Genomic DNA, 89193 nt, shown 5'->3' with positions numbered 1-89193 from the left:
TCGGAGGAGTATAAGGCGTGGTTCAACGGGTATATTATATCTTCTTATTTTCAGCCGCTGGCGCCGGGAGGCGCGCACTATCCATGGACGAGGATGGGATATACGTATGATTGGAACCCGAGGGTGAATAGAGTGGGCGTGAGTGAGTTTGTGTTGCCGAAGGGATGTGGGATATGGGTAGAGGCGATGACAACGGCGGGAGGATTTTTTAAATAGTATTTTCCTACGATTCAATGAAGAAAGCTTTTGCCAATGGTAAAAGCTTTTTTTCGCTGAAAGGTTTTTAATTTCGTGATTTAATCACGAGCTATGCAAACATTGGAATCCTCGTCGCGCGGGAAAACCCTTCTCATTTTTATATTAGGATCATTGACAGCATTAGGACCCTTTTCTATTGATATGTATCTTCCGGGCTTTGACTCCATTGCAAAAGACCTGGGCGTAACTACGGCAGAAGTCGGCCTTTCCCTATCGAGTTATTTTATCGGCATCTCTGCCGGGCAGTTATTATACGGACCACTCTTAGACCGTTTTGGTCGTAAAAAACCGTTGTATTGTGGGCTTTGTCTTTATATCTTAACATCTGCAGGGTGTACATTGGTGCACAGCCTGCAGGGGTTGGTGATATTACGTTTCTTTCAGGCGATAGGTAGTTGTGCGGCGGCGGTAACAGCTATTGCGATGGTCAGGGATTTATTTCCGGTGGAGCAGAATGCCCGGGTATTTGCATTGCTGATGCTGGTGGTAGGGGCTTCTCCTATGATTGCACCTACTATAGGTGGGTATGTTACGTTGGCTTTAGGCTGGCATGCAGTGTTCATCATCTTAGGTGGATTGGGGGTATTGATATTACTGGCGAGTATTTTCTTATTACCTGAGAGTTATGAGCCGGATGTGAATATGTCTTTAAAACCAGGACCTATTATCAGTAACTTTTTGGCGGTGATCAAAGAGCCGCAGTTTTATACGTATACCTTATCGGGTTCATTTGCATTTGCGGGATTGTTCGCTTATGTGTCTGGTTCTCCGGTGGTATTTATGGAGATATTTCACCTGGATAAAACGGTGTATGGGTGGATCTTTGCGGGATTGTCGGTGGGATTGATAGGGTCCAGCCAGGTGAATAGCTGGGTGTTGCGCCATTACAGGAGTGACCAGGTGGTAAAGGTGGCGGTTGTGGCGCAGGCATTGACCGGGGTGTTATTTGTGATAGGAGAATACCAGGGGTGGTATCAGTTGCCACAGGTGATAGTATTGTTATTTATATTTTTGAGTTGTGTGGGGTTTGCGAATCCCAATACATCTGCGTTGTCAATAGCACCTTTTAAGAAGCATGCGGGTAGTGCAGCGGCGCTGATGGGGGCTACGCAGATGGGCGTAGGGGCATTGGCGTCAGTAGGCGTGAGTTTGTTTGATAGTCACACGGCATTGCCCATGGTAATGATAATGGCAGGAACTGCAATAACATCGGTGTTATTGCTGGTGATTGGGCGCAGGCAGATCAAGCATCCGATAGTGATGCATGAGGGAGATGATGCGATAGTGACACATTAGTTATTTAACGCTCACGGTAGTATATCCTGCCTTCAGGTTATCGCCGGTTACTTCTACTTTTATTTTCCCCTTATGGCCGGTATTCCGCAGGATAATCAATCCTTTGCCTCTGAAGGTGGTAAGGGTTGGCTGCTGAAAACTGGCCATTCTATTTGGACAACCACTACCTGCGCCAGCCAGTACAGCGGGACCCGTAATTTTGATATTCAATTTAAGGTCGGCGTAAGGTACTACGTTCCCTTCCGCATCCATTACGGCTACGTTGATATATGACAGTGATTCGGAGTCTGCATGAATGATGGAGGTATCTGCATGTAATGCAATGGCAGCAGGTTCGGAAGTAGACACCAGGTACCTTACACCTATCGGCTTTTTATTTCTATCCAGAGCATTGGCTACGATCGTTCCTGGTTTGACCATTACTTCGAAGGTAGCAGTCAGGTCTGTGGCGGTTTCTTTTGTAGCGAGTACTTCTCCGTTTTGTTCCAGTTTTACGTAATTCCCCCTGGTAAAGACTTTTACCTTCAGGGGCTTTCTTACATGTTCAGGATATGACCAGCGGGGGAGTTCATCCGGCCAGCCCCAGAAACTGGTTTTTTCATTTGTGGTATCTGGTGAGTGTACGAGTATTTCGATAGGGCTCCTTCTCCATACCACGTCTCTGTAATAGGATTGTGGCTTTTTCTCACCGGTAATGTCGAGGTCTCCGCACCATGCATTGAACCATGGCCAGGTAAGGCGTGCACTGTCCTGGCTGGCGTGAATGGAGTGGCCGATACCTGCTTCGCCAAGGTAGTCCATTCCTGACCAGACAAAGTCACCGATGATCCAGTTTAACCCTTCTACATGATTCCAGGCGTTTTGCAGATCCCGTGGGGTGGTTTCGGTACCCATCATGATCCGGCCGGGTACTCTCTTTTTGTCGAGGAAATAATTGCCCCACATGTAATTGTACCCAGCTACGTCCAGGAGGGCGAGGGGGGCGTCTGCATCTTCCCATTTGAGGGAGCCACGGCCAAAATTGTTAAAGGCGGCGGTGATGAGGCGGGTGGTATCGAGAGATTGGATGGTAGCGATGAGCTCTTTGGTAATAAGGACTCCTCTGAATTCAGCTCTTTCAGGAATTTCATTGCCAATGCTCCACATAATGACGGCGGGGTGGTTTCTGTCGCGACGGATCATGGATTCGAGGTCTTTTGTATGATGATCGCGGAAGTAGCGGGAGTAGTCGAAAGGTGTTTTTTCATCTTCCCAGGTATCGAAGGCTTCGTCGATAACGAGCATGCCGAGGCTGTCGCAGACTTCTAAAAACCTTGGTGAGGGAGGGTTGTGGGCGGTACGGATGGCGTTGAAACCATTTTCTTTTAAGAGTACGATTTTCCTTTCTTCGGCGCGGTCAAAGGCGGCGGTGCCGAGGAGGCCATTGTCGTGGTGTATGCAGGCACCCCTGAGGAGGGTGTGGGTACCATTGATTAAAAGGCCGGTCTTAGGGTCAATTTTGACTTCTCTGATGCCGGTCGAAATGATTACCTTATCGAGGGTAATATTGTCTTTTTGGAGGCTTATTTCGGTTTTATAGCGATATGGATGGTCTGGAGACCAGCGTTGGAGGTTGGTGGTAGTCAGGAAGTTAGTATTGGATTCTGCCACGACGGTGTTGGAGGCGTCGAGGAGGCGGAGGTGCATATTAGTTCCTGTGGGGATGGTGGTATTGACGTGAATGGTATCCTGTTTGGTGATGATGGCGATGTTTTCCACATCCAGGTGTTGGGTGGGCAGGTTGAGCAGGTATACATGGCGGTAGATGCCGGAGCCGGTGTACCAGCGGGAGTTGAGACCTTCATTTTTTACTTTTACCTCGATGGTGTTGACTTTTCCTGCTGGGGAGAGGTAGGGAGTCAGGTCGTAGGTAAAGGGAGTATAGCCATAAGGGTGATTGCCGAGGTGGTGGCCGTTGATCCAAACGTCGCTGTTCATGTAGACGCCGTCGAAGCGGATGTGGATTTGATGGTTGTTTAGGTCAGGGAGGGTGAATGATTTTTTGTACCAGGCGGTGCCGCCTACGGTATAGGCGCTTTGTTCTTTACCGGGGCTGTATTTGTAGAAGGGGCCAATGATGGTGCTGTCGTTTTGGTTAGGGAGGTCTTCGATGCTCCAGTCGTGGGGGAGCTGAACGGTTTTTTTTAGGGAGTCTTTTTGGAAGAGCCAGTTATTGTCGAAGCGGATTTCTCTTTGGGAGAGGCGGATGGCTTCTGGTTTTTGGGCAAAGGAGGTGGTGGCTGCCAGGAGGCAGGTGGATAAGAATAGGTGGAGGAATAATTTGGCGTTCATTTTTTCATAGGATTGGGGTAAAAGTATAAAAAATTGGGGAAAGGGTTTAATCGAAGAAGGAGCGAACTAGCGGCGAACTAGCGGCGAAGAAAGAGTATACAAAGAGTATAGAACGGTCGAACAAAGAGTATAGAAACAGTATAGAAAGAGTATAGAACACTCGAACAAATTGGTGGTAAAAAGAGAGGGGTGAAAAATTTTTTCTAAGATTTTTTAAAAAATATTTGGAATGAATTGAACAATTCCTATCTTTGCATCCCCAACGACGAAGAATGGTAGTGAAGAAAGAGAGAAAAAGGGCGCACGGGGCGTAGCGTAGTCCGGTTATCGCGCCTGCTTTGGGAGCAGGAGGTCGCAAGTTCGAATCTTGCCGCCCCGACAAAAAACCGGGAAAAGGAGATCAAGAAATTGATCTCCTTTTTGTTTTTGGTATATTTGGTTTGTTAGAATCCGGACGTATGGAAAAAATCAGCATTCAAAATTTTGCGGGAGATGGACTTTGAGTTTAAGCCTATCAATATTCTTATTGGCCCGCAAGGGACTGGGAAGAAGGACATCAGGAGACGCTACCTTTAATAGTTATCTTAAGAATATTAAATAGTGTATATTTCAATCCAATAGGGACGACTATTTACATTGAAGAACCCGAGGCACATTTATTTCCCAATGCTCAGAAAGCAATAGTAAACCTTCTGGCACAGGTTTTTAACAATAAGGTTAACAAAAATCGGTCAGGATATTTCTTTGGAGAATTTTGGTATTGTATCTGGTGGCGCAAAAGGTGTTGATGAGGCGGTGATGATTGGTTTGCTTGCTGCTGGAGGAATCTGCGTAGGTATTTTAGCTGATTCTTTAATTAAGAAGTCAACGAGTCCTGAATATAGAAATTATATTGGCAGTAATAAACTTGTTCTGATTTCTCCTTATAATCCTGAAGCTAGTTTTAATGCAGGAAATGCAATGGGGCGTAATAAGTTAATTTATGCGCTGTCAGAAGCTACAATTGTTGTAAAAGCTGATATAAAAGGAGGTACATGGGAAGGTGCAAAGGAAAATCTTAAAAATAAATGGGTGCCTATTTGGGTTTATCCATCTACAGAGAAGGGTAATCAGGAGATAGTGAAACTTGGAGGCAGGTGGATACCAGAGAATAAAAGTATGCAAATTGCAGATTTAGTTCAAGCCTGGCAACCTAAAGAAGAGCTTACTTTATTCTCAGGTGAAGCAAAGGAAACAAGTAGAGTTCCTGAAGATAAAAGAACACTTCTGGTTGAGAGGGATATTTCTGAACGTGCTAAAGAAACTATGCAAATCAAATTAACCGATTTAGATTTTTTTAAATTATTTGTTGCTCTTTGGTTTAATAATTTTAAAAATAAACCAGTTGCTAAAACTGAAATTGTAGATACATTACACTTGACTCCCAAGCAAGTTGATGCATGGATAGACATAGCAATGAAAGAAGATGCAGTGGTAAAGATAGAGGAATCGTTAGGATATGTTTGGTGCTTGTCTAAAAATGTTGAGACAGTTCCATAGAGTTTTATTATATATTGTTACCAGAATGAGTAAATCATTGATAAAATAGTTCGAAAAGTGTCCGCTCATCCCGACAAAAAAACCGGAAAAAGGCTGTATCCTATGATGACAAAGAAAATATTCCTATCCATATTTTTAGTGTTTACACTTGCTGCCTGTCACAATAACCGTACACAGGACAAGCCTATACAAGAGGGCCCAAAAGCGCTGGAGGACAAAAGCGCTTTTGAGATGATTTCAAAAGGACGACGTGGTGATGATTTAGTAGAAGGCCTTTATAATGAACTTGTCAGTAAGGATGATGAGCTGAAGAGACTTGAAGCAATGATTGATGACCTCAATAGCAGTAAGGGTGACTCAACAGCGTCATTTGACAAATTTAATGGGAAGATACAATCATATTTCAGATCAATAGACTTTAGGGTTTCAGAAATTAGCGACTCGTTATTGAGGAACGAAATGAAACTTTTAGTTGCCAGCAATCTGACAAAATACAATTCCCGAATTGCCAAGCACAGCGGATTATTGAAAACTATTGGACAAAAAGAAATGAAAATTTCTGACCTTCATACAGTTTTGAAAATTGTAAAGACCCTGCCTGTTATTGAAAAATACCAAAAGGATAACATGCCCAATACAGGAAAGCTTGAAGGGTTTATTAAACAACAGGATCAAACAATAAATCTGGCAGACACACTTGTGAAAAAATAATTGAGTAGGTCTACCTATGTAGTGTAAATTCAATAAAATCAGTCCCCTTTCTTCCGTCCTGATACGCCCTCTGGCAATTTTCATATAGTCTGTAATTCAAAATTAAAAGTAGTGCTCTTGCCAGGCTCGCTGGCAACTGTAATCACTGTCTGATGTAATTCCAGAATTTTTTTTACGATTGCCAGACCAATGCCCATGCCTTTTGCGGTTTCGAAGCGAGGTTGTGATTGTTTATAGCGTTCAAAAATATTAGCCAGATCTTCAGACGAAATACCCACACCTGTATCTGATACAGTTATCTTTACACCAGCATTGGTTTCAGTTAAATGAATAGCAATGGTCCCTCCGGCAGATGTAAATTTAAATGCATTGTCCAGTAGATTTTGTAATACACGCTCGGTGAGCGAAATATCTGCAAATACCAGTGGTAAGTTATCGGGTGCATAAAAAACAAGGCGGATTTGTTTATCTTTTGCCTGCAACTGATAAGCCATCATTACATCTGCTGCCAGCTCGGCGATTTGGAATAGTTCTTTATCAGGTGTTATCAGGTTAGCTTCCAGTTTGGCATATTGAAAGAGTTGTTCTACCAGTACGGAAAGCTTACGATTACTGTCATATACGATCGTCAGGTATTTTTCGGTGTCTGTGTCTGTCAGCTCATTCTTTTTCATCATCAGTGTTTCGACATATCCCTGCATAATAGATAAAGGGGTGCGAAGATCGTGTGAAATGTTAGCAATTAATTCCTGTCTGAATTTGTCAGTTGCAGAGATCCTTTCAATGTTATCCACGATTACGTCTGCCATTTCGTTAAAGGTAGAGGTAAGCATTCCCAGATTTCCTTTTACATATCCTTCTATACGCGCCGTGTAATCACCTTCTTTAAATCGCTTTACCACTCCTGCAATCCGGCAGATGCTATCAGTAATCAGGAAAAACGTAACTACCCCTACTATAAATGCTACAATGAGTGCGGCATAAAACATATAGCTGGCAAGACGCAGGTATAAGTTATTATCCAGCGACTGCAGGATAGCTTTTTGTTTTTCACTTGCCAGCACCGCGTATACATACCCTACTAACTTTCCTTTTTCATAAACCGGTGCTGCAGAAAATATACTGGGCTCACCGGGTTGTTTGGGATTGTCACCCATGGGGCGTTGCATTCTGTCTGCGGCGAGCCATTGATGTACCTTTTTGATATTTACCCGGTGTATCTGCACTGTTTTATCTGGCACCACATAGTCTTTGATATTACCTGCCGTATCCAGCAAATAAACCTCCACGATTGGGTTGGCCACCATGGTACTATGAATGATGTCATGTGTGACACTGGTATCTGGTTGGCCATTTTTAAAGGGCTGGGTAAATGAAGCGAGGTGCTGTGCGATATCACCATTTAACTCCTGCTGTGCGGAGGTATAATAAGTTCTGGAAAAATTTGAGGCAATGCCCACGAATACTACTCCCAGCATGATTAATAATGCGGTAAACACAATTGTGATTTTCCAGAACAAAAGGTTGCCTTTTATAGTTCTTACTGACATTTATAGTTCCTCGTTAAACCTGTAGCCTACGCCCCAGGTGGTTAGTATAAACTGAGGTTTCGATACATCGGCTTCAATCTTTGCCCGCAGGCGATTGATGTGACTGTTCACCGTATGTTCATAACCTTCAAAATCGTAGCCCCAAACAAGGTTCAGCAGCCGTTTTCTGCTATAGCTTTTGCCGGGATTGGAGGCCAGGAGGGTAATCAGTTCAAATTCTTTTGGTGATAGATCTACGCGGTTGTTGTGAAGGGTTACCTTCCTTTTATCCAGATCGATTTCCAATCCGTTGTAGGCTATGACCGGGGAGACAGTGGCAGTAGCGGCTTCAGCTGAAAAATCTTCGTTTCTGCGAAAGATGACTTTTACCCGGGCAATAAATTCCCGAATGCTGAATGGTTTGGTGAGATAGTCATCAGCGCCGGTTTCCAGTCCCATCACCTTATCAATTTCTTCACTTCGGGCGGTAAGCATCAGAATAGGCGTTTGCCGGTCGGTTTGTCTTAGCTTCCGGCAAACTTCCATGCCATTCAGTCCAGGTAATGTAATATCGAGTATGATCAGGTTAAAATGGCCTTCCTTTGCAGATGCCAGTCCTTTCAAGCCATCGCTTTCGGTGGCAACTCTGCAACCCAGGTCATACAAATGTATGCGGAGCAGTTCCACTATGTTATGATCATCTTCAATAATCAATACAGTTTTGTTTTCCATAATCAACGATTATGACAAAGTTGCTAAATAAAACACAGGAATTGTCACTGTGATACTTTTGTTACAATTCTGAAATACCTGTGGGATACCATTTCATTTGTTTTGTGGTACTAAAATATACCCAAAATGAATTACAACCTGTTGAAAACGTGTTATTTATTTGCTTCTGTATTGACGCTGGCTGCCTGTAAGAAAGATGATGATATGCCATCGGCCCAGTCAACTACCATTAGTATTGAGAATGTGCTGGATAGCAAACCATTGGTTGAAACCGGTACCTTTCAGGGAACCGGCACACCACCCGTTATTTTACCGGGTCAATCCACCAGTTTTACTTTTTCTGCAGCTAAAAACCAGCGGCTCACTTTTGCTACAATGTATGGCTGGAGCAATGATCTGTTTTTTGCGCCGGATAATCCGGGCATCCGATTGTACAACGACGATGGTACCCCCATTACCGGGGATGTATCTGACCAGATAAAGTTGTGGGATAATGGTACCAGGGTAAATCAGGTGCCGGGTTCGGCAGTTGTTCATCCTGGCACGGCCGAAATGGCACCTAAGAATATTAAGGAGGTGAGCGGTACAGATGATTATGGCAATGCCTACCTGGCTGCTTCAAAACTGATGCAGGTATTGCTGACGTATAACGGGAATTCTATGTTCACGGTTACAATCAGCAATATATCGGGAGGTACAACCAATGAAACGCCTTTCAGTCCAGGTGTATGGACCATCTCTTACGTAGCAGGCGGAAATCAGTTATTGCCGGAAGCGATCTACTCGGCGGGCAAATTGTCAGCCAATGGTCTTACCAATATTGCTGAAATGGGTGACAACTCTGTGCTGAACACTTACCTGATGAGCAAAACGGGCATTTTTACACCGCTGTCGCCTGTATTGGTAGTTGTATATAATGGTCCGCAAAATCCATTCTTTATGATTGGGGAAAATGATCGTGGCGAGGGCTTAAAAGATCTGGCACAGAAAGGGAGTGCTGATGCACTGGCGGCAGCGCTGAAAACGAAACAAGGAGTTAAATCTGTATATGTGCTTAAAGATCCTACTAACACGGTTTTATTACCCCGGATTGATGGCGCTGCGGGTGGAAGTGTAACTCAACAATTATCTGTGGTAAAAGGTGACAGGATTGCTATTGCCACGATGTACGGTTTTTCTAATGACTGGTTCTTTGCTACTTCAGGCAATGATTGGGATGCTACGCAGAAAGGCGACCTCTCATCCACAATCGGATTGTTTGATGATGGAACTGCCGTGAACCAGTTTCCCGGGGCTGGCATCACACAGTTTAACCTGGCAGGCACTCCGTTAACAGAATCGAAGGTAATAGCTGCTGTTCCCAACCCGAACGGGTTTACGACATTGCCGGCTATCAGCAATATTATTAAGGTAACGCTTCAATAACAATAAAAATACATTAACATGAAATCAATCCTTAAAATGTTTATCGCAACGCTTATGCTCGCCCAATTATCTTTGGTGACTGTGGCACAAGACAAAAAGCAGGAAGCTCCAAAAACTAAGACAGAGAAGAAAATGAAGATGAAAGACCACGTATGCACCCAGGCGTGTCATGATAGTGGTAAACATGTGTATGCACATGGAGAAAAAGGGCATGTATGCACTAGCGCGTGTAAGAAATAGACAGGAGTTTTGCAGCACGTTGTGTAAAAAGGTAGAATTAAATACCTGACTTTGTTTAAATCATGAATTAAAAAGTTCGAAAAGTGTCGGGTCATCCCGACAAAAAATCCGGAAAAGGAGATCAGGAAATTGATCTCCTTTTTCCGGTTTAGGCACAACATAGATTTGTTACCTAATTATGCGTATAACAAAATTGGAACTGGGAAAATTAAGCGGTTTTCTGATCTGCTGATTGAGGGATTTATGAAATGTTTAAGCTTGTTTTGTTGATAAAATGGAATGGGTACAATGGAGCGTCTACCATCTGGTGAACAGCGCCCCAGCAAAAAGGTATTTCTATAAATACGTTTAAATTCAGACAACCCGTCTCAGACTGATGACATGTACTACCGGCGGATTCTTCATCTTTTTGTAAACAGAAAAAACAGCGATAGCAATCAACGCTCCATAGATCAGCAGAACGTTAACAGAACCCAATGAAATCAGACCCACTATTAATCCACCTATACGGCCGAAAGTAACCACTTCTGCTCCACTGTTCAGTTCAGAGATCACATATATCGTATAAACAAGCAGCACACATACAACTGCGAGGCCTGCCAGTGGCTTACGGGCAGCTCTTACCCCGTCATATCTATCTATACCATAGGTGGCACCTGGGATATGCGCTTTCAGGTAATTGAATATCTCTTCCCGCATGGCGTCATCCTTAATAGTGAAGTGCTCTTCTGATTCCCGGCTGAAAAATACCTGTATATAATCATTACCTTCCTGCCACTGGATTCCCCTGATAATGTCAAGTGGTAATCTGAATAGCGCAGGATCAGAAAAATCGTTGGCCTGCATACAGGCAACAAGCAATGATACTTTATCTTTGGGGGGATTAGCTTTGTACAATGTGTTGTTAGCGAATGCAATAATTTTGTCCCCTTTGTTGTTATTAGTCCAGATCTGGGTCATAAAATGTATTGAAGGACACAAGATATAACGCGTTCATCAAATTGACAATAACACAAATTCGTCAGATTTAACAGGCTATTCCTGAACTACAGATAGCATCTGGACTAACATGCATATGGCCTCTTACAAAGGAAGAAGACGAGATGTTCCAGACACTTTCCCAATGTGAGGTTGCTATACAACATGATCAAGCAGCTGTTGCTGGTAATAAAACAAATGGCGAATTGTACGGGGCGGGGATCGGTGTATTGTGTTTGAGGTGAGATCCTCCATCCCGGGCTATGAAATTTGTCATTTATTGTATAAATGATTTATGCAAAAGGCTCGTCCGGTTTTGTTACATTTGGTATAATTTAATTAATTCAATTATATGGCAAATTGGGCATTTGAAATAGATTATGCTAATAATTACATAGTTGGATTAACAGAAATCCTTGTAGATAAAGGGTTTAGGATATGGTGTTTTCTCAATGACGGACAGCCCCTGTATTTATTTAGTTCTGAATATTTATCCGCCACACCAGATGATGAGGTGAATGCACAAGCCCGCCAGTTAGTAAGGTTTATAGATGGATTATCCTATTTGCTTTTTGAAAATAAGGACAATGTCAATAAAATCACGCTAACGACGGTAATTGATTTGAATACATTTAGTATTGCTAATGTTCAACGGGCTGGTAATATTCCAGCAACTCTCCATGTTGATTTTTCTGTTTATAAACCAGGTATAGAAGATGATGAAAACCCAATGGCTCATTTGCTTAAATTAGTCCCTGCTGAGGTTTTTATAAGAGATTTGTTGTTGGCTTTTAGTCAGGGAATGGATTTTAAAAGTATGCTGCTGGGGTACAATCTAATAAAATCATTTATTGCTGCTAGAGGGGATGCTTTGACCTCATTCGATTTTTCAAAAGCAACACTGGATCGTTTTACACATACTGCTAAACAGGAGGCTCCTGAAGACCCCATGCCGTTAAAAGTAGCGCAGGAATTAATTTCTGAGTTGGTTTTTGCAGTAGTAGAAAGATATTACAATGTACATTTAAAGCATTGTGTTGTTAAAGACAAAAATGCGGATTGGGATGATATTTATGATAGTTTATATGATTGACAAAAAATAAACCCGAACCCATGAAGAAGAAGTTTGATGCCTTGTAAAGCTAAAACTTTACAAAATGAAACATCACAAATCCCTGAAGGAAACAATGCATCGCCGTACCTATAATCTTGTTAGCAAGAATTTATATGCAAGATGTTGCAGATGTCCATGGCACGGTAATTTCTGGACCACCTGTTGGGATATTCGCTATTCCTACCTGGAATATTGTGAAGATGGTACAGACAAACCTGAAAAGTTGAAGTACAGAGATCATCCTAACTGGAAATTAGTTTCAAAAAACCCAAAGCAGTGGATGAAGAAGAAGTTCATCAAGGTTAGAGAGGATTATGTGGATGGAAGCTTTCACATTTCCTTTGGGTGGTAAGATTAATTAAATCTTTTATTAAGTTCAAAAGGGTAGTAGTGATACTACCCTTTTTTTGTCTGGCAGCATACGCTACAAATTCACACAACCGGTTGCGTAACAACTCTCTCCTTAAATAAAGTTATTTTAGAAGGTAAAACAACCGAAATCATGCCCTGGGGAAAAGTATTATCAACTGTTCTAATCACCGCTATCTGCAAGTGCACATTTGCACAAACCAAAACTATTCAAATTAAAAATGGCGAACACTGGTACGGCGGCGCTGTCTCCGAAGGTCAGCAAATGCCGCTTAAAGATGGTTATACATTTAACCTCTTTGCGAATACCGGTGGTAACCAGGCGGCTCCGCTATTGTTATCTACCAGTGGAAGGTATATATGGAGTGATGGTCCATTCACTTTTACAGTGAAAGGAGATGCTTTGGAAATTACCCATGCTACACAGCCTGTAGAACTGGATTCCCTTGGTCATAACTTAAGAGAAGCTTTTGTAAATGCTGCGAAAAAGCATTTTCCTGCAAAAGGAAAATTGCCTGATACGCTGCTCTTGTCCAGACCTCAGTATAACACATGGATTGAACTGGTATATAACCAAAACCAGGCTGACATTCTTAAATATGCAAAGGCTATCATCGCCAATGGATTTCCTGCTGGTGTATTGATGATTGATGATAACTGGGCAGACTATTACGGTCGCTTTGATTTCAGAAAAGATAGATTTGAGAATGCCACAGGCATGATCGATAGCCTGCACAAAATGGGATTTAAAGTGATGTTGTGGATAAGCCCTTTTATTTCTCCTGATACAGAAGTGTTCAGAGAATTGCAAAGTAAAAAACTGCTATTGAACAAAGATGCTAATAACCCAGCTATTTTAAGCTGGTGGAATGGCTATAGCGCGGTATTAGATTTTACCAATCCGGCAGCGAAGGAGTGGTTTAAGGGCCGACTGGATTATATGGTACATACTTATCACCTGGATGGGTTTAAATTTGATGCCGGTGATGCTGATTTTTATCCATCGGATGCGATCTCTTATGGGAAGGCGATACCTAATGATCATAGCCAGTTGTGGGGTGAAATGGGTTTAGGCTATGCTTTGAATGAATACCGGGCTATGTGGAAAATGGCTGGGGAGCCACTTGTGCAAAGGCTAAGAGATAAGCAGCATACATGGGTGGATTTACAGAAACTGATCCCTCATATTACACTTGCTGGATTATTGGGTTATAATTTCACTTGTCCGGATATGATTGGTGGTGGCGAATATGGGTCTTTTATAGGGCGAGATAAATTAGATGAGGAGCTGGTAGTGCGCTCTGCGCAGTGTTCTGCTTTGATGCCGATGATGCAGTTTTCTGTAGCGCCATGGCGGGTGCTGAGCCAGGAGCATCTTGCAATAGTTAAAAAGGCGGTGGAGATCAGGGAAAAGTATACGCCTTATATTATGCAGCTGGCCAAGGCATCGGCATTCAGTGGGGAGCCTATTGTGAGAAGTATGGAGTATGCGTTTCCTGGTCAGGGATTTGCCGAGGTGAAGGGGCAGTTTATGCTGGGGGAGCGGTATTTAGTGGCGCCTGTGATGGCAAAGGATGGGAAGCAGTCTGTTGTTTTGCCGAAGGGAAAATGGAGAAGTGATAAGGGGGAAGTGTTCAAGGGGCCAAAGACGATTGAGCAGGTAGTGCCTTTGGATAGATTGCCAGTGTATGAGTTGGTTAAATAGGAATGCCATATGAATTGATTAAATAGAAATAATGTGCGAATTGATTCAATACAAGTTCCGTACGAAATAGCTAAATAAAAGACAGGGCTATCTAATTAATTTAGATAGCCCCTAACAATTATTTCTTTATAATAGTAGTCAGATCCAGGTCCACTCTATCCTCACCTATCTCCGCCGCATCCGCTATCGTCATTTCAGTAATAAACTCCTCCTTCGGCGTCCGAACTTTCTTCATATTCACCAACCAGTCATTCTCCGCTTCCCTATATCCTAAAGGCAATATCACCGTACTCTTATACCCACTTCCCTTTAAATTCAACAACTCATCCAGTTTCTCAGGAAGGAATCCTTCCATCGGTGTCGCATCTACCTTCTGCTCCGCAGCTGCTGCAATGGCCATTGCAAATGAAATATAACTTTGCTTTGCTGCATGACTTGCCTGCCACTCCTGTCCTTTGACCTCATACAGGTTTAAGATCACACTCTTATAACCATCCATTGTGTCGTGCGGTAATCCACGCTCATCCATTGTATAGTTGAATACACTGCTGATCCGCGCATCACTATACCCATCCCAGGCAATCCAAACCAGCAAATGGGAACAATCCGTAATCTGGCTTTGATTATAAGCTATACCTTTTATTTTTTCCAGTAATGCCCTGTCAGAAATGACGATCAATTTATATTGCTGTAAACCGGAAGACGATGGCGCCATACGTGCAGCCTCTAAAATGTAGTCTAATTTTTCCTGGGGAACCTTCCTACCATTCATCTTTTTGGTGGCATAGCGCCACTGTAAATCTTCAAGTAAACTCATGTTATTCCAATTTTCAACAAAAGTAAATTCACTTGATGTAAATAAGTAACTTTAGGCGGTGACATACGAGTAACCTTAGTGACAAAAAAGTAACCAACTTGTATATGGAAAATGAGAATTTAGGATATCCAACATTCACTGAATGTATGAGAAAGGTCCGCGCGATTGATGATACCCTTCATATCCTGAGTGGGAAATGGAAAGTCGTACTCCTCGCACATTTATGTTATAAACCTATGCGATATTCAGAGTTGTTAAAAGACCTGAATGGTATAGCAGGAAAGGTGTTGAGCAGAGAACTGAAAGAGCTGGAGATAAATGGGCTTATTATCAGAGAGGTATCGGATGGCCAGCCGCTGGCGGTGACTTATACGATTTCGCAATATGGAAAGGCTTTAAAGGAATTAACTGACGGCCTGGCGGATTGGGGATTGCAGCATAGAGAACGGATTTTTAATGCAGATAAATTTGAAAAGCCAGTGGGTGTTACCAGATAACGCTGGGTTGATGATGAGAAAAAACGTGGTAGATTTTCTTTACTGCCGAAAGTTTTTTGGGATCATCCCGCACAATAGAAATAATGGATTATATTGTAAATAAATATTGACATTATGGGCCTGATCGCCGTATTACCCAAAATATTTTATGCTGACATCCAGCAAGCACTCGACTTCTTTATTGATGGACTGGGATTCGAATTAGGCTATCACGATGAGGTATTGTATATCGTGAACAGGGACAATGCAACCTTCCAACTGATGGTAGAACCTGAACTGGCTGTCAAAGATAGCAGGCCAGAAATCAGAATTGCTACAGATGATATTGAAGCAGTTTATGCTGATATTAAGTCAAGGCGCCCATCCATTCTGCATCCGAACCTGAATTATATCAAACAACAACCCTGGGGACTGAAGGAGTTCGCTGTATTGGATCCTACAACTGTATGCATTATATTTCAACAATCATAAAATAAACATGTCAAATCCTCGTTGGGAAGGTGTTCCCATTTACAAAATTTACCTGTTAAGATTATTGTATGTCCTGATGTTTGTATTTCTCGGAAAGGATGCGTGGACCTATATTTTTACACATAAGGGGCCATGGGATCCGGCTGAAGCTATGAACTTTTCTATCTGGGCGTCTTATTCTCTATTATCTTTCTTTGGTATTTTTCAACCACTTAGAATGCTGGCCATTGTAATGCTTGAAATATTGTACAAATCTATCTGGCTGATCATAGTAGCGTTTCCGTTATACAGGGCCGGCCAGTTAATGCATTCTCCGGCAACAGGCATGGTAATGGTTTTTGCCCTGGTACCATTGCCTATTATTGCCATGCCATGGAAGTATTTCTTTAAGAAGTACATTCTTGTGTTCAAAAAGAATTAATTTCCCGCCATAATTAATTTAAATGAGAAACCAGTTTATTACAATGGCAGTTGGTCTGTCCATTCTTTCTTTTACTGCATGCCAGCAGTCCCCAAATGCACAAGGTGTACAAAAGGACACTACCCAACAGGCATCTTCTGTAGCCGAACCTGTAGCTGCCGATACCAGCAGCGCTTCTGTACTGGAAACTGTAATGTCTGCGCCTGACAAGGTGAAAGCAGGCAAACCTATTCTGCTGAAATTTACTGTTAACAACCCTGCTGACAAAGAACAGGCGTTCTGTAAATGGCATACGCCGTTCGAACGGTGGTTTATGAATTCATTCTTTGAAGTGACTGACAGCAAAGGCGAGCCGGTACAATACAAAGGTGTGATGGCGAAAAGGATAATGCCACCACCTGCAGATGCTTATATCAAAGTACCTGCTAAAGGAAGTGTATCTGCTGAGATAGATTTGCTGACAGGCTACAAGATCGAAGCTCCTGGTACTTATAAAGTAGTTTACCAGGGAGAAGGCGTGAGTGGTTTGACAAAGGTGAATGAAGTAACGGTGACGGTTGAGTAATGAAAAGTATTGAAAAGCTCCATAGTTGAGAGACTATGGGGCTTTTTTATTCCACCACCACTACCTCATATCCCAGCCAGCCATTCATTACCCTTACCTGCAAACTATCTACATGATCTACCTCCGCATACCGCGGGTAATACTTCACTAGCCTCTTATCCTTATACATCGTCTCTACAAACGGTACCGGATAGCTATTCCTGGTTGCCCTGGTATGTCCAAAAGACGTAACGGCTAATTTCATTGCTGTGTGTGAACGTCCTCCATATGCCTGATTACTCCAAAGTATTGAAAATATAATGATCGTTCCCAACGAAAAGCTATTGCACACACAGAATAAAATCAACTTTACACCATGTGGTAAGTCATATTTTTCTGATGAAAAATCTATTCGTTTTCTAAAAAGAATAGTAATTGAAAACCCTATACATATTGCCAGCAAAAGCAACGCGTAACCATTTATTAATGTGCGCCAATAGATGCTCAACGTCCAGAAGATCAGGGGGAGACTGATGAGCAAAGTGATGCCAAATAAATAGCCGAAAAATTCAGCTAAAGGATCATAGGCGCGTGATTGTTGGTGTAGGGATAAATTTCTTTTTGACATACAGAAAAGGTACAAAAAATTCATATTCCGCAGGAACCGGATTTTTGCTGTTATTAAATTGTGTCAGCTTTGCTATCACAATCAAATGTTTATGCACTATGTAAGTCATCCGTCTATTCTTTACTTTGGTACACCAGTGGTGTTAGTCAGCACGGTGAATGAAGACGGAACATATAATCTTGCTCCTATTTCCTCTGTCTTCTGGTTGGGATATCACTGTATGATCGGTATTGCTGCCAGCTCTAAAACGACTGAAAACCTGCTGCGTACAAAGGAGTGCGTGTTGAATCTGCCATCGGTAGCACAAGTTGCGCAGGTGAACAAGTTAGCACTTACTACGGGGTCTGATCCTGTGCCTCCGGGTAAATTGATGAAAGGATATGTGTATGAACCGGATAAATTTGGCCGGGCAGGATTTACGCCGTTGCCAGCGGATGGTGTGCAGGCCATGAGAGTTGAAGAGTGCCCGGTACACCTGGAAGCGACATTGCTGAGTGTTCATCCGCTGACGTCAGAAAAGATCAATGTATTAACGATGGAATTGAAGATTCAACGCGTTCATTTACATGAGGATATCAGGTATAAGGATATGCCGGATCGTGTGGATCCTGATAAATGGCGGCCATTGATAATGAGTTTTCAGGAGTTGTATGGATTGGGTGAAAAGGTGCATCGTTCTACTTTGGCGAAGGTGCCGGAGCATCTTTATCAGCGTTAGGATATTGTCTTTAACTCTCTGACTAACCATGCCTTCATCTTTTTCTTTTCTTTGATTAATGCCTCCTCTTTGTGCCTGAGGTACAATGCCTCTTTCTTACCCAGCCTGGCAGGACGGTATTTTCTAAGCAACCGGAGTGCATTGCGTTTGTCCTGGTAGTCACCTAGTTTATCCTGCAATTTTGAATCGTGTAACTGGTCATTATGTAACAACTCCTTAAAGGTTTTCCTGATGGCATGCAGGTCATTATCACTAAAAGAAGCAGGTTGTAGCATTTGCTGGATAGCGGCGGTTTTATTTTCTAAATACTGTTGGTAGGTTTTACGGCTGAAGCCGGTTTTAACTTTAGTCAGTGTTTTCCTGCTGGCTTTCGTCACCGGTTTTTTAGAAAGCGATTGATGCAATTGTAATTTAGACTGTTCTGCCTGCTTGTGTATAATCTTCCTGTAAGTGGGTAAATGCCGGGCGTCCCGCCTGGTAGATTGCTCCTGCAACTGCAGGTCGCGGAGCGTACCAAGCTGGTGGTAAAAGTCTTTCAGCTTCCCTGGGATACCGGGAAGCTGAATCATATGTAGAAATGCTTTTAATCTCTTGTAGTTTGTTCTGAACTTGTGAATGACTTCCGGATCGTATGCAGGGGGCATTTGGCGGCTTTTTTTATTGAGTCGTTCGTAATACCGGCCAATGATTTTTAGCACACGTTTCTTTTTCATAAGAAAAATACTAAAAAAAGCATGCCATATTTATTTCACTTTTTTCGCACCCTCTGGCACCTTCCCTGCCTTAAATGCAGACCTTTGTTGCTCATCTGCCAGATCCATATTAAAATTCTCCCATTTCCCCTCCGCATTCAGCACTGCACAATTCCATTCGCCATCTGCATCATCCGGAAACTGCCAAAGTATATGATATCCTTCCTCATTCGTAAACCCTTCCTCATCTGCCTGCAAAATACCATTTACATGGTCCCAGATAATACCCTGCGTAGTGGTAATGATATGATAGTTCTCTGCCTCCAAACCGATTGGCAATAACTCAATCGCATATATCACTTTCACACGGTCAAAGAATTCATGCAGCCACTTTGCCGCTGATGCCGGCTGAAATTCGAGAATGGTTTGTTTGAATTCATCCAGCTCCTCCCTGCCAATGCCTTCGGTAGTTACGGGGTTCCTTTCTACCGTCGCCAGCAACTTTCCCTTTTCATTTTTCAGTTCAAACACCGACCACTTTTCAGGCTTCTCATTTTTGAGCACCCCAAATTGAGCCGACAGTGCTTCTGCGTCCAGCTCTTCTGAAATATCATCGAGATGAATGTCCGGGTCTTGTGTGCCCAGGATACGGATGTAGTAACTCATGGGCACAAAATTAGGATTATTTTACTACTGTAGCTTCCAGTTCTACCTGCAATGTTTCGAAAAGTGATTTTACTTCCATGAGGGTACTTGCCTGCCGGATGCCATGCTTTGCAATCCACTCCTGCAGCAGGGAGAAGTGTGGCCAGAGGTCTGCTGAGGATGTGGTATAGATATTCAGCCTGACAATGCCTTTAGGCTCATAACCGGCGGTGGTAATCACCTGTTCCAGGTTAGCGATCGCGTGCATCAACTGGCTTTTCATATCCTCCTTACTGGAGGTACCATCCGGAAATACGGCTGCCTGCCCTGCACAGTAGAGGGTGCTGGTGGCGTTTTTTACTTCTACTGCCTGGGAATAACTACGTTCGTCCTGCCAGGTCCAGGGATTGATGTTTCTTGTTTCCATGAGGGCAAAGCTCCGCATAAGTGAGGGAATCAACCCTTGATGTACCTCACTATTATACTGTGAGGTATGTCACACCAACCGGCTCAGGGTTTCCCTGGATACACCGAGGTATGCTGCCAGTAGGCTTTTGGGAACACGCTGTAAGAGGGAAGGATGCTGTTTGAGCAACTGCTCATAACGTTCTTTGGCATTGGAGGTGAGGAGGGAGAGAATGCGGCGCTGCGCTGCCAAAAAACCAAAGGTAGATTTCTGCAGAAAGAAATGCTCTATTTTAGGGAGTTCTGCGCAGAGCTTTTTATAATTTTCGAAGGAAAAGCAGTAGACTGTTGTGTCTTCTATACATGCTAAAGACATGGTAGCTGTTGACTGGGTATAAAATGCATAATAGTCGCTTTCCCACCAGTCTTCCATGGCGAAGGAGACGATATGGTCTTTCCCGTTGTTATCGTTGTAAACGAGTTTTAACAGGCCGGAAATGACCAGGTAACAGTACTTTACCTCATCACCTTCCTGTATAAGGTACTGGTGTTTCTTATATTTCCTGGTGGTAAAATGTGCGCTTACAAATGAAAACTCTTCATCGGTGAGCGGCAGTATTTTTTCAATATGGTCTTTGAGAAATTGCATATATCAGCATTTCAGTAATTGGAGTGGATAAATATACGGTACTATCTGCATCATTTTGCTGTAAATAAGCAGAGGTTTGAAAATCTTAATGAATGGTTTGATTGTCATTATCAGCAAGGAAAATTTCAGCGGAGCTTTGCATAAAAAAAGCGCATGGAACAAGTTATTTCAGTGAGTCCTGTTGTACTTTCTGCACCAGAACGTGGTATAGATTTGCAGGTACGGATTTCAGCACCAATCAAAGGTGACCGGCTCCCGGTTATTTTGTTTGCACATGGTTATGGTAATTCATTGGATGGTTATGCACCGCTCGTTAATTACTGGGCAGCGAGGGGATTTGTAGTGATACAGCCCAGTTTCCTGGATTCGAAAAGAATAGGATTGAGACCGGATGATCCTCGTACACCTGATATCTGGAAAATCCGGTTGGCGGATATGAAGCGGGTGTTAGATCATTTAAATGATATTATCAGTGTAGTACCTGGTTTGAGCGAACGTGTGGATACCACCCGTATTGCGGCAGTGGGACATTCATTTGGTGCGCAGACTGTAGGGTTGTTATTAGGAATGCGTGTGGATGAAGATATGTCTGATGCCCGTATACAGGTAGGTATTTTACTTTGTGCCGGTGGACGTGGTGGAGCGGATCTGAGCCCGTTTGCGGCAGAACATTATCCATTTATGAACCCTGATTTTAGTGGGATGAAGAAACCAACATTAGTTGTGGCTGGTGATAAAGATTTCTCACCATTGACGGTGCGTGGCTGGGATTGGTTTACGGATCCGTACACATTGAGTCCGGGGCCTAAATCGCTGGTGACACTGTATGGCGGAGAACATTTACTCGGAGGGATTTCAGGATATCTTGTGACGGAAACATCGGATGAAAATCCGGAGAGAGTGGCGGCAGTACAGCAATTGACGTGGGCTTACCTGCGGAGTGCGTTTTACCCGGAAGATCATGCATGGAAGGAAGCGGAAAAAGAACTGACACAAGGAAAGATTGAAAATAAAGGGGATCTGTAATGATCTCCTTTTTGTTATATTTAGAATATGAAAAACTACCTGATTGTCTGTGTCATATGCTGTAGCTTGAAAAGCTTTGCCCAGACTGGTTTGTACACCATGGAGGATAAGAGCAGACTAATAATTACGCCTTCGTATGCACCTGATTTCCGGTATAGAAAAATGGATGGTGCTTCGGGTAGATTGTTTTTGCAACCGGATAGTAGTTATATATCAGCGCCGGGTTGGGCGGAGAAGCAATCACCGAATATTTTTGTACGGTTTACTAAAGATGTAATTTCATTCAGGGAGAATGGAAAGGAGTTGCATGGGAAGAAGATCTTGTTAAAAAATATACCCGTTACGTTTGGAGATAGTTTGTATGGGGAGTTGTTTTTACCGCCTGCGCAGGTAAAGGCAGTGGTTGTGCTGCAATTTGGGTCAGGTAAGGAATCGGCGGTAGCGAATAATTATGTGCAGTATTTGCTGCCTGGCGACGACATTGCTGTGTTTGTGTTTGATAAGAGAGGAACGGGGAAGTCGAAGGGAGAATATACGGCTGATTTTGTGCGGATGGCGAAAGATATGGCGGCGGCGGTGGAGAAGATACGGACTATGCGGGAATTGCAAAAAATACCTTTGGGAATTATGGGTGAGAGCCAGGGTGGATGGGTGGTACCGTTAACTGCGTCGTTGACGCAAGTGGATTTTGTAATAGCGAGTTATAGTCTGGCGATTAGTCCGCAGGAGGAGAACAGGCAGGAGGTGATACATGCATTGACAGATACGGCATATAAGCCACAGGCGCTGGCAGTGGCGGCGGTAACAGATCGTGTGGTGGAGAGCAAATTTAAAGAGGGGATGGCTGAATTGAAGGAGTTGAAAAATAAATATGGCGATGCGGAGTGGTATAAAAAACTGGGAGGTGATTATACAGGTTTATTGGCGAATGCAACGGATGCGCAGATAGCTGAGTTTAAGCAATTGTTTAGTATGGATATTGATTTGGAATATGATCCTATGCCGGCGCTCAGGAAGGTAAAAGATCCTATGCTATGGGTGATAGCAGGGAAGGATACAGAGGCGCCGAACGAGGAGACGATTGCACGCGTGAAGGCATTGCAGGCGCAGGGAGCGCCTTTTGATCTGGTTATTTTTCCCAATGCAGATCATGGGATGATTGAGGAAGACAGGGGGCATTCAAAAGGGTATTTTGAATTGTTAAAGGACTGGATACTGACAAGGAAAATCAGTAAGCAGTATGGGAATGCGCTGGAGTTTAGCCGGAAGTAATAAGGGCTGGCTTTTACTCGTAAGCAATCTTAATCAATGACACCGCCTGTCTCGGTAAACTTACTTTCATTTTGTACATCCCGTTTGTAATTTTTATTTTCTCAGGCGCCGTCAGCAATGCCAGTTGACCCGATTTTTCCAGCGTTGTATACTGTTCAGGCGTCGGGGTTGCAGGCGATCCCATTTTCTTCCAGACTTCATATGAATTACTATGCTCCCGGTCTATCCGATAGTGATAAAGTGTAGCTGTTTTACCGGGAATATGCTGAATAGTTAATTCCACAGTTGCTTCACCAGTAGTGATATCGTCATCATGATAATTCCACAACAGGATAGCTGTAGCTGTTTTATCTGCTGATGCCAGCGCATTCACATCCGTTTTATCACCCCGCACACCATTCGTCATAATAGATTGCGCATCATATGCTAAATCGCCAGCAATGGCCAACCTGTTGCCCGACATCATGCCCATCATCCTGAACACATTCAATACCGGTTTATCCACACCATTCGTTGCCAGTTCCCTGAACCCATAAAACCATGGTTGGTTCTCAAATTCAAAAGACCAGTTCACCGCACCAATAATGTTCGTACCATAGGTGTCATTCAATTCAATAATACGTGCGATAGCTGCTGCTGTATAACTGGAATACATGGTCCCATTTCTGTAAGCATTCTGCGGATCGGTTTTCATTCCGCAAGCGGCACAACCCTCAGGGTCAGATTCCCCAATGATAATGGGTATATTCTTTAATTCCGGAAAGGAAGAAATGATTTTTAAATGCCGGTTCACATCTTTCAATTGATTATTCATACCCATCCGTACACGGTTGTCAGTAAACACAGGTGCACCTTTGGCATGAAAAGCCAGAAAGTCAACAGGCGCGCCTATCTGCCCGGTAGCTTCGTTTTTTTCTTTTAAGCAGTGAGTGATAAATCTACGCATGAACTCTCCTGCCCCACCTGTAGCATGCGGGCCTCCTACTTTGGCTGCAGGCAGGGCCCTCCTCACACCGGCAGCAGCATAGTCATACATTTTGCAATAAGTAGCGATTTTGTCATCCACCATTAAATAGTATCCATCTGCTTCGTTCCAGAGCTCCCAGTACCAGCTTTCCACTTCTGCCCTGCCATAACGATCTACGCAATGTTTTACCCATTGGTAAATCAATTCCTCCCATTTATGATAGTCTTTTGGAGGATACGCCCAGCCGGTACAGATTTCTTTGTAATCATGCCCGGGTTGCCAGTAATGTCTGTAAGGAGTGGGATGTGTGGATAACGCCTCCGGCATGAAACCAATTTGTGCCAATGGTTTCATTTTCCGGCTGATATAAGTGTCGAAGATAGAATCTACGATCTGCCAGTTGTAAACAGGATTCCCATTCGCATCTTCTGTATACATATTCGTAGAGCCCCATTTCAGGGCGGCGGAGCCATCGCCGGTATTCATCAGGTTATGTGCCCGCACGTATACGGGAACAGGACTGAGGGCCGCCAGTTCGGAGAGCAACTTCTTCCCGTCTTTCATATAGGTATAATTCGGCTCATCATAACCGAACCAGGCCCAGATGGGTTTGAGCGGGCCTTTTTCTTTTTTGAGGTCTACCTGGATGGCAATCTGGCCAAAGGTGGCAATGGTATGCAGGCAACAAATCGTTAGCAGTGATCTGAATTTCATTGAACGTGGGTGGCAATCCGTTTTTGGTAGCTGAGCACGAATGCCATAGCCAAGATACACAAACTGCCAATCCAATCAATGGCTATAAAGCGGGTATTTAACCAAAATACAGATAAAGCCGGGGTGATCAGCATGCGGGTGGTGATTGCCAGACATTCTCAAAAGTATGGTTACCGAAAGGGCTAGTATTATTCCTTTAATCTCATTACCTTTCATTGGTATCCTTCAAAATTTCAGACCGCAAAGTTATGCAACCATTTTCTATCCGACTTGCTGAGGAAAAAGATTTTCCTGCTATTTTTTTACTAATCCGCGAGTTTGCAACTTTCCAAAAATCATTGGATAAGGTCAGTATTACCCCGGCGCAGATGCAAGCCGAAAAGGAGCTGTTTCAGGCGTTTGTAGTGGAAGTGGATGGAGGCATTGTTGGGTTTGCAACCTTCTTTTGGGCGTATTATTCCTGGAGCGGGAAGGCACTGTACCTGGATGACCTGTACTTACAACCTTCCTATAGAAAACAAGGAATGGGAAAGGGCTTATTGCAGGCAGTGATCGAACTGGCCCGATCTCAAAATTGTAAAAAGGTCAGGTGGCAGGTGTCCAACTGGAACCAACATGCGATTGCGTTTTATCAAAAAATGGGAGCGACGGTGGATGATGTGGAGTTGAATTGTGATTTATTACTAGCGTAGGGCCGTAAAATTAGGTAAGTTTATATAAATATGGGAACGTTATGATCAGGTTGTCTTTAATTTTGATGTTCATTGCCTTGGCGTATATTCCAGCTTTCTCTCAGCAGGTCCTTCCTTCGAAAGACCAGGTAGCATGGGCGGATGCGGAGATTGGCGTTATTATCCACCTGGATATCAACATCTTTGCACCTGAATCTTTTGATTATAAAAGGAAAGAAACCCTACCTGATTTATCCGTCTTCCATCCGTCAAAACTAAATACAGATCAATGGGTTAAGACGGCAAAAGCAGCGGGTGCAAAGTATGCTGTACTCACGGTAAAACATGGTACCGGCTTTTGCCTCTGGCCTTCTGCGGTGAATGATTATAATGTAGGGCATACGCCTTATAAGAAAGACATTCTGCAGGCTTTTATCGCCTCCTGTAAGAAATATGGCCTGCGTCCAGGGTTGTATTATAATACAAATACCAATACTTATTATAGCACCCATGACGAAGTGTATCAAAAAGCTGTGCTGGCGCAGTTGAATGAGATATGGAGTAATTACGGTCCTATGTTTGAAATATGGTTTGATGGAGGTTTGCGAAATGAGCTGGAAGCGGAAGTATTGAAAATGATTCATGAAAAACAACCACAGGCAATTCTTTTTCAGGGACCTTTGAAAGCAGGGAATACTATTCGCTGGATTGGTAATGAAGATGGATTTGCTGCTTATCCGCAATGGAGCAGGGCGAATGAAACGACGGCAGCTGATGGGACAGTTAAAATAGATGGATTGCATGGGGATGTGGAGGGTAAATACTGGTGTCCGGGGGAATCGGATTTTCCTATACGAAGAAATTATGCATGGAATGGCGGATGGTTGTGGAAGACAGGGGAAGATAAAGATCTGTTTTCAGTGAATGAGCTGGTGGAGAAGTATTATAAGAGTGTGGGCAGGAATACGAATATGCTGGTAGGAATGGTGGTGGATACCAGTGGGCTTATACCCAGGGCAGATTCCCTGGTTTTTGATAGTCTTGGGCATCGTTTAAAACAGGTTTTTTCAGCGCCGTTGGCGGTGCGTAATAATGTGACACAGTCTATAATTGAGTTGGAAAATAAAAGCGGGAAGGCAGTGGGGCAGGTAATGATTATGGAAGACCTGGAATATGGGGAAAATGTTTTGGAATATAGTCTGCAGGCGATGATAGGTGAAAAATGGAAGGAGGTGGCTACAGGGGAATCTGTGGGGCATAAGCGGTTGCAGACTTTTAGTCCGGTGATGGCGGGTAGGTGGAGGTTGATGATTACGGGGAATGTGGGGCCGGTGCATATCAAAAGAATTGCACTTTATTAGATCTCTAATAGGTGTAGGTGGTTGGGCCCGAAGGAGGCATTCTCTTTTGTAGGCCAATGAAAACTACCCGCAGGTAAAAGTGCCGGTTGAAAATGTTCTGGCATTGCCGCCAATGAGTACCCGGTCTCCTTTGTACATACAATGCAGGATGCCCCCTCGTTTTGAAAGTTGGGCCGCCATCATATCAGTTTTAGATAATTGCTCCTGCCAGTAAGGAATCAGGGAGCAGTGTGCAGAGCCTGTGACAGGATCTTCGAAGATGGATGCCTGTGGGGTAAAAAAGCGGGAAACAAAATCATATGTTTCTCCCCGGCTGGTCAAAACTATACCTCCGGGATCGAGATTGATTTCATCTATAACCTGCCTGTTGAGCGTAATGTTCCTGATATCACTTTCGTTCTCGTATACTAAAACATAATCTCTTGCCTTTAATACAGCGATCGGTTGTTTGCTCAATCCCCTGGCTATCTGTTCCGGAAGAGTAGTTGGTACTGGTTTGCGTGTGGGAAAGTCCAGGTAGTATAATCCATTGTTAAATGCAACGGCTACCTCTCCACTCACCGTTTTGAAAGTGAGCTGGTGTGCAGATTGCAGGTGGTTCATCAGCACGTAAGCAGTGGCCAGTGTGGCATGTCCACACAGATCCATTTCTATTTCCGGGGTAAACCACCTGAGATGGTATTCATTATTCTTGTGTATAAAGAAGGCAGTTTCCGGCAGCGCCATTTCTTCGGCTATCTTCATTAATATTTCGTCAGGCAGCCATTCTTCCAAAGGAACTACACATGCAGGGTTGCCTTTGAATATTTCGTCGGTAAAACAATCAATCTGGTAGCAGGCATATTTCATGCTGGCTAATATAGATAATTTTAGGGAAGTGAGCGCTTCCTGCTAAAGACCCTTCAACCAATAAATATAATTTTCAAACCTTCCTGATGGCATTTGGAGTAGTGCCGGTGATTCTCTTGAAATAGTTATTAAAATAGGTGGGATATTCAAACCCCAATCCATAGGCGATATCTGCTACGCTCCAGTTGGTATGCTGGAGCAGTGCCCTGGCTTCGGCGGTAATTCTCTCGGCTATGAGTACGGAGGTGGGTTTACCGGTGATGGCCTTTACTGTACGGTTCAGGTAATTGGTATGTACTGACAGGGATTGGGCAAAATCCTGTGCAGTGCGTAACCTGAGCGGTTCAGCAGGGTTATCGATGGGAAACTGTTTTTCCAGCAATTCTAAAAAAGACCGGGTCACGCGGGTAGCGGCATTGTGTTCTCTCAGGTCCTGGCTGGCAGGCTGTACCTGGAGGGCTTCGTGAATAATGAGTTCAATACAGTTGCGGAGCAATTCGTCTCTGTGCTCATAATCACTGTTATATACGGTGAGCATTTTCCTGTATATACCTGTTAGAAATGCTACCTGTTCTGTGTTGAGAGGAAGTATTGGTGATTCGGATGAACGGAATAACGGTGAATGCTGCACCAGGTTGGTCAGTTCCCTGCCAGCAATGAAATCTTCAGTGAAGGCACAGGCATAACCGGATCGTGTAAGGGAACGGGGAACAATCGTATGATGGACATTCGGATTGGCGAAGAAGAGGTAAGTTCCATTTATCTCCACGGTTTTATCTCCGAATTTCAGGAGGAAATCTCCCGTTACCATCACTATTTTATAATAATCTCTTCTGGCAGGTACTTCTGCAGCCGGTACAATGTCGAATACTACATGTACTTTAAACCCCTTTGATCTTAAATCTGCGCCAATGCAGGTACTGATTCGTGTTGCCATCTGGTAAAGTTAAGAAAATCAAACCTATTGGCCGCCAATTGCAGCGAGGCAGGTATTGAATCAGTAAATAAAAGAATTGGAGGCACATGGCATCATCCGGAAAGTGGTGTATGCGCAGTTGCCTCCAAAGGTTGAATATTTTCTGCCTGAACCGGGTGAGTCATTGATTCGTTTGCTGGAAGCAATTCCTTTATTGTAAAGGAGGAAATATTTCAGGCTCTCCCTTAGGAATTTCCCTGACTTCCGCACTCCCTCCATATTTTAATACGGGGCAGGCTTTGGCCAGTTCTGTTGCCTGGTCTATATTCTCTGCACGCAGCAGGATGCTGCTTACCTGTCTCAGATTTTGTTTTTCTGCTGGTTGGCCAATCACCTTGTTTTCTCCCGGATAGGCAAAGCTGGTGATGTAATGGCCGGATGCTTTCCAGTCGGCAATCGCTTTATCCCATTGGGGACCGACGGCTTTGGCTTGTTCTGTAGTATAAGTAACCGGTACGCTGACAAGTACGACAAATGATTTCATGGGTTGCGTGTTTTTGGCGGTGCTGGCAAAGAGCAGCATTGCGATGAGTAAATGTTTCATATAGCAAAGATGCGCCACTACAGGCGGGGGAAATAGTAAAAAATCATTGATTTTACCATTGGGGAGGTGTATTGAAGAAACTGGATGGGGTGAGGCCGGTGAATTGTTTGAAGGCTTTGTTGAAGTGTGCCTGGTCGAAGTAGCCGGCTTCGAGGGCGAGGTCAGTGAAGTCTTTGGAAGAATAGTTTTTTACAATAGCCTGCATGCGTACTAAAGAAGCAAATTGCTTTGGGGTGGTGCCGATTACTTTTCTAAAGCGTTTTTCAAATGCGTCCTGGCTGATGTAGAGTGAGGAGGCGAGCTGGGAGATGTTTAAATTACCTTGTTGCTGTTTGATCTCCCTGGTAGCTGTTAATATTAGTTGATCTGGCTTGCGGCGTTTGAGTTGTTGCAGCAGGAAGTTCTCTGCAACAGAAATGCAGTCTGTGGCGTTGCCCAGTTGATCTTCTAAAGCGGTGATGTCAACCAGGTTATCGAGGGCGATGCTTTCATTGAAAAATTCATGTGCGGGAATGTCAAAGAATGCATTGATCCCGCCTTCTTTGAAGAGTATCAACAGATTGGATGTGCCGGGATTATATTGAATGAGGCGGGGTGTTTTTCTCAGACCAGAAAGCGTGTAAGTAGGCAGTGATTCGTTCTGTAAAGAGATATTACCTTTTAACCGCAGCGCCAATACAGGGACAATGCCTGGTAATACCCTGTTGATAATTAGTTCCTCGCATTCGATGATGCGGAAACCATCGATGTAGGGCTGTAGCGCAGGGGACGGTATGTAGTCATGAATTTTGATACCTGAAGGTATAAAATTTCCTGTTTGATTTAAAAAAAAACGCACCTTACTGGGCGCGCTTTTTTTCTTCTTCACTGGCAGTACTTCTGCTCCTGGCGGCCTTGATGTCTTTGCCGAGGCGGTAGGAGAAGCTTAATGTAGCCAGTCTTGATTCATTTTTATGATAGAAACTACTCTGCTGATCGAGATAATTGATATCGACACGGTAAGTGAATGCATTAAAGATATCATTGGCGGTGAGGCGCAGGGTACCTTTGCCTTTCAGCACATTGGCTTTTACACCCAGGTCTACCTCGCTTAATTCCTTGAAGCGATAAATGTTTTGAATACCAGGACTGGAGTAGAGCGCTGTAATTTCTGCTGCAATACCATTCTTTTTATTGATGGTGAAGGTCTGGTTCAACCGGCCATCGTAGGAGAACATTTTGAAATTATAATGGCTTTGCAGGTAAGCAGATTTTTCCTGTGTGTAATATCCACCTGCTTCTACATTGACGTCCCACCAGTCAGCTGGATGAAAAGCAGCAGCGATCCGCAGACCGGCATTGACACTCAGGCCCAGGTTCTGATGGGTAATGTAGTAGTTTTTAGTAGTATTGTCCTGTACGGTAACGTTGGTGAATATATTGCTGATAGATGTGTAGTTGGCAGTGATGGTATAATTTTCCTTGTAGGTGTAGCCGAGTTCTACATTGTGCACAAAGGCTGGTTGCAGGGCAGGATTACCTACATAGTAATTGTACGGAGATGAGTAATGCCGGGCGGGGTTCATGCGTGCATATTCAGGCCTGTCTATGCGGTAGCCGTAGGTCAGTTGAAACTGGTTGTCGTCATTGAGTTTGTATTGTAAAAATACAGTAGGGAACAGCTTCAGGTAACTGCGTTTGTTTAAAGAATCCAGTGTGATGGAGTAACCACGGGTGTTGGTGTATTCAGCTCTCAGGCCACCCTGTACGGTTAGTTTGTTGAAGGTACCCGAGATATTGGTGTATAGGGCGGTGGTGTTTTCAGTATATTTAAAATGATTGCTTTTTTCAGGCATGAGCACATCGCTTTCGATGAAGGTGAATTTATTATCGCTTTCGATGCTGCTGTATTTAAAACCGGAGGTGAGGTTCCACTTGTTTAGTGTGTAGACGTAATCTGTTTTGCCGGAGAAAATGTTAATGTGTTGAGTGGTGGGGGTATAGATGCGGTAAGCATTATCAGCGTTCACGTGTGCATAGCTGCTGGTGGCGTAGGGGGCGTAATCTACGTCTATATTCAGGCTGCGTTTGCCACTATCCAGTTTCAGGCTATAGTTGATATTGTAGGTATAGCCGCTGCCATATTTTTTATCGGTAGAACTGGTGGCAATAGTGGAGTCGAGGGTAGATTTATCGGCGCTGTAAATGTAGGTAGGGATATTGCCATCGCTGTGGCCAGCGCGGTTATTGCCGGTTACGAGCACACCCAGGATCTGGTTGTCAGTGAGCTGGTAGTCTACACCAAGACGATAGTTATGGCTGTTGGAAGTGAGCACATTGTGGTCGTTGGTTTTCCACCAGGAGTCGCCGAAGTTGATGTCGGTCCTGTTATCCATATAGGTATGCTTATGGCCATAGCCATAGTTGCCATAGATGTTTACTTTATCCTTGCGGTAGTTGAAAGTGGCGCTGCCATTGTAAGAGCCGTAGATGCCCTGAATGTAGTTGCCATTGAGGGCGAGGTTGATGCCCTGCTTTTTCACTTTTTTAGTAACGATATTGATCACAGATCCACCCTGGGCTTCGAAACTGGCAGGCGGATTGGTAAGAACTTCAATTCTTGTTATCATGGAAGAAGGCAGCCCCTGCAGGTAATTCACCAGGTCATCGCCGGAGAGGTGGAGTGGTTTGCCATCCATGTAGACTTCTACCCCTTTGCGGTAGGCAGAGATGGAGTTGTCTGAGTTGACAGTGACCCCGGGGGCTTTGGTCAGGGCATCCCAGGAGGTGCCACCGCTGGCGATGATGCTGTTTTCGACATTGAAGACTACGCGGTCTGTCTGGCGCTCGATGAGCGGTTTGGCAGCAGATACGGTGATGCCTTGTAGTTGTTTCTGGTCTGGTTGCAGGATGATGGGGATAGAGTCAGCAGGGAGTTGGAGTTCCCTGGTGTAAGGCTGAAAACCCATGGATGTGGCCGTGAGGGTGTAGCCTTGGGTCCCTTTAATGTTTGTAAGGGTAAAATGGCCAAGGTCGGTGATGGCGGTGGCGATGTATTTATTTTGCTGGCTAAGGGTAATGGTAACACCGTCGAGCAAGTGACCTTCGGCATCGGTGACAGTGCCGGTGATGGTGGACTGTGCGACTGCAAATAAGGGCAGTAATGTCAGGAGGAGTATGTATATCTTTTTCATGCAACAAACGTACTCCGATGTGATATTAAGGCCGGTTAAACTAGGTTAAATAAGGTTAAATCGTATTTTCGGGACTATAAACACCCCATCTTTGTAACATGAAATGGTTTTCTAAAAAATATGCATATCCTTTGGTGATACTGGCCATGATTGTCAGTGTCGTATTGCAGGTGGTGTGGTTGCGGCAGTTGTACAGGTCACAACTGGTGCAGGTAAGGCGGGATTTGGATCAGGTGGTGAATAATGTGGTACGGAGCAGTAATCTTATGAGTATGTTGCCGGGGAATGAAGGGGATGAGAACTTCCTGAGCTTTTTTCAGTCGCCGGAGTGGTTGCAGTTTAAGGAGGCGTATAGCCGGATGAGAGGACATAAGGTGGTCAGCCGGTTTGAGTCGGATGTGAAGGGGGATAGTACGCTGGTGGATATCAGTATCAGGATACCGAACAAAAAGTACGAGCGGAAGAAACATAAGGTACAGCGAATTTTTGACAAGGGTGAAACGCAGGAGGGGCAGCTGGCGTTGGATTCAGTGGAGTATGCCCGGTTGGATAGTTTGGTGGACCAGGAATTGAGGAAGAATCACCTCAAAGTGAATTATTTTGTAGTGAAGTATGATTGGGAGGAGGGGATGATTGTCAATCATCATACAGCAGCAGAGATTCGTGAGGCGGATTATCATAGTGAGCAGTATAGTTATAATATCCGGTTGTATAATAATTTCCAGTTGGTAGTACCTTCATTGAAGGAGATTGTGTTTTACCAGATGCGGTATTATTTATTGTCCTCATTTTTGATGTTGTTATTGACGGGGGCAGCGTTTTATTTTGTGTTTAGATTGATGAAGCATCAGCATATTTATGCGCAGGCGAGGATTGCATTTACCAGCAATATGACGCATGAGTTGAAAACGCCGGTGGCGGTGATGGAGGCGGCGTTGGATGCAATTACGCGTTATCAGTTGACGGCAGATCCCGAGAAGTTGTTGCAATATATCGATATTAGTAAGACGGAGTTGCACAGGTTGAATATGATGATAGAGAAGGTACTGAACCTGGATGAGGTAGATAATGGGCAGACGCGGTTACGGTCAGAACTGTATGATGTGCAGCAGGGGTTAGAGCAGGTGGTGACTTCGATGCAGTTGCAGAATAAGTCGGCGGGGATCCATTATCATCCTTCGGCGGAGCCTTGTTTTTTGGATGGGGATCCTGTGCATTTGACAAATGTGTTTTATAATTTAATTGACAATGCGCTGAAGTATGGAGGGAAGGATGTGCGGGTGGATGTGAGTTGTGCCTGTACGGAGGATAAAATTATTATCAGTGTGAAAGATAATGGGCCGGGGATTTCTAAGATTTATCATGCGCGGATTTTTGAAAGGTTTTTTAGGGTGCAGGATAATGTGGATGTGCATAATGTGAAGGGATCGGGGTTAGGGTTAAATTATGTGAAGCAGATAGTGGAGAAGCATGGGGGAAAAATACGTGTGGTGAGTGAGTTGGGGAAGGGAAGTGAATTTATCATTGAATTACCAGTTTATAATGAAGTATAAAGTATTGTATGCAGAAGATGAGTTGACGTTGGCTCAGATCATTAGTGATGGTTTGCGGCAGAGTGGGTATGAGGTGGTATTGGCGACGGATGGGAGCCAGGCGTTGGAGGCGTTTCAGCATACGCCGCCGGATATTTGTGTGTTGGATGTGATGATGCCCCTGAAGGATGGGTATACGTTGGCGGAGGATATCAGGAAGTTGGATGCGGGGGTGCCGATTATCTTTTTAAGTGCGAAGTCATTGCCGGAGGATGTGATAAAGGGTTTTAAGAGTGGGGGGAATGATTATTTGCGTAAGCCTTTTAATATGGGGGAGCTGTTGATAAGGATGGAGTCGTTGTTGAGTCGGTTTGGGGTGCGGCAGGCGGCGGGGGCTGTGTATACGTTTGGGAGTTGCAAGTTGGATCCGGTGACGCAGGAGTTGGAGACTTCGGTGGGGAGGTATACGTTGTCTTATAAGGAGGCGGCGTTGTTGGAGTTGTTGTTGCAGAATAAAAATACACTTGTTCCGAGGCAGGTGCCTTTGTTGAAGATATGGGGGGATGATACGTATTATAATGCGAGGAGTATGGATGTGTTTATGAGTCATTTGAGGAAGATGTTGAAGGGGGAGAGTGGGGTGCAGTTGATGAGTATAAGGGGGGCGGGGTACAAGTTGATTGTGTAGTGTTTTTTAAGATTGAGTAGTACGAAAAAATATTTTTTTGTACGGTAGTAAAGTGTTTACCTTGCAGGTATACAACGCGCAAATTGCTTTAACCATTGTTTAATTTTCATTGTCCAACTTTTCAATGAATCATAGTACCATTATTTGTTCCAATCCTGAAATACGAAGTATTTTAATTCCACTGCTTCAAAAGATATTTCAAGTGTCGTTGGAGATTGCAGAAGATTTATATGATACTCATTTGAAAACTCATATTGACCGGCTGAGGGAGTCGGTATGGTTTTTAATTGAGTGGCCTTATGTGGATAAGGTGTATAGGGATAGTTATTATACTTATTTTTCTTCGAAGTTGAGTGAGTATAGAAAAGACTGTATGCTGATATCGCTATTTGAGGGTGAGGTGGTGCCGGAAGATTTTCTACAGAGCCTAATACTATGTTGTATTCTAAATCGTTGATTGGTGCTTTATATCAACATAGATATTATTATCCAAATGATAAAATAGAACGGCTGGAATACGAGCCAGCGACATTTGACACGTTCACAATATTCAATAATAACTTAAACTGATTTTTACATGGCAACATTTATCACCATTCCGGAAGAAGACAATGAAGAATTGCTTAAGAATGATGCACCGGGTTCCTGGCCTAATACGCCTGAAGAACGTGCTGAATGGAACGCATTTTCAGAAGCAGTTAGACAGAGTTATTGGAGGACTCATCCTATTAAACCAGTAGTGGATTACGGTAAGATCGGGTTTAATACAATCGCAAAATAAAAGAGAGGCGGCCCGCCGGGCCGCCTCTCTTTATTACTTAATCGAAATTTTCCCAATCGCTAATTTACTCTTCGCCAACGCCCTATCCGTCTTCCCCACCATATACATTTCATTCCCAATAATAGACCCTAACCTCGGCATCGCCGTAGGCTGATCCGTATTAGAGAAGAACTTACTCCTCGTAATCTTCCCATTTCCCGCATCCAGCGTCATATAAAAACAATCAGACTTACTATAATAATAAATCCTCTTTGCACGCTGCCCAATCTCCGTCACCTCTACATTCACCGGCTTATCATTAAACAGGAACATAATCTTATCATCCTTCTGCCATGCTGCCAAGCTGGAATATTTTAGCTTCGAACTCATTGCTCAGGGTAATAGGTCTGGCAGAAAAAATGCCTGCAGACAATCACTGTTAGGGGGGCGATAGCTGACCAGGCATCAGGAAAAATCCCTGCCAGCGATCTGCCGACAGGGATTGTAAATTATTTCGTCAACGCCCATTCCGGACGGATATAATGACAGGTATACCCATTAGGGTGCTTCTGCAAATAATCCTGATGCTCTTCTTCCGCATCCCAAAAATCACCAGCCGGTACTACCTCTGTCACAATCGGATTAGGATAAATCTTTGCTGCTTCCAGTTCTTTAATCAGTGCCACCGCTGTTTCCTGCTGTGCAGCATCCAGGTAAAAGATCGCAGAACGGTAAGATGTACCTATATCATTCCCCTGCCTATTCCGGGTAGTAGGATTATGTATCTGGAAAAAGAACTCCAGCAGCTGGCGATAAGTAATCACCCCAGGATCGAATTCTATCTTTATCCCCTCTGCATGTGTTCCATGATTCCGGTAAGTCGCGTTTGGCACATCACCACCCGTATAACCTACATGTGTATTGATCACACCCGGCAGCGCACGGATGAGTTCCTCTACACCCCAAAAACAACCACCAGCAAGTATTGCAGTTTGATTAGCCATGTTATCTTCTTTTAATACTGATAAATATCATCTTTTATGCCAAATAGAAAATAGACAGTCATTTTAGCAGTTAATGGCCAGTCTGTCAAAAATGGACATCATTCGTCAGATAATTTATATATATTGCCGCCGATTTGTTTAAATTTTAACCCTGATGTTCGTAATCATTAATATTAAACAAGCGGGACGAAAACATGCCATTCTTGAAAAACAAAAAATAGAGCTGGATGATATTGGCCCCCAACCCACTGTAAAGGACCTGATCACTGCCGTGGTCAAACAACAGGTACATGCATACAATACTAAAAAACCGGGTACAAATGCATTGCCATACCTGACCAGTGAACAAATGGAGGGACAAGCTGCAAATGGCAAGATCGGCTTCGGTAGCATTTACAATGAAGAAAAAGCAGATCTGACCAAAGCGCAGGAAACGGCTCTACAAGCATTTGAAGATGGTATGTATGCCATATTTGCCAACGAGGAAGAACTGAAAAAATTAAGTGATCATTTTGACCTTAACCCAGATACAGTTATCACCTTTATCCGATTAACATTTTTATCCGGTAGCATTTGGTAACCGGACCCTAAAATCATTTTTACGATGAATGCAAAAGAGTTCCTCGACACGAGGATCATTCCGGATTTTGAGAAAAACCTCATTACAACTTTAGTATCCGTGTACAATGGCGATGCCACACACGAACTGCTCACAAAGCGAAATACACAGGTAGCCCTGTTACTATTGGGGAAATTTGAAGGATACGAGATTCCCCACAATGATTATACTACTGATATCAAATACGGCAGCAAACGCTATTTCGGTATGGTAGAATTGCTGCCTGACAACGAGTGGGACGATCCTGAAATGTATAACCTGCTCCGCTATATATTTGGCGATGAAAAAGCAGAATATGTGCGCATTGCATGGAAGAAGTTTCCCCGGCTGGCCTATCAGAAAGGCTACTATCGCCGCTCGTTCCGCTCCCGGGGCACCAGGGAATTGTACCTGCCCAATCAGTTGGATTTCCTCGTCAATGCTATCTTCCAGGTATATCACAAAGAATATGGCACTACTTATTCTTATCAGGTATACGATACTACTATCCAGGAACAGATCTCCTGGGATCATCAGCAGTCTATGGGCTACCTGTACCATATATGGGCTGCAGCACTGGATGCTGGTAATGAAGCGGTTTTTCAGCTGATGGAAGATATTGTATACAACAAGGCTGAAACCGGAAAAGTGACCAACAATATCATCAAAGCCCTGCTGGTGAGCGAGCGCGAAGACTGCTGGGTACTGGTGGAAAAATTATTGCTTGCTGCGCAAAGACAGGAGGGCTTAAGACAATCCATCGTCGAATCTGTTGATACCAGTACCCCTGGCGCTTTCAGACATATGTTGCGCGTGATTGCAGATAATAAGCTCACCAGGTTTGCCGCTGTGATCAGGGCTATCGACGTATGGGCGGGTGTAAGCTGGGAAGCTGAAAAAGAATCGGCTATCAACGCTTTCCTGCTCAAAGCAAGTTATTACATGTTTAACACTTCCGAAATTCCGGAAGGGGTAAAAAGCAAAAATAATGCAGACGTATATATGGCCCTTTGGGCACAAGGTGTGTATAATGTAGATGACACACTTCCTTACCTGCAGGAGTTACTGCAATCGCCATCAGAAGAAAAGCGTGTAATAGCTGTGAAGTTTGCACTGGAAGCAGGCCATTTTCAACTGGACCTGCCTGTAATTATGGCGGGTATTGAAGACGAGAGCCTGGTAGTGAATGCTATAGCTGTGAACATGCTTCAGCTTCGGATGTACTACAATGCTAAACATTATGACCAGTACTACCCCGGCCTGTTCGATAAGCTGCACCGGATCCTGCAACGCTCTGCTGTAAAGGAAAAGACTTTTAGCGGCATTGCATTTTCCTGGTTGAACCTGACTTATAGCAGGAGTAACGTACTCAGCTCCATGGTTGAACTGGTATTGGAATACCCCGACCGACTGGACATTGTACTTTCCTACTTCGAAGAAATGACCCTGGATGTAAAGGAGAAACTGGCAAAAGTAATCCTGCCTGGTTATGCTGTATATTATTGGGATAATAGCAAGCCCAAAACTGCCGTTACCAGTTTTCAGCGCAACTTCGCTATGCGCATTATTAAAGAGAAAGGCGACTTTCTGCAAAAAGCTGCTTTCAATGTGCTGGATACTTTGCAGCTGGACGAAACGGAGAATACTGTATTGATTGATATGCTCAGACGCAAGAGTAGCGGTATGAGAAGCAGGGCTATCGGAATCCTGTTAAATCAAACGGATGAACTGTTGTTATATGCAGTGAATGCCTTGCTGCAGGGTGATGGCGAACAACGGCTGGCTGGCCTGGACATAGCCAGTCAGTGTAAACAGCGGGATCGTCTCACTGCTGAAATTCATCCATTGTTGCTGGTATTCAGCGAAAGGAAGAATATCTCTCCGAAAGAAGAAATATTACTGAAGGAGCTCACGACCGAAAATGCGACTATCGTTTATAATGAGGAGAATGGATATGGTTTGTATAATCCTGCATTGATACAGGCTCCCACCAGGCCTGTGATTGATGAGAATGACTATTATGGTAAATGTATAAAGGAGTCGCCATTTGGCTTCTCTAAACCCGCAGCATACATTCAGGAAGAAATTAAGAAATTGATAGACCTGTTAGTCGCTAACCAGGATCATGAGTATGAAGTAGAACATTACGACGATGCAAGATACAAGCTGCTGCTGGGAAATGTTTTCCGCAGTAAGTATTACAGGATCCCCGACAGTCTGACGACTGAAGAACAATACGCTGCCTACCCATTACCTGAAATATGGAAACAATGGTTTGAAGCATCGGGGTTACAACCGCGAGATCTGTATATAATGGACGAAATTGCTGCGAAGCAATACCACTATAGTTACCAGGAGGCTGAGCCACTGGCAGAATCATATATCCCCAAAATGGCGGCTTACCTGCCTAAGGAAATTACGCAGGAAGTGCGTACCGGAAAACTCCACCTGGTCAGCAGTATCCTTAATGCCCTGCGACTGGTATTCCCATTCAATGAGCAGACAGCATTCCTGGTGGGGGCTACTACCCGATTGTTTGCAAACATTCCCGAAAGCCGGCTCACTAAAGGCAATTATAACTATGGCTGGCAGTCCGAGCAAATGCTGAACTGGTTCCTGTTAAAAATAAATGTATCTAAAATTCCGGATCACCTGGTAGCCCCTGTATGGCAATTGTACCACTGGCGCCAGTTTAGCGGTCTGAAGGAGAATGTCATGGCTGCCATACCCCCGTTGGATCTGTTCTGCCGCGCATTTAGCACAGGTGTGATTGCTGAAAGTGAAATGTATAGGGGAATAATATCCCGCGATCATATCCGGGAGTTATCTACAAAACGGAGGTATAAGGGACAGCGTGATTACTTTGCTGACTATCCATTCCTGCAGGACATGTACATCCGTGTGAGAGAACAATTGCTGGATATTGAATTGAAACGCGGTGACTCTGCTACTCCTGTATCGGCTTTTGTGACTGCAATAGAAAGACTGGAAGGTACGCATCGTTTTGCACAAATACTGGCCGGGTTGGGTAAAGACTCCTTACATAAAGGATATATCTATTCTGCTGATCATAAAAATAAGCAACAGCAATTCAGTTCGCTGCTTAAAAAATGTTATCCATCTTCTACTGATACGCAGGAACAATTTAACGATGCCATGCGTGCCATCAGTGCAAAAGAAGAACGACTGATAGAAGCTGCGGTATATGCCCCGCAATGGCAAAAGCTGGTAAGTGGTTATCTGAACTGGAAAGGGCTGGATACCGCTATCTGGTGGTTGCATGTGCATACCAAATCTGACGCTTACTCCGCCAATAATGCTGATTTTGAAAGCGCTGTAGCACTGTATACTTCTATTGAGTTGCAGGACTTTAAAGATGGTGCGGTGGATAAAGACTGGTTCCAGCAGGCATACAAAGAAATTGGTAAAGACCGTTGGCAAAAAGTGTATAACGCTGCGAAATATATCAGTGATGGAAATGGTCATCGCAGGGCACGTTTGTATGCCGATGTAATCACCGGTGATCTGAAGATCAAAGAGGTGACTCAAAAGGTGAAGGAGAAAAGAGACCAGGATTACCTGCGCATGTATGGATTGATTCCATTGAGCAAGGCAAATCCACAAAAGGATATCCTTGGCAGATATGAATACATTCAGCAATTCAAAAAGGAGAGCAAACAGTTTGGTGCGCAAAAACAAACCAGCGAAGGTATTGCTATCCGCATTGCGATGGAGAACCTGGCAAGGAATGCAGGGTATGCTGATCCGATGCGCCTGAGCTGGGCAATGGAAACCAAACAGGTACAGCATATTCTTGCTAAAGAAACACAGGTACAATATGATGATGTGCTGATTGGCCTGATCATCGAAGATGATGGCGAAGCAGATGTAGTGGCTTTCAAAGGTGATAAAAAACTGGCGGCTGTACCGGCAAAGTATAAGAAGGATAAGAAAGTACTGGAACTACAGGAGTTTAAGAAAACACTGAAGGAGCAATTCCGTCGTTCACGTAAGTCGCTGGAAGAAGCCATGGTAAGAGGTGATGGCTTTGAAGCGCCAGAGTTGGCTGGTTTGTTTAGTCACCCGGTGATTGCAAAGCATTTGGAAAAGCTGGTGTTTGTGACCAGTAAAGGACATGGTTTCTGGAAGGATCATACATTGGTATCAGCTGCTGGCACTAAAGTGATGATTGCGGAAGATGAGGTGGTGCGCATAGCACACTGTACAGACCTCTATGCCAGTGGTAGTTGGGCGGATTACCAGCATTATTGTTTTGCGCAGCGCTTACAACAACCGTTTAAACAAATCTTCCGCGAACTGTATACTCCATTGGCAGAAGAACTGGAAGAGAAATCCATCTCCCGCCGTTACGCTGGTCACCAGGTACAGCCAGCGAAGACGGTGGCATTGCTGAAATCAAGAGGCTGGAAAGTAGACCATGAAGAAGGTTTGCAAAAGGCATTCCACAAGGAAGGGTTTGTGGTGAAGATGTATGCACAGGCAAACTGGTTCTCCCCTGCGGAAGTAGAAAGCCCGGTGCTGGAAGAGGTGATCTTCCATGACCTGAAGACGTATAAGAATGTCGCCTTCAAAGATATTGACCCACGCATCTTCAGTGAGGTCATGCGCGATATTGACCTGGTGGTAAGTGTGGCGCATGTGGGTGGTGTAGATCCGGAGGCAAGTCATTCTACTATCGAAATGAGGGCGGTATTGCTGAAAGAAACCGCGAGGTTGTTTAAACTGGACAACGTGACTGTAGTGGGTAACCACGCGAAGATCAGGGGGCAATACGGCGAATACAGTGTACACCTGGGAAGTGCCATTGTACATATGATGCCGGGCAGGTACCTGTCTATCCTGCCGGTGCATTCACAGCAGCGGGGAAGATTGTTCCTGCCATTTGCAGACGACGATCCTAAGTCAGCCGAAGTGATGTCTAAAGTATTGTTACTTGCAAGGGACAAAGAGATCCAGGATCCGACCATTATTCAACAGTTAACGTTTTGATTATGTATGACTTAGGTTAGGCGGACCCTTTTGCTGAAATAATATAAATCTTATCTTAAATTATATACATCCGGAGTTGTATCTTTGTTGGTACATGAAAAGGATAACCGCAATATGTTTATTACTGCTTTACTCTCTGACCCTTGTTGGTCTGGGTGTAAAGCAGTTTTATTGTTGTGGTAAGCTGAAGGAGGTCTCCGTTGGGCTGGCGGGTGCTACCAAGCATGAGTGCGAAATGGAGAAGGAGCACAAGGGTTGTTGCGAAACGGCCTTTAAGACCCTGAAGGTAGAGGATAGTCATTTCTCTGCTGCGGGTGTGACTGTTCCATCCACATTCTTCTTTACACTGGTGAATGTACAGCTTAGTGCATGGACTGCAGAACCTGTAACAGATCTGCCCTACCAGTTGAATTGTGGTAATGGGCCACCACTACATAATATTGTCCCCGGTTATATTCTGCATTGTATTTATAGAGTTTGATACCCCACAATAAGTGAATTAGCCATCCTCAGGCTAAGATGTGATTTCTTTCTATTTATTTTTCAAGTTTTAACTTTATGTATAAGTTTATTATGCTAATAGGTTTCCTATTATGCTATTCAAATATCCTATCTGCACAACAACATATATCTATACCTGTATCCGGCGTTTGTGACCAATGTCAGCATAGAATTGAAACTGCCGCCAAAGGTAGTGGTGTGAATATGGCTCATTGGGATGTAGAAAGTAAAATGCTGCACCTGGAGTATGATTCTACACAAACAAATGTAAATACAATTGAAGACCGTATTCTGAAAGCAGGGCATGACGTAGATAATAAGAAGGCCAGTGCAAAGGCTTACAATGCATTGCCGGAATGTTGTCACTACAGGGTGAATGAACAGCAGTTAAAAGAGGTGGTGGTGAATACCCGTGTCAAAACTACGCAAATATCTTCTCTTGCTACCGCAAGGACAGAAGTAATGACCAGTAAGGAATTATTAAAGGCTGCCTGTTGTAATTTAAGCGAGAGCTTTGAAACCAATCCTTCAGTAGATGTATCTTATAATGATGCCATCACTGGTTCCAAACAGATCCAGTTATTAGGACTGAGTGGGAATTATACCCAACTGACGGTGGAAAACCTGCCTGGTCCGCGAGGTTTGGCTACGCCATTAGGTCTGAACTCAATTGCAGGCCCATGGGTAGAATCTATCCAGCTGACCAAAGGGATTGGTTCAGTAGCGAATGGTTATGAAAGCATAGCCGGGCAAATCAACGTGGAATTAAAGAAACCAGAGAATAGTGAACAATTATATGCTAATGTGTATGTGAACGACTTTGGCAAGACGGATGTAAATGTGAACCTGGCGCAAAAGATCAATTCAAAGTGGTCTGTAGGGTTGTTATTGCACGATGATTTCCTGGCAAATAAGAAAGTAGATTTCACGAAAGATGGTTTTAGGGATGTACCTACCGGGAACCTGTTCAGCGCGGTGAACAGGTGGAAGTATGATAATGGAAAAGGGTTTATGACCATCTTTGGGGTGAAGGTGTTGAAAGATGAAAAGAAGGGCGGACAGATAGATTATAAATCCGGTTCTTCTTTGTATGGACTGGGTATTAATACAGACAGGTATGAGGCGTTTGCAAAGATTGGGTATACCTTTCCATCTAAACCTTATAAGAGCGTAGGGTTGCAGTTAGCGGGTATCAGTCATACGCAGAACTCTTATTTTGGTGTGACGAAGTATGATGGCGATCAGAAGAGTGTGTATGCAAACCTGATTTATCAGTCTATTATTGGTACGACTACCCATAAGTTCAGAACAGGTTTGAGCTTTTTGAATGACAACTATAATGAGACTTTGAATGCGCTGAAGTATAAAAGAACAGAGGTGGTACCGGGTGCATTTTTCGAATACACCTTTACGCCTGTTGAAACCTTCAGTGTAGTAGCAGGTTTGCGTGGAGATAATAACAGCCTGTTTGGCTTTTTCCTGACACCTCGTATTCATGTGAGGTATGAGCCTTTTCCGGGAACTACCGTACGTGTAAGTGCGGGTAGAGGTCAGCGGACGGCGAACATCCTGGCGGAGAATATGAGTGTGATGGCGAGTGCGAGGAACATCAATATCCTGGGTACGACGGGTGGCAAGGCGTATGGTTTGAACCCGGAAGTAGCGTGGAATAAAGGGATCAGTGTAGACCAAAAGCTGACGTTGTTTGGCCGCGATGCGATGGTGAGTGTGGATTATTTCAGGAATGATTTCAATGACCAGGTGGTAGTGGATTTAGAAGATCCAACAGCCGCAAAGTTTTATAACCTGGATGGAAAGTCTTATTCCAATAGTATGCAGGCAGAGATTACGGCGGAACCATTGCCTAAACTGGATGTGCGGGTAGCTTACCGTTATTTTGATGTAAAGACCACTTATAGCGGTATTTTAAAACAAAGACCGCTCACGGCTAAGCATCGTGTATTTGCTAACCTGGCGTATGGGGTGAAGACCTGGAAATTTGATTATACAGTGAATTACAATGGTCCTAAGCGGATACCGATGACGGCGGTGAGTCCTGAAGCATATTCACAAAGTTATGTGACCATGAATGCACAGGTGAGTAAGACATTTGCGAAGAGACTGGATATCTATGTGGGTGCAGAGAACCTGACTAATTTTTACCAGAAGGATCCGGTGATTAATGCGGGACAGCCGTTTGGTGCTGGTTTTGATGCGGGTATGGTATGGGGACCGGTGATTGGAAGAATGTTTTATGGCGGGTTGAGATATAAAATTTAATGATAGCGTAATGGGGGTTATAGGTTATTGAAATTATTTATATAATTTGGCGCCCGTAAACCGACCCCCATTACTGCATGAAGAAGAAATTCATTTACCAGGACGAGAATTCGCACAAATTTTGGAACATTGAGATTAACCTAACAAGTCTGACCGTAATATTTGGGAAATACGGCACAACGGGACAAGCTCAGACAAAACTATTCTCCTCTGTAGAAGACTGTATCAAAGCAGCAGAAAAACTCATTGCTGAAAAAACAAAGAAAGGCTACAAACCTGTGGTGGAAGACCTGCCACCCAAAGAGTTGTACAATGATTTAATAGCGGTAGCCAGGATACTGGAAGCGCAGTTTCCTGACAAGGTAGAAATTACACCTGTAACGGCTGATCACATCAAAGAGATGGAAGCAGCTGTGGGATTCCCCATGGATGAGGAATTTCAGGCTTACTGGCTGGAAAAGGGTTCTTTCTTTTTTGACAAGGATGATTTTGTTTGTGCCATTTATGCTTTTGATGAAAATGGGCAGAATGCGAATAACCTGTATGGGTTTCTTTCTGTTTATTGCCATATACACAGCTGTCATTTTGATGCATTGGATGATGAGCGGGATTTTTTATCCCAGCGGACGATTGTGTTAGGGTTGATTATTAGTGGAGATGAGAAGTGGGTATTGGTGAATAATCCTGTGGGGATTTATCTGATATATTTTGAGAAGGAGTTTCAGCATTATAGTGAGGAGGAGTTTATGGAGTTACTGGCACCGGTGTTGGAGGCGAAGGCGGGGGCGACGTATACTGTGACTGAGAAGGTAGTTGTGGAATCTTCAGAAGATGCCTTAGAAGAGGTGTCAGAAGAAACTTCAGCAGAAGCTTCAGAAGAGGCCAATGAATATGGATTTAAAGAACTGCCTTATAGAGAAGTATTGGACCTGTTAGATGTAGATCAGTTATTCGACAACTGGGATGGGCAATATGGGTATGATACAGAAGAAGAATACTTTGAAGACTACGGAGATATCTATGTATACGAAGGCGATTTACAGGTGAATAAAAACCTGGATGGGGCTGGAAGTTTATTGGTAGTGATTGGTAACCTGACTGTAGCCGGAAAACTGGATGTGCCTTATTATGTAACCGGGAATACTACTGCCGATTACCTGATTCTGAATACATTACAATATACTGCCGGCACAGAAACCATTCGATATATGGCAGTAGCATGGGGACAGGATGATGAAATGGTGCATAAGATGCCTTTCAGAAAAATCAATGCCCCTTATTTCTTTTCCTGGTTTTATGACCTGGATTGTTTTGAGTTTGGGCCTGATACGGTCATCACTGCACTGTATGATCAGGATTCACTGGACTATTATAAAACCAATAATGTTTTTCTTGCATGGCATAATTATGCATTGGCATTCCGGCCTGAGTTGTGCTATGTGGTGGAAGCGGCGCATTATGATATGCTTGGTATAAATCTCAGTGCATTCTATGAAGCGTTGAAGAATAACCAGTCTGTATGGAAGGATGGAGTGACGCCGGAAGGGATTCAATTAACAGAGCAGGGAATGATACTGAGGGGGCAGCAGGAGAAACCGGAAGCCTATCATCGTTTCAAAGCAGCCATTGCCGCGGCCCCGGGTTATTATTTACCTTATTTCAAAGCAGGAGAATGTTTGTTTGGTGAAAGGGCTTATGAGCAGGCGTTGGTGTACTTTAAAAAAGGAATTCCGCTATCGCCGGAAAAGTTATTATACGATTATGGTTGTATCGCGCAAGCGGCGCTTTGTGAAGTACGATTGGGTAATTATGATGCCGCCATTGAACTTGCTAAAACAGGCCGTGAATCTGATTATTTCCTGAGGCGTGTATGGGGCGAAGCGTTGATATTGCAAGGTAAGTTGGATGAGGCGATCGTTTTGCTGGAGAAGTCGGTAGAAGTAAGATCTGTTTTCTCAAATTCCTGGTTGTTGGGGCTGGCTTATTACTTAAAGGGGAATAAGCAGGAGGCGATTAAAAATTATGATACGGCCAGCTATTATAGTAAAAAGGCGCAGCCTTATGAGCAGCATACGACCCTGCATTATTTCTATGGCGATAATGTGAGGGTGAACTGGGATGCGGAAGGGCCTTCGCAAATAGTAAAGGACCAGGCGTATTGGAATGAGTTCTTTAATAGTAATACAGTATCGTTTGATAACCTGCTGCGGGTGCCGGAACAATTCAGGACGAGCCAGATGGTATCCACTTTGTTATTGCAAAAAGATGTGGACGGGCATATATTAAAATATATAAGTCCGGCATTGTATACGCAGGAGATCATCCTGCAGGCAGTGGACAGGGAGTCGCCGCTTAGGTATGAGGAAATACCAGCGGAGTTCCTGACGGAGGAGGTGTTTGCCGTGCATCCGCATGGGGTGTCGCTGGCGTATCTGCCAAAAGAGAAGATGACGTATGAGATGTGTTTTGAAAAGGTGAAATTTGATCAATACAATTATAATCATATACCGGAGGCATTCAGGGATGAACGAATGAATATCGCGCTGATAGCTGGTGGTGGGTTGAGAGATGTTAATTATAAGCCCCTGCCAAAGAAATATTATACCAATGAATATATACTACAGGCCATAGACCTGGGGATACATGCCATTGGTAATATTCCTGCAAGACTGGTGGATAAGGAGGTATATGATTATGCCTTTGCAAAATATGGGCAGGAGCGCGAGTGGCCGTTTATTGTAGATCAGTATAACAGGGAGCGCTGGCGCTATGGTTCACGGAGTGATGTGGAAGAGATGGGGCAACATATTTTGCGGCATACAATTGATAAGGTAGATGTTCGGCGGATTAATAAGCATAGTTATGCGTATTATAAAAAGTACCTGGCCGGGTCGATGCCGGCGGCATGGGAAGAGCGGAAGGACATTACCAATGAATACCTGGAGACGGAAGAATTCGACTATAATACTTTTGAAAATGTATGGGCCTGTTTTTGGGATGAAGCGTTTATTCTCAAAGCGCTGAAAGCGGGAGACCACTTGTATAATGTACCTGCTCAGTATATCACCCCCAAGATAGCGGAGGAAGCGGTTGATTTGTATGCATATGATTTCCTGTATGTACCAAAATCGATGCTGACCTTAGCGCTTTGTGAAAAAGTATTTAGTGGTAGTGAGTTTTATAATTTAGATGCGGTACCACTGGCTATGCGTACGGCTAAGATATGTGCGATTGCTGTGGGTAGAGATGTTGCAAATTTCAAATTTGTACCGCTTGAATTGCGCGATCCGGAGTTTTGTGCAGCGGTGGTGGCAAGGAAGCCAGCGCTTAGTATATATGTGCCACATCAGCATTATGCAGCTACTTTTGAGATAGTGGATAAGCGGTTTGGAAAGCGGGTTGAAGCAGGGTATGTGTCGGTGAACCGGGGATTGGGGTTGATTATAAATGGAGATTATGAGTTGGCGGTACAGCAGTTGGTAAAGGTAGGAGATAGCTATCGTCATCAGGCTGTTTATTACCTGGGATGGATCAGTTATTTAAAAGGCGATGAAAAACCGGCAAAAGAGTATTGGCGGCAATCGCAGGATATCGCGAAGGCGGGGGAGATAGATGAAGAGGAGTGGATAAAATATGCTTATGCAGCGTTTCAATTGCCAGAGGTGCCGGGTGTGTATGAGTTTAACCAGGATACGTTTGATGAGCAAATGCGGGAGGCTTCATTATTGGTGCAGGATAAGCAATTTGAACTGGCATTAAGCGGGTTGGCGCAGGTGGAGAAATTACTGATTGATGCACAAAGTGGTGAAATGCGTTTGTGGGCATATGTATGGGATCATCAGCGGTATGCATTGTACGAGGCGGGACAGCGGGAGGAATCATTGGCGATATGCCGTAAGATGATTGCTGAATTGGGGAAGGTTACATTGTGGGAGTACCTGGAGGAGCATAATCCTATACGGGCTGCATTGCGCAATGCGCATAATAGTCTGGCCTATCATTGTTATGAGCATGGTGAGATTGTGGAGGGGTTGAAGCATAGTAAGATGTGTATGAAGACGATAGCGGCGATAGAGGATAAGGAGGTGTTGAACCCGTTTTATGAAACGCAGGCGTTATTGATGCATAAAGCGGGGGATGTGAAAGGGTTTGAGAAGGCGGTGGGGAAGATTAGGAAATTGAAACTTTCGATTGGGGAAGAGTTGGAGAAAATTATGTCCTAAAGGGTATGTTTTGAATGAAATGGGGAATGTAAGAGGCGCGGCAGCTGTTTACATTTTGAGGATAGGATTAGAGATATTTATGTCCTGAAAGTAAGTGGCGCGATAGCTGTTTGCTTTTTGAAGTAATTAGAGAAGTGGGAAACTTCGTCAAAGCCTAAAGCATAAGCAATGTCAGCAACGCTCCAGCTGGTTTGTTTCAGCAGGATCTTTGCTTCTTCTACCAGTCGTTTGCTGATGAGTTCAGAAGTAGTACGACCTGTAGATTCTTTCAATACTTTATTCAGGTGGTTTACATGTACTGCCAGCCGGTCTGCGTATTCTTTTGGGGTACGCAGGCTTAGTCTTTGTTCCGGCGATTCCAGTGGAAATTGCCTTTCCAGTAGTTCCAGAAACAACATGGAAATACGTTGAGAGGCATTTTGAGTGGTATTGAGTGCGGTGAGTGGTTGCAGTTTTTGACCATAATGGATGAGCTCCATGACGAGGTTGCGTAGCAGGTCGAATTTGAATTTATAATCAGCAGCCAGTTCTTTCTGCATCTTTTTAAAGATATATGCTACTTCCTGTGCTTCTTCGTCATTCAAATGAAAAAGCGGCACGTGACCGGGTTGGAATAGTGGCAGTTCTTCCAGTACAACACCTGATTTGCGGGGCATGAGAAAGTCGGCGGTGAAAATACAGAAGAGACCGTGCTGGTTGCTATCGGCAGGAATCCAGTGATATGGGATTTTGGGAGTGGCGAAGAGGAGTGCATTTTTCTCTACTTCGATCACTTTGTCAGCATATTCTGCGCGGCTTTTGCCGTTTAGCCAGCTGATCTTATAGTAGGCCCTGCGGCTGTAGGGCATGATGCGATTACCGGTTGCTTTGTCAAAGAGTTTTTGGGGATCAAAGACATTGAAATGTCCTGTATCCTTTGTAAGGCCTGCCGGAAAGGTGGCGGCGTTACGTTTGTAAAATTCTTCGAGTGAAGTATTGGTAAGCATACAATAAAGGTACTATTTTGTTAAATGCCTGCCGTACACACTACGGCAGGCATTTATATTATACAAGCATTCCACCGGAAGCTTCTATTCTTTGTCCGTTTACCCAGCGGGCATCGTCTGTACAAAGAAAGGCGATGGCGCCGCCTATATCTTCTGCTTTTCCTACTCTGCCTAAGGCAGTTGCACCAGCTACTGTTTTCTGCGTTTCTGCATTGCTGCGCAGGTGTGCGCCACCGAAATCAGTCATGGTAGCGCCGGGTGCTACTACGTTTGCCCTGATGCCCCTGCTGCCGAGTTCTTTTGCAAGATAGCGGGTGAAGGTCTCTACTGCACTTTTGAAAGAGGCGTATACAGATGATCCTGGGAATGATACACGGGTCAGACCGGATGAGATATTTACGATACCACCGCCATCATTCAGGAGTGGAATGAGTTTTTGTGTTAAAAAATATACGCCTTTGAAGTGTACATTCAGCAGGTCGTCGAAAAAGGCTTCGGTGACTTCGATGATGGCGCTATATCCACCCTGGCCAGCGTTGTTTACTAAGTAATCAAAGTGGTCTGTACCAAAGTGGGTACTTAAGGTGTTTTTTAGCTGTGTGGCGAAATCTTCAAAACTGCTGATGGTACCAGTGTTTAGCTGGAGTGCAGCTGCTTTTTGCCCGGTTGCTTCGATTTGAGCGACTACAGCTTGCGCATCTTCTATGCGGGTATTGTAAGTGATGATGATATCCAGTCCTTTATCAGCCAGGTTTAAGGCTGAGTCGCGGCCTATGCCGCGGCTGCCGCCGGTGATGAGTGCTATTTTGTTTGCCATTTTGTAATGTTTATAGCAAAGTTAAGAGCGGATGGACGGGTGGTGTTTAAAGGAATCAATCTGTTTTTTGCAAAAATCAAATCATTTGCTGGAATGCCATTATTTCTTATGAATCGTATACAATCTTCCACCATCTGTAATCGCATACAAAGCGCCATCTTTTCCTTCAGTAATATCCCTGAATCGTTGTTGCTCATCAGCCAGCAGTCTTTCCTCTCCCACTACTTTATTATCCCTGATCACCAGGCGGGCAATGTGCATGCCACTCAGCGCGCCAATAAAGAGGTTGTTTTTCCATTCAGGAATAGCGCTGCCGGAATAGAAAGTAATACCACTTGGGCTGATCACAGGATCGTAATAATAAACAGGTTGTTCCAGACCCGCTTTCTGCTGAATACCTTCGCCTACTTTTTCTCCGGAATATTCAATGCCGTAGGTGATAGTAGCCCAGCCATAGTTTTTACCTTTTTCGATGCGATTCACTTCATCACCGCCACGAGGACCAAATTCAGTTTCCCACAGGTCGCCGGTTTCAGGATGGAAAGCAAGACCTTGTACATTTCTGTGGCCATAGCTCCATATTTCAGCACGTTTGTCCGCCTGTCCTGCAAATGGGTTACCTGCTACAGGTTGGCCGTCTTTGGTGATGTGTAAGATTTTGCCAAGTGCGGAGTTGAGCTGTTGGGCCTGTGGACGGGTTTGAAGGTCAGAACGTTCGCCGGTACTGATGAAGAGGTTGCCGTCTTTATCGAAAACAATTCTGCCGCCATAGTGGAGGGTACCATTGTAGGCAGGCGTGGCTTTGTAAATAACAGTGGCGCCTTCGATTGTTTTTTCGTCGGCGGAGAGTTTGCCTTTGGCCACGGCGGTCAGGTTACCTTCTGGCAGTGGGTCAGAGAATACCCAGTACACCATCCTGTTTTTGCTAAAGTCAGGGTCTACCCGGATGCCTAAGAGACCTCCCTGACCAGCGGAATTGACAGCTGGCAGGCCGGTGATGGGGGCACTGAGTTCGCCGGTAGTGGTAGCTATGCGGAGATCGCCTTTTTTCTCTGTGATGAGAAAGCGGCCGTCGGGTAATTGGGTGATGCCCCATGGATTCTCGAGTCCGGTAGTGAGGACTTTGAATTCGTAGGGTGTTTTGGTTTTTACACCACCAATTCGGGTCTGGCCTTTGAAGGCGGGTTTGTAATCGGAATTAGGTGCTTTGGTTTCCACGGGTGCGAGGAGGCTGTCGGTACCTGTACTGTCGGTTTGGTTATTGACATGCTCGCCGTTGGGTGAGCTACACGACGCCAGGGTAAATGCCAGTATTGTTGCACAGCGTTGAATAGGTCTGATCATATTGATGGAATTTAAGTAAGCATAGTATCAAAAACCGGGCTCATTCTATTGCGATCATCATATCGAAGACCCAGTTTGGGTTATCTTTACCGATGGGATTCATTCAATTGCATGTAATCAGCTTGAATCCTTTTCATTAAGAGAGCTTATCCTATTGCCGCCAGAATATCCCTGGTCCAGTTCAAATTATCTTCACCGACGATTATAGTCCGGAAGTTAAAATGGGTACCTTCCATCTCCACTCCTTTTGAATCATCAATGTGTAAATCAATATTAAAAGCAGGTGGATATTTAGATGGCCTGGCAGGTATATGTACGAATTTATTATGCACCTGCTGATTGATCACCCTGTCCAGTTTGATCCCATATAAATAAAACATCCACCATATTCTACGTGGCGGCCGGTAAGATGTTGTGTATACATATACCTTATGACCTCTGGCCTGACAAGCTTGCATCAATTCAATCGTTCCAGCACGTAGCTGCTCTACCTTCCAGAGTTTTTGCAAAAATGTGCGCTCTACAGTATCGAACTTTTTGATGCCGGGTATCAGTGTATCGTCAAGGTCAAATGAGATAATCATATTGGATTACCAGTTTTTATAGGGATGTGTAGTCAGGTTAGAGTTGTAATATTTCTCTTCTCCCGTTACTTCTTTTGCCACCCATGCTGGCAGGTCGAAGGTCTCATCTTCACTTTGCAGTTCTATTTCGGCTACAAGCAACCCTTCGTTGGCACCCTGGAATTCATCTACTTCCCATACTTTATCGTGATAGGTGATTTTGTACCTGATCTTGGAAAGTTCAGAAGTAGCAAAATTATCTAAGAGCTCTTTGGCTTCAGTGAAGGGAATTTCGTATTCATATTCCAGCCGGGTGGCGCCGACAGAAATCCCTTTGATGGTGAGATAGCCGGTGGTATCTGTCATCCTTACGCGGATTGTTTTTTGCGGGTCGGTGACCAGGTAGCCTTGTCTGAAATGCTCCCCTTTGGGCTTTTCAACCTGTTGCCATTGATCGAAATTAAGCAGGAATTTCCTTTCTATTTCTTTTGCCATAAATTACTTTTTCCTGAATGCACAAAATAAGAAATGCTGCGTAGTATTGAATGGAGTGATATGATCCTCTGTAATGCATTTTATCTTTTCGAACTGTACCTGCAGGGTTGCTGTCAATGCAGTTTCTGAATAGCGGGCTACAGGGAGACCACTACATTTTTCAGGACCATCGTTTGAAAAGGTGCCGATGATGGCGTAGCCACCTTTCCTGATATAGTTAGATGCTACGGAGATGTATTGCTGAATTTGTTCCGGGGTAGTCATGAAGTGAAATGCGGCTCTGTCATGCCAGCAATCGTAGGTGGTTTTCGGCGAAAATGTGGTAATATCCTGCACGATCCATGTGACGAGCGATGCTTTTTCGCCCAGGCGTTGTTGTGCTTTATTAAGCGCAGCTTTTGAGATGTCGAGCACAGTGATGTTTTGATAACCTGCTTCCAGCAGGAAATCTACGAGTTTGCTGTCGCCACCGCCGATGTCGATGATGTTGGCGTCTTTAGGAAGCTGGCATTCATTGATATAATTGAGGGAGGTTTGTGGTACTTCCTGGGTCCAGCTCACATCGGCCGGACCTTTGGTTTCATATACATGTTCCCAATGGGCGGATTTATTTTCCATGGAACAAATCTATAAAGAAAGCCCTTCAAAGCAAATAATCATTCTTAGGGAGATTGTATATAAAATTTGGCCGGGCAGGCTGGCCAGGGTAAGTCATTTCTACCTCTGCTACTTTGATGGCACCCAGGCGGGTTACTGCTATTTGTGAACGGATATTGTTTGCGCCTACATGGAAACCTACATTATCCACAAATTGAAAGGCATAATCCAGCATGAGTTTCTTTACTGCCTTATTAAAACCCGTTCCCCAGTATTTGGTGGCGTAGAAAGTGTAACCGATATGGATGATGCTTTTACCCGGATCATATTCATAGTACCGGGTACTACCTGCGATTTCACCTGTGGCTTTGTCAATGATGCTAAATGCGCCATGACTGCTAATGGCCATGTCGAAAAAGTCGCGGAATACTTCTTCTTTCCAACGGTCATTTTGCGGGTGCTGTGCCCATATAGCCGGGTCGGCAGCCACGGCAAAAAGCGCATCGTAGTCAGCTGCCTGCAGTGGTTCCAGCAGGGCCTGGTCGTTTTCTAAGGTGGGTTGAATATTGAAAGTCATGGAACAAATGTATTACATGGCTGGATGATTCATATAGTCCATTTGTAATAATAGTGGTAGTCCAGGTTAGTGGGATTGCTTCAGCTGTGCGTGGCGGATCCGGCTAAGGGTTTCCCGCGATACTCCCAGGAAGGATGCAATCATATGCAGCGGCACCCTGTTGATCAGATCAGGATAGTTATTGACAAACTCCTGGTATTTTTCTTCGGAGGTTGCACTGATATTGCTGAGGATCCGCTCGTAACTGGAATAGAGGTTCTGGCTGATCAGGTCATTGGTATATGCCTGTAAGGCAGGAATGGTATTCACAAGGGAGCTTAATACCTCATGTGTCCATAGTAAAACAACGCTATCCTCCATGACTTCGATGTTCAGTTTGGATACCGTTTGATTATGAAGACTCCGGGCATCGGTGGTCCAGCCGCCTTCAGGAGAAAACCGGAGAATGTGTTCGGAACCGTCGTCTTTTATATAATATGTCTTGAGCAGACCTTCGGCCACAAACATCTTATATAGGCATACCTCTCCTTCCTGTAGCAGCAATTGTTTTCTGCGTACTTTCCTGACCTGGGCCCCCGAGCGTATTGCCTGCAACTCGTCAGCTGTAAAGGGATGTTGTGCGGTTAATAATGCTTCCAGACGATCAAACATACCCTGAAAGTAATAAAATTGTGTCAAATGACCTTGTTTTAAGAGGTGATCCAGGGGCAAATTTGTGGTATAAAATCAAATTTTTATGCGGGTATTTTTGACTGGCGCTACGGGCTTTATAGGCTCTGCCATTGTAAAGGAATTATTGAAGGCAGGACATCATCCAATCGGGCTGGCACGCAATGATGCCGCTGTACAAAAACTGGAAGCAGCAGGTGTAGAGGTACACAACGGACACCTGGAAGACCTGGAAAGTATAAAACGTGGTGCGGCAAAGGCAGATGCTGTGATACATACCGGGTTTATCCATGACTTTACTGATTTTAAGAAATATTGTGAAGTGGACCGGAGCGTGATTGAGGCGATGGGTGAGGTAGTAAAAGGTCCAATAGTGGTGGCTTCAGGAACGGCGCTGATAGCCAGGGGAACTGTGACCACTGAGCTGGATCAGCCAGTAGTGAGTGCTGATTTATTGCCACGGGTTGCTACAGAAGAGGCGGTTGCTGCCGTGGTGGCGCGTGGGGGAAATGCATCTCTCGTTAGACTGACACCTACTGTGCATGGCAATGGGGATCAGGGATTTATTCCAATTATTATCAATGCGGCAAAGACACGTGGCGCAGCATTTTATATTGGTGAAGGTCAGAACAGATGGCCGGCAGTGCATCGGGATGATGCGGCGAGGTTGTTTGTGCTGGCAATGGAACAATCTACTCCCGGGGCTATTTATCATGCAGTGGCTGAAGAGGGGATTACCACAAAGGAGCTGGCAGGGGTGATGGCGAAGCACCTGGATATGCCATTGAAAAGCATTACTGCGGAGGAGGCGGGTGCAAGCATGGGGTTCTTTGGTATAATGTGGTCTATGGATCAGCCAAGTTCAAGTAAGATTACGCAGGAGAAACTGGGATGGCAGCCGAAGGAGATTGGATTGATAGCGGATATGGAGGCGAATTATTTTAAATAGATGTTCTATTTAAATAAAACGTAAATTTTTATTAAAGTGCAAAGGCCGTCTTGTATCAGACGGCTTTTTTTCTACCTATAAATCTTATTACTGTTCCCTGGCCGTTGTGATATTTCCCTTCTTCTAATCCTACAATTTCTTCTTTCAATAGTAATATCTCATAATCAGGGAAGTCTTGTTTTATTTCTTCTTCAGAGAACAGCCATGCTGCATCTGTAGGGCCACCTACCTGTGCATTGGCCTTGTGGTTTTTGCTGAATGCTTCAAAGATAATACTGCCACCTGGTTTTAAATAGGCATCTAACTGACGGTGTAATATTGATTTCTTTTCAGGAAGAAAATGTGCATAGATCAAACCAATGGCATCGAAAGATGCAGGTTCGAATTGAATAGTTTCGAGATCGCCTACAATATAAGTGAGTGTTGTTTGTAATTCACTGGCTAATTGCAGGGCTTTGGTTTTTCCTTCCTGGCTCAGGTCTGTGGCCGTCACCTGCCAGCCTGTTGCCGCAGCGTATACGCCGTTTCGACCTTCGCCATCTGCAGGCATAAGGATAGTGCCTTTTTCAAGTTTGTCTAACCATTCTTTGAAGAATAGATTAGGTGTTTTGCCATAGGCGAAATCAGTTTCGCGATAGCGGTCATCCCATCTGGCTTTGTATTGCTCGTTTGTCATGTTGACAAAGTTAGTCGCTGATGCAGGCATGGTGATAGGACAAAAATGAAATTGAATCGGATCTATTTAAAGTTTTGACGGAAAGATTCAGGTGTTTGTCCTGTATGTTTTTTGAAGAAACGAATAAAGTAGGAAACGTCTTCATAGCCTAGTTGCCAGGCAATTTCATTGATCAGGTTAGTAGTGGCGAGTAGCTGGCGTTTGGCTTCAAGAATGATATGATCATTGATCAGGGTAGAGCAGGTTTTGCCAAGGGATGATTTAGTAATAGCATTGAGCTGATAGGGAGATAGGTGTAGCAGGGCAGCGTAATCCGCTACCTGTTTATGTGTGGTGATATTAGTGGCGATCAGTTCCTGCAGGATTTGTAATTGATCGTTTGCCGGTGGTGTTTTTTGGGCGCGGATGAGGTGGATAAAAAAGATATGTAGTAATGATTTGATGACTTCTTCATGCTTTTCTTTAGGGTTGGAGAATTCTTCAACAATTTGAGTGCACAAAGCAAGGGTGTTTTCGAGCTGGTAATAGTTTTGTTGTGCGGCGGTGCGCAATAATGGACTGGGATCGAAGCCCGGATTGAATTGCACTAAATAACCCGTGCTGCTGGAATGAAGGTTGATGGCATGCACCTGCCCGGGGCGAAGCAGGAAGATGGAATGGTCACTGACAGGATAATCTATGAAGTCAATACTATGCGTCCCCGCTCCTTTTTGTAAGATTAATAAATAGTAGAAATCATGCCGGTGAAGTGGTTGGACCATGTTCTGACCGTTGATATCCCGGATGCTGAAACTGGTATTTGTCCTGATGGGAATGTGTTGCATGATGAGATAAAGGTACTTATTATGGCCGGATTGTCCATGCACTCATTCCATTTGTCCATGTACTGGTTGAGGAGATCATTGCAACTTTGCAGCATGAAATTTACATTAGAAACAGCCTTACTAAAGGTACAGAAAGCAGAAGACGCCTGGAATTCAAAAGATCCTGAGCGCGTAAGTTTAGCATATACAGTAAATACCGAATGGCGTAACCGACATGAGTTTATCAATGGACGGGAAGCGGTCAAAGCTTTTTTGCAGCGCAAATGGGAGCGGGAATTGGAATATAAATTAAAGAAAGAATTATGGGCATTTATGGACAACCGCATTGCTGTCAGATTTGAATATGAATGGCACGATGCGCAGGGCCAATGGTACCGGAGTTATGGCAATGAAAATTGGGAATTTGATGAGAACGGTCTGATGCAAAGACGGTTTGCCAGTATTAATGACCTGTCGATTGCCGTATCTGAGCGTAAACTTTTCTAACTTTATGGCATGTATACATTGGTCAGTTCGCGGACGGGGAATATGGCTTTCAGGGTATCCCGCTTTGAAGCGGGTACCTTGCTGCAGGAGCAGAAGGGATATCATTATTATTCCATCCTGTTGGTCACGAAAGGACGCGGGCAGTTGTATGAATATGCTTTCGGGGAGAATACGTTACTGGCATTGGGGCTGTATCAGCCTTTCCAGGTCAAAGGAGATGTAGAAGGAGTGTTGATCAATTTTCATCCTGACTTCTTTTGCATTTATCAGCATGAGGATGAAGTGGCCTGCAATGGTGTATTATTTAATAATATTTATGCACCGCCTTTGATGCAATTAAAGGCTGCTGAAATGGAAGCCTTATTGCATATTGTACAACAGATCGAACAGGAGTTGTCCCGGCCGGCATTGGCGCAATACGAGGTGGTGATGGCATTTTTGAAGATCTTCCTGATCAATGCATCCAGGATGAAACTGGAAAGGCAGGAAGAGCGGGTGCCTGTTGGTAATGAGCCTTTCATTTTACAGTCATTGAAAGATGCGATAGAACAATACTATAGAAAGGAACATAGTCCGGGGTATTATGCGGGCTTATTGAATATCACGCCGAAGGCATTGAACAGGTTGAGTAAGACGCATTTCAACAGAACACTGGGTAACCTGATTGCGGAAAGGATTATGACGGAGGCTAAGCGGGAATTGTATATGACTGCCAAGCCGGTGAAGCGGATTGCATTTGAGTTGGGTTTTAATGATGAGTTTTATTTCAGCCGGTTTTTTAAGAATAATGCAGAGGTATCGCCAGTGGTGTACAGAGAAATGGTGGGATGGGAGAATAATCCGTAAATTTACCTACATGAGCCACCACATTCCCACATATCAACTCGGCGAGCTGACTACCAACGATGCACAGGGAGTCTTCTTTCTTGGACAAAAGACTGCGTTTCCGAAGATCGCTATCGATCAGCCTTACCGCAGTAATTATTACAAACTGGGGGTATGTGTGAGGGGGCATGCGGAAGTGAGCGTCAACCTGGATACATACCAGGTAGTGCCGGGAAACCTGGTCATACTGTCTCCGCATATGATCAAGCAGTGGAAATACATGTCGCCTGATTATGAGCTGGCAGATATCTTCTTTACAAGAGATTTTATTACGACTAACAATCATGTCAATCCTGATAAATTCAGTTTCTTCTGGGCGGGTGCCAGGTGTGTAATTGACTTGCCATCATCCCAGCCGATTATTAATTCCATCCGTTTTTTACAACAAAAATGCCTGGAAGAACAACGTTACAAAGATGATGTACTCCGTAACCTGATCAATAGTTTGCTTTATGAAATAGCCGCCATTTATACAGTGGCTTCCACTGCAAATTTAAGCAGGGGGCAAATACTGGTAGCGGATTTCAAGCGACTGGTCAATACTCATTGCATGCAGGAGCGAAGCCTGAAATTTTATGCAGACCAGCTTTTTATTACCCCTAAGCACCTCACAGAAACGCTGCGGGAGGTTACTGGTAAAACTGCTGGTGACTGGATATCAGAAGCGGTTACCCTGGAAGCGAAAGTCTTATTACAGCGCCCTTCACTGAATATCTCACAAATTTCAGACATGCTGCATTTTGCAGATCAGTCTACCTTCGGTAAGTTTTTTAAGAATCAAACCGGCATGTCTCCCGCTACTTATAAACAAGGTTCCGACATTTAACCCAATCCTCCCATCTTTCAGCCCTTACCCGGAAATCTATTTCGATAGAACTTTGTTCCCATAAAATTCATTCACTATGCACATTGTTATCACTGGTTCTCTTGGGAACATAGGCAAGCCGTTGACGCAGGATTTATTACAACAGGGACACGCTGTCACCGTCATCAGCAGTAATCCTGAAAAACAAAAGGAAATAGAAGCGCTGGGTGCAAAGGCCGCTATTGGTAAATTGGAAGATGTTGCTTTTCTTACAAAGACTTTGACAGGTACAGATGCACTGTTTGCAATGGAGCCGCCTAATTTTGGGGCGCCGGATCATATTGTATATTATACTACCATTGCACATAGTTATGTAGCAGCTGTGAAGGCGGCAGGTGTAAAGCGTGTAGTACACCTCAGCAGCTGGGGAGCGCATTTGGAAAAAGGAACTGGTTTTATCACCGGCTCTTATCATGCAGAGCAGGTGATGAATGCCCTGCGTAATGTGACACATTTACGTCCTGGTTCTTTTTATACCAACCTGTATAGGTTTGTGGATATGATCAGACATACGGGATTTATTGGTTCCAATTATGGCGGAGAAGATAAGGTAGTGATGGTACATCCGCGGGATATTGCAACTGTTGCAGCAGCGGAGTTAGTAAAAACAGCAAGTGATCCGGTGCGTTATGTAGCCAGTACAGACATCACTGCCAGTGCTGCAGCAAAGGCCATTGGGGCGGCTATTGGCAAACCAGATCTGCAGTGGATCACTTTCTCAGATGAGGAGCTGACAAAGACACTGCTGGACAGGGGAATGCAGCCATTTCAGGTGGCTCCGCTGGTAGAACTGGGTGCAGCGATTCACAGCGGCGCTTTGAGATCTGATTATGATTTACATCCGCCAGAAGTAATGGGAAAAACGACGATTGAAGATTTTGCAAAAGAGTTTTCAGCTGCTTTTTAAAAGCAGCTGAAAATTTATGCGGTGGCCTTAAGCGCTTGCTTTGGACCGGATAAATTCCAGTTGATCAGGTGTGAGGAGATGCTTATCGAACAGGGTGCCATTGGTCCTGCTTGTTTTGAAAAAAAGGAGGTCTTTCATTACTTTCACTTTACGTATGGCAGACCAGTTTAGTTCGGTTTTGAAGTTATTCCCTTGTATGAGAATGGTATTATCCGTAAATGTGTATTGTAATGGGGCGTAAACATATTTTTTAACACCGGGCTTATTCATGTCAATAAACACCATTAAGGTAGGGAAAATGATGCTGAAAATGACGAAATAGAATTCAAATGAGGGGATGCCTGCAGTACCGGTTATGATTCTTGAAAGGAAGTAAAGACCAAAGAGGTGAATGACAATAATAGCCGGTTTTTTATAGAAATATCCGTAGAGAAATTTGATATATACAGGTTGAGATATTTTAGAAGTGTGTGAAAAAGACGTCATTCAAAATAATTTTAATAAAGGTAGCCAATTATGATAAATGAAAAGCCGGAATTCTGGGAAAAGAGTTTTAACGAAAAGCAGGAGATGTGGGGCTTTGAGCCTGCCCAATCAGCTGTATTGACGAAGGATTTCTTCCTGACACATGGGGTTAAAAAAGTGCTGGTACCTGGGTTTGGGTATGGCCGGAATGCGCAAATTTTCAGGGATAATGGGATGGATGTGACCGGGATTGAGATATCCCGGACTGCGATAGAGATGGCGCGAAAACATTATGGAACAGAGATGACCATCTATCATGGTTCCGTAACGGAGATGCCTTTTGACCAGGAGCAATATGATGGTGTGTTTTGTTATGCACTGATTCATTTGCTGGATGGAAATGAGCGGGCAAAACTGATAAGGGACTGCTATGGACAACTGAAGACAGGTGGATATATGGTATTTACAGTAATATCGAAGGCCGCGCCTACTTATGGGCAGGGTAGGTACCTTAGCCCGGACAGGTATGAAATGTTTGGTGGGGTGAATATGTACTTTTATGACAGGGAGGCTGTGCAGGCAGAATTTGGGAATGCGGGATTGTTTGAGGTGAGTGAGGTAACGGAGAACTACCCTTTTTATTTGATAAAGTGCAAGAAGGAATAATTATGCCAGCAGATCTTCAATTTTGCCGTGTGCAATGCTATAAGTTGGATATTCCGTCAATTCAAAAGGAGGATTGTGCAAGGGATGGCGGATCTCTGCTACGAGTGGTATGGGATCGCCGATGTGTATAAACTTCCGGTAGATGATCTGCTCATGCATGCCATAGCCGGTAATAATCTCAAAATCGTCTGTAGGGTCTACTTTCTCAAAAATATTCACCGCGATGATCGTATCATCTGTTAATTGAAACAGATACAGGTCATCTTCTTTCACTTTTAGATACCGGGTGGCTCGTATGGGCAGCACGGTAATTCGGTTCTTTTGTAAAAAACGCCAGGCTTCGCGGTAATGAAAGTTGATAAAAAATGTTAGCCATGTACCAAGGGCAAGAAAGAGAAGGATGCCCTGCCATGCTTGTGTAAGTATGCCGATTAAAAGCCCCAGTAATGGCCAGATGGCTATCCTGCACCAGTTGCGGTGTCGTAGTTTGCTTTTGAAGTAGGCTTCTTCCCGTTCGTTTAGTGGCCGTTCATAAGTCATCTTTCATCCATGATTTCTTTGATGGCGTCATGCAGATCCTGATTTTTAATCCGCTGTATCACCTGCGTCTCATATCGTTGATCTTTCCGCCTCAAAGCTATCAAATGTTGTGCGTAATATAAATGTGATTCATATCGCATGTCGCCCAGATTAGAATCAATCTCATCGATGATATCCACCGTTAGTTTGCCATCCATGTAGAATCGGGTGAGCAGGTCAAGGGCATTTGCCTGAATCCAGTCATATTCGCCAAAGGCAATCTCTTTTAGCATGGGAACTGCCGGGGTACCGATGTGATAAATGACTTCGAAAATGGTGTACTGACAAGCGGACAGCCATCCTGTAAGGCCCAGTTGTGACTGATCTACATCGTCGGGGATAGTCAGGTTGGCATGCATGCGGCTACGTAACACAGGGAGTGTTTTAGGGGACATTTGGGCTGCGACCGTTTTGGTCTGGTCAAAGAATTTGTCGGGGGCAGTGAACATCAAACCAGCCAGGTGAGGGATCACCGTATCAATGACATGATTGTCGATCATAGGAATAGGTCTTTTAGAGGGATAAATATATATAAAAATGTAATGCTGCGCAGGAGGGGGGATATTTGGGGGGATGAAAGATTAATAATTGAGTAGGTGGCAACTCATTTCCAAAACTCACGCAATAGTTCAACCACAGCTACCGGCTGTTCTTCCGGGATATAATGCCCACAGCCCGGTATCACCACTGTTCGCCCTGCTTCTGACAACGCCTCTGCTACCGCCCGCATATTTTCTCCCACTGCGTACTCCCCTCCTACAGTCATGACCGGTATTTTCAATTTTCTCAATTGTGTTTTGTTCTGTACCGCACTTGTATTGAATGCCCTGTAATAATTAAAACCTGCTGCCAGGCGATCTTTCCCTTTATATGCTTCGTAATAAACTTCGGTATCAATACTCCCTTTTACAAAGGTCTTGTGACTGAAATACCAGTTTAAATATTCTTTTTCCCTGCCGAGCACCAGTATTTCCGGAATGTCGGGTACTGCATGGAAATAAAACTGCCATACCCTTCCGGCATTATCAGGTTGGAATAGCTGTAATGGCATCAATCCGGGAATGCCCGCATCCATCACTGTGAGGGATAAACAGATAGACTCAAACTGTAAGGCAAAGGCTACTGCTACCCAGCCACCTATATCGTGGCCCACTACGTGACATTGCAGTACTTGTTGCTCATTGAGGTAATCCTTTATCAATTGCGCAATATGGGCGGTGTCGTACTGTGATGCAAAAGGGCTATTGCCTAGCCCGGGGAGGTCGGGGGCCAGTATATGGTATTGTGCAGAGAGCGCAGGAATTACATGCCGCCAGATGTGCGAGGTCTGCGGCCATCCATGTAGTAAGAGAATTGTTTCCATGAAGCAAAATTAGGAGGAATAGCTGGTTGGCAGAAAGACAAAGAACCTGCAATTCCTGCCAAAAGAGGTAACTTTGTTGCTGAGAAACATATTTTCCAATTGGTTATTTGTATTTCCAATCAGTCACTTATGTTTCAGAGAAACATATTTCCAATCAGTTGCTTTTTTTGTGAAACACATTGCCTTATTAATCACGCACAATTCTACCCTGCTGGACTTTGCCGGGCCGCTGGAAGTATTTACCAAAGCTATCGACAAGGCTGGCCCGGTATACCAAACGCATATTGTGTCATTGGAAGAAACGAATCAGATCAGGACTTCTTCAGGTATGCATATTACCTGTGAGCATAATTATGCCACATTTCATCAATCTATAGATACCCTGATCATAGCAGGGCTTCCTAAAGACCTGCCAACAAATATCCATCCTGCAGCTATTGCCTGGATTCAGCAACAGGCGCCGCAGATCAGAAGAATCTGTTCCGTTTGCTCAGGTGCTTTTATCCTGGCAGAAGCTGGTTTATTAAATGGTAAAAAAGCTACTACACATTGGAGTCTTTGTGAAAGACTGGCTGCCGCTTACCCGGCTATCAGCGTAGATGTAGCACCCATTTTTGTCAGGGATGGAAATGTGTATACCTCCGCAGGGATTACCACGGGTATGGACCTGGCGCTGGCATTGCTGGAAGAAGATATGGGAAAACGGTTTGCATTGGAGATTGCCAGGCAAATGGTTTTATTTTTAAAAAGACCCGGTAATCAGGCGCAATATAGTACTGTACTTGCAGCGCAGGCTATAGATCATGCGCCGGTAAGGGAAGCGGTGGACTGGATCATGGAGAATTTGCAAACGGAAATAACTGTGGAAGAATTGGCGGAGAAAGTGCTGATGAGCCCAAGAAATTTTGCCCGGGTGTTTGTAAAGGAAATGAATATTACGCCTGTGAAATTTATGGAAAAGATGCGTGTGGAGGCGGCATGCAGGAGTTTAACGGAGCAACATCTGACACAGGAAGAGATCGCTGTTGCATGTGGGTTTAAGAATGGGGAGAATATGCGGCGGGTATTCCTGAAAGTATTTGATGTGACGCCGTCTGAATACAGGAAACGATTTCAGACGGCGTTGTGATGTTTAGACTTCGTCTTTATTAATCCACTTACCCACTGTAGGTGCTACATAATTTTTCATTTTATCCAGCAAGGTATCGATATCATCACTAATGAGAATCATATCCTGATAAGTCTCTTTCAAAAAACCTTTATCCACCATTGTTTGTACAAGTGTAATCATCGCATCATAATACCCATTGGTATTCAATATGCCAATCGGTTTTTTATGCAGACCCAGTTGCGCCCATGTGAGCATTTCAAAAAACTCTTCCATTGTACCATACCCCCCTGGCAGTGTAATGACACCTTCACACAGTTCATTCATCTTCATCTTGCGGGTATGCATACTATCTACAATCAGCAATTCTGTCAAACCGGTATGCGCAATTTCTTTTGCCCTCAGGAAGTCAGGAATCACTCCCGTCACACTCCCCCCGGCTGACAATGCACCATCTGCTACTGCGCCCATGAGACCTACTTTTGCACCACCATATACCAGCCCGATATTATTTTCTGCCAATGTTTTTCCCAGCTGAAAGGCTTGTTCCATAAAGATATTGTCAGTGCCATTGCTGGAGCCACAAAAGACCGTTATACTTTTCATTTTTTTGATGGGTTTGATAAGGCAAAGGTACTGGGATTTGTTGTATTTGAATGCAAATAATAACGACCATGGCATAGTTTCTGCGCATATATAGTACAGTCCTTCGTTTACTGAAACAAGTAATGCTATGCAACGTCTCTTTTTACTAGCCGCCATTATTTTTTATCTACCTGCATTTGCTCAAAACACACCACAACTCTTTCAGGTCACTACCGCAGCTACTGCACCCGGAGAGACCGTGTTAATAAGAGGAGAAGGTATTGACCAGATATCAAAAATCGAAATAGGCCGACTCGCAGATGTGCGGGTTGATAATTCATCGCCTATATACGTGCCATTGCCGGAGGCCGATCATTTACCGGATTCCAAAGGCAGTAAGATTGCCGCAGGCGAAAGAATGATGCCTGTGGATAAAGTACAGCAAAATGAAAAGTCGGTAAAAGTCATTGTACCAGATGGCTTACAGCAAGGTGTTTATTGTGTGCGCATGACAGATAATAAGGGTGCAGTCAGTGGGTTTTATGTAAACGTTCCGATTGTAAACTGGGTAATTAGTGAAAATGGTTATAATGCAGCTGCCGCCGGCGATGTATTGAGAATACAGGGGAAGAACCTGCTTCGTAAAGGGGCTGGCGGACAAGTGGCATTGGTCAGCAATGGGAAAATAACCAACTTAAAAGTGGATAGCAGTTATGATGACTATTCAGTGAAGATAATTATTCCCGCTACTATTCAGCCAGGTAAATATCAACTGTATTACCACAATGGTTTGGGTGGAAAAACAGCATGGAGCGCGCCCCTCACTGTCAATATTGTAAAAAAAGAGTTGTGGCCCACCCAGGCATACAATGTAAAAACATACGGAGCAAAGGGGAATGGTTCGCAGGATGATACCGAAGCGTTTAAGAAAGCACTGGCAGCTGCACATGCCGGTGGCGTTGTAAACGTTCCTGCTGGTAACTATATATTATCAGATGGACTGGTTATTCCTGGTGGCGTGATCGTAAAAGGACAAAAGGGAACGGTGTTGAATTTTAAACCTGTTTCATCTGCTAGTCTCATCACTGGTACGGATCATTTTGGTATTACTGACCTCAGCATTCAGGCTACCCGGGCGTCAGGTATCATCATGAATAGTGGAGAAGGACATGTAATATTAGAAAGACTCGTGATACAGCAAGATATTGGCAATGCCCTTGCTGAACTGGATAGCAAATGGAATAAGACAGGGATTCAGTTAAAAGGGCCGGGTATCAGGGTCAGGGATTGTGTGTTCAAATCTGCCGGTATGTTTTCATTTGTAGGTGTCAGTGGATTTATTCAGCGTTGCAGATTTGAAAAGACAGGTGGTAGTGTAAAGACCTACATGAAAATTCACCCGGAAGGTTTGATCTTCGAAGACTGCTATAAGCAAACTAACGGATATGGGTATGGTGCCACCATCGACGAAAGCTATGATTTATACGAAGCCAGGAATAGCACTCCATTCAATTATATCAATGACCGGGAAGTGATGACCCTGGATGGTGGTAGTGGTGGCTATTTTGGAAAGGTAGGCGGCGCCACTGGCAATAGTATCATGCTCAGAAAAGATGGTAATACCTTTCAATGGACTGCCAATAAATGGATTGGCGGAGGGCTGTTTATTATTGATGGCAAAGGATCCGGACAGTTCAGAAGAATTGTAAAACACACGATAGACAGGATTGAACTGGATGAACCATTTCTGGTACAGCCCGATACCAGTTCAGTTATTAGCATCACTACCATTCGCGACCATTTGTTCTTTGTGAATAACACTGCTACTGATGCCGGTGCTTACCAGTTTTATGGCTCTGCCCAAAACTGTGTGATCGCAGGATTGAAAATGCAACGCAGTGCAGGTATCATAGGCAAAGGCTCTTATGTGAATTATGGCCGGCAACCTAACTGGTACATTGACATTGTAGATTGTGAATTGAGCGATGGCACTTATACCCCACAGGTGAGTCAGAAAGATAAATTTCGGGGAGAGCAACAAATTAACATTATTGGTTCAGGATATCCCGGGTTGAACATAGGATCTTTGGTAAGAAGGAATGTCTTAAGTGGAAAAAGCTATATCCGGGTATCTCCGGGGGGTGAAATAAATGATGTACAGGATGCGATTATCGAACGAAATAAAGTGAGTGGTGCAAAAAATGGTCTGGCTATTTATGGTGTAGGCAGGGTGGTGAGTAATTTATTTATTCATGATAACCAGTTCGGCACGATGGATATCCACAAGGCTTTGAAAGCAGAGGGCTACCAGGTGAGGTAATGCAGGCGTGTCTACGAAAATAATTTTTTTTTAAAAAGGCGTCTATATGCCTTTTTTGTTGTTTATTTGTGCAAGCAAATGCTTGCTTATTTATGGAGGCCAGAAGAGACGTATTCCAGGCAATAGCAGACCCTACCAGGCGGGAAATCATTCACCTGATCTCCCGCGAGCCCCGTCATCTCAATGCAATCGCGGAGAACTTTGACGTGAGCAGACAGGCTATTTCCCTGCACATAAAGATTTTAGCAGAGTGTGGTCTGATTGAGATCAGGCAACAGGGCAGGGAACGGTATTGCGCGGCCCGGCTGGAGAAATTACAGGAAGTACAGGAATGGATCAGTCAGTATGAATCGTTCTGGAAACACAAAATGCAGGCATTGAAAAACTTTCTTGAAGACAATTCATCACCACGTAAAACCAAAAAGAAATGAGCAATCCTATTGTTGTAATTGAAGAGACATTCAATGCGCCCGTGGAAAAGGTGTGGCAGGCCCTTACTGACAAGGAAAAGATGAAACAATGGTATTTCAATGTCGATGATTTTAAAGCAGAGAAAGGATTTAAATTTAGTTTTCCGGGACAGGGACACAAAGGAGAACAGTACATTCATCTTTGCGAAGTGACTATTGCTGTGCCTTTGGAAAAATTGCAATATAGTTGGCAATACAAGGATTATGAAGGTTATTCTACAGTTACATTTGAACTGTTTGACGAAGGAGATAAAACCAGGTTAAAGCTTACTCACGAGGGATTAGATAGCTTCCCTAAACATCCGGACTTCGCTGTGGACAGCTTCAGAGGCGGCTGGACACATCTCATGACCATCTCTCTGAAAGACTATCTGGCAAAAGGATAGTTTTAATTCTTTCAAAAAGTTATGGCTTTCACCTTCGGCGAAAGCCATAGCTTTTTTGCGACCAGCTAGTTAGAAATTTTGTATAATAATGCCGTCAATTCTTCCGGCATTGTAATCATTGCATCATGGCCGGTTGGTAATTCATAATAACTCCAATCCCTGCTGTTTTTTGCCTTATCGCCGAATACTTTTAACTGCGCCATCTGCGGCTGGGTACAGGCAATGTAGATCAGTGGCAAATGATTGCCATAAGGATGGTTGAGTTTTAGTGTCTGATCAAAACTTCTGAATGGTTGCGGTGTCAGTCTTGCGCTCACCCATCTGACCTGTGCTGTATCAGTCACCCCAAATACTTCGGGAGACCATACGGGTACGGACAGTCCATGACTGGATGCAGTCGAAGCCCTTACATTATCAGAGAGGTTGGCCGGTTGTGAAGTGAGTGCACTCCTGCCATTTTCAATCAGCATGGCATCTAAGAAGATTAGTTTTTTCAGCCTTGTGGGTATGCGATCTGCTACACCAGCTATCACTGCTCCGGCATAACTATGGCCTACCAATATAACATCATGCAAATCCTGCATGTTAATAAAACTGACAATATCCTGGATATGTGTTTCCAGGTTGATACTGGTGTCGAGTACATGTTGGTGCTCTCCCAATCCGCTTAAGGTGGGTGTGTATACTTCCGCGCCTTTCGCCTGCAATTCTTTCGCTACTTCCTTCCAGCACCAGCCCCCGTGCCATGCACCGTGTACCAGCACGAAAGTCTGGGCATGACTCAACCCGGCCACTGCAAAGGATAGCAGCAGACAATAGAAAAATTTTCCTTTCATTTTTGTGATATTTTTGTACCTCAAAAGTAGAAGTAGTCATTTGGGTATTCAATAACTCACCCCAAAGTGAGTCGCATAATGATTTAATTATGGCAACAAAAGTCAAAGCAAGTTCCATGAATGCACACAATCTGCGGGTATTGGCAGATCATTGCCAGGTGTCGGAAGTATTGGAGCTGATCAGCCCGCGGTGGAAAATGCAGGTGCTTTTTTGTATCTCTCAGGAGGTGTACCAGTTTAGTCAGCTGAAGAAGGTGTTTCCTACTATTTCGGACCAGGTATTGGCCCGGCGACTGGGCGAGATTGTTACGGAAGGGCTGGCTATTAAGTATAATGTGCCGGATACCGTGCCTTGCCAGGTAAAGTATGAGGTGACGGAAAAGGGGGCAGCCCTGCTGGAAATAGTGCAGGCCCTGCATCAGTGGGGGAAAAAGGGGTGGGAGTAAGCACGCCCTAAAAAGTTGCGGGCGGGCATTTTTAATTTTTCGCTTAGAAAATTCCCGTTTCGTTTGTAGTTTTAGCGCCTGTTTTGGGGAGCTACCCCCACTGAGTGTAGCTATAAACCAATTGATCTGTGAATAAAAACTATTACATTATTGATTTCGACAGCACTTTTACGCAGGTCGAAGCATTGGATGAGCTGGCGCGCATTTCATTACAGGACCACCCGGAGCGGGAGGCCATCTACAAAAAGATTGAAGAGCTGACTAACCTGGCTATGGAAGGGAAACTGTCTTTCAGGGAGAGTCTTTCCGGCAGGGTGAAGCTCCTGGAAGCCAGCAAAGAGCACCTGGGGTTGCTGATCAAACACCTGAAAAAGCAGGTATCTGTCTCTTTTTCCAGGAATAAGAAGTTTTTCAAGCACCATGCAGACGATGTATTGATAGTATCCGGAGGGTTCAAGGAGTTCATTACCCCGGTGGTACTGCCTTATCATATCAAAAAAGAGAATATATACGCTAATACTTTTGTGTTCGATGCTGATGGTAAAATCATAGGTTTTGACGAAACGAACCCGCTTTCTGACGAAGGTGGTAAGGTGAAGTTACTGAAGGACATGCAATTAGCAGGCGATATTTATGGTATCGGGGATGGGCATTCAGACTTTCAGCTAAAAGAGTTTGGGATGATCAGGAAGTTCTTTGCCTTTACAGAGAATATCAGTAGAAAGGCGGTGGCGGAAAAAGCAGATCACGTGACACCGAGTTTTGATGAATTCCTGTACGTGAATAACTTACCCAGTGCGTTGTCTTATCCTAAAAACAGGATTACCTGTGTGGTAGTGGGCGATGTGGATCATGAGGCGGTACATTTCCTGAAAAAAGATGGGTTTACTATAGCGCATTCGAATGAAGCGATTGGGGATGCAGGGATGCTTTTGTTAGCAGCGGGAGTAAAAGTGGACCAGGCATTGCTGGACCAGGCGCCTAAGCTGAAAGTAATAGGATATATGGGCGATGGTGGTGCGCACATTGCTTATGATGCCTGTACGACCCGTGGTATTGTGGTGTTCGACAATTTGAAGAAGCCATTGTCAGTTGCGAAACGGGTAGCGAGATTTATTAATAATGGAGATACTTTCAAGAGTAGTAATTTTCCTCATTTGCAATTACCGGCAGTTGAAAATGCACATCGCCTGATTGGGATTCATCGGAATGTACCGGGTATGATTGCGAAAGTGAACCAGGTATTTGCAGAGAGAGGTATTAATATTATCAGCCAGTTTTTGATGACGAACGATCAGATAGGTTATGTGATTACGGATGTGACGGCGGAATATGATAAGCAGGTGCTGAAGGGATTGAAGGAGATAGAAGGAACGATTAAGTTTAGGTACTTATACTAATTATTTAAAAAAGCTCCTGTTGTAAGACAGGAGCTTTTTTTTTACCTCAAATATAGTACTGTTGCCCCTCTCGTACGACTACTGTGCATACTCATAATAACCATCCCTAAAAAACCAAATAAATGACAACAAAACAAATGATAAGAGCAGGAATACTATCCTGTTTGTTCCTTATCACCTCCTTTTTGTCCCATGCACAGTTCAAAGTAATCGGCTACATGCCCTCCTGGCAGGGAGATGTGAATGCTGTACAGTACAGCAAACTGACTCACATCAATTACGCATTCATTTTACCTACAGCCACCGGTGGATTACAAGCGCTTGATAATCCGTCTAAATTACAGAGCCTTGTATCGCTGGCGCATGCCAACGGTGTAAAGGTGCTGATCTCTGTAGGTGGCTGGAACAATGGTGATGACAGCGGTTTTGAGACACTGGCTGGCAATAGTAGTTACCGTTCTGCATTCGTGACCAACATCATGAACCTCGTAAACCAGTACAACCTGGATGGCGCTGACATTGACTGGGAATACCCGGATGCAGGTACTTCTGCGAACAACTATGTATCCCTCATGACTGCGCTGGCTACTTCCCTGCATGCCCAGGGTAAATTATTAACAGCTGCGGTAGTAGGTACTGGTGGCGATGGGGTACTCAGCAGCGTATTTTCACAGGTAGATTTCCTGAACCTGATGGCGTATGACTATAATAATTATGATCACTCTACCTATACCTATGCTTCTCAATCCATTTCTTACTGGAAAGGTAAAGGGCTGCCTGCATCCAAGACAGTATTAGGTGTACCTTTCTACGGGCGTCCTTCCTGGGAAAGTTATGCAGCGCTGATCGCCAGGGGTGCCAGCCCTTATGCCGATACCTACAATGGCGTGGGGTATAATGGTATTACGACTATCAAGAGTAAAACAGACCTGGCTTACGATCAGGGCGGTGGTATCATGATATGGGAATTATCTATGGATGCTACGGGTACTTATTCACTGCTGTCTGCTATTCATGATGAATACCTGGTGAAAAGCGGTGGTAATACAGGTAACCAATCTCCTACAGTGAGCGTCACCTCTCCTGCTAACAATGCTACATTTACGGCTGGTGCTACTGTAAGTATTACTGCCAATGCTGCTGATGCAGATGGTAGTGTGGCCAAAGTAGAATTCTATAACGGCAGTACGCTGTTAGGTACGGCTACAGCTGCTCCTTATACCTACAGCTGGGCAGGTGTGGCAGCAGGTACTTATTCCCTTACCGCAAAAGCAACGGATAACAAAGGTGCTACTGCAACCAGTTCTACCGTAACGATCACCGTAGGTGGTGGCAATAATGGTGGTAATTGTAGTGGTGTAGCTACCTGGACGGCGACGGGTATTTATCTCGGTGGTGCACAGGTGGTGTACAATAATAAATTGTATACTGCTAAATGGTGGACGCAGAATGAACAACCTGATACACATACCGGCGATGGCCAGGTGTGGGCTTATGTAAGTGATTGTGGTTCTTCTACTGGTAACAAGGCGCCTACTGTAAGTCTTACTGCTCCTGCGTCAGGTGCTTCTTACACGGCTCCTGCTACTGTGAGCATTACTGCCAGTGCAACTGATGCAGATGGTAGTATTGCTAAGGTAGAGTTCTATAATGGATCTACATTGTTAGGTACGTCTACAGCTTCTCCTTATACCTACAGCTGGACAAGTGTGGCCGCAGGTACTTATTCCCTGACAGCAAAAGCAACTGATAATGGGGGTGCTGCTACTACCAGCAGCGCGGTGAGCATTACAGTATCCGGTTCTACCGGCACAGGCAATTGTGCAGGTGTGGCTACATACCAGCCTTATCCTGCTGTGTACAATGCAGGCGATAAGGTGGTGTACAATGGTTATCTGTATGTGTCACTGGCGAATGGTTTGTACAATGTAACACCGGGTACAGCTGATTACTGGTGGCAGCCACTGGGTGCCTGCAGCAGTAGTGCCAGAGTAGCCAATACGACTACGACTTATGCAACAGCTGATACAATTCCTGTAACGGTATATCCTAATCCTGTGACAGGTAGTACATTGCAGGTGAAAGTAAGTGCAGCTGCCGGTGAGCAGGTGGTTCTTGAATTGTGGAGTGTAGATGGTACTGGTCCGGTAGTGAGAAAGATTTATACAGCGGGCGCAAAGGGTGCGCAGATGATAAGTGTAGATATTAGTAAAGTACCAGCAGGTACATGGATAGTGAAGCTTTCTAACGCAGTGGGTACGCGGAAGGAGAGTGTGAAACTGATACGTTTGTAATCTTAATTGACAAAACCCAAAGCGCTTTTGCCGTATGGTGAAAGCGCTTTTTTTATTCTAAAGTTTTCACGCTAAGGATATTTTGTAAATTCGTTATAAGAATCAATGTGTTTATAGACCACTGGCACAGATCAATTACATATCAAAATCGGATATATTCTTCTCCTGTACGGAGCAAGAACACAGAAGCAATGAAAACACTGTTGCAGAACATGCTTTGGTATACATCTATTCGGGAAGCATGACGGTGACAGATATCAATGGTACGTACACCATGCATGAAGGCGAAACATTTCTGTTTTACAGAAATATGTTGGCAAAGTTTATTAAGCATCCATCGGAAAATGCGGAATTCAAATCCATTTCCATATTGTTTTCTCAGCCCTTTTTGCAAGAATTTTATTCACTTAATCAGCCTGACGGAAATTCAAAACCAAAATGGGAGGCTAAAAGAATAGAAAAACATCCTTTACTTATCAGCTTGTTTGGCTCAATTTTACCATATTACGATTTGCACGGAGAGAGTCTTCCGGAACGCCTGACTAACATTAAATTGCAGGAAGCCATTACCATACTCAGAACTGTTGATATAAGTACAGATGGCATATTGGCTAACTTTTCAGAAAGAGGTAAAATTGACCTTGCCGAATTTATGCTAAAGAGTTTTACGTTCAATATTCCATTAGCACGTTTTGCTTACCTCACGGGCAGAAGCCTTGCAACTTTCAAAAGAGACTTTCAAAAAATATTCAACACCTACCCTCAGAAATGGTTATTGGAAAAAAGGTTAAGCCAGGCTCGCTACCTGATTTCAGAAAAGAATATAAAACCTTCTGATGCTTACCTGGCAGCTGGTTTTGAAAATCTTTCCCACTTCTCTACAACTTTTAAAAAACATTTTGGGTATTCCCCATCCAGTCTTGTTTCACATAAATCATCAGATTGACAAGCGCTTTTTGATCATCGGTCCAGCCACTTTTTAAATTCGGAAACTTTGTTTTTACTGATGATAATCGGCTCCTGGCTTTTAAGCCTGGTTTCTATGTGCAACTGATTACGCCCATAGATCCATATACTTTCAATCGCATTGATGTTCACAATGTATTGACGGTTGGCCCGGTAATAAATTACATTATCCAATTCCTTCATTAAATCATCTAAAGTACTGTTCAGCGTATATGTTTTACCTTGAAATGTAAGTACTGAAACGACATTTTCATTCAGAGCAATGTAAACAATCTCCGTTGTATCAATGGTTATGATTTTGTCTTTTTCGTAGGTAATGAGGCGTTTTCTTGTATTTTCTTCTTTGGAAGGTGTGCTATCGACTATATTTTTCTGTTTTACTTCCAGTTGTCTGTTAATGATACTCAAATTATTGATTTCATCATTTAGATCGGAGATCTTTATATTTATTTCCTTTTCGTGTTTTCTATATATTATTCTTATCAGCCAAAAACAACTCCCGATAAGGACAATGGTTATTAATAATGAACCTGTTAAAAATCTTTGGTACAAATGATCCAATTGTGTTTGTAACGCTTTGATATTAGCGTGGCTTGCCAGCATCCAGTTCGTCCCTTTTACCGGGTAAACACTTACAATTTCAGAGCTACGGTTCATATTTTCCGGGAAAGTTCTGATACCAGAAGCAGGTTGACCGTTTTGGAGCAAGTTCCGGAAACTTTGCGTATTGCCAGCTTTTGAAAAACTGGAATTACCTGTCTCTATTCTCATTCCAACCAGTGCCGGATTAGGATGACATAACTCTATTCCCCCAGTATTGTACATACATACAAATTCGCTCTGAATATCTGTATTCAGGATGCTTTGTTGCAGGTGATCAATTACTTTGGCTGATGGCGTACCGGACAGCAGCTCCTGTTCCAGTAAGATACCCAACTCCCTTATTTCCCGTTGACCGGATTGTATTTTCTCTTCTATAAGAGCATCCTTCGCATTTATATAAAAATAATGTAATGCTCCCACGCTTGCCAATGTAGACACAATGGCAATCACCAGGAATGTAAGGATGTATAGTTTGGCTTTGGTCATTATAAAAAAATCAATGGAGCTAAATTAGTTTTTTTATAAAGTGGTGAAAACTTAAATGCCTTCAACTTACCTATGTTTTCCTATTCCGCTTTAAAGTCCATTATTCCCTTTTACCCGTTATTTTCTCCCTTTGATCGGCTGTTTATTTCATAACTAATTCATTAATAATAGTTTTGACATAATAAAATGATTGTTTGGAATCATGAAAAAAGTAAGTTTAATACTGTTGCTGGTTGCGACTTTAATAGGATTGTTGCAATTCATCGGACCAGAAGTACCGAAGTATGAGCCTGTCAATGACCTGACCGGAATACCGAAAGAAGTAAATGCCATTATCAGGAGTTCCTGTTTTGACTGCCATTCAACACAAACCGAACTAAGATGGTATGACAAGTTGACACCTGCTAATTATATTGTATACGATCATGTCTTAAAAGGAAGGGCGGCACTGGATTTTTCAAAATGGGACTCGTTGGAACCTGCAGTACAGAATGCAAAATTGTATTATTCGCTCAACAAAATCCTGGAGGAAGAAATGCCACTGCCTTCTTATACGGCTATTCATTCCAAAGCGAAACTTTCCGGGAAAGATATTACGACGTTCAAGGATTTTCTGGTGACGCGAACACCTCGCAGGAAAATTGACAGTTTGCAGATCCAGGTCGCCAGCCAACAGTTTTCCGATTTTGTAAAAGGAAAGCTATACACATCAAAACAATCTGTTCAACCTGCTCCCAATGGGATTGAGTATATACCCGATTATCGCAATTGGCAGGTGATCAGCATTTCGGACCGTTTTGACAATGGTACGGTGCGGATGATCTACGGGAATGATATCGCTGTAAAAGCAATACAAAATCACACTACAAATCCGTGGCCGGATGGGGCTATTCTTGCAAAAACGGCATGGAAACAACAGACCAATAATGATGGAAGTATTTCAGCGGGAGAATTTGTACAGGTCGAATTTATGATCAGAGATGCTCAAAAGTATGCTCATACAGCTGGCTGGGGCTGGGGCCGATGGCGGGGCATTGACCTGAAACCCTATGGCGCAAGGGCTACATTTACCACCGAATGTATTTCCTGCCACAAATCCCTAAAAGAAAATGATTATGTATTTACAAAACCGTTATATCTAAAAGATTAAACAAAATGAAACACAGCCTATACATCCTCGTAAGCATAGTAAGTCTTTCAATATTTAGCTGTACGCCAAAAAACGAATTGGGCCTGAATGAAAAGGCTTCTATAAACAGTTTAGGAGATTTACCTGAAAATCCATTATTGCTGAATGCAATAACCAGTTCTATTCATCCAAAAGACAGCTCGGTAACAGTACTGTATGGCAACGATCCCGCTTATAACTATGCTAAAGTAAGCGGTGATGGTAATTACCCGGTGGGTGCAGTACTATATGGCGTAACCTGGCAATTGCAGGCAGATGAACAATGGTTTGGAGCTAATGTGCCTGAAAGCATTAGAACGGTTGAGCGGATTGAGTTTTTGAGCAATAATAAAATTGAATATGGCAGTTATGATAATACAGGACTTAAACAAGCCGAACCATATAATAAGGAGGAAAGAATACACCGCATAACAGCGATGAAAATGGCCGTTAGCCCTTGATGAGCTGTTGAGCAAAGTAACATTGAGCTACTGACAAAAACAGCCTGGTTTGCTTTCATTGCATATTTGTAACGGCATTTATCGGAGGATATTTTAGGAATGTTCCTGTGACTCCGATTTATGAACAAATATTAAAGCGATGAAAAAAGTAGTGTTAATAACAGGAGCTTCCGCAGGAATGGGAAAAGAAACAGCAAAGCTGTTAGCTCAAAACAATTATACGGTGTATGCAGCGGCAAGACGGCTGGATAAAATGAAAGATCTTGAACTGTTGGGAATAAAAACCCTTTCAATGGATGTTACTGATGAAACCTCACTGGTTAATGGCGCGCAGCAAATATTAAATGCGGAAAAACGAATTGACATTTTAATCAACAACGCAGGTTTCGGGGCTTATGGAACGATAGAAGATGTATCTATGGCTGATGCTAAATACCAGTTAGAAGTAAATGTATTTGGTGCAATGCGACTAACACAATTAGTGTTGCCAAAAATGAGGGAAAACAGATTCGGGAAGATCGTAAACATATCTTCCATAGGCGGAAAGTTTGCATTGCCCTATGGTGGTTGGTATCATGCCAGTAAATTTGCTTTGGAGGCATTGAGCGATGCACTCCGCAATGAAGTAAAGCAATTCGGAATTGATGTAATTGTGATAGAACCGGGAGGTGTAAAATCGGAGTGGGCAGGCATTGCCTATGATAATTTGGTGAAGAATTCTACTCAATCAGCTTATAAAGCAACCATTGATAAATTGGCTGATTTTATGAAAAGAGCAACTGCAAAAAATGCAGCACCCGAAGTAATAACCACACTAATCCTGAAAAGCATAGAAGCGCCCAAACCGAAGTTCCGTTATGTAGGCGGTTATATGGCAAAACAGGCCGTCATTGCAAGGAAATTGCTGTCGGATAAGATGTTTGATAAAATGATAATGGGGCAAATGAAATAACTATGGATTTTACAGAACACATCATTACAGACCTATATCTTCTAGTTCTGGAGAAAGCTTCCGGAGGATCAATCTTTTATGCAGAAAATGGGTATAATTCATTTAAGGAAATTGCAGTATCCTATCGTTTTTTCTCTACCAGTATGACCGTCAGGATGCCTAAAGTATAGGCAATCAGGTCACTCCACGCAAAACTGGTCCCGATAATAATCCTGGCAGCTTTGTTATGTTGCAGTCCCAGTAGGCTCACAAGATTGAAATATTGGCCTATCTCAATCAGGTAAGAAAAGAGTAATACGCCCAGGGCAACACGTTTTACCGGTGCCTGGTAGATACTTCTTACTACGCAGTAAATGAAGATAACAACGAGATAATCGCCTGCATATGGGCGGATGAAGGAGTCGTGTACGTATAGGGCTATCAATACCTCGATAATAAAGAGGGCCAGGGCCAGTACAAAATACTTTAAACTAAACTTGAACATGGGTGCTAAGATAGGGATATAATTGAGGCTTTTTTCATAAAGAGAATGATAACAGTAATGCCTGTTCCTCCATTGCTATTGGCAACCACAAAACCTAAAGAATGAAATTTCGTAACTTTATTAAAAATAACGGAATTATGAGAGCATTCTTAGGTATGGGCCTTTTAGGATCAAATTTCACGAAGGCTTTAATTAAAAAAGGAGAGCAGGTACAGGTATGGAACAGAACGACTTCGAGGGCTACCGCTATGGAGGCTTTTGGAGCAAAGGCCTTTGCAAATGTGGCGGATGCTGTGAAGGGTGCAGATTATGTACATATAGTGGTGAAGGATGATGCAGCGGTGAATGAAGTGCTGGCAGCAGCGGAACCTGGATTAAAACCGGGCGCTGTGATCATTGATCATACTACCACTACTGTGGAAGGTGCAAAGGAACGTACGAAAGAATGGAAAGCAAAAGGGTTTACTTATCAGCATGCACCTGTGTTCATGGGACCGGGCAATGCACTGGACAGTACAGGGTTTATGCTGGTGTCCGGGGATGCTGCTGTGTTAAGCAAATTAGAACCTGTGCTGGCACCTATGACAGGTAAGCTGGTGAACTTTGGTGCTGAAACGGGCAAGGCTGCTGCGATGAAACTGGTAGGGAATTCATTCTTAATATGCCTCACGGCAGGTTTGACGGATATGCTTGCAGTAGGTAAAGCACTGGGTGTAAATGGTGATGATATATTGACTTTGCTGGGGGATTGGAATCCGGGACTGTCTGTTACATCCAGGTTGAAGCGGATGTTGTCAGCGCCTTATGATGATCCGTCATGGGAATTGAATATGGCCAGGAAAGATGCAGGGCTGTTTATGGAAGCGACTGCAGCTGCTGGTACGGAACTGAATGTGATACCGGTGGTGGCAAAGGTGATGGATGAGTGGATAGAGAAAGGGTTTGGAAATAAGGATTGGACGATTATTAGTAAAGATGCGTTATAGAGGCAGGTAGGATGTATCAAAGATAAAATCATGTCCTGAGAATCGTTTTAAACGATACCCAGGTACCCGAATTAAGAGAGCCTGTATCTTGAACTTTTGATACGGGCTCTCTTTTTAATACGATCTTACTTAATGATTAACAGGATAAGGACCTTCGGAGAAGGACGTTGCGTGATAACCCTTTGCACCAATAATATCTGCCAGTTTACTTTTTATTGATTGCCCCTGTTGTAGTTTTTGTAACAGGGAGCCAAAGTCGTGTTGTGGTTGCCAATGCAGTTCCCTGCGTGCTTTTTCATTGACATATACCCTGTCTATATGTGGAAGAAATTTCCAGTTATGCTGTGCAAAGATGTCTGCTGCCGCTGGATAAATTTGTTTTATAACCTGAGGCGCATGCGCTCTTAATACAGGAAGATCTGCTGTAGTAAAAGGTGTTGTTGCACTGATAATATATTTCCCAAAACCAATTTCCTGTGCACGATGCATTGCTACAATATGTGCAGTAACAACATCTTCAACATCTACACGGCGGTACAGGTACTCCAGTGCTTTAAGATTATCATCGTCAAATGCATCACGCATACCTTTATTATCATCCTGTTCAGGAAAAAAGCGGGACGTGCGCAGGATAAGAACAGGCAGTTTTTGATTGCGGTAAAAGAGCTGGCAAAGATCTTCGGCAGCAGTTTTAGTAACGCCGTAGATATTTTTAGGTTGAGGCGTTACTTCTTCTGTGATCCAGGCGGCTGGCTGGCCGGGAGGCGGTATGAGCGCATCTCCGAATACACTGGTGGTACTGGTGAAGATGAAGGCTTTTACCTTATTGGCGGTAGCTGCTTCCAGCAATTGCAGGGTGCCGGTAATATTGGTGTCAATGAATTCCTGGCGGGAGTGAGTGCCTACATGTGGTTTGTGCAGGGTGGCAGTATGCAGCACGATATCCACACCTTTCATACATTCCTGTACAAAGAAGGGATCGGCGATATTGCCGGTATGGGTAGTAAACGAAGAAGGTTGTATGTCGACGGCGACGATGTCATGCCCCTGCGGAGAGAGGGTTCTGACCAATGCTTCGCCGAGGTGCCCGGTGCTGCCAGTAATGAGTATTTTCATATAATCAATTGAGAATGTAAATTTACTTTGGGTAAAAATTAATCGCGGGACATTTGTCCCAATTTACAATATGATCCAAACAAACTCCGCCTTATTACAATTAATCAATGACATGCTGCCTGCAGCGGGAGGTGCAATTACCGTGCGACAGTTTGACGCCGGACAGCGGTTTATATTCCAGGGGCAGGAGATCCTGCAGGTATATATCATTCGTGCTGGTGTGGTAAAACCCCTGATTACGGAAGAGAATGGCAAGGAATATATACTTGAATTCCTGGGAGAAGGTGAAATGCTGGGAGAGGTGGAGGCTATTCGGGGTACAAAGACTATTTGCAGTGTGGATGCCGTAACCCCTGTAAGCCTGTATGCTATGGGAGTGGGCCAGTTCCATTATTTTTTACAGACCATTCCTGCTTTTAATAACCTGGTGATGCGGCTGCTGGCTACCAGGGTAGCGAATTCTTCAGTGAAAATGGCCAGGCAGCAATTATATACCATGGCGGAGCTATTACCCCAGTTACAGAAAATGCTGGCTGCGCAGCAGATTGGTTTTACCAAACAGGATCTGGCGGGGTATATGGGTATTAGCGTGCGGAGTCTGAACCGTTTATTGAAGGAGAATAGTTGATTATTTGTAGCTGAGTTGTAGCAAAATAGACTGCTTATAGGAAAAATAAATTGACCCTTATAACAAAGTAATTTGAGCTTTAGAACAAAACAGCGTGACCCCTTCCCGTCCTACCTTTGATCTATCAAAATATCAATTATGAAAACGATAGATAAAATTTATATCAACGGGGCGTTTGTGACCCCACACGGACAGGAAATGTTTGAGCTGATAAATCCAGCTACAAATACACTCATTGGCCAGGTAAGACTGGGTGATGAAAGGGATGCGCAACTGGCGATAGCGAGTGCAAAGGAAGCGTTTAAGACATTTTCTCTTTCTTCCAGGGAAACGAGGATTGAATACCTGCAAAAATTGCATGATGCGCTTTTGCGTCGTATCGATGATCTTACTGCTGCTACCATCCTGGAATATGGAGCACCGGCTTCCCGGGCAAAGGCGAGTACAGAGATGGCGCTGGCTACTTTCCTGCATGCACAGGAGGTGTTATTTGACTTTGAGTTTGAGCGCAAGGTAGGTCGTTCACAGGTGAGGATGGAGCCGCTGGGAGTGGTAGGGATCATTACTCCCTGGAATGCGAATGCGAATTTCATTTGTGGAAAGCTGGCGACAGCGATTTCTGCTGGTTGTACGGTAGTAATCAAGCCGAGTGAAATGAGTGCATTGCAAACACAGGTTGTATTAGAGGCGTTTCATGAAGCCGGATTGCCTGCGGGGATTTACAATGTGGTGAATGGTTTGGGGAGTGTAGTGGGGGCTGAACTGACACGTCATCCGGATGTAGCGAAGATATCATTTACAGGTTCTACGGCTGTGGGTAAAACGATTGCCAGGGGTGCAGTGGATACTATGAAGAGGGTAACGTTGGAGTTGGGTGGAAAGTCGCCCAATATCATCCTTGATGATGCTGATTTTTCAAAAGCCATACCGATGGCGGTGGCAGCGGGTTTTATGAATAGCGGACAGGCATGTATAGCAGGTACAAGGTTGCTGGTACCGGCATCCCGTCTGAGCGAAGTGAAAGAATTATTGAAAGAGGCGGTAGCAAATGTAAAAGTAGGAGATCCTGCGGATGCAAATACGGCGATTGGACCAATGGTGAGTGTGAAGCAATATGAACGTGTGCAGTCTTATATACAGTCAGGGATAGAACAGGGTGCGGAGGTGCTGGCAGGTGGCGCCGGACATCCGGAAGGACTGGAGGGAGGTAACTTTGTAAAACCAACTGTGTTTGCAAATGTAACTCCTGATATGCGTATAGCAAGGGAGGAAATATTTGGGCCAGTCATCTCAGTATTGACTTATCAAACGGAGGAAGAGGCGATAGCGATGGCGAACGATACCACATACGGATTGGCTGCGTATGTGAGTAGTACGAACGAAGAGAGAGCGCGGAAGGTAGCGGAGCAGATAGTGGCAGGTAGAGTAATGGTGAATAGTTTGCAGCATGATCCGCTGGCACCGTTTGGTGGATTTAAACAGTCAGGTATCGGGAGAGAATATGGTACCTTTGGATTGGAAGAATATGTGGAGCCGAAGACGATCATCAGGGAATGAACAGATCGGCATACAGGTTGAAATAATGAACAAAAATGACCGGCGGGAAGTGAAATTCCCGCCGAAATTTAATTGTAACTTATGTTAGAAAAGGATAGAATACTGGTGTCTTGTTACCATCACGTGAGTAGGGAGGGTGAGAATTTTATTGGAGAGCATTCGTTGGGGTATGTGGTTTCGGGAACGCAGGAAGTGTTTTTAGATGGAACGCATTATGTGTTTAAGGAAGGTGATTTCAGGTTCTTTGCGAGGAATCAGCTGGCGAAGTTTGTAAAAATTCCACCTGTTGGGGGCGGTGATTTTAAGACGGTAGGAATTAGAATAGACCAGGAGTTGCTGCATAGTTTGAGCCAGGAGACAGGTTTGAAGGCGGAGGGTATTTTTAGGGGCGAGAAGAATTTCCATTTGCCGGAGCATCAGCTGCTCACACATTACAGGGATTCATTGCAGCCATATATAGATGGGCAGGGAGTGCATAACCCGGTGTTGACAATGATGAAGGTGAAGGAAGCGGCCCTATTGTTGTTGCAGTTGAAGCCTGAGCTGAAGAATTTGTTATTTGATTTTAGTACACCGGGAAAGATAGACCTGGAGGCGTATATGAATGAACATTATAAGTTCAATGTGGATATCAGCAGGTTTGCGTATCTGACGGGGAGGAGTTTGGCGACGTTCAAGCGGGATTTTGAGAAAGTGTTTCATACTACGCCGGGGAAGTGGTTGCAGCAGAAGAGATTGGAGGATGCTTATTATCTGATCAAGGAAAAAGGGTGGAAGTCAACGGATGTGTACCTGGAAGTGGGTTTTAAGGATTTGTCACATTTTTCGTTTGTGTTTAAGAAGGTGTATGGGGTGGCGCCGTCGAGGGTGAGGGCATAGGGAGGTGATGGAGAACCAAAGAATATTTGTACTTTTCTCCCATGTTGGATCAAGCATTCCTGCTCTATGGAGCAAACGGGTACACCGGAGAATTAATAGCCCGCTATGCGGCAGCATACGGCCTGCAACCTATACTGGCTGGCAGAAATAAACAGGCATTAGAGCAACTGGGCGCGGAGTTGAAGCTGCCTGTCAGGGTATTTGCATTGGACGATAAAATTGCTATGCAACAGGCTTTGCAGGAAGTACCCGTGGTTGTAAATGCTGCCGGGCCATATGATTTTACAGCAAAGCAACTTGTTGAAGCATGCATTGCCGAAGGCCGCCATTATCTGGATTTAAATGGGGATGCTATTATTTACGACATGATCCACACTTATGATAAGGCTGCCAAAGACAGCGGAGTCATGTTGCTGCCGGGTGCTGGTTATGATGTGGTGCCTACTGACTGCCTTGCTTTGTGGCTGAAACAACAAATGCCGGACGCGCGTTCGTTAAAGATTGCATTTGCTGTATTGAATAGTTCATTATCAAGAGGTACGGCTATTAATACAGTGCTTAAATTGGGACTGCCCGGATTATCGAGAATAGATGGAAAACTGGTGGAAGAGCCGGTGGGGAAGAGAGGAATGTATGTGCAATTTCCAGGAATGAAAAAGAAGCTTTTTACAATGAGTCTGCCGTGGGGTGACCTCAGTACAGCTTATGTATCTACCGGGATACCGAATATAGAAACGTACATCAATATGAATAAAGCTGCCTGGTTTTTTCTGAAGGGGCAAGGCGCTTATAATTGGTTACTCAAAACTAAACTTGTACGGGGAATTGCTAATGCGATAGTAAAAAGACAATCACCTGGTCCGGATAAGGCAACACGGGATAAGACGAATACGCTTATATGGGCACAGGTGAGTAATGAGAACGGAAATACGCTTACCGCGAATATGGTGGTGCCGGAAGCATATACACTTACTGCATTGGCTGCTTTGTTGATTACCAGGAAAGTATTGAACAAGGAATTTACGCCGGGGTATCAGACGCCCGCTACTGCTTATGGCACGGAATTAATTATGGAAATACCCGGCGTGCAGCGCGGGTTGGTGCAGTAAATTAAAAGACTGGAAAGTTGCCCGGTGCTGGTTGGTGTGTTAAATTAATTGGCTGGCCGCTTGTACAAAGCTATGTTCGGGCACAATATCGCCAGTGGATTGAGAAGTTACATTTTTCTGTAACTTAGGGTTCGCACAAGATGACCTACAATGAAACACATATCTATATTAATTCCCAGAGGTGCCGCGTCCCTGGGCTGTATTGAAGGCGCACACAAAATGTTCTTTAACGTGAATAACTTCCTGATTGATCGGGGAGACGACCCTTTATTCACGATCCAACTGGTGGGTTTGACACACGATGCCATGGTATACGATGGATTTTGTAAAGTAACCCCGGACCTGAGTATACAGGATGATTTCGACACTGACCTGATCATTATCCCTGCCGTAAATGGGGAAATGGACAAAGTGATCGCCGCTAACAGCGGGTTCTTCCCCTGGATCAGGGCGCAATACAACCGCGGTGCGGAGGTTGCAAGCCTTTGTGTAGGTGCTTTCCTGCTGGCAGCCACCGGTTTGCTGGAAGGCAAGAAATGCAGTACCCACTGGCAGTCTGAACATTTGTTCAGAAAGATGTTTCCGGATGTGGAAATGGTCTCTGATAGGATTATCACCGACGAGAACGGAATTTATTCCAGTGGCGGCGCTAATTCCTTTTGGAATTTACTCCTGTACCTGGTAGAAAAATATACCGACCGGGAAATGGCGATCTTTTGCGCGAAGTATTTTGCTATTGAAATTGATCGGTTTAGCCAGTCACCATTTATCATGTTCCGCGGACAGCGGGATCATCTGGATGAAGATATCAAGCGGGCACAGGATTTTATTGAGAAAAACTTCCAGGAGCGTATTACCGTCGATCAACTGGCATCGCTTTGTACTATGGGTAGACGGAGTTTTGAAAGGCGGTTCAAGAAGGCGACCAGCAATACCGTTTCTGAATATATTCAACGGGTGAAAGTTGAAGCTGCTAAAAAGGGTTTTGAAACCAGCCGTAAAAATATTAATGAGGTGATGTGTGAGGTGGGGTATGCGGATAATAAAGCTTTTAGAACTGTATTTAAGAGAAAGACGGGGTTATCGCCGGTGGAGTACAGGAATAAGTATAATAAAGAGGCAATCGCTGTATAGAAATGGCTTAATCGAAAGATTTGTTGCCGGTGAAGTACAGGATAAATATAGCAATCGCTGTATAAAGTAAATGAGGGAGCTACCACAGCTCCCTCATTTACTTTATTGATTTACAACCAATCCTTCTCCCGGTACCCACTTATCATATTCCATTTGTTTCGCTATCTGCATAGCTGCATCATGCCCCCGTAATTTCTCAACCAGGTGCAGTGCCCCATCTATTCCGGCAGAAATCCCCGCAGTTGTTAATACATTTCCATCTTCTACAAAGCGTTTATCAGCCAGTACCGTGCTGTTAGGCAACGCCTTTCGCAGGTTTTCAATGCTGTTGTGGAACGTGGTCACCGTTTTATGATCCAGGATACCTGCTTTTCCCAAAATAAAGGCGCCGGTGCATACGGACATAAAGTATTTGGTATCCGGAATCCGGGATTGAATCCATTTAATCACTTCAGGGTCGTTTGCCGCTACACCGTCATTACCCCCGAAGGTAACAAAGATGTCTGCAGGAGGGGCATTTTCAATACTATAGGTAGGGAGTACCTTGAGTACACCCTGTGCACGAAGCGGATCGGTAGTTTTGGACACGATAGAGATATTGCAGCCAGCATAGGAAAATACTTCCAGCGGACCGGCAAAGTCCAGCACTTCTATTCCATCATACAGGTAGAAGCAAACATTCAGTTTCTTAATTTCTTCTTCTTTTTTGATCAGCTTCATGCCACAGTGTGGGCATTTGCCGGGTTTCATAAAGGTGAGGGTGTCGCAGCCCGGGCCATTGCAAGGTGGGCAAACGTAAGTCTGTGCGCTGGCAAAGGCGGTCAGCATTGTAAAAAGCACGATTGAGATGATCCGTTTCATAATGGCGGTAATTTTATGGGGTAAAGGTAGGGGGCGGGAAAAAGTGGGAGAAGGACAAGAAAGGAAAGAATCAGGACATCTTTGAAGGCAGTACGCCGGTATGTTTTTTTACCATCGTTCTTAATTGCACAACACTTTTGAACCCGCATTGCTGGGCTACAATGGTGACTTTATTATTTTCCTTTAATAAATTGATGGCTTTCTCCACCCTCAGTTTATCAATATATTGACCAATAGTGATTCCGGTAGCGGCTTTAAACATCCTTGTCAGGTTCCGGGAACCAGTATGCACCTGGGCGGCCAGGATATCAAGTGAGAGCTTCTGATCAAGATGGTGAATGATAAAATCCTGCACCTGGTGAATATGATTATTGATATGTCGGCGGTACCGGAGGTAGACGCTTTGCTGGGAATCTTCTCCATCACGACGAATGTACACCACCAGTTCAGCAGCCAGTTGCCAGGCGAACGCAGGGCCATGGCGTTCCTCAATAATGAATAGCGCCAGGTCGATACCGGTGGTGATACCGGCGCTGGTATAGATATTCCCGCTTTTTACAAAGAGACGGTTTGTGAAAACCTTCGTCTCCGGATATTCCTCCTGCAGGCGCCGGGTATATTTCCAGTGGGTAGTACAACCATGTCCATCAAGGATGCCGGCGGCAGCCAGGGCAAAAGAACCTGTACATACTGAGCAGAGGGTGGCACCAATGTGAGCGATGTGAATCAGCCAGTTCCGGAGGGCCTGATTGTCGGCATTTAATTGAAAACCGGGGATGAAAATGATATCATCTTTGTCAATAGCGATATCGTTGATATGTTGGAGTTGGCCAATCATCAGGCCGGAGGAGCAGGCTTTTTCCGGTTGATCAGAGAGGTAAATGATTTCATAAGGGTGTCCGTATTCAGCTGACTCGTAGAACACCTGTACTGGTCCGGCGAGGTCGAGAATGTGTGTTTGACTGGCTATGAAAAATATGACTCTGTTCAGCATCAGCGTAAAGGTAGCCGAATTTTGTTATAACTTAGAGTTATGAAAACTTTATATCCCTATTTGCTGGCGGCCATGGTGCTGATGATCGCCTGTAAAAAAACAAGATATTATTCAAGATCACAGATTGTTTCTAATATGCTGACGCCGGTGGATGCGAGTAAAAATATCGCGTTTGCGGCGAGTTTTACATTGGCATGGAATGAAATGCGGAAGCAGGTAGGGGCGCCTATTAATAATAAGGCGAAGGCGGTGAAGTGGATGAATGATAGTCCGTTTTCAGGGGATATGTTGAGTGCCAGGGAGTATAAAAAAGATGTGCAAATTGATGGGGGTAATATTGCTGTACTGGTTAACTTTCAAAAGGAATTGGGATTTGATGTACCCATGCAACCGCTTCGTGAGACACTTCAATTTAATGGTAAGGCGGTGAAGGCCTTTGGGATGCAGGATTATGATCCGGAAATTATTGGAGAGGCTCACCTGGTTTATTATAGGGATGAAGATCACTTTGTGATGAACTTAGATTCAAAAGATAAGTCTTCAGATATGATATTGGCAAAGGGATTCAATAAGGGAGCTAACCTACATGTCATCCTGCAGCAAATCCAGGGGGCTATCAGGAAGGGAACGACGATTAAAGAATATGCGACCTTGCAGATACCGGTATTGAAGTTTATGGAAGAAGAGCATTTTAAGGAGCTGGAGGGTATTGAGTTTAAAGCAAAAGGAAAGGGGTATACGATAACAACGGCGCGTCAGAAGACTACTTTTACGCTGGATCAGGAAGGGGCGAAAGTAATAGATTTAGCATCTATAGAAGTTTCAACAGACTCAGTAGAAGTAAAACGGCCACCCAATCTTATTTTTGACAAGCCATTTGTAGTGATGTTACAAAAGAAGAAATCTAATTTTCCATATTTCATGTTGAAAGTGGAAAATGAGGAAATTATGGATACAAATAAGGAAGAATAAAATTACTTCAATAAATTAAAGGATACAAAGATAATAGTAATGCTGATGCAGATCAGTGCTGCCAGGAAGGTATAATCAGCTATTGTTTCAAGTTTATTGCTCCACGGTGGATTGGTAGAGCGTAAAGAAAGGAAGGATAACAAACAGCTGGCCATTAGTAATATAGCCGCTATACCTGTTACATCATCAATGACTGTAGTATTGTTGAACCCCGCTACCTTGATCGATGTCAATACAATCAGGCAAAAGCCTAACAAATTCGTAGAGGTGTTCAGTATGTGTGGGGATTTCCGATCCTTGTTCATGATAGTTAAATTATAACAAAATTAGCGCCAGTTAATTTATGGTGCGTGTTTAAGGCGGTGAATGCCCCTGCCGATGGAAAACCATTCATAACCAATGGTAATGGGGCCAGG

At 44.0% G+C, this 89193-nt stretch carries 88 protein-coding genes, 1 tRNA gene and 1 pseudogene; 50 read left to right on the top strand and 40 right to left on the bottom strand.

From position 1 onward, the window contains the following. Nucleotides 1-216: pseudogene (locus tag ABDW16_RS15945) on the top strand (hypothetical protein); the annotation flags it as partial. A gap of 93 nt (nucleotides 217-309) precedes the next feature. Continuing rightward, on the top strand, nucleotides 310-1554 hold the full coding sequence (locus ABDW16_RS15940; protein WP_343671011.1) for a multidrug effflux MFS transporter: 1245 nt from the start codon (nucleotides 310-312) through the stop codon (nucleotides 1552-1554). On the opposite strand, the gene ABDW16_RS15935 is transcribed toward ABDW16_RS15940, so the two are convergent. Next, complete coding sequence (locus ABDW16_RS15935; RefSeq protein WP_343671010.1) at nucleotides 1555-3885, bottom strand: glycoside hydrolase family 2 TIM barrel-domain containing protein; 2331 nt, start codon at nucleotides 3883-3885, stop codon at nucleotides 1555-1557. A 304-nt stretch (nucleotides 3886-4189) separates the two neighbouring features. Here ABDW16_RS15935 and ABDW16_RS15930 point away from each other — a divergent pair. The 3 genes from ABDW16_RS15930 to ABDW16_RS15920 all read left to right on the top strand — a co-directional run bounded on the left by ABDW16_RS15930 (nucleotide 4190) and on the right by ABDW16_RS15920 (nucleotide 6135). Further along, a tRNA-Pro gene (locus ABDW16_RS15930) sits at nucleotides 4190-4264 on the top strand. A 332-nt stretch (nucleotides 4265-4596) separates the two neighbouring features. Then, the gene (locus ABDW16_RS15925) at nucleotides 4597-5424 is read left to right on the top strand and encodes a DNA-processing protein DprA (RefSeq protein ID WP_343671014.1); all 828 of its coding nucleotides are present in this window, start codon (nucleotides 4597-4599) and stop codon (nucleotides 5422-5424) included. A 102-nt stretch (nucleotides 5425-5526) separates the two neighbouring features. Next, nucleotides 5527-6135, top strand: a complete 609-nt coding sequence (locus tag ABDW16_RS15920; protein ID WP_343671009.1) for a hypothetical protein — start codon at nucleotides 5527-5529, stop codon at nucleotides 6133-6135. A gap of 80 nt (nucleotides 6136-6215) precedes the next feature. On the opposite strand, the gene ABDW16_RS15915 is transcribed toward ABDW16_RS15920, so the two are convergent. Both ABDW16_RS15915 and ABDW16_RS15910 read right to left on the bottom strand, forming a co-directional pair. Beyond that, complete coding sequence (locus ABDW16_RS15915; RefSeq protein ID WP_343671007.1) at nucleotides 6216-7685, bottom strand: HAMP domain-containing sensor histidine kinase; 1470 nt, start codon at nucleotides 7683-7685, stop codon at nucleotides 6216-6218. After that, entirely contained in the window at nucleotides 7686-8396 is a 711-nt protein-coding gene (locus tag ABDW16_RS15910; protein WP_343671005.1) for a response regulator transcription factor, read from the bottom strand. It lies immediately after the preceding gene. Between the two features lie 126 nt (nucleotides 8397-8522). Between ABDW16_RS15910 and ABDW16_RS15905 the strand changes: the two genes are divergently transcribed. Continuing rightward, the gene (locus ABDW16_RS15905) at nucleotides 8523-9821 is read left to right on the top strand and encodes a spondin domain-containing protein (RefSeq protein WP_343671003.1); all 1299 of its coding nucleotides are present in this window, start codon (nucleotides 8523-8525) and stop codon (nucleotides 9819-9821) included. Nucleotides 9822-10415: 594 nt separating this feature from the next. On the opposite strand, the gene ABDW16_RS15900 is transcribed toward ABDW16_RS15905, so the two are convergent. Beyond that, nucleotides 10416-11021 (bottom strand): hypothetical protein, encoded by a 606-nt coding sequence (locus ABDW16_RS15900; protein WP_343671002.1) that lies wholly within the window; start codon nucleotides 11019-11021, stop codon nucleotides 10416-10418. 370 nt (nucleotides 11022-11391) lie between these two features. Here ABDW16_RS15900 and ABDW16_RS15895 point away from each other — a divergent pair, with 370 nt between their 5' ends. The 3 genes from ABDW16_RS15895 (at nucleotide 11392) to ABDW16_RS15885 (ending at nucleotide 14227) form a co-directional block, all read left to right on the top strand. Further along, nucleotides 11392-12132: a hypothetical protein gene (locus ABDW16_RS15895; RefSeq protein ID WP_343671001.1), complete on the top strand. Its 741-nt coding sequence runs from the start codon at nucleotides 11392-11394 to the stop codon at nucleotides 12130-12132. Nucleotides 12133-12196: 64 nt separating this feature from the next. Next, nucleotides 12197-12505, top strand: a complete 309-nt coding sequence (locus ABDW16_RS15890; protein WP_343671000.1) for a hypothetical protein — start codon at nucleotides 12197-12199, stop codon at nucleotides 12503-12505. A gap of 150 nt (nucleotides 12506-12655) precedes the next feature. Further along, on the top strand, nucleotides 12656-14227 hold the full coding sequence (locus ABDW16_RS15885) for a glycoside hydrolase family 31 protein (protein WP_343670998.1): 1572 nt from the start codon (nucleotides 12656-12658) through the stop codon (nucleotides 14225-14227). A 118-nt stretch (nucleotides 14228-14345) separates the two neighbouring features. Here ABDW16_RS15885 and ABDW16_RS15880 read toward each other — a convergent pair whose 3' ends face one another. Beyond that, nucleotides 14346-15044: a nitroreductase family protein gene (locus ABDW16_RS15880; protein WP_343670996.1), complete on the bottom strand. Its 699-nt coding sequence runs from the start codon at nucleotides 15042-15044 to the stop codon at nucleotides 14346-14348. 146 nt (nucleotides 15045-15190) lie between these two features. On the opposite strand from ABDW16_RS15880, the gene ABDW16_RS15875 reads away from it, so the two are divergent. The 4 genes from ABDW16_RS15875 (at nucleotide 15191) to ABDW16_RS15860 (ending at nucleotide 16998) form a co-directional block, all read left to right on the top strand. Then, nucleotides 15191-15541 carry a helix-turn-helix domain-containing protein gene (locus ABDW16_RS15875; protein WP_343670995.1) on the top strand — a complete coding sequence of 117 codons (351 nt, stop codon included), beginning with the start codon at nucleotides 15191-15193 and terminating at the stop codon, nucleotides 15539-15541. A 114-nt stretch (nucleotides 15542-15655) separates the two neighbouring features. Further along, on the top strand, nucleotides 15656-16012 hold the full coding sequence (locus ABDW16_RS15870; RefSeq protein WP_343670993.1) for a hypothetical protein: 357 nt from the start codon (nucleotides 15656-15658) through the stop codon (nucleotides 16010-16012). A gap of 7 nt (nucleotides 16013-16019) precedes the next feature. Continuing rightward, on the top strand, nucleotides 16020-16433 hold the full coding sequence (locus ABDW16_RS15865; RefSeq protein ID WP_343670992.1) for a hypothetical protein: 414 nt from the start codon (nucleotides 16020-16022) through the stop codon (nucleotides 16431-16433). Nucleotides 16434-16455: 22 nt separating this feature from the next. Continuing rightward, nucleotides 16456-16998: a hypothetical protein gene (locus ABDW16_RS15860; protein WP_343670991.1), complete on the top strand. Its 543-nt coding sequence runs from the start codon at nucleotides 16456-16458 to the stop codon at nucleotides 16996-16998. Between the two features lie 46 nt (nucleotides 16999-17044). On the opposite strand, the gene ABDW16_RS15855 is transcribed toward ABDW16_RS15860, so the two are convergent. Next, nucleotides 17045-17242 carry a hypothetical protein gene (locus ABDW16_RS15855; protein WP_343670990.1) on the bottom strand — a complete coding sequence of 66 codons (198 nt, stop codon included), beginning with the start codon at nucleotides 17240-17242 and terminating at the stop codon, nucleotides 17045-17047. A 454-nt stretch (nucleotides 17243-17696) separates the two neighbouring features. On the opposite strand from ABDW16_RS15855, the gene ABDW16_RS15850 reads away from it, so the two are divergent. Continuing rightward, on the top strand, nucleotides 17697-18323 hold the full coding sequence (locus tag ABDW16_RS15850; protein WP_343670989.1) for a flavin reductase family protein: 627 nt from the start codon (nucleotides 17697-17699) through the stop codon (nucleotides 18321-18323). Here ABDW16_RS15850 and ABDW16_RS15845 read toward each other — a convergent pair. The 4 genes from ABDW16_RS15845 to ABDW16_RS15830 form a co-directional block, all read right to left on the bottom strand. After that, nucleotides 18320-19036 carry a CHAD domain-containing protein gene (locus ABDW16_RS15845; protein WP_343670987.1) on the bottom strand — a complete coding sequence of 239 codons (717 nt, stop codon included), beginning with the start codon at nucleotides 19034-19036 and terminating at the stop codon, nucleotides 18320-18322. The genes ABDW16_RS15850 and ABDW16_RS15845 overlap by 4 nt on opposite strands. 30 nt (nucleotides 19037-19066) lie before the next feature. Further along, the gene (locus ABDW16_RS15840; RefSeq protein ID WP_343670986.1) at nucleotides 19067-19681 is read right to left on the bottom strand and encodes a hypothetical protein; all 615 of its coding nucleotides are present in this window, start codon (nucleotides 19679-19681) and stop codon (nucleotides 19067-19069) included. A gap of 16 nt (nucleotides 19682-19697) precedes the next feature. Next, nucleotides 19698-20087, bottom strand: coding sequence for a RidA family protein (locus ABDW16_RS15835; RefSeq protein WP_343670985.1), 390 nt, complete (start codon nucleotides 20085-20087; stop codon nucleotides 19698-19700). A gap of 69 nt (nucleotides 20088-20156) precedes the next feature. Then, entirely contained in the window at nucleotides 20157-20714 is a 558-nt protein-coding gene (locus tag ABDW16_RS15830) for a Crp/Fnr family transcriptional regulator (RefSeq protein WP_343670983.1), read from the bottom strand. Between the two features lie 153 nt (nucleotides 20715-20867). Between ABDW16_RS15830 and ABDW16_RS15825 the strand changes: the two genes are divergently transcribed. Continuing rightward, entirely contained in the window at nucleotides 20868-21740 is an 873-nt protein-coding gene (locus tag ABDW16_RS15825) for an alpha/beta fold hydrolase (RefSeq protein WP_343670982.1), read from the top strand. 27 nt (nucleotides 21741-21767) lie between these two features. Then, nucleotides 21768-23012, top strand: coding sequence for an alpha/beta hydrolase (locus tag ABDW16_RS15820; RefSeq protein ID WP_343670981.1), 1245 nt, complete (start codon nucleotides 21768-21770; stop codon nucleotides 23010-23012). 13 nt (nucleotides 23013-23025) lie between these two features. On the opposite strand, the gene ABDW16_RS15815 is transcribed toward ABDW16_RS15820, so the two are convergent. Then, nucleotides 23026-24693 carry a beta-xylosidase gene (locus tag ABDW16_RS15815; RefSeq protein ID WP_343670980.1) on the bottom strand — a complete coding sequence of 556 codons (1668 nt, stop codon included), beginning with the start codon at nucleotides 24691-24693 and terminating at the stop codon, nucleotides 23026-23028. A gap of 248 nt (nucleotides 24694-24941) precedes the next feature. Between ABDW16_RS15815 and ABDW16_RS15810 the strand changes: the two genes are divergently transcribed. Together ABDW16_RS15810 and ABDW16_RS15805 are read left to right on the top strand one after the other, a co-directional pair. Beyond that, complete coding sequence (locus tag ABDW16_RS15810; protein ID WP_343670979.1) at nucleotides 24942-25385, top strand: GNAT family N-acetyltransferase; 444 nt, start codon at nucleotides 24942-24944, stop codon at nucleotides 25383-25385. Nucleotides 25386-25426: 41 nt separating this feature from the next. After that, nucleotides 25427-26725: an alpha-L-fucosidase gene (locus tag ABDW16_RS15805; protein WP_343670978.1), complete on the top strand. Its 1299-nt coding sequence runs from the start codon at nucleotides 25427-25429 to the stop codon at nucleotides 26723-26725. Between the two features lie 63 nt (nucleotides 26726-26788). Here ABDW16_RS15805 and ABDW16_RS15800 read toward each other — a convergent pair whose 3' ends face one another. From ABDW16_RS15800 to ABDW16_RS15780, 5 genes are all read right to left on the bottom strand, one after another. Further along, nucleotides 26789-27574 (bottom strand): PhzF family phenazine biosynthesis protein, encoded by a 786-nt coding sequence (locus ABDW16_RS15800; RefSeq protein ID WP_343670977.1) that lies wholly within the window; start codon nucleotides 27572-27574, stop codon nucleotides 26789-26791. Between the two features lie 73 nt (nucleotides 27575-27647). Further along, nucleotides 27648-28511, bottom strand: a complete 864-nt coding sequence (locus tag ABDW16_RS15795) for an AraC family transcriptional regulator (protein WP_343670976.1) — start codon at nucleotides 28509-28511, stop codon at nucleotides 27648-27650. Between the two features lie 190 nt (nucleotides 28512-28701). Continuing rightward, entirely contained in the window at nucleotides 28702-29094 is a 393-nt protein-coding gene (locus ABDW16_RS15790) for a YciI family protein (protein ID WP_343670975.1), read from the bottom strand. Nucleotides 29095-29146: 52 nt separating this feature from the next. Next, entirely contained in the window at nucleotides 29147-29932 is a 786-nt protein-coding gene (locus tag ABDW16_RS15785; protein WP_343670973.1) for a helix-turn-helix transcriptional regulator, read from the bottom strand. Between the two features lies 1 nt (nucleotide 29933). Beyond that, nucleotides 29934-32267, bottom strand: coding sequence for a TonB-dependent receptor (locus tag ABDW16_RS15780; protein ID WP_343670971.1), 2334 nt, complete (start codon nucleotides 32265-32267; stop codon nucleotides 29934-29936). Between the two features lie 98 nt (nucleotides 32268-32365). Between ABDW16_RS15780 and ABDW16_RS15775 the strand changes: the two genes are divergently transcribed. From ABDW16_RS15775 to ABDW16_RS15765, 3 genes are all read left to right on the top strand, one after another. Beyond that, the gene (locus tag ABDW16_RS15775; RefSeq protein ID WP_343670969.1) at nucleotides 32366-33820 is read left to right on the top strand and encodes a HAMP domain-containing sensor histidine kinase; all 1455 of its coding nucleotides are present in this window, start codon (nucleotides 32366-32368) and stop codon (nucleotides 33818-33820) included. Continuing rightward, complete coding sequence (locus ABDW16_RS15770) at nucleotides 33810-34487, top strand: response regulator transcription factor (protein ID WP_343670968.1); 678 nt, start codon at nucleotides 33810-33812, stop codon at nucleotides 34485-34487. Before ABDW16_RS15775 ends, ABDW16_RS15770 begins: the two co-directional genes overlap by 11 nt. A 577-nt stretch (nucleotides 34488-35064) precedes the next feature. Continuing rightward, nucleotides 35065-35268 (top strand): hypothetical protein, encoded by a 204-nt coding sequence (locus ABDW16_RS15765; RefSeq protein WP_343670967.1) that lies wholly within the window; start codon nucleotides 35065-35067, stop codon nucleotides 35266-35268. A gap of 33 nt (nucleotides 35269-35301) precedes the next feature. Here the strand turns inward: ABDW16_RS15765 and ABDW16_RS15760 are convergent, their stop codons facing one another. Together ABDW16_RS15760 and msrA are read right to left on the bottom strand one after the other, a co-directional pair. After that, a complete protein-coding gene (locus ABDW16_RS15760) occupies nucleotides 35302-35637 on the bottom strand; it encodes a hypothetical protein (RefSeq protein ID WP_343670965.1) in 336 nt (111 codons plus the stop codon). Nucleotides 35638-35756: 119 nt separating this feature from the next. After that, entirely contained in the window at nucleotides 35757-36251 is a 495-nt protein-coding gene (msrA, locus tag ABDW16_RS15755) for a peptide-methionine (S)-S-oxide reductase MsrA (RefSeq protein ID WP_343670964.1), read from the bottom strand. Nucleotides 36252-36405: 154 nt separating this feature from the next. Here msrA and ABDW16_RS15750 point away from each other — a divergent pair, with 154 nt between their 5' ends. From ABDW16_RS15750 to ABDW16_RS15730, 5 genes are all read left to right on the top strand, one after another. Beyond that, nucleotides 36406-36831 carry a hypothetical protein gene (locus tag ABDW16_RS15750; RefSeq protein WP_343670963.1) on the top strand — a complete coding sequence of 142 codons (426 nt, stop codon included), beginning with the start codon at nucleotides 36406-36408 and terminating at the stop codon, nucleotides 36829-36831. Nucleotides 36832-36855: 24 nt separating this feature from the next. Next, nucleotides 36856-41859 carry a DUF4132 domain-containing protein gene (locus tag ABDW16_RS15745; protein ID WP_343670962.1) on the top strand — a complete coding sequence of 1668 codons (5004 nt, stop codon included), beginning with the start codon at nucleotides 36856-36858 and terminating at the stop codon, nucleotides 41857-41859. A gap of 94 nt (nucleotides 41860-41953) precedes the next feature. Then, nucleotides 41954-42340: a hypothetical protein gene (locus ABDW16_RS15740; protein ID WP_343670961.1), complete on the top strand. Its 387-nt coding sequence runs from the start codon at nucleotides 41954-41956 to the stop codon at nucleotides 42338-42340. Between the two features lie 77 nt (nucleotides 42341-42417). Further along, nucleotides 42418-44640 carry a TonB-dependent receptor gene (locus tag ABDW16_RS15735; RefSeq protein WP_343670959.1) on the top strand — a complete coding sequence of 741 codons (2223 nt, stop codon included), beginning with the start codon at nucleotides 42418-42420 and terminating at the stop codon, nucleotides 44638-44640. 77 nt (nucleotides 44641-44717) lie between these two features. Further along, nucleotides 44718-48863, top strand: a complete 4146-nt coding sequence (locus tag ABDW16_RS15730; RefSeq protein WP_343670958.1) for a WGR domain-containing protein — start codon at nucleotides 44718-44720, stop codon at nucleotides 48861-48863. Between the two features lie 77 nt (nucleotides 48864-48940). On the opposite strand, the gene ABDW16_RS15725 is transcribed toward ABDW16_RS15730, so the two are convergent. The 8 genes from ABDW16_RS15725 to ABDW16_RS15690 form a co-directional block, all read right to left on the bottom strand. Continuing rightward, nucleotides 48941-49849, bottom strand: coding sequence for a helix-turn-helix transcriptional regulator (locus ABDW16_RS15725; RefSeq protein WP_343670956.1), 909 nt, complete (start codon nucleotides 49847-49849; stop codon nucleotides 48941-48943). Nucleotides 49850-49907: 58 nt separating this feature from the next. Further along, nucleotides 49908-50666 carry an SDR family oxidoreductase gene (locus ABDW16_RS15720; protein WP_343670955.1) on the bottom strand — a complete coding sequence of 253 codons (759 nt, stop codon included), beginning with the start codon at nucleotides 50664-50666 and terminating at the stop codon, nucleotides 49908-49910. 99 nt (nucleotides 50667-50765) lie between these two features. Continuing rightward, a complete protein-coding gene (locus ABDW16_RS15715) occupies nucleotides 50766-52010 on the bottom strand; it encodes a PQQ-dependent sugar dehydrogenase (protein WP_343670953.1) in 1245 nt (414 codons plus the stop codon). Nucleotides 52011-52156: 146 nt separating this feature from the next. Beyond that, nucleotides 52157-52594, bottom strand: coding sequence for a hypothetical protein (locus ABDW16_RS15710; protein WP_343670952.1), 438 nt, complete (start codon nucleotides 52592-52594; stop codon nucleotides 52157-52159). A gap of 6 nt (nucleotides 52595-52600) precedes the next feature. Next, on the bottom strand, nucleotides 52601-53068 hold the full coding sequence (locus ABDW16_RS15705; RefSeq protein WP_343670951.1) for a CYTH domain-containing protein: 468 nt from the start codon (nucleotides 53066-53068) through the stop codon (nucleotides 52601-52603). Between the two features lie 3 nt (nucleotides 53069-53071). Further along, a complete protein-coding gene (locus ABDW16_RS15700) occupies nucleotides 53072-53686 on the bottom strand; it encodes a class I SAM-dependent methyltransferase (RefSeq protein ID WP_343670950.1) in 615 nt (204 codons plus the stop codon). A 25-nt stretch (nucleotides 53687-53711) separates the two neighbouring features. Further along, complete coding sequence (locus tag ABDW16_RS15695) at nucleotides 53712-54242, bottom strand: GNAT family N-acetyltransferase (RefSeq protein WP_343670948.1); 531 nt, start codon at nucleotides 54240-54242, stop codon at nucleotides 53712-53714. 66 nt (nucleotides 54243-54308) lie between these two features. Further along, a complete protein-coding gene (locus ABDW16_RS15690) occupies nucleotides 54309-54893 on the bottom strand; it encodes a Crp/Fnr family transcriptional regulator (RefSeq protein ID WP_343670946.1) in 585 nt (194 codons plus the stop codon). An 85-nt stretch (nucleotides 54894-54978) separates the two neighbouring features. On the opposite strand from ABDW16_RS15690, the gene ABDW16_RS15685 reads away from it, so the two are divergent. Beyond that, complete coding sequence (locus ABDW16_RS15685; RefSeq protein WP_343670944.1) at nucleotides 54979-55860, top strand: SDR family oxidoreductase; 882 nt, start codon at nucleotides 54979-54981, stop codon at nucleotides 55858-55860. 55 nt (nucleotides 55861-55915) lie between these two features. On the opposite strand, the gene ABDW16_RS15680 is transcribed toward ABDW16_RS15685, so the two are convergent. Further along, complete coding sequence (locus ABDW16_RS15680) at nucleotides 55916-56536, bottom strand: class I SAM-dependent methyltransferase (RefSeq protein ID WP_343670942.1); 621 nt, start codon at nucleotides 56534-56536, stop codon at nucleotides 55916-55918. A gap of 62 nt (nucleotides 56537-56598) precedes the next feature. Next, the gene (locus ABDW16_RS15675; protein ID WP_343670941.1) at nucleotides 56599-57360 is read right to left on the bottom strand and encodes an AraC family transcriptional regulator; all 762 of its coding nucleotides are present in this window, start codon (nucleotides 57358-57360) and stop codon (nucleotides 56599-56601) included. Nucleotides 57361-57453: 93 nt separating this feature from the next. On the opposite strand from ABDW16_RS15675, the gene ABDW16_RS15670 reads away from it, so the two are divergent. The 4 genes from ABDW16_RS15670 (at nucleotide 57454) to ABDW16_RS15655 (ending at nucleotide 60503) form a co-directional block, all read left to right on the top strand. Beyond that, a complete protein-coding gene (locus ABDW16_RS15670; RefSeq protein ID WP_343670940.1) occupies nucleotides 57454-57846 on the top strand; it encodes a nuclear transport factor 2 family protein in 393 nt (130 codons plus the stop codon). Nucleotides 57847-57855: 9 nt separating this feature from the next. Beyond that, complete coding sequence (locus ABDW16_RS15665) at nucleotides 57856-58692, top strand: helix-turn-helix domain-containing protein (protein WP_343670939.1); 837 nt, start codon at nucleotides 57856-57858, stop codon at nucleotides 58690-58692. 10 nt (nucleotides 58693-58702) lie between these two features. Next, on the top strand, nucleotides 58703-59557 hold the full coding sequence (locus tag ABDW16_RS15660; RefSeq protein WP_343670937.1) for a helix-turn-helix transcriptional regulator: 855 nt from the start codon (nucleotides 58703-58705) through the stop codon (nucleotides 59555-59557). Between the two features lie 76 nt (nucleotides 59558-59633). Beyond that, entirely contained in the window at nucleotides 59634-60503 is an 870-nt protein-coding gene (locus tag ABDW16_RS15655; protein WP_343670935.1) for an NAD(P)H-binding protein, read from the top strand. A 27-nt stretch (nucleotides 60504-60530) separates the two neighbouring features. Here ABDW16_RS15655 and ABDW16_RS15650 read toward each other — a convergent pair whose 3' ends face one another. Then, nucleotides 60531-60989, bottom strand: coding sequence for a YcxB family protein (locus tag ABDW16_RS15650; protein WP_343670934.1), 459 nt, complete (start codon nucleotides 60987-60989; stop codon nucleotides 60531-60533). Nucleotides 60990-61019: 30 nt separating this feature from the next. Here ABDW16_RS15650 and ABDW16_RS15645 point away from each other — a divergent pair, with 30 nt between their 5' ends. Beyond that, nucleotides 61020-61634, top strand: a complete 615-nt coding sequence (locus tag ABDW16_RS15645; protein ID WP_343670932.1) for a class I SAM-dependent methyltransferase — start codon at nucleotides 61020-61022, stop codon at nucleotides 61632-61634. On the opposite strand, the gene ABDW16_RS15640 is transcribed toward ABDW16_RS15645, so the two are convergent. The 3 genes from ABDW16_RS15640 to ABDW16_RS15630 all read right to left on the bottom strand — a co-directional run bounded on the left by ABDW16_RS15640 (nucleotide 61635) and on the right by ABDW16_RS15630 (nucleotide 63576). Further along, on the bottom strand, nucleotides 61635-62174 hold the full coding sequence (locus tag ABDW16_RS15640; protein WP_343670930.1) for a hypothetical protein: 540 nt from the start codon (nucleotides 62172-62174) through the stop codon (nucleotides 61635-61637). Further along, a complete protein-coding gene (locus ABDW16_RS15635; protein WP_343670929.1) occupies nucleotides 62171-62713 on the bottom strand; it encodes a hypothetical protein in 543 nt (180 codons plus the stop codon). Before ABDW16_RS15635 ends, ABDW16_RS15640 begins: the two co-directional genes overlap by 4 nt. Before the next feature lie 104 nt (nucleotides 62714-62817). Further along, nucleotides 62818-63576, bottom strand: a complete 759-nt coding sequence (locus ABDW16_RS15630) for an alpha/beta hydrolase (RefSeq protein WP_343670928.1) — start codon at nucleotides 63574-63576, stop codon at nucleotides 62818-62820. Between the two features lie 169 nt (nucleotides 63577-63745). Here ABDW16_RS15630 and ABDW16_RS15625 point away from each other — a divergent pair, with 169 nt between their 5' ends. Further along, entirely contained in the window at nucleotides 63746-64705 is a 960-nt protein-coding gene (locus tag ABDW16_RS15625) for a GlxA family transcriptional regulator (RefSeq protein ID WP_343670926.1), read from the top strand. Between the two features lie 3 nt (nucleotides 64706-64708). Here the strand turns inward: ABDW16_RS15625 and ABDW16_RS15620 are convergent, their stop codons facing one another. After that, the gene (locus tag ABDW16_RS15620) at nucleotides 64709-65290 is read right to left on the bottom strand and encodes a TIGR00730 family Rossman fold protein (protein WP_343670925.1); all 582 of its coding nucleotides are present in this window, start codon (nucleotides 65288-65290) and stop codon (nucleotides 64709-64711) included. A 127-nt stretch (nucleotides 65291-65417) separates the two neighbouring features. Here ABDW16_RS15620 and ABDW16_RS15615 point away from each other — a divergent pair, with 127 nt between their 5' ends. From ABDW16_RS15615 to ABDW16_RS15605, 3 genes are all read left to right on the top strand, one after another. Then, the gene (locus ABDW16_RS15615) at nucleotides 65418-67589 is read left to right on the top strand and encodes a glycosyl hydrolase family 28-related protein (protein WP_343670922.1); all 2172 of its coding nucleotides are present in this window, start codon (nucleotides 65418-65420) and stop codon (nucleotides 67587-67589) included. A 92-nt stretch (nucleotides 67590-67681) separates the two neighbouring features. Beyond that, nucleotides 67682-68020 (top strand): metalloregulator ArsR/SmtB family transcription factor, encoded by a 339-nt coding sequence (locus ABDW16_RS15610; RefSeq protein WP_343670920.1) that lies wholly within the window; start codon nucleotides 67682-67684, stop codon nucleotides 68018-68020. Then, nucleotides 68017-68445 (top strand): SRPBCC domain-containing protein, encoded by a 429-nt coding sequence (locus ABDW16_RS15605; protein ID WP_343670919.1) that lies wholly within the window; start codon nucleotides 68017-68019, stop codon nucleotides 68443-68445. The genes ABDW16_RS15610 and ABDW16_RS15605 overlap by 4 nt, the downstream gene beginning before the upstream one ends. Nucleotides 68446-68510: 65 nt before the next feature. Here ABDW16_RS15605 and ABDW16_RS15600 read toward each other — a convergent pair whose 3' ends face one another. Beyond that, nucleotides 68511-69281 (bottom strand): alpha/beta fold hydrolase, encoded by a 771-nt coding sequence (locus ABDW16_RS15600; protein ID WP_343670918.1) that lies wholly within the window; start codon nucleotides 69279-69281, stop codon nucleotides 68511-68513. Between the two features lie 89 nt (nucleotides 69282-69370). Between ABDW16_RS15600 and ABDW16_RS15595 the strand changes: the two genes are divergently transcribed. The 4 genes from ABDW16_RS15595 (at nucleotide 69371) to ABDW16_RS15580 (ending at nucleotide 74367) form a co-directional block, all read left to right on the top strand. Further along, the gene (locus ABDW16_RS15595; RefSeq protein WP_343670916.1) at nucleotides 69371-69727 is read left to right on the top strand and encodes a helix-turn-helix domain-containing protein; all 357 of its coding nucleotides are present in this window, start codon (nucleotides 69371-69373) and stop codon (nucleotides 69725-69727) included. A gap of 128 nt (nucleotides 69728-69855) precedes the next feature. Further along, complete coding sequence (locus ABDW16_RS15590) at nucleotides 69856-71127, top strand: HAD-IB family phosphatase (RefSeq protein ID WP_343670915.1); 1272 nt, start codon at nucleotides 69856-69858, stop codon at nucleotides 71125-71127. Nucleotides 71128-71249: 122 nt separating this feature from the next. Beyond that, nucleotides 71250-73421, top strand: a complete 2172-nt coding sequence (locus tag ABDW16_RS15585; RefSeq protein ID WP_343670914.1) for a glycosyl hydrolase family 18 protein — start codon at nucleotides 71250-71252, stop codon at nucleotides 73419-73421. 88 nt (nucleotides 73422-73509) lie between these two features. Next, nucleotides 73510-74367, top strand: a complete 858-nt coding sequence (locus ABDW16_RS15580; RefSeq protein WP_343671012.1) for an AraC family transcriptional regulator — start codon at nucleotides 73510-73512, stop codon at nucleotides 74365-74367. 14 nt (nucleotides 74368-74381) lie between these two features. On the opposite strand, the gene ABDW16_RS15575 is transcribed toward ABDW16_RS15580, so the two are convergent. Continuing rightward, nucleotides 74382-75410, bottom strand: a complete 1029-nt coding sequence (locus ABDW16_RS15575; RefSeq protein WP_343670913.1) for a LytTR family DNA-binding domain-containing protein — start codon at nucleotides 75408-75410, stop codon at nucleotides 74382-74384. Between the two features lie 268 nt (nucleotides 75411-75678). Between ABDW16_RS15575 and ABDW16_RS15570 the strand changes: the two genes are divergently transcribed. The 3 genes from ABDW16_RS15570 (at nucleotide 75679) to ABDW16_RS15560 (ending at nucleotide 78057) form a co-directional block, all read left to right on the top strand. Then, nucleotides 75679-76626 (top strand): cytochrome P460 family protein, encoded by a 948-nt coding sequence (locus ABDW16_RS15570; RefSeq protein ID WP_343670912.1) that lies wholly within the window; start codon nucleotides 75679-75681, stop codon nucleotides 76624-76626. A gap of 5 nt (nucleotides 76627-76631) precedes the next feature. Continuing rightward, nucleotides 76632-77105 carry a hypothetical protein gene (locus tag ABDW16_RS15565; protein WP_343670911.1) on the top strand — a complete coding sequence of 158 codons (474 nt, stop codon included), beginning with the start codon at nucleotides 76632-76634 and terminating at the stop codon, nucleotides 77103-77105. A gap of 139 nt (nucleotides 77106-77244) precedes the next feature. Next, nucleotides 77245-78057, top strand: a complete 813-nt coding sequence (locus ABDW16_RS15560; RefSeq protein WP_343670909.1) for an oxidoreductase — start codon at nucleotides 77245-77247, stop codon at nucleotides 78055-78057. A gap of 121 nt (nucleotides 78058-78178) precedes the next feature. On the opposite strand, the gene ABDW16_RS15555 is transcribed toward ABDW16_RS15560, so the two are convergent. Next, nucleotides 78179-78541 (bottom strand): DUF2809 domain-containing protein, encoded by a 363-nt coding sequence (locus ABDW16_RS15555; protein WP_343670908.1) that lies wholly within the window; start codon nucleotides 78539-78541, stop codon nucleotides 78179-78181. Between the two features lie 137 nt (nucleotides 78542-78678). Between ABDW16_RS15555 and ABDW16_RS15550 the strand changes: the two genes are divergently transcribed. Continuing rightward, nucleotides 78679-79527 carry an NAD(P)-dependent oxidoreductase gene (locus ABDW16_RS15550; RefSeq protein ID WP_343670907.1) on the top strand — a complete coding sequence of 283 codons (849 nt, stop codon included), beginning with the start codon at nucleotides 78679-78681 and terminating at the stop codon, nucleotides 79525-79527. 129 nt (nucleotides 79528-79656) lie between these two features. Here the strand turns inward: ABDW16_RS15550 and ABDW16_RS15545 are convergent, their stop codons facing one another. Beyond that, nucleotides 79657-80643, bottom strand: a complete 987-nt coding sequence (locus ABDW16_RS15545) for an NAD(P)-dependent oxidoreductase (RefSeq protein WP_343670906.1) — start codon at nucleotides 80641-80643, stop codon at nucleotides 79657-79659. A 70-nt stretch (nucleotides 80644-80713) separates the two neighbouring features. Between ABDW16_RS15545 and ABDW16_RS15540 the strand changes: the two genes are divergently transcribed. From ABDW16_RS15540 to ABDW16_RS15520, 5 genes are all read left to right on the top strand, one after another. Next, complete coding sequence (locus tag ABDW16_RS15540) at nucleotides 80714-81271, top strand: Crp/Fnr family transcriptional regulator (RefSeq protein ID WP_343670905.1); 558 nt, start codon at nucleotides 80714-80716, stop codon at nucleotides 81269-81271. A 138-nt stretch (nucleotides 81272-81409) separates the two neighbouring features. Beyond that, complete coding sequence (locus ABDW16_RS15535; protein ID WP_343670903.1) at nucleotides 81410-82828, top strand: aldehyde dehydrogenase family protein; 1419 nt, start codon at nucleotides 81410-81412, stop codon at nucleotides 82826-82828. 81 nt (nucleotides 82829-82909) lie between these two features. Continuing rightward, complete coding sequence (locus tag ABDW16_RS15530) at nucleotides 82910-83707, top strand: AraC family transcriptional regulator (RefSeq protein ID WP_343670901.1); 798 nt, start codon at nucleotides 82910-82912, stop codon at nucleotides 83705-83707. A 41-nt stretch (nucleotides 83708-83748) separates the two neighbouring features. Then, nucleotides 83749-84816, top strand: coding sequence for a saccharopine dehydrogenase NADP-binding domain-containing protein (locus tag ABDW16_RS15525; protein ID WP_343670900.1), 1068 nt, complete (start codon nucleotides 83749-83751; stop codon nucleotides 84814-84816). Between the two features lie 150 nt (nucleotides 84817-84966). After that, nucleotides 84967-85950 (top strand): helix-turn-helix domain-containing protein, encoded by a 984-nt coding sequence (locus tag ABDW16_RS15520; RefSeq protein WP_343670899.1) that lies wholly within the window; start codon nucleotides 84967-84969, stop codon nucleotides 85948-85950. Between the two features lie 102 nt (nucleotides 85951-86052). Here ABDW16_RS15520 and ABDW16_RS15515 read toward each other — a convergent pair whose 3' ends face one another. Then, entirely contained in the window at nucleotides 86053-86811 is a 759-nt protein-coding gene (locus ABDW16_RS15515; protein WP_343670897.1) for a DJ-1/PfpI family protein, read from the bottom strand. Nucleotides 86812-86881: 70 nt separating this feature from the next. Further along, entirely contained in the window at nucleotides 86882-87805 is a 924-nt protein-coding gene (locus tag ABDW16_RS15510) for a DJ-1/PfpI family protein (protein ID WP_343670896.1), read from the bottom strand. Between the two features lie 39 nt (nucleotides 87806-87844). On the opposite strand from ABDW16_RS15510, the gene ABDW16_RS15505 reads away from it, so the two are divergent. Beyond that, a complete protein-coding gene (locus tag ABDW16_RS15505; protein ID WP_343670895.1) occupies nucleotides 87845-88777 on the top strand; it encodes a hypothetical protein in 933 nt (310 codons plus the stop codon). Nucleotides 88778-88779: 2 nt separating this feature from the next. Here the strand turns inward: ABDW16_RS15505 and ABDW16_RS15500 are convergent, their stop codons facing one another. After that, entirely contained in the window at nucleotides 88780-89082 is a 303-nt protein-coding gene (locus ABDW16_RS15500) for a hypothetical protein (RefSeq protein ID WP_343670894.1), read from the bottom strand. Between the last annotated feature and the right edge of the window lie 111 nt (nucleotides 89083-89193).

This window comes from Chitinophaga sp. (genome assembly GCF_039596135.1).
In the GTDB taxonomy this organism is placed as follows: Bacteria; Bacteroidota; Bacteroidia; order Chitinophagales; family Chitinophagaceae; genus Chitinophaga.
The sequence above is the reverse complement of the archived record's forward strand: the minus strand, read 5'-3'. Positions and strand labels throughout refer to the sequence as shown.

Coding starts and splice junctions, on each gene's coding strand:
- ABDW16_RS15730 (WP_343670958.1), top strand. CDS start 44,718: ATGAAGAAGAAATTCATTTACCAGGACGAGAATTCGCACAAATTTTGG.
- ABDW16_RS15790 (WP_343670975.1), bottom strand. CDS start 29,094: ATGAAACATTTACTCATCGCAATGCTGCTCTTTGCCAGCACCGCCAAA.
- ABDW16_RS15540 (WP_343670905.1), top strand. CDS start 80,714: ATGATCCAAACAAACTCCGCCTTATTACAATTAATCAATGACATGCTG.
- ABDW16_RS15655 (WP_343670935.1), top strand. CDS start 59,634: ATGCACATTGTTATCACTGGTTCTCTTGGGAACATAGGCAAGCCGTTG.
- ABDW16_RS15670 (WP_343670940.1), top strand. CDS start 57,454: ATGAAATTTACATTAGAAACAGCCTTACTAAAGGTACAGAAAGCAGAA.
- ABDW16_RS15810 (WP_343670979.1), top strand. CDS start 24,942: ATGCAACCATTTTCTATCCGACTTGCTGAGGAAAAAGATTTTCCTGCT.
- ABDW16_RS15760 (WP_343670965.1), bottom strand. CDS start 35,637: ATGAGTTCGAAGCTAAAATATTCCAGCTTGGCAGCATGGCAGAAGGAT.
- ABDW16_RS15860 (WP_343670991.1), top strand. CDS start 16,456: ATGAGAAACCAGTTTATTACAATGGCAGTTGGTCTGTCCATTCTTTCT.
- ABDW16_RS15935 (WP_343671010.1), bottom strand. CDS start 3,885: ATGAACGCCAAATTATTCCTCCACCTATTCTTATCCACCTGCCTCCTG.
- ABDW16_RS15645 (WP_343670932.1), top strand. CDS start 61,020: ATGATAAATGAAAAGCCGGAATTCTGGGAAAAGAGTTTTAACGAAAAG.
- ABDW16_RS15605 (WP_343670919.1), top strand. CDS start 68,017: ATGAGCAATCCTATTGTTGTAATTGAAGAGACATTCAATGCGCCCGTG.
- ABDW16_RS15510 (WP_343670896.1), bottom strand. CDS start 87,805: ATGCTGAACAGAGTCATATTTTTCATAGCCAGTCAAACACACATTCTC.
- ABDW16_RS15750 (WP_343670963.1), top strand. CDS start 36,406: ATGTTCGTAATCATTAATATTAAACAAGCGGGACGAAAACATGCCATT.
- ABDW16_RS15505 (WP_343670895.1), top strand. CDS start 87,845: ATGAAAACTTTATATCCCTATTTGCTGGCGGCCATGGTGCTGATGATC.
- ABDW16_RS15920 (WP_343671009.1), top strand. CDS start 5,527: ATGATGACAAAGAAAATATTCCTATCCATATTTTTAGTGTTTACACTT.
- ABDW16_RS15830 (WP_343670983.1), bottom strand. CDS start 20,714: ATGCAATTTCTCAAAGACCATATTGAAAAAATACTGCCGCTCACCGAT.
- ABDW16_RS15820 (WP_343670981.1), top strand. CDS start 21,768: ATGAAAAACTACCTGATTGTCTGTGTCATATGCTGTAGCTTGAAAAGC.
- ABDW16_RS15640 (WP_343670930.1), bottom strand. CDS start 62,174: ATGACTTATGAACGGCCACTAAACGAACGGGAAGAAGCCTACTTCAAA.
- ABDW16_RS15710 (WP_343670952.1), bottom strand. CDS start 52,594: ATGATTATCTCATTTGACCTTGACGATACACTGATACCCGGCATCAAA.
- ABDW16_RS15545 (WP_343670906.1), bottom strand. CDS start 80,643: ATGAAAATACTCATTACTGGCAGCACCGGGCACCTCGGCGAAGCATTG.
- ABDW16_RS15775 (WP_343670969.1), top strand. CDS start 32,366: ATGAAATGGTTTTCTAAAAAATATGCATATCCTTTGGTGATACTGGCC.
- ABDW16_RS15675 (WP_343670941.1), bottom strand. CDS start 57,360: ATGCAACACATTCCCATCAGGACAAATACCAGTTTCAGCATCCGGGAT.
- ABDW16_RS15800 (WP_343670977.1), bottom strand. CDS start 27,574: ATGAAATATGCCTGCTACCAGATTGATTGTTTTACCGACGAAATATTC.
- ABDW16_RS15725 (WP_343670956.1), bottom strand. CDS start 49,849: ATGCTTACCAATACTTCACTCGAAGAATTTTACAAACGTAACGCCGCC.
- ABDW16_RS15780 (WP_343670971.1), bottom strand. CDS start 32,267: ATGAAAAAGATATACATACTCCTCCTGACATTACTGCCCTTATTTGCA.
- ABDW16_RS15765 (WP_343670967.1), top strand. CDS start 35,065: ATGGCAACATTTATCACCATTCCGGAAGAAGACAATGAAGAATTGCTT.
- ABDW16_RS15805 (WP_343670978.1), top strand. CDS start 25,427: ATGATCAGGTTGTCTTTAATTTTGATGTTCATTGCCTTGGCGTATATT.
- ABDW16_RS15905 (WP_343671003.1), top strand. CDS start 8,523: ATGAATTACAACCTGTTGAAAACGTGTTATTTATTTGCTTCTGTATTG.
- ABDW16_RS15560 (WP_343670909.1), top strand. CDS start 77,245: ATGAAAAAAGTAGTGTTAATAACAGGAGCTTCCGCAGGAATGGGAAAA.
- ABDW16_RS15855 (WP_343670990.1), bottom strand. CDS start 17,242: ATGAAATTAGCCGTTACGTCTTTTGGACATACCAGGGCAACCAGGAAT.
- ABDW16_RS15815 (WP_343670980.1), bottom strand. CDS start 24,693: ATGAAATTCAGATCACTGCTAACGATTTGTTGCCTGCATACCATTGCC.
- ABDW16_RS15885 (WP_343670998.1), top strand. CDS start 12,656: ATGCCCTGGGGAAAAGTATTATCAACTGTTCTAATCACCGCTATCTGC.
- ABDW16_RS15600 (WP_343670918.1), bottom strand. CDS start 69,281: ATGAAAGGAAAATTTTTCTATTGTCTGCTGCTATCCTTTGCAGTGGCC.
- ABDW16_RS15665 (WP_343670939.1), top strand. CDS start 57,856: ATGTATACATTGGTCAGTTCGCGGACGGGGAATATGGCTTTCAGGGTA.
- ABDW16_RS15680 (WP_343670942.1), bottom strand. CDS start 56,536: ATGACAAACGAGCAATACAAAGCCAGATGGGATGACCGCTATCGCGAA.
- ABDW16_RS15685 (WP_343670944.1), top strand. CDS start 54,979: ATGCGGGTATTTTTGACTGGCGCTACGGGCTTTATAGGCTCTGCCATT.
- ABDW16_RS15875 (WP_343670995.1), top strand. CDS start 15,191: ATGAGAAAGGTCCGCGCGATTGATGATACCCTTCATATCCTGAGTGGG.
- ABDW16_RS15615 (WP_343670922.1), top strand. CDS start 65,418: ATGCAACGTCTCTTTTTACTAGCCGCCATTATTTTTTATCTACCTGCA.
- ABDW16_RS15555 (WP_343670908.1), bottom strand. CDS start 78,541: ATGTTCAAGTTTAGTTTAAAGTATTTTGTACTGGCCCTGGCCCTCTTT.
- ABDW16_RS15740 (WP_343670961.1), top strand. CDS start 41,954: ATGAAAAGGATAACCGCAATATGTTTATTACTGCTTTACTCTCTGACC.
- ABDW16_RS15770 (WP_343670968.1), top strand. CDS start 33,810: ATGAAGTATAAAGTATTGTATGCAGAAGATGAGTTGACGTTGGCTCAG.
- ABDW16_RS15500 (WP_343670894.1), bottom strand. CDS start 89,082: ATGAACAAGGATCGGAAATCCCCACACATACTGAACACCTCTACGAAT.
- ABDW16_RS15695 (WP_343670948.1), bottom strand. CDS start 54,242: ATGACTTTCAATATTCAACCCACCTTAGAAAACGACCAGGCCCTGCTG.
- ABDW16_RS15565 (WP_343670911.1), top strand. CDS start 76,632: ATGAAACACAGCCTATACATCCTCGTAAGCATAGTAAGTCTTTCAATA.
- ABDW16_RS15835 (WP_343670985.1), bottom strand. CDS start 20,087: ATGGAAACAAGAAACATCAATCCCTGGACCTGGCAGGACGAACGTAGT.
- ABDW16_RS15550 (WP_343670907.1), top strand. CDS start 78,679: ATGAGAGCATTCTTAGGTATGGGCCTTTTAGGATCAAATTTCACGAAG.
- msrA (WP_343670964.1), bottom strand. CDS start 36,251: ATGGCTAATCAAACTGCAATACTTGCTGGTGGTTGTTTTTGGGGTGTA.
- ABDW16_RS15525 (WP_343670900.1), top strand. CDS start 83,749: ATGTTGGATCAAGCATTCCTGCTCTATGGAGCAAACGGGTACACCGGA.
- ABDW16_RS15895 (WP_343671001.1), top strand. CDS start 11,392: ATGGCAAATTGGGCATTTGAAATAGATTATGCTAATAATTACATAGTT.
- ABDW16_RS15690 (WP_343670946.1), bottom strand. CDS start 54,893: ATGTTTGATCGTCTGGAAGCATTATTAACCGCACAACATCCCTTTACA.
- ABDW16_RS15915 (WP_343671007.1), bottom strand. CDS start 7,685: ATGTCAGTAAGAACTATAAAAGGCAACCTTTTGTTCTGGAAAATCACA.
- ABDW16_RS15890 (WP_343671000.1), top strand. CDS start 12,197: ATGAAACATCACAAATCCCTGAAGGAAACAATGCATCGCCGTACCTAT.
- ABDW16_RS15865 (WP_343670992.1), top strand. CDS start 16,020: ATGTCAAATCCTCGTTGGGAAGGTGTTCCCATTTACAAAATTTACCTG.
- ABDW16_RS15530 (WP_343670901.1), top strand. CDS start 82,910: ATGTTAGAAAAGGATAGAATACTGGTGTCTTGTTACCATCACGTGAGT.
- ABDW16_RS15715 (WP_343670953.1), bottom strand. CDS start 52,010: ATGATCAGACCTATTCAACGCTGTGCAACAATACTGGCATTTACCCTG.
- ABDW16_RS15620 (WP_343670925.1), bottom strand. CDS start 65,290: ATGAAAAGTATAACGGTCTTTTGTGGCTCCAGCAATGGCACTGACAAT.
- ABDW16_RS15520 (WP_343670899.1), top strand. CDS start 84,967: ATGAAACACATATCTATATTAATTCCCAGAGGTGCCGCGTCCCTGGGC.
- ABDW16_RS15595 (WP_343670916.1), top strand. CDS start 69,371: ATGGCAACAAAAGTCAAAGCAAGTTCCATGAATGCACACAATCTGCGG.
- ABDW16_RS15745 (WP_343670962.1), top strand. CDS start 36,856: ATGAATGCAAAAGAGTTCCTCGACACGAGGATCATTCCGGATTTTGAG.
- ABDW16_RS15910 (WP_343671005.1), bottom strand. CDS start 8,396: ATGGAAAACAAAACTGTATTGATTATTGAAGATGATCATAACATAGTG.
- ABDW16_RS15585 (WP_343670914.1), top strand. CDS start 71,250: ATGACAACAAAACAAATGATAAGAGCAGGAATACTATCCTGTTTGTTC.
- ABDW16_RS15650 (WP_343670934.1), bottom strand. CDS start 60,989: ATGACGTCTTTTTCACACACTTCTAAAATATCTCAACCTGTATATATC.
- ABDW16_RS15610 (WP_343670920.1), top strand. CDS start 67,682: ATGGAGGCCAGAAGAGACGTATTCCAGGCAATAGCAGACCCTACCAGG.
- ABDW16_RS15845 (WP_343670987.1), bottom strand. CDS start 19,036: ATGAAAAAGAAACGTGTGCTAAAAATCATTGGCCGGTATTACGAACGA.
- ABDW16_RS15850 (WP_343670989.1), top strand. CDS start 17,697: ATGCACTATGTAAGTCATCCGTCTATTCTTTACTTTGGTACACCAGTG.
- ABDW16_RS15660 (WP_343670937.1), top strand. CDS start 58,703: ATGAGCCACCACATTCCCACATATCAACTCGGCGAGCTGACTACCAAC.
- ABDW16_RS15900 (WP_343671002.1), bottom strand. CDS start 11,021: ATGACCCAGATCTGGACTAATAACAACAAAGGGGACAAAATTATTGCA.
- ABDW16_RS15570 (WP_343670912.1), top strand. CDS start 75,679: ATGAAAAAAGTAAGTTTAATACTGTTGCTGGTTGCGACTTTAATAGGA.
- ABDW16_RS15880 (WP_343670996.1), bottom strand. CDS start 15,044: ATGAGTTTACTTGAAGATTTACAGTGGCGCTATGCCACCAAAAAGATG.
- ABDW16_RS15735 (WP_343670959.1), top strand. CDS start 42,418: ATGTATAAGTTTATTATGCTAATAGGTTTCCTATTATGCTATTCAAAT.
- ABDW16_RS15940 (WP_343671011.1), top strand. CDS start 310: ATGCAAACATTGGAATCCTCGTCGCGCGGGAAAACCCTTCTCATTTTT.
- ABDW16_RS15795 (WP_343670976.1), bottom strand. CDS start 28,511: ATGGCAACACGAATCAGTACCTGCATTGGCGCAGATTTAAGATCAAAG.
- ABDW16_RS15535 (WP_343670903.1), top strand. CDS start 81,410: ATGAAAACGATAGATAAAATTTATATCAACGGGGCGTTTGTGACCCCA.
- ABDW16_RS15720 (WP_343670955.1), bottom strand. CDS start 50,666: ATGGCAAACAAAATAGCACTCATCACCGGCGGCAGCCGCGGCATAGGC.
- ABDW16_RS15700 (WP_343670950.1), bottom strand. CDS start 53,686: ATGGAAAATAAATCCGCCCATTGGGAACATGTATATGAAACCAAAGGT.
- ABDW16_RS15705 (WP_343670951.1), bottom strand. CDS start 53,068: ATGGCAAAAGAAATAGAAAGGAAATTCCTGCTTAATTTCGATCAATGG.
- ABDW16_RS15635 (WP_343670929.1), bottom strand. CDS start 62,713: ATGATCGACAATCATGTCATTGATACGGTGATCCCTCACCTGGCTGGT.
- ABDW16_RS15825 (WP_343670982.1), top strand. CDS start 20,868: ATGGAACAAGTTATTTCAGTGAGTCCTGTTGTACTTTCTGCACCAGAA.
- ABDW16_RS15870 (WP_343670993.1), top strand. CDS start 15,656: ATGGGCCTGATCGCCGTATTACCCAAAATATTTTATGCTGACATCCAG.
- ABDW16_RS15630 (WP_343670928.1), bottom strand. CDS start 63,576: ATGGAAACAATTCTCTTACTACATGGATGGCCGCAGACCTCGCACATC.
- ABDW16_RS15515 (WP_343670897.1), bottom strand. CDS start 86,811: ATGAAACGGATCATCTCAATCGTGCTTTTTACAATGCTGACCGCCTTT.
- ABDW16_RS15840 (WP_343670986.1), bottom strand. CDS start 19,681: ATGAGTTACTACATCCGTATCCTGGGCACACAAGACCCGGACATTCAT.